This is a genomic window from Bacillus sp. FSL K6-1560 (assembly GCF_038592935.1).
Classification (GTDB): domain Bacteria; phylum Bacillota; class Bacilli; order Bacillales; family Bacillaceae; genus Bacillus; species Bacillus subtilis.
This window is the reverse complement of sequence record NZ_CP151946.1, coordinates 3717328-3832670: the sequence shown is the minus strand read 5'-3', so window position 1 is coordinate 3832670 and position 115343 is coordinate 3717328. Positions and strand designations below refer to the sequence as shown.

The 115343-nt window shown below is 46.5% G+C and carries 96 protein-coding genes and 6 pseudogenes (2 of these 102 only partly in view); 67 read left to right on the top strand and 35 right to left on the bottom strand.

Features of this window, described 5'->3' with window-relative positions:
• Positions 1-282, top strand: the 3' end of a protein-coding gene (gene zinU / locus NYE22_RS20335; protein ID WP_032724904.1) for a zinc metallochaperone ZinU. 912 nt of this gene lie to the left of the window's left edge; only the last 282 of its 1194 coding nucleotides appear in the window; the start codon falls outside the window, past its left edge; the stop codon is at positions 280-282.
• Between the two features lie 48 nt (positions 283-330).
• Here the strand turns inward: zinU and NYE22_RS20330 are convergent, their stop codons facing one another.
• Both NYE22_RS20330 and NYE22_RS20325 read right to left on the bottom strand, forming a co-directional pair.
• Positions 331-1011 carry an amino acid ABC transporter permease gene (locus NYE22_RS20330; RefSeq protein ID WP_003234624.1) on the bottom strand — a complete coding sequence of 227 codons (681 nt, stop codon included), beginning with the start codon at positions 1009-1011 and terminating at the stop codon, positions 331-333.
• Between the two features lie 9 nt (positions 1012-1020).
• Positions 1021-1884 carry a transporter substrate-binding domain-containing protein gene (locus NYE22_RS20325; protein WP_072173917.1) on the bottom strand — a complete coding sequence of 288 codons (864 nt, stop codon included), beginning with the start codon at positions 1882-1884 and terminating at the stop codon, positions 1021-1023.
• Positions 1885-2045: 161 nt separating this feature from the next.
• Here NYE22_RS20325 and NYE22_RS20320 point away from each other — a divergent pair.
• The 4 genes and pseudogenes from NYE22_RS20320 to bglC all read left to right on the top strand — a co-directional run bounded on the left by NYE22_RS20320 (position 2046) and on the right by bglC (position 4708).
• Positions 2046-2241: pseudogene (locus tag NYE22_RS20320) on the top strand (hypothetical protein).
• A 41-nt stretch (positions 2242-2282) separates the two neighbouring features.
• A pseudogene (locus tag NYE22_RS20315) lies at positions 2283-2708 on the top strand (RDD family protein).
• 80 nt (positions 2709-2788) lie between these two features.
• On the top strand, positions 2789-3121 hold the full coding sequence (locus NYE22_RS20310; RefSeq protein ID WP_032724908.1) for a YckD family protein: 333 nt from the start codon (positions 2789-2791) through the stop codon (positions 3119-3121).
• Between the two features lie 153 nt (positions 3122-3274).
• Positions 3275-4708 (top strand): 6-phospho-beta-glucosidase, encoded by a 1434-nt coding sequence (gene bglC, locus NYE22_RS20305; RefSeq protein WP_021481825.1) that lies wholly within the window; start codon positions 3275-3277, stop codon positions 4706-4708.
• Positions 4709-4744: 36 nt separating this feature from the next.
• Here bglC and nin read toward each other — a convergent pair whose 3' ends face one another.
• The 5 genes from nin to hxlA form a co-directional block, all read right to left on the bottom strand.
• Positions 4745-5143 carry a DNA-entry nuclease inhibitor gene (nin, locus tag NYE22_RS20300; RefSeq protein WP_021481824.1) on the bottom strand — a complete coding sequence of 133 codons (399 nt, stop codon included), beginning with the start codon at positions 5141-5143 and terminating at the stop codon, positions 4745-4747.
• Between the two features lie 26 nt (positions 5144-5169).
• Positions 5170-5619, bottom strand: coding sequence for a DNA-entry nuclease (gene nucA, locus NYE22_RS20295; RefSeq protein WP_014475770.1), 450 nt, complete (start codon positions 5617-5619; stop codon positions 5170-5172).
• Between the two features lie 167 nt (positions 5620-5786).
• Entirely contained in the window at positions 5787-7508 is a 1722-nt protein-coding gene (tlpC, locus tag NYE22_RS20290; RefSeq protein ID WP_021481821.1) for a methyl-accepting chemotaxis protein TlpC, read from the bottom strand.
• A gap of 104 nt (positions 7509-7612) precedes the next feature.
• Positions 7613-8170 carry a 6-phospho-3-hexuloisomerase gene (hxlB, locus tag NYE22_RS20285; protein ID WP_041850679.1) on the bottom strand — a complete coding sequence of 186 codons (558 nt, stop codon included), beginning with the start codon at positions 8168-8170 and terminating at the stop codon, positions 7613-7615.
• A gap of 5 nt (positions 8171-8175) precedes the next feature.
• Positions 8176-8808 (bottom strand): 3-hexulose-6-phosphate synthase, encoded by a 633-nt coding sequence (hxlA, locus tag NYE22_RS20280; protein WP_021481819.1) that lies wholly within the window; start codon positions 8806-8808, stop codon positions 8176-8178.
• Between the two features lie 231 nt (positions 8809-9039).
• On the opposite strand from hxlA, the gene hxlR reads away from it, so the two are divergent.
• The 9 genes and pseudogenes from hxlR (at position 9040) to NYE22_RS20235 (ending at position 37452) form a co-directional block, all read left to right on the top strand.
• Positions 9040-9402 carry a transcriptional activator HxlR gene (hxlR, locus tag NYE22_RS20275; protein WP_003246265.1) on the top strand — a complete coding sequence of 121 codons (363 nt, stop codon included), beginning with the start codon at positions 9040-9042 and terminating at the stop codon, positions 9400-9402.
• 573 nt (positions 9403-9975) lie between these two features.
• Complete coding sequence (gene srfAA / locus NYE22_RS20270) at positions 9976-20739, top strand: surfactin non-ribosomal peptide synthetase SrfAA (protein ID WP_342412092.1); 10764 nt, start codon at positions 9976-9978, stop codon at positions 20737-20739.
• A 12-nt stretch (positions 20740-20751) separates the two neighbouring features.
• Positions 20752-23844 (top strand): annotated as a pseudogene (gene srfAB, locus NYE22_RS20265) (surfactin non-ribosomal peptide synthetase SrfAB); the annotation flags it as partial.
• Positions 23845-23887: 43 nt separating this feature from the next.
• The gene (gene comS, locus NYE22_RS20260) at positions 23888-24028 is read left to right on the top strand and encodes a competence protein ComS (RefSeq protein WP_010886404.1); all 141 of its coding nucleotides are present in this window, start codon (positions 23888-23890) and stop codon (positions 24026-24028) included.
• Positions 23974-25146, top strand: a pseudogene (locus NYE22_RS20255) (condensation domain-containing protein); the annotation flags it as partial. The gene comS and the pseudogene NYE22_RS20255, both read left to right, overlap by 55 nt.
• A gap of 72 nt (positions 25147-25218) precedes the next feature.
• The gene (locus NYE22_RS20250) at positions 25219-31503 is read left to right on the top strand and encodes an amino acid adenylation domain-containing protein (protein ID WP_342412792.1); all 6285 of its coding nucleotides are present in this window, start codon (positions 25219-25221) and stop codon (positions 31501-31503) included.
• Between the two features lie 36 nt (positions 31504-31539).
• Entirely contained in the window at positions 31540-35367 is a 3828-nt protein-coding gene (gene srfAC / locus NYE22_RS20245) for a surfactin non-ribosomal peptide synthetase SrfAC (RefSeq protein ID WP_342412091.1), read from the top strand.
• 28 nt (positions 35368-35395) lie between these two features.
• Complete coding sequence (gene srfAD / locus NYE22_RS20240; protein ID WP_003234568.1) at positions 35396-36124, top strand: surfactin biosynthesis thioesterase SrfAD; 729 nt, start codon at positions 35396-35398, stop codon at positions 36122-36124.
• Positions 36125-36225: 101 nt separating this feature from the next.
• Positions 36226-37452 (top strand): MFS transporter, encoded by a 1227-nt coding sequence (locus NYE22_RS20235; RefSeq protein ID WP_021481772.1) that lies wholly within the window; start codon positions 36226-36228, stop codon positions 37450-37452.
• Between the two features lie 14 nt (positions 37453-37466).
• Here the strand turns inward: NYE22_RS20235 and NYE22_RS20230 are convergent, their stop codons facing one another.
• A complete protein-coding gene (locus tag NYE22_RS20230; protein ID WP_032726548.1) occupies positions 37467-38024 on the bottom strand; it encodes a YcxB family protein in 558 nt (185 codons plus the stop codon).
• A 53-nt stretch (positions 38025-38077) separates the two neighbouring features.
• Entirely contained in the window at positions 38078-39016 is a 939-nt protein-coding gene (locus NYE22_RS20225) for a DMT family transporter (protein ID WP_161986461.1), read from the bottom strand.
• A 123-nt stretch (positions 39017-39139) separates the two neighbouring features.
• Here NYE22_RS20225 and NYE22_RS20220 point away from each other — a divergent pair, with 123 nt between their 5' ends.
• Positions 39140-40474 carry a PLP-dependent aminotransferase family protein gene (locus NYE22_RS20220; protein WP_161986460.1) on the top strand — a complete coding sequence of 445 codons (1335 nt, stop codon included), beginning with the start codon at positions 39140-39142 and terminating at the stop codon, positions 40472-40474.
• Here the strand turns inward: NYE22_RS20220 and NYE22_RS20215 are convergent.
• From NYE22_RS20215 to bsdA, 6 genes are all read right to left on the bottom strand, one after another.
• Positions 40469-41143 carry a 4'-phosphopantetheinyl transferase gene (locus NYE22_RS20215; RefSeq protein WP_342412090.1) on the bottom strand — a complete coding sequence of 225 codons (675 nt, stop codon included), beginning with the start codon at positions 41141-41143 and terminating at the stop codon, positions 40469-40471. The two genes, NYE22_RS20220 and NYE22_RS20215, sit on opposite strands and share 6 nt — an antisense overlap.
• A gap of 104 nt (positions 41144-41247) precedes the next feature.
• Positions 41248-41895 (bottom strand): YitT family protein, encoded by a 648-nt coding sequence (locus NYE22_RS20210; protein ID WP_014475783.1) that lies wholly within the window; start codon positions 41893-41895, stop codon positions 41248-41250.
• A gap of 320 nt (positions 41896-42215) precedes the next feature.
• The gene (tcyC, locus tag NYE22_RS20205) at positions 42216-42959 is read right to left on the bottom strand and encodes a cystine ABC transporter ATP-binding protein TcyC (protein WP_070548544.1); all 744 of its coding nucleotides are present in this window, start codon (positions 42957-42959) and stop codon (positions 42216-42218) included.
• A gap of 13 nt (positions 42960-42972) precedes the next feature.
• Positions 42973-43677, bottom strand: a complete 705-nt coding sequence (gene tcyB / locus NYE22_RS20200; RefSeq protein WP_003234541.1) for a cystine ABC transporter permease TcyB — start codon at positions 43675-43677, stop codon at positions 42973-42975.
• A complete protein-coding gene (gene tcyA, locus NYE22_RS20195) occupies positions 43664-44470 on the bottom strand; it encodes a cystine ABC transporter substrate-binding lipoprotein TcyA (protein WP_032677511.1) in 807 nt (268 codons plus the stop codon). The genes tcyB and tcyA overlap by 14 nt, the downstream gene beginning before the upstream one ends.
• A 115-nt stretch (positions 44471-44585) precedes the next feature.
• Positions 44586-45458: a transcriptional regulator BsdA gene (gene bsdA / locus NYE22_RS20190; RefSeq protein ID WP_003234533.1), complete on the bottom strand. Its 873-nt coding sequence runs from the start codon at positions 45456-45458 to the stop codon at positions 44586-44588.
• Between the two features lie 89 nt (positions 45459-45547).
• On the opposite strand from bsdA, the gene NYE22_RS20185 reads away from it, so the two are divergent.
• The 5 genes from NYE22_RS20185 to NYE22_RS20165 all read left to right on the top strand — a co-directional run bounded on the left by NYE22_RS20185 (position 45548) and on the right by NYE22_RS20165 (position 49202).
• Positions 45548-46162: a non-oxidative hydroxyarylic acid decarboxylases subunit B gene (locus NYE22_RS20185; protein ID WP_014478815.1), complete on the top strand. Its 615-nt coding sequence runs from the start codon at positions 45548-45550 to the stop codon at positions 46160-46162.
• A gap of 2 nt (positions 46163-46164) precedes the next feature.
• Positions 46165-47586: a phenolic acid decarboxylase BsdC gene (gene bsdC, locus NYE22_RS20180; protein ID WP_003234529.1), complete on the top strand. Its 1422-nt coding sequence runs from the start codon at positions 46165-46167 to the stop codon at positions 47584-47586.
• Positions 47587-47602: 16 nt separating this feature from the next.
• Positions 47603-47830 (top strand): phenolic acid decarboxylase subunit BsdD, encoded by a 228-nt coding sequence (gene bsdD, locus NYE22_RS20175; protein ID WP_010886405.1) that lies wholly within the window; start codon positions 47603-47605, stop codon positions 47828-47830.
• A complete protein-coding gene (locus NYE22_RS20170; RefSeq protein ID WP_161986459.1) occupies positions 47827-48291 on the top strand; it encodes a pyridoxamine 5'-phosphate oxidase family protein in 465 nt (154 codons plus the stop codon). The genes bsdD and NYE22_RS20170 overlap by 4 nt, the downstream gene beginning before the upstream one ends.
• Before the next feature lie 65 nt (positions 48292-48356).
• A complete protein-coding gene (locus NYE22_RS20165) occupies positions 48357-49202 on the top strand; it encodes an alpha/beta hydrolase (RefSeq protein ID WP_161986458.1) in 846 nt (281 codons plus the stop codon).
• 40 nt (positions 49203-49242) lie between these two features.
• Here the strand turns inward: NYE22_RS20165 and NYE22_RS20160 are convergent, their stop codons facing one another.
• The gene (locus NYE22_RS20160) at positions 49243-50721 is read right to left on the bottom strand and encodes a peptide MFS transporter (RefSeq protein WP_151870440.1); all 1479 of its coding nucleotides are present in this window, start codon (positions 50719-50721) and stop codon (positions 49243-49245) included.
• Between the two features lie 279 nt (positions 50722-51000).
• Here NYE22_RS20160 and NYE22_RS20155 point away from each other — a divergent pair, with 279 nt between their 5' ends.
• Positions 51001-52755 carry a right-handed parallel beta-helix repeat-containing protein gene (locus tag NYE22_RS20155; protein ID WP_021481762.1) on the top strand — a complete coding sequence of 585 codons (1755 nt, stop codon included), beginning with the start codon at positions 51001-51003 and terminating at the stop codon, positions 52753-52755.
• A gap of 14 nt (positions 52756-52769) precedes the next feature.
• On the opposite strand, the gene NYE22_RS20150 is transcribed toward NYE22_RS20155, so the two are convergent.
• On the bottom strand, positions 52770-52991 hold the full coding sequence (locus NYE22_RS20150; protein WP_014475793.1) for a hypothetical protein: 222 nt from the start codon (positions 52989-52991) through the stop codon (positions 52770-52772).
• A 125-nt stretch (positions 52992-53116) separates the two neighbouring features.
• Here NYE22_RS20150 and gerKA point away from each other — a divergent pair, with 125 nt between their 5' ends.
• The 3 genes from gerKA to gerKB are packed head-to-tail and all read left to right on the top strand — an operon-like array spanning position 53117 to position 57110.
• Positions 53117-54751 (top strand): spore germination protein GerKA, encoded by a 1635-nt coding sequence (gerKA, locus tag NYE22_RS20145; protein ID WP_342412089.1) that lies wholly within the window; start codon positions 53117-53119, stop codon positions 54749-54751.
• A complete protein-coding gene (gene gerKC, locus NYE22_RS20140; RefSeq protein WP_101501865.1) occupies positions 54741-55964 on the top strand; it encodes a spore germination protein GerKC in 1224 nt (407 codons plus the stop codon). Before gerKA ends, gerKC begins: the two co-directional genes overlap by 11 nt.
• 24 nt (positions 55965-55988) lie before the next feature.
• A complete protein-coding gene (gerKB, locus tag NYE22_RS20135) occupies positions 55989-57110 on the top strand; it encodes a spore germination protein GerKB (protein ID WP_014475796.1) in 1122 nt (373 codons plus the stop codon).
• Positions 57111-57214: 104 nt separating this feature from the next.
• Here gerKB and NYE22_RS20130 read toward each other — a convergent pair whose 3' ends face one another.
• A complete protein-coding gene (locus tag NYE22_RS20130; RefSeq protein WP_128746918.1) occupies positions 57215-57895 on the bottom strand; it encodes an ABC transporter ATP-binding protein in 681 nt (226 codons plus the stop codon).
• Positions 57896-57910: 15 nt separating this feature from the next.
• On the bottom strand, positions 57911-59371 hold the full coding sequence (locus NYE22_RS20125; protein ID WP_342412088.1) for an ABC transporter permease: 1461 nt from the start codon (positions 59369-59371) through the stop codon (positions 57911-57913).
• A 212-nt stretch (positions 59372-59583) separates the two neighbouring features.
• Here NYE22_RS20125 and yclJ point away from each other — a divergent pair, with 212 nt between their 5' ends.
• The 4 genes from yclJ to phrC all read left to right on the top strand — a co-directional run bounded on the left by yclJ (position 59584) and on the right by phrC (position 63092).
• Complete coding sequence (gene yclJ / locus NYE22_RS20120) at positions 59584-60267, top strand: two-component system response regulator YclJ (RefSeq protein WP_015482792.1); 684 nt, start codon at positions 59584-59586, stop codon at positions 60265-60267.
• Complete coding sequence (gene yclK / locus NYE22_RS20115; protein ID WP_080121165.1) at positions 60254-61675, top strand: two-component system sensor histidine kinase YclK; 1422 nt, start codon at positions 60254-60256, stop codon at positions 61673-61675. The genes yclJ and yclK overlap by 14 nt, the downstream gene beginning before the upstream one ends.
• Before the next feature lie 162 nt (positions 61676-61837).
• On the top strand, positions 61838-62986 hold the full coding sequence (gene rapC / locus NYE22_RS20110; RefSeq protein WP_342412087.1) for a response regulator aspartate phosphatase RapC: 1149 nt from the start codon (positions 61838-61840) through the stop codon (positions 62984-62986).
• Positions 62970-63092, top strand: a complete 123-nt coding sequence (gene phrC / locus NYE22_RS20105; RefSeq protein WP_003224994.1) for a phosphatase RapC inhibitor PhrC — start codon at positions 62970-62972, stop codon at positions 63090-63092. Before rapC ends, phrC begins: the two co-directional genes overlap by 17 nt.
• Before the next feature lie 99 nt (positions 63093-63191).
• Here phrC and NYE22_RS20100 read toward each other — a convergent pair whose 3' ends face one another.
• The 3 genes from NYE22_RS20100 to NYE22_RS20090 all read right to left on the bottom strand — a co-directional run bounded on the left by NYE22_RS20100 (position 63192) and on the right by NYE22_RS20090 (position 64993).
• Positions 63192-63281, bottom strand: coding sequence for a YjcZ family sporulation protein (locus NYE22_RS20100; RefSeq protein ID WP_015482794.1), 90 nt, complete (start codon positions 63279-63281; stop codon positions 63192-63194).
• 81 nt (positions 63282-63362) lie between these two features.
• Positions 63363-63476 carry a YjcZ family sporulation protein gene (locus NYE22_RS20095; protein WP_014478831.1) on the bottom strand — a complete coding sequence of 38 codons (114 nt, stop codon included), beginning with the start codon at positions 63474-63476 and terminating at the stop codon, positions 63363-63365.
• Between the two features lie 152 nt (positions 63477-63628).
• On the bottom strand, positions 63629-64993 hold the full coding sequence (locus NYE22_RS20090; RefSeq protein WP_032726529.1) for an aspartate kinase: 1365 nt from the start codon (positions 64991-64993) through the stop codon (positions 63629-63631).
• Positions 64994-65377: 384 nt separating this feature from the next.
• On the opposite strand from NYE22_RS20090, the gene yclN reads away from it, so the two are divergent.
• Genes yclN through yclQ form a run of 4 tightly spaced genes read left to right on the top strand, consistent with a single transcriptional unit; the run spans position 65378 to position 68995 of the window.
• Positions 65378-66328, top strand: coding sequence for a petrobactin ABC transporter permease YclN (gene yclN / locus NYE22_RS20085; RefSeq protein WP_014475804.1), 951 nt, complete (start codon positions 65378-65380; stop codon positions 66326-66328).
• Complete coding sequence (gene yclO / locus NYE22_RS20080; protein ID WP_003246705.1) at positions 66321-67268, top strand: petrobactin ABC transporter permease YclO; 948 nt, start codon at positions 66321-66323, stop codon at positions 67266-67268. Before yclN ends, yclO begins: the two co-directional genes overlap by 8 nt.
• Entirely contained in the window at positions 67262-68020 is a 759-nt protein-coding gene (gene yclP, locus NYE22_RS20075; protein WP_014475806.1) for a petrobactin ABC transporter ATP-binding protein YclP, read from the top strand. Before yclO ends, yclP begins: the two co-directional genes overlap by 7 nt.
• 21 nt (positions 68021-68041) lie before the next feature.
• A complete protein-coding gene (yclQ, locus tag NYE22_RS20070; protein ID WP_046160056.1) occupies positions 68042-68995 on the top strand; it encodes a petrobactin ABC transporter substrate-binding protein YclQ in 954 nt (317 codons plus the stop codon).
• A gap of 46 nt (positions 68996-69041) precedes the next feature.
• On the opposite strand, the gene NYE22_RS20065 is transcribed toward yclQ, so the two are convergent.
• The 4 genes from NYE22_RS20065 to NYE22_RS20050 form a co-directional block, all read right to left on the bottom strand.
• A complete protein-coding gene (locus tag NYE22_RS20065) occupies positions 69042-70460 on the bottom strand; it encodes an MDR family MFS transporter (RefSeq protein ID WP_120027775.1) in 1419 nt (472 codons plus the stop codon).
• A gap of 19 nt (positions 70461-70479) precedes the next feature.
• Complete coding sequence (locus NYE22_RS20060; protein ID WP_026009826.1) at positions 70480-71358, bottom strand: TetR/AcrR family transcriptional regulator; 879 nt, start codon at positions 71356-71358, stop codon at positions 70480-70482.
• A gap of 163 nt (positions 71359-71521) precedes the next feature.
• Complete coding sequence (locus tag NYE22_RS20055; protein WP_342412086.1) at positions 71522-72271, bottom strand: NADPH-dependent oxidoreductase; 750 nt, start codon at positions 72269-72271, stop codon at positions 71522-71524.
• 16 nt (positions 72272-72287) lie between these two features.
• Positions 72288-72575: a putative quinol monooxygenase gene (locus tag NYE22_RS20050; RefSeq protein WP_003234477.1), complete on the bottom strand. Its 288-nt coding sequence runs from the start codon at positions 72573-72575 to the stop codon at positions 72288-72290.
• A gap of 139 nt (positions 72576-72714) precedes the next feature.
• Here NYE22_RS20050 and NYE22_RS20045 point away from each other — a divergent pair, with 139 nt between their 5' ends.
• Positions 72715-73029 (top strand): metalloregulator ArsR/SmtB family transcription factor, encoded by a 315-nt coding sequence (locus NYE22_RS20045; protein ID WP_003234476.1) that lies wholly within the window; start codon positions 72715-72717, stop codon positions 73027-73029.
• Between the two features lies 1 nt (position 73030).
• On the opposite strand, the gene gabR is transcribed toward NYE22_RS20045, so the two are convergent.
• Entirely contained in the window at positions 73031-74470 is a 1440-nt protein-coding gene (gene gabR / locus NYE22_RS20040) for a transcriptional regulator GabR (protein ID WP_041850698.1), read from the bottom strand.
• Between the two features lie 106 nt (positions 74471-74576).
• On the opposite strand from gabR, the gene gabT reads away from it, so the two are divergent.
• From gabT to gdh, 4 genes are all read left to right on the top strand, one after another.
• Positions 74577-75887 (top strand): 4-aminobutyrate--2-oxoglutarate transaminase, encoded by a 1311-nt coding sequence (gene gabT / locus NYE22_RS20035; RefSeq protein ID WP_342412085.1) that lies wholly within the window; start codon positions 74577-74579, stop codon positions 75885-75887.
• A 68-nt stretch (positions 75888-75955) separates the two neighbouring features.
• On the top strand, positions 75956-77344 hold the full coding sequence (gene gabD / locus NYE22_RS20030) for a succinate-semialdehyde dehydrogenase (protein WP_021481750.1): 1389 nt from the start codon (positions 75956-75958) through the stop codon (positions 77342-77344).
• A gap of 122 nt (positions 77345-77466) precedes the next feature.
• Entirely contained in the window at positions 77467-78330 is an 864-nt protein-coding gene (gene glcU / locus NYE22_RS20025; RefSeq protein WP_026009827.1) for a glucose uptake protein GlcU, read from the top strand.
• A 19-nt stretch (positions 78331-78349) separates the two neighbouring features.
• Positions 78350-79135 carry a glucose 1-dehydrogenase gene (gene gdh / locus NYE22_RS20020; RefSeq protein ID WP_003246720.1) on the top strand — a complete coding sequence of 262 codons (786 nt, stop codon included), beginning with the start codon at positions 78350-78352 and terminating at the stop codon, positions 79133-79135.
• Between the two features lie 43 nt (positions 79136-79178).
• On the opposite strand, the gene NYE22_RS20015 is transcribed toward gdh, so the two are convergent.
• Genes NYE22_RS20015 through ycnK form a run of 3 tightly spaced genes read right to left on the bottom strand, consistent with a single transcriptional unit; the run spans position 79179 to position 82038 of the window.
• Positions 79179-79793, bottom strand: a complete 615-nt coding sequence (locus NYE22_RS20015; protein ID WP_014475816.1) for a DUF1775 domain-containing protein — start codon at positions 79791-79793, stop codon at positions 79179-79181.
• A 12-nt stretch (positions 79794-79805) separates the two neighbouring features.
• Complete coding sequence (gene ycnJ, locus NYE22_RS20010) at positions 79806-81431, bottom strand: copper transporter YcnJ (RefSeq protein WP_041850700.1); 1626 nt, start codon at positions 81429-81431, stop codon at positions 79806-79808.
• Between the two features lie 34 nt (positions 81432-81465).
• Positions 81466-82038 (bottom strand): copper uptake transcriptional regulator YcnK, encoded by a 573-nt coding sequence (gene ycnK / locus NYE22_RS20005; protein WP_342412084.1) that lies wholly within the window; start codon positions 82036-82038, stop codon positions 81466-81468.
• Positions 82039-82202: 164 nt separating this feature from the next.
• Here ycnK and NYE22_RS20000 point away from each other — a divergent pair, with 164 nt between their 5' ends.
• The 6 genes from NYE22_RS20000 to lepB all read left to right on the top strand — a co-directional run bounded on the left by NYE22_RS20000 (position 82203) and on the right by lepB (position 87597).
• Positions 82203-82556, top strand: coding sequence for a hypothetical protein (locus tag NYE22_RS20000; RefSeq protein ID WP_003234445.1), 354 nt, complete (start codon positions 82203-82205; stop codon positions 82554-82556).
• A gap of 172 nt (positions 82557-82728) precedes the next feature.
• Positions 82729-84165 carry a PTS mannitol transporter subunit IICB gene (locus tag NYE22_RS19995; RefSeq protein ID WP_125121452.1) on the top strand — a complete coding sequence of 479 codons (1437 nt, stop codon included), beginning with the start codon at positions 82729-82731 and terminating at the stop codon, positions 84163-84165.
• A gap of 24 nt (positions 84166-84189) precedes the next feature.
• On the top strand, positions 84190-84621 hold the full coding sequence (locus NYE22_RS19990) for a PTS sugar transporter subunit IIA (protein WP_003246714.1): 432 nt from the start codon (positions 84190-84192) through the stop codon (positions 84619-84621).
• A 1-nt stretch (position 84622) separates the two neighbouring features.
• Positions 84623-85744 (top strand): mannitol-1-phosphate 5-dehydrogenase, encoded by a 1122-nt coding sequence (locus NYE22_RS19985; protein ID WP_038829066.1) that lies wholly within the window; start codon positions 84623-84625, stop codon positions 85742-85744.
• Between the two features lie 90 nt (positions 85745-85834).
• Positions 85835-86899 (top strand): tartrate dehydrogenase, encoded by a 1065-nt coding sequence (locus NYE22_RS19980; RefSeq protein WP_003234436.1) that lies wholly within the window; start codon positions 85835-85837, stop codon positions 86897-86899.
• Positions 86900-87033: 134 nt separating this feature from the next.
• Positions 87034-87597 (top strand): signal peptidase I, encoded by a 564-nt coding sequence (gene lepB, locus NYE22_RS19975; RefSeq protein ID WP_342412083.1) that lies wholly within the window; start codon positions 87034-87036, stop codon positions 87595-87597.
• Positions 87598-87665: 68 nt separating this feature from the next.
• Here lepB and NYE22_RS19970 read toward each other — a convergent pair.
• A pseudogene (locus NYE22_RS19970) lies at positions 87666-88273 on the bottom strand (dienelactone hydrolase family protein).
• 85 nt (positions 88274-88358) lie between these two features.
• Here NYE22_RS19970 and NYE22_RS19965 point away from each other — a divergent pair.
• The gene (locus tag NYE22_RS19965) at positions 88359-88751 is read left to right on the top strand and encodes a 3-hydroxyacyl-ACP dehydratase FabZ family protein (RefSeq protein ID WP_095252668.1); all 393 of its coding nucleotides are present in this window, start codon (positions 88359-88361) and stop codon (positions 88749-88751) included.
• 32 nt (positions 88752-88783) lie between these two features.
• On the opposite strand, the gene NYE22_RS19960 is transcribed toward NYE22_RS19965, so the two are convergent.
• Complete coding sequence (locus tag NYE22_RS19960; protein WP_003234425.1) at positions 88784-88948, bottom strand: hypothetical protein; 165 nt, start codon at positions 88946-88948, stop codon at positions 88784-88786.
• 132 nt (positions 88949-89080) lie between these two features.
• Between NYE22_RS19960 and NYE22_RS19955 the strand changes: the two genes are divergently transcribed.
• The 9 genes from NYE22_RS19955 to NYE22_RS19915 all read left to right on the top strand — a co-directional run bounded on the left by NYE22_RS19955 (position 89081) and on the right by NYE22_RS19915 (position 96503).
• Positions 89081-89830: a phosphoglycolate phosphatase gene (locus NYE22_RS19955; protein ID WP_015715253.1), complete on the top strand. Its 750-nt coding sequence runs from the start codon at positions 89081-89083 to the stop codon at positions 89828-89830.
• Positions 89831-90035: 205 nt separating this feature from the next.
• Positions 90036-90809 (top strand): 5-oxoprolinase subunit PpxA, encoded by a 774-nt coding sequence (gene pxpA, locus NYE22_RS19950; protein WP_038829070.1) that lies wholly within the window; start codon positions 90036-90038, stop codon positions 90807-90809.
• 14 nt (positions 90810-90823) lie between these two features.
• Entirely contained in the window at positions 90824-92038 is a 1215-nt protein-coding gene (locus NYE22_RS19945) for an NRAMP family divalent metal transporter (protein ID WP_003234422.1), read from the top strand.
• A 23-nt stretch (positions 92039-92061) separates the two neighbouring features.
• Complete coding sequence (locus NYE22_RS19940; protein ID WP_187002281.1) at positions 92062-92835, top strand: putative hydro-lyase; 774 nt, start codon at positions 92062-92064, stop codon at positions 92833-92835.
• A gap of 44 nt (positions 92836-92879) precedes the next feature.
• Complete coding sequence (pxpB, locus tag NYE22_RS19935) at positions 92880-93602, top strand: 5-oxoprolinase subunit B (protein ID WP_014475832.1); 723 nt, start codon at positions 92880-92882, stop codon at positions 93600-93602.
• A 2-nt stretch (positions 93603-93604) separates the two neighbouring features.
• Positions 93605-94612, top strand: a complete 1008-nt coding sequence (gene pxpC / locus NYE22_RS19930) for a 5-oxoprolinase subunit PxpC (RefSeq protein WP_077671305.1) — start codon at positions 93605-93607, stop codon at positions 94610-94612.
• 15 nt (positions 94613-94627) lie between these two features.
• Positions 94628-95380 carry an IclR family transcriptional regulator gene (locus NYE22_RS19925; RefSeq protein WP_003246517.1) on the top strand — a complete coding sequence of 251 codons (753 nt, stop codon included), beginning with the start codon at positions 94628-94630 and terminating at the stop codon, positions 95378-95380.
• 63 nt (positions 95381-95443) lie between these two features.
• On the top strand, positions 95444-96085 hold the full coding sequence (gene lipC, locus NYE22_RS19920; RefSeq protein WP_187002066.1) for a spore germination lipase LipC: 642 nt from the start codon (positions 95444-95446) through the stop codon (positions 96083-96085).
• Positions 96086-96257: 172 nt separating this feature from the next.
• Positions 96258-96503, top strand: a complete 246-nt coding sequence (locus tag NYE22_RS19915; RefSeq protein WP_003240256.1) for a YczI family protein — start codon at positions 96258-96260, stop codon at positions 96501-96503.
• Positions 96504-96508: 5 nt separating this feature from the next.
• Here the strand turns inward: NYE22_RS19915 and NYE22_RS19910 are convergent, their stop codons facing one another.
• Positions 96509-96796 (bottom strand): antibiotic biosynthesis monooxygenase, encoded by a 288-nt coding sequence (locus tag NYE22_RS19910; protein WP_014478859.1) that lies wholly within the window; start codon positions 96794-96796, stop codon positions 96509-96511.
• 150 nt (positions 96797-96946) lie between these two features.
• Between NYE22_RS19910 and pbpC the strand changes: the two genes are divergently transcribed.
• From pbpC to NYE22_RS19890, 4 genes are all read left to right on the top strand, one after another.
• On the top strand, positions 96947-98953 hold the full coding sequence (gene pbpC / locus NYE22_RS19905) for a penicillin-binding protein 3 (RefSeq protein WP_014478860.1): 2007 nt from the start codon (positions 96947-96949) through the stop codon (positions 98951-98953).
• A 100-nt stretch (positions 98954-99053) separates the two neighbouring features.
• Positions 99054-99956, top strand: coding sequence for an aldo/keto reductase family oxidoreductase (locus tag NYE22_RS19900; RefSeq protein ID WP_187002067.1), 903 nt, complete (start codon positions 99054-99056; stop codon positions 99954-99956).
• Positions 99957-100141: 185 nt separating this feature from the next.
• Positions 100142-102226: a mannitol operon transcriptional activator MtlR gene (mtlR, locus tag NYE22_RS19895; protein WP_187002068.1), complete on the top strand. Its 2085-nt coding sequence runs from the start codon at positions 100142-100144 to the stop codon at positions 102224-102226.
• A 211-nt stretch (positions 102227-102437) separates the two neighbouring features.
• Positions 102438-103949, top strand: a complete 1512-nt coding sequence (locus NYE22_RS19890) for a class I adenylate-forming enzyme family protein (RefSeq protein ID WP_032726504.1) — start codon at positions 102438-102440, stop codon at positions 103947-103949.
• Between the two features lie 19 nt (positions 103950-103968).
• On the opposite strand, the gene NYE22_RS19885 is transcribed toward NYE22_RS19890, so the two are convergent.
• Positions 103969-104565 carry a class I SAM-dependent methyltransferase gene (locus tag NYE22_RS19885; protein WP_187002069.1) on the bottom strand — a complete coding sequence of 199 codons (597 nt, stop codon included), beginning with the start codon at positions 104563-104565 and terminating at the stop codon, positions 103969-103971.
• 154 nt (positions 104566-104719) lie between these two features.
• Between NYE22_RS19885 and NYE22_RS19880 the strand changes: the two genes are divergently transcribed.
• The 5 genes from NYE22_RS19880 to amj all read left to right on the top strand — a co-directional run bounded on the left by NYE22_RS19880 (position 104720) and on the right by amj (position 108551).
• Complete coding sequence (locus tag NYE22_RS19880; protein ID WP_187002070.1) at positions 104720-105580, top strand: SDR family oxidoreductase; 861 nt, start codon at positions 104720-104722, stop codon at positions 105578-105580.
• 15 nt (positions 105581-105595) lie between these two features.
• The gene (gene lyxE, locus NYE22_RS19875; RefSeq protein WP_003234400.1) at positions 105596-106099 is read left to right on the top strand and encodes a D-lyxose ketol-isomerase; all 504 of its coding nucleotides are present in this window, start codon (positions 105596-105598) and stop codon (positions 106097-106099) included.
• An 85-nt stretch (positions 106100-106184) separates the two neighbouring features.
• The gene (locus NYE22_RS19870) at positions 106185-106736 is read left to right on the top strand and encodes a GNAT family protein (protein ID WP_187002071.1); all 552 of its coding nucleotides are present in this window, start codon (positions 106185-106187) and stop codon (positions 106734-106736) included.
• 77 nt (positions 106737-106813) lie between these two features.
• On the top strand, positions 106814-107236 hold the full coding sequence (locus NYE22_RS19865; RefSeq protein WP_003234396.1) for a pyridoxamine 5'-phosphate oxidase family protein: 423 nt from the start codon (positions 106814-106816) through the stop codon (positions 107234-107236).
• 505 nt (positions 107237-107741) lie between these two features.
• Positions 107742-108551: a lipid II flippase Amj gene (gene amj / locus NYE22_RS19860; RefSeq protein WP_015715258.1), complete on the top strand. Its 810-nt coding sequence runs from the start codon at positions 107742-107744 to the stop codon at positions 108549-108551.
• 46 nt (positions 108552-108597) lie between these two features.
• Here amj and NYE22_RS19855 read toward each other — a convergent pair whose 3' ends face one another.
• On the bottom strand, positions 108598-108888 hold the full coding sequence (locus tag NYE22_RS19855) for a DUF3817 domain-containing protein (RefSeq protein ID WP_014475846.1): 291 nt from the start codon (positions 108886-108888) through the stop codon (positions 108598-108600).
• A 184-nt stretch (positions 108889-109072) separates the two neighbouring features.
• Between NYE22_RS19855 and lrpC the strand changes: the two genes are divergently transcribed.
• The 5 genes and pseudogenes from lrpC to NYE22_RS19830 all read left to right on the top strand — a co-directional run.
• Positions 109073-109507 (top strand): transcriptional regulator LrpC, encoded by a 435-nt coding sequence (lrpC, locus tag NYE22_RS19850; protein WP_003246585.1) that lies wholly within the window; start codon positions 109073-109075, stop codon positions 109505-109507.
• A 64-nt stretch (positions 109508-109571) separates the two neighbouring features.
• On the top strand, positions 109572-111755 hold the full coding sequence (locus NYE22_RS19845) for a DNA topoisomerase III (RefSeq protein ID WP_342412082.1): 2184 nt from the start codon (positions 109572-109574) through the stop codon (positions 111753-111755).
• A 202-nt stretch (positions 111756-111957) separates the two neighbouring features.
• On the top strand, positions 111958-113046 hold the full coding sequence (locus NYE22_RS19840) for a hypothetical protein (protein ID WP_064671960.1): 1089 nt from the start codon (positions 111958-111960) through the stop codon (positions 113044-113046).
• Positions 113027-113878: a cyclic-di-GMP receptor EpsK gene (epsK, locus tag NYE22_RS19835; RefSeq protein ID WP_249852517.1), complete on the top strand. Its 852-nt coding sequence runs from the start codon at positions 113027-113029 to the stop codon at positions 113876-113878. The genes NYE22_RS19840 and epsK overlap by 20 nt, the downstream gene beginning before the upstream one ends.
• A 10-nt stretch (positions 113879-113888) precedes the next feature.
• Positions 113889-115343, top strand: a pseudogene (locus NYE22_RS19830) (DUF2334 domain-containing protein) (it continues 255 nt past the right edge of the window).

The window sequence follows — 115343 nt, the reverse complement described above, 5'->3', positions numbered from 1 at the left end:
ATGTCGCAAGCAGGTCCGTCGGTTACGATTGAGCCTGTATCTTATTGGGTGGCGGCGCTGCCGAAGCTTGAGCAGGAGCAAGTCAAACAGCAGGAGCCGGAAATCCTGGAGGAGTGGGACCCGGAGTTCGGTGACCGCCTAACGCAGCTAGTTTTTATCGGAACTGACCTGGATGAAGAAGCGATTACGAAAGAGCTTGATCAATGCCTGCTGACTGAATATGAATTTGATTCCGACTGGTCGCTGTTTGAGGACCCGTTTAAATGGAAGCTGAATCAATAGAAAAAAAGCCGTCCCATGGGGAACGGCTTTTTTTAATGAAACGTTTGTTTAAACATAATGAGCATATTTTTTCTCAAGGATATTCTGAAAGACCGCGGCAATGGAGCAGATGGCCCAATAAATGAGAGCGGTCAGAATATACATGGTCATATAATCAAACTCTCTGCCCCCGATGATTTTCGCATGCTGGAGCAATTCCGGCACTGTAATCATCGCAGCGAGAGAGGACGCCTTGATTAAGTCGAGCAATACATTGGCAAGCGGAGGCAGCGCAATACGTATCGATTGCGGCAAAATGATGCCCCTCATCGTCTGCCAATAGGAAAGACCCAGCGAGGATGCGGCTTCCCACTGTCCTTTTTCGACGGATGAAATGGCTGAACGGTTAATTTCCGCAATGTAGGCGGCGCTGTTTAGGCTAAAGCCGATTAAAGCAGCCGTGACAGCGGAAAATTCAATGCCGATATAAGGAAACCCGAAATAAAGGATAAACAAAATCACCAAAATCGGAACGCCCCGCATAAATGAGATATAGAGCTTCGCCGGCCATCTTAACAAAGCAAGCTTTGACATTCTGGCGAGTGATATGAACAGGCCGATCACAGTTCCCGCAAACATGCTTACAAAAGAGATGAGCAGTGTATACCCAATGCCTTTTATGACATAAGGGAACGATTCAATAGCCAGCTTCGTGTTGAAAATATATTCCCATTGAATGCTATTGATCATGGCGTCCGATTACAAATCAACGTCCTGAACGTCGGCATCAATTTTTTTTGATACATCTGCTTTATTGAAGAATTGTTTCGACAGTTTAGTCAAAGAGCCATCCTTGCTCATCTCTTTCAATGTTTCGTTCATCTTTTTCTGAAGTGCCGCATTGCTTTTTTTCATGACAAGGGCCTGTTTGTTCGGCATGTACTTGATGTCAGGATGAATTGTAATGTTGAGATCCGGGAATGCCGCGAGCGCAAGTGTCTGCAGGTAATAGTCGTTTAAAATGACGTCAGTGCGTCCGTTGGCAACATCTTTTAAATATTGCTCATTCGTCGCATTATCATAAATCACTTCTTTGGCGCCGTATTTTCTCGCGACCTCCATGTAGACGGTTGTAGCCGCGCCAGCCGCTTTCTTCCCTTTTAAATCCTTAAGCGTTTTAATCCCTGATAAATCGTCTTTTCGGACAATTGCCGTACCGTATGAATATTTATATGGAGTAGAAAATGCGAACTTCTTCTCGCGGTCCTTCGTCACATCGATGTCATTCGCGGCTGCGTCAACCTGTCCGCTGTTCACCGCTGTCAGCATCCCGTCAATGCCCATCTCCTTGAACTCAACCTTCAGTCCCAGGCGTTTTGCCGCTTCACGAACGACTTCAACCTCGTAGCCCGTCAGCTTATCGGAGCCAGAGTCGGTATCATGATAAGAAGTGGGATAAAGCGTACCTGATGTAGCGACTACGATTTTCCCTTTGTCCTTGATTTGCTCCCAGCCTGTATCCTTGGAATCGGCTTCATTTTTGCCGGAACAGGCTGCCAATATAAGAAAGAAAGCCATTGTGAAACTGAATATAACGGCTTTGGAATGCATGAATGATTTCACCTATAGTTCCCCCAATCTGTTAATCAACTAAAAAGATAGCATTGAACATAAGGGGTTGCAATATGTTGATGACGTTTTCAAAAAGTTCGAATTGTGTATACAAAAAGCATAGGTGGGTGTTTAAAAGCGTCTATGAAGGGAAGAGGTGATGAAAAAAGGAGTTGTCCAAGGATGAATGCCAGACGTACCAAGGAAACACATGTGGACGTGATGGATGCAGAAGATCAGTTATTCCTCTATGCCAATACCGTAAGAAATGGTCAAGAAGCATGAAACCGATTAAATTTAAGTCTTGCTGATGCCCCTAAGGCATATGATATATTCGATGAGAAAAAAATGGAAACATTTAAACCATAATGGGGAGTCAAATGAATATTTACAAACCAGCCTGATTTTGGATCAGACTTGGAGCTGCATTGTTAGACTACATTATAGTCTCCGTGCCGCTTTTGCTGATCTATTGGCTGATTACAGGAAAAGACCCAAACGACAGCATGTTCATAAGTTTAGTTGTTCTGCTGTACTCTATTTTGCTGCCGGTGTTTTGGCGCGGCTACCTTATCGGAAAAAGAATCTGCGGAATCTGAATCGTAAAAAAAGACGGATCACAAGTCAGCTTGTTAACAATGTTTTTACGGGTTATTGTAGCCGGCCTGGTTTACGTTATAACCTTCGGACTCGGCTTGATCGCCAGCCTGATTCTGATTGCCGTACGAGAAGACAAACGGACCCTGCATGATTTAATCGCGGGAACGTATGTCACTTATGCGACGCCAGGTGAAGAAGAACTTAATGCTGACGAAGAGATTAGAAAGAGCGAATAATGGTTCGCTCTTTTTATTTTTATGCATAAAAAATACAAGGCAGCAAAACATATGAAAAATAGATTGGAGGAATAAACTGGATGAAACGAATAACCATCAACATCATCACAATGTTCATTGCAGCGGCTGTCATTTCTCTGACCGGTACAGCTGAGGCCGTTGAAAAACAGCAGCAGCCTCCCGCAAATGTTACACTGACAGATCAGCAAAAGAAAGAGATTGAACAACTGGAAGCAGAGATTCTTAAAAAGCGCAAAGACGTGATCTCAAAGTATGTACAATATGGTGTCCTGCCTAAAGAAAGAGGAGAACACATCAAAAATCACTTGGACAAACACTTTGAAATGATGAAACAAAACGGCTTTGTTCCAAAGCACCATCCTCATCCGCATAAATTTGAAAAAAGACATTAAGATTTTAAGCATCCAATGGGAATTGGGTGCTTTTGCGTTATTTACAGGTAGGCAATATTAGTTGAGCTGTTCCGCGACTAACATCGAGTTGATCTGAAACGCGTTTCATAGCCTATGATAGGTTTATCAAATAATTCAGGAGTGATAAACACTATGATCCACCAGCATCCAGAATCTTTTCCGAAACATTTTTTGTGGGGCTCTGCTTCTGCAGCGTACCAGATTGAAGGCGCTTGGAATGAAGATGGCAAAGGCCCTTCTGTTTGGGATGTGTTTACGAAAATACCGGGCAAAACGTTTAAAGGAACCAATGGCGACATTGCGGTTGACCATTATCACCGATTTAAAGAAGATGTCGCTCTGATGGCTGAGATGGGGTTAAAAGCGTATCGATTTTCCGTCAGCTGGCCACGGGTTTTTCCAAAAGGAAAAGGAGAGATCAATGAAGCAGGTCTAGCGTTTTACGATAGACTGATTGATGAATTGCTTTCTCATCACATCGAGCCGGTTCTGACTTTATATCACTGGGATTTGCCTCAAGCGCTTATGGACGAATACGGCGGGTTTGAATCCAGAAACATCATAGAGGATTTTAATCACTACTGTATTACTCTTTATAAACGTTTTGGAGACAGGGTGAAATATTGGGTTACGTTAAACGAACAGAACTACAATTTTAATCACGGATTTATTACAGCCATGCATCCGCCTGGAGTGAAAGACAGAAAACGATTTTACGAAGCAAACCATATTGCGTTTCTGGCTAATGCAAAAGCCATCGAATCATTTAGAGAATATGTGCCTGAAGGCAAAATAGGTCCTAGCTTTGCTTATTCTCCGGCTTACCCTTTATCAAGCCATCCAGAGGATATACTGGCATTTGAAAACGCCGAAGAATTTACGAACAATTGGTGGCTTGACATGTATTGCTGGGGAACCTACCCGCAAATTCCATTCCGCTACTTGGAAAAACAGGGATGGGCGCCGACAATTGAAGCAGAGGATATGGACCTGCTCGCCAAAGGGAAGCCTGATTTTGTAGGTGTCAATTATTATCAGACGATCACCTATGAACGAAATCCGCTTGATGGTGTGTCAGAAGGGAAAATGAATACGACAGGCCAAAAGGGAACCAATCAGGAGACGGGGATACCCGGAGTGTTCAAAACGAAAAAAAATCCGCATCTGACAACGAGCAACTGGGATTGGACAATTGACCCAATTGGGCTGCGTATCGGTCTTCGCCGAATTACAAGCCGCTATCAGCTTCCAGTGTTTATAACAGAGAACGGTTTGGGTGAATTTGATAAAGTTGAGGACGGCACTGTACAGGATGATTATCGAATTGATTATTTGCGTTCGCATCTTGAGCAATGCAGACAAGCCATCAGTGACGGTGTCGATTTAATCGGCTATTGCAGCTGGTCGTTTACTGATCTGTTAAGCTGGCTGAACGGCTACCAAAAAAGATACGGATTTGTATATGTCAATCGTGATGAAGAAAGCACATCCGATTTAAAACGCTTGAAGAAAAAAAGCTTTTATTGGTATCAAGATGTCATCAAGACAAACGGAGAAAGTTTATAAAGAGTCCCTGAGAGTTATTCTCTCAGGGGTTTTTCATTACACAGAAACAGCATCAATAATATAAGTGTCGGCGTGCAAATCTGACATTTCAGCCGGCACAGTCCAGCATGTCAATTGATAGTCTCCTTTAGGCAGATCAAAGGACAGTCTTTTAGACATGATGCTTTCAATATGAATTCCGTTTTCTGTGACATGAAAAGGAACAGTCACTTTTTTTTCGTAGGAGTTTACTGTTTCTGAACTGTTCAGGCGCAAAAGAATAAAGGCCTTTGTATTTCGCTGTGCCTCAAAGGAAATGGCTCCGTCTGCCGCAGCATATCCTTTTTCAATCGCTTCGTCAGTCCAATCCATTACAGGAGGTGTAGAATCCTTTTGAAATACAGTAAATTGATGATATGAAATCGAAAGTTCTTGCGGCTTCCATGATTTGATCAATGTGCTGTTCCTCCTCTATGTACTGTTTACTGAATTGTGAATAAAACCTTTGTGCCATCTGGGTAATCGGTAAGCTGATGCCCGACCCAAGAGCCTGCTCCGCGGTTGTCAGCGGGAGAAATGTATTCTACAGAAGCTCCCTCACCGCCTTCTTTGCACATGGCCATTGGCCATTCATCTCTGTCATACCCCTTTTTGGAAGGTACGTCCTTTAATGATTGCTCGCGGCGTTCCTCAGCTCCGTCTCTGTCGATAGTGCACACCTCTGAGTGCCCCTCATTTATCGCATCCTTAATATGCTTGGCCGTTTCGGGATAACGGTCAGAAGGGAAGGCGATTGTTTCATCATATTCTTTCGTTTGAGACGTTTTTTGATCAGCTGAGAAAAAGTCTCCTTTTATCAGGCCGACAGCTGCAGCTGCTATGATGACGATGACGAGAAGTATTGTTTTTATGATGTCCGTCGTGATGTTCACCTCCCGCTTTTAAAACTGACACAAGAGTAATCCAGAAAGCATTTGGTGTAAAGGTTTAAATTTTATGTTTTACGCTCAGTTTATTGCAGAAATCGTAATTTTAGCAGATCGAAATATTTGTTTTCAGCAAAATACGATTGCCAATTTACAATAATGATAGTAAGTCATCAGCCGTTTTCGGCTTGATTAATCATTTTAAATTGGCTTATGATACCGGTAAGTTCCTCAGCTAATTGAGAAAGTGTTTCAGAAGCTGCGGTAATCTCCTCCATTGCAGCAAATTGCTCCTCTGTTAATGCAGCCGCTTGCCGGGTATTTTTAGTAGATTCTTTAATGTCGGCCGTATTGGCTGCAAAGGAATCATTTATTTGATGTGCACTGGCTGAAATGTTTGTTACAGATGCTGATAAATCACTAATCTCGGCGCTGATTTCACCTGTTGCAGCTGCAATTTCCTTAAATGCATCTCTGGTGCGCTGGATCATGGTGACTCCTTCTGCAGCTTCTGTTTTCACATGCTCAACAGATCTTGCAGACCGGTTCATATCCTTTTGTATTTCTATGATCAGTTTTGAAATCTGCCCTGCAGATTGTTGAGACTCTTCTGCTAATTTCCGTACTTCATCAGCAACAACAGCAAAGCCTTTTCCTTGTTCACCGGCTCTGGCAGCTTCAATCGCTGCATTCAGCGCAAGCAGGTTTGTCTGATCGGCAATTTGGGTGATGACCGATAAAATTTGCTCAATTTGTTTAGAGCGGCCGTCTAACTGGTGTATGATTTCTCCGCTTTTCTGAATTGACTGGTGAATCGCATCCATTTGCGCCTGTACATTTGCAATTTCCTTTTGTCCAATGTCTGCTTTTGATTGCGCGAGCTGCCCTTTGTCAGCGATAGCGGCAGTATTTGCAGAAATATCCCGGATGTCTGCTGAAGCTTGTTTTAATGAGCTTTCACTGTTTTCAATTCGGGTGATCTGATCTTGGGCTCCATTTGCAATCTGCTGTACAGCTTCTGTGATTTTTTCTGAAGCTTGATTTGTTTCCTCTGCTCCGGCTGAGAGCTGCTGAGAGGCTGACGCAAGCTGAAGGGCTGATTGTTGTACGGTTTGTATGGTATCGTTCAGCTTCATTCTCATCTTATTATAATAGACGCTTAGTTCTGAAAGCTCGTCACCGGTTTTGTCTGACACCTCTATTGTCATATCTCCGTTTCCGGCACTTTCAAAGGCGCTTTTTAAAGCGTTCAGCCGCTTGTTGATTTTTCTGGTGAAAACCAAAACAAGGATGACTGATACTATAATGACGATAACAAGAACGATAGCGAATTGAGTGAAAAGTGATTGTGTAAGTGATGCTAAAATACTTTGATTAGCTCCGGTATACAGCATGCCGATGATGTTCCCATTTTGATCTTTTAACGGCATGTATGCAGTCTGATAAGAAGAACCTGCTACATCTGCTTGTCCGTAAAAACGCTTTCCTTTCTTTAAAACAGCGGCGATAACTTCAGAAGAAGCCTGGGTGCCGACAGCTCTTTCGCCATTCTTCATGACATTGGTTGCAACACGAGTATCGCCTTGGAAAATGGTAATGGTATCACCTGTTTTTTCACCAAGCAGATCAACAATATCTTCATTTCCATTGATTTGTGTTTGCCCTTTATAGAGCTTATTGTTTTTCACCTGCCAGTCGCCTGACATGACATCATCAATATAAGTGCTGCTTAAAGCGAGATCACCTTTCGCTTTTTCAGTTGCCATTTGTTTCATGCTTTCTGTAATTTCTTTAAGCATCACAGTGCCAACTGACGCCGAAAACAAAAGAATCACCACGAAAACGAGGCAAAGAATTTTAGTTCCTAGCTTCATCTTAAATCGTTTTATCAACATAATTCCTCCCTTTATATAGGTCATATTACTTATCGGGTTTTTGGGTTTAAAGTTTTATTTTTAAAAAATAAAACCGGCCTGATTTTCAGGCCGGTTGTGTGATGCTATTCAAGGTTTGCGTGGTGAGTGAACATAGTTTCAGAATCGAGTGCTTTTTTCTCCATGAGTTTTAAAATCACTGCATCATAGAAGAGCAGCAAAGTTTGTTCAAATAATGTTCCCATTGGCTGAATGGTTTTATAGCTTCCGTTTGACTGGTCTTTAGGAGAACCAGGCATTCTGATGATGAGGTCCGCTTGTTTTCCGATGCTTGATTCCGGATTGATGGTTAAAGCGGCAACAATTCCGTGTAAGCTTTTTGCTTTTGCTGCGGTATGAATCAAGCTCTTTGTCTCGCCTGATCCTGAGCCGATAATAACTAGATCTCCTTCGGCGAGCGGCGGAGTGAGAATCTCACCTACTATATGGGCGTTGAAGCCCATGTGCATCAATCTCATCGCGAAGGATTTTGCCATCAGGCCAGACCGCCCCGCACCCGCAGTGAAAATTTGGTGGGATGAAAGAATGTGATCGGCAAGCTGGTCAGCCTCTTCATTAGAAATATAAGCTGCTGAACGGTGTAACTCATTGAGAATTTCCGCTACGTATTCAGTCGTTTTCATCGGAGTTATCCTTGGGCAATCAGCTGCTTCATTTTTGAAGCTGTTTCCGCCTTATCAGCTGCGCTTGTAATTCCGCCCCCGACAATGACAAGGTCAGGCTTTTGCTGGATCACTTCTGGCAGTGTATCAAGTTTGATGCCGCCCGCGATTGCGGTTTTTGCGTTTTTTACGGTGTTTTTGATTGTCGTTAATTCTTCGAAAGAGTTCTTGCCCTCTGCTTGAAGATCATAGCCAGTGTGGACGCAGATGTAGTCAACACCTAGTGCGTCAATTTCTTGCGCACGGGACTCGATATCTTTCACGTTAATCATGTCCACTAAGATTTTCTTCTTTTGTTTTTTGGCTTCTTCTACTGCGCCTTTAATCGTTGCATCGTCTGTAGCCCCTAAAACGGTGATGATGTCAGCGCCTGCTTCCGACGCTTTCATAATTTCGTAGCCTCCGGCATCCATGATTTTCAGGTCTGCAAGAACCTTCAATTGAGGAAATGCTTCTTTTATTTCTTTAACGGCTCTTAGGCCTTCATTAATGACGACCGGTGTTCCGATTTCAACTACGTCGATGTATTGTTCTACCTCTTTGACAAGCTCAATGGCTTCTGGAATGTTGACGAGGTCTAATGCAAGCTGTAATTCCATTGTTGATCCACTCCCTTTTTCGAATTATTGTTCATTCTATAGGTTCCCTCTTTTGTTGAGAAGTAGGCACTTTGAAGTCAACAAGTTACTTGGAGGATACTGTGAGGAGAGGCAATCAGATTTCTTTCGCTTGATTTTATGAGTGAGTATAATGAAAAAAGAGTCTGCAAAAAAGTAAGTAAGTGATGATACGTATCTAACATACAAAAAGGTTACTAAGGGGGGATTCTATTGAGCCGGATGGACGACAAAAGGTTTAATTGTGAGAAGGAATTAACGCTTGCAGTGATTGGCGGTAAATGGAAAATGCTCATTTTGTGGCATTTAGGAAAAGAAGGCACAAAACGGTTCAATGAATTAAAAACATTGATTCCTGATATTACGCAGAAGATCCTCGTGAATCAGCTGAGAGAGCTTGAGCAGGATATGATTGTTCACAGGGAAGTGTATCCGGTTGTCCCGCCGAAGGTTGAATATTCTCTGACCCCGCACGGAGAAAGCCTCATGCCTATTCTTGAAGCCATGTATGAGTGGGGTAAAGGCTATATGGAATTGATTGATATCGACAAAAATGTCATGAAAGAATCGTTGTAAGACGCTCTTCGCAAGGGTGTCTTTTTTTTGCCTTTTTTCGGTTTTTGCGCGGTACACATAGTCATGTAAAGATTGTAAATTGCAGTCAGCAATAAAAAAAGATTGAACGCAACAGTTCGGTTTAAAAATTTTTATTTTTCTGTAAATAATGTTTAGTGGAAATGATTGCGGCATCCCGCAAAAATATCCCTGTAAATAAACTGGAATCTTTCGGCATCCCGCATGAAACTTTTCACCCATTTTTCGGTGATAAAAACATTTTTTTCATTTAAAGTGAACGGTAGTAAGATAAAAAATATTGAAAACAATGAATAAATAGCCAAAATTGTTTCCTATTAGGATAGGGGATCTTGCGGTCTTTATCCGCTTATGTTAAACGCCGCAATGCTGACTGACGGCTGCCCGTTTTTATAGCGGCAATCTGTTTTTTGTTTGGAAGCTCTGCTTTTTAAGTGTAGTACTTTGGGCTATTTCGGCTGTTAGTTCATAAGAATTAAAAGCTGATATGGATAAGAAAGAGAAAATGCGTTGCACATGTTCACTGCTTATAAAGATTAGGGGAGGTATGACAATATGGAAATAACTTTTTACCCTTTAACGGATGCACAAAAACGAATTTGGTACACAGAAAAATTTTATCCTCACACGAGCATTTCAAATCTTGCGGGGATTGGTAAGCTGGTTTCAGCTGATGCGATTGATTATGTGCTTGTTGAGCAGGCAATTCAAGAGTTTATTCGCAGAAATGACGCCATGCGCCTTCGGTTGCGGCTAGATGAAAACGGGGAGCCTGTTCAATATATTAGCGAGTATCGGCCTGTTGATATAAAACATACTGACACTACTGAAGATCCGAATGCGATAGAGTTTATTTCACAATGGAGCCGGGAGGAAACGAAGAAACCTTTGCCGCTATACGATTGTGATTTGTTCCGTTTTTCCTTGTTCACCATAAAGGAAAATGAAGTGTGGTTTTACGCAAATGTTCATCACGTGATTTCTGATGGTATCTCCATGAATATTCTCGGGAATGCGATCATGCACACTTATTTAGAATTAGCCAGCGGCTCAGAGACAAAAGAAGGAATCTCGCATTCATTTATCGATCATGTTTTATCTGAACAGGAATATGCTCAATCGAAGCGGTTTGAAAAGGACAAGGCGTTTTGGAACAAGCAATTTGAATCGGTGCCTGAACTTGTTTCCCTGAAACGGAATGCATCCGCAGGGGGAAGTTTAGATGCTGAGAGGTTCTCTAAAGATGTGCCTGAAGCGCTTCATCAGCAGATTCTGTCGTTTTGTGAGGCGAATAAAGTCAGTGTTCTTTCGGTATTTCAATCGCTGCTCGCCGCCTATTTGTACAGGGTCAGCGGCCAGAATGATGTTGTGACGGGAACCTTTATGGGCAATCGGACAAATGCGAAAGAGAAGCAGATGCTTGGCATGTTTGTTTCTACGGTTCCGCTTCGGACAAACATTGACGGCGGGCAGGCGTTTTCAGAATTTGTCAAAGACCGGATGAAGGATCTCATGAAGACACTCCGCCACCAAAAGTACCCGTATAATCTTCTGATCAACGATTTGCGTGAAACAAAGAGCTCTCTGACCAAGCTGTTTACTGTTTCTCTTGAATATCAGGTGATGCAGTGGCAAAAAGAAGAGGACCTTGCCTTTTTGACTGAGCCGATTTTCAGCGGCAGCGGATTAAATGATGTCTCGATCCATGTGAAGGATCGATGGGATACTGGGAAACTCACCATCGATTTTGATTACCGCACTGATTTATTTTCACGTGAAGAAATCAACATGATTTGTGAGCGCATGATTACGATGCTGGAGAACGCGTTAACGCATCCAGAACATACAATTGATGAATTAACGATGATTTCTGATGCGGAGAAAGAGAAGCTGCTTGCGAGGGCCGGCGGTGAATCTGTGAGCTACCGTAAGGACATGACGATCCCGGAACTGTTCCATGAAAAGGCTGAGCAGCTTTCAGATCATCCAGCGGTTGTATTTGAAGGTCGTACATTGTCCTATCGAACGTTACATGAACAATCCGCACGCATCGCCAATGTGCTGAAACAAAAAGGGGTTGGCCCGGACAGTCCTGTCGCGGTTTTGATTGAACGTTCTGAACGGATGATTACAGCTATCATGGGGATTTTAAAAGCCGGCGGAGCCTATGTGCCGATTGATCCGGGTTTTCCTGCTGAGCGCATTCAATATATTTTGGAGGATTGCGGGGCGGACTTCATCCTGACTGAATCGAAGGTTGCGGCGCCTGAAGCCGATGCTGAGCTGATTGACTTAGATCAGGCGATTGCGGAAGGTGCAGAAGAAAGCCTGAATGCAGATGTGAACGCACGGAACCTTGCCTACATTATTTACACATCGGGGACAACCGGACGCCCGAAAGGCGTTATGATCGAGCATCGCCAGGTTCATCATTTGGTTGAATCTCTGCAGCAGACGATTTATCAAAGCGGCAGCCAAACCCTGCGGATGGCATTGCTTGCGCCGTTCCACTTTGATGCGTCAGTGAAGCAGATCTTCGCGTCGCTTCTTTTGGGACAAACCCTTTATATCGTACCGAAGAAAACAGTGACGAACGGGGCCGCCCTTACTGCATATTATCGGAGAAACAGCATTGAGGCGACGGATGGAACACCTGCTCATTTGCAAATGCTGGCAGCAGCAGGCGATTTTGAAGGCCTAAAACTGAAGCACATGCTGATCGGAGGAGAAGGCCTGTCATCTGTTGTTGCGGACAAGCTGCTGAAGCTGTTTAAAGAAGCAGGCACAGCGCCGCGTTTGACCAATGTATACGGGCCGACTGAAACGTGCGTTGACGCGTCTGTTCATCCGGTTATCCCTGAGAGTGCAGTTCAATCAGCGTATGTGCCGATCGGGAAAGCGCTGGGGAACAATCGCTTATATATTTTGGATCAAAAAGGCCGGCTACAGCCTGAAGGCGTGGCGGGCGAGCTTTATATCGCGGGAGACGGTGTGGGCCGAGGCTATTTGCATTTGCCTGAATTAACGGAAGAAAAGTTTTTACAAGATCCATTCGTGCCGGGCGATCGCATGTACCGGACCGGGGATGTGGTGCGCTGGCTTCCAGATGGAACAATCGAATATTTAGGCAGAGAGGACGACCAGGTCAAAGTCCGCGGATACCGGATTGAGCTTGGGGAAATTGAAGCCGTGATTCAGCAGGCGCCAGACGTTGCAAAAGCCGTTGTTTTGGCACGCCCTGACGAACAGGGAAATCTTGAGGTTTGCGCATATGTTGTGCAGAAGCCTGGAAGCGAATTTGCGCCAGCCGGTTTGAGGGAGCATGCGGCCAGACAGCTTCCTGACTATATGGTGCCGGCTTACTTTACAGAAGTGACAGAAATTCCGCTTACGCCAAGCGGCAAAGTCGACCGCCGCAAGCTGTTTGCACTAGAGGTGAAGGCTGTCAGCGGCACTGCCTATACAGCGCCGCGAAATGAGACTGAAAAAGCAATCGCAGCCATTTGGCAGGACGTGCTGAACGTTGAGAAGGCGGGGATTTTTGACAATTTCTTTGAAACGGGCGGGCATTCATTGAAGGCCATGACCCTTTTAACAAAGATTCATAAGGAAACAGGCATCGAGATTCCGCTTCAATTTTTGTTTGAGCATCCGACGATTGCGGCTCTTGCAGAGGAAGCTGATCACAGAGAAAGCCGGGCATTTTCGGTGATTGAACCTGCTGAAAAACAGGAGCATTACCCGCTTTCATTGGCACAGCAGCGAACATATATCGTCAGCCAATTCGAGGATGCAGGAGTCGGCTACAACATGCCTGCGGCAGCAATTCTGGAAGGGCCTTTAGATATTCAAAAGCTGGAGCGCGCATTTCAGGGGTTAATCCGACGCCACGAGTCTTTGAGAACGTCATTTGTTCTTGAAAACAGCACGCCGAGACAGAACATTCACGATAGCGTTGATTTCAACATCGAAATGATTGAAAGAGGCGGCCGCTCAGATGAGGCAATTATGACTTCATTCGTTCGGACATTTGATTTGGCGAAAGCTCCGCTGTTCAGAATCGGTTTGCTGGGGCTTGAAGAGAACCGTCATATGCTGCTGTTTGACATGCACCACTTGATTTCTGACGGTGTATCGATTGGCATTATGCTGGAGGAGTTAGCACGCATTTATAAAGGCGAACAGCTTCCTGAGCTTCGTCTCCAGTATAAGGACTACGCTGTATGGCAAAGCAGACAGGCTGCTGAAGGGTACAAGAAGGACCAGGCTTATTGGAAGGAAGTCTTTGCAGGCGAGCTCCCGGTGCTTCAGCTTCTGTCCGATTACCCAAGACCGCCTGTTCAAAGCTTTGAAGGGGATCGGGTGTCAATCAAGCTGGATGCGGGGGTAAAGGATCGCCTCAATCGTTTGGCTGAACAAAACGGCGCCACTTTATATATGGTGATGCTGTCCGCTTACTATACGCTTTTGTCAAAGTATACGGGACAGGATGACATCATTGTCGGGACACCGTCAGCGGGCAGAAATCACTCCGATACAGAGGGCATTATCGGGATGTTCGTCAATACGCTTGCGATTCGCAGTGAGGTGAAGCAGGACGAGACGTTTACCCAATTGATCTCGCGTGTCCGCAAACGGGTGCTGAATGCCTTTTCTCATCAGGACTATCCGTTTGAGTGGCTTGTTGAAGATTTGAACATCCCGCGTGATGTTAGCAGGCATCCGCTGTTTGACACGATGTTCAGCCTTCAAAACGCGACAGAGGGCATTCCGGCTGTCGGCGATCTGTCCTTGTCTGTTCATGAGACCAATTTCAAGATTGCCAAATTTGATTTGACGGTGCAGGCGAGAGAAATCGATGAAGGCATTGAGCTTGATTTGGATTACAGCACAAAGCTGTTTAAACAAAGCACGGCAAACAGGCTGCTTACGCATTTTACGCGTTTGCTTGAAGATGCTGCGGCTGATCCAGAGAAGCCGATTTCTGAGTATAAGCTTCTTTCTGAAGAGGAGGCCGCTTCGCAAATTCAGCAGTTTAACCCGGGCAGAACACCTTATCCTAAAGATAAAACAATTGTTCAGCTGTTCGAGGAGCAAGCGGCGAATACGCCAGACCACACTGCGCTTCAATATGAAGGCGAATCACTCACTTATCGTGAACTGAATGAACGGGCCAATCGTTTAGCCCGCGGCATTCTTTCTCTTGGAGCTGGCGAAGGCAGAACTGCGGCTGTCTTATGCGAGCGGTCAATGGATATGATTGTGTCGATCTTGGCAGTATTAAAATCAGGTTCGGCTTATGTTCCGATCGATCCGGAACATCCGATTCAGCGGATGCAGCATTTCTTCCGTGACAGCGGAGCAAAGGTGCTTCTCACTCAGAGGAAATTAAAGGCTTTGGCGGAAGAAGCGGAATTTAAGGGCGTTATCGTGCTAGTCGATGAGGAAGAAAGCTATCATGCCGATGCGCGAAATCTCGCACTGCCTCTTGATTCTGCAGCAATGGCCAACCTGACGTATACTTCCGGAACGACTGGAACACCTAAGGGGAATATCGTGACACATGCCAATATCCTCCGCACGGTGAAGGAAACGAATTATCTCAGCATTACAGAACAGGATACGATTCTCGGTCTTTCCAATTACGTGTTTGACGCGTTTATGTTCGATATGTTCGGCTCTTTGTTAAACGGAGCCAAGCTGGTGCTGATACCGAAGGAAACCGTTTTGGACATGGCTCGCCTGTCCCGCGTCATTGAACGGGAGAACATCAGCATTCTCATGATTACAACCGCTTTGTTCCACTTGCTTGTGGACTTGAATCCGGCATGCTTGTCAACGCTTCGCAAGATTATGTTTGGCGGGGAACGGGCCTCGGTTGAGCATGTCAGAAAAGCTTTGCAAACGGTTGGAAAGGGCAAGCTCCTTCACATGTATGGACCGTCTGAAAGCACGGTTTTCGCGACGTATCATCCGGTTGATGAATTGGAGGAGCACACGCTGTCTGTTCCGATTGGAAAACCGGTCAGCAATACGGAAGTATACATTCTTGACCGTACGGGACACGTGCAGCCTGCCGGGATTGCCGGAGAGCTTTGCGTCAGCGGCGAAGGACTCGTGAAAGGCTATTACAACCGTCCAGAACTGACTGAGGAGAAATTTGTTCCCCATCCGTTTACATCCGGCGAACGCATGTATAAAACGGGAGACCTTGCGAGATGGCTGCCGAATGGCGACATCGAATTTATCGGGCGAATCGACCATCAGGTGAAGATTCGCGGACAGCGCATCGAGCTTGGAGAAATCGAACATCAGCTGCAAACCCATGATCGTGTTCAGGAGAGTGTTGTGCTTGCCGTTGATCAAGGAGCGGGAGATAAACTGTTGTGTGCTTACTATGTCGGAGAGGGAGACATCTCATCACAAGAGATGAGAGAGCATGCTGCGAAGGACTTGCCGGCATATATGGTTCCTGCGGTATTTATCCAAATGGACGAGCTGCCGCTGACAGGGAACGGAAAAATTGACCGGAGAGCGCTGCCGATTCCTGATGCCAACGTTTCAAGAGGTGTTTCATATGTTGCGCCACGCAATGGAACGGAACAAAAAGTCGCAGACATTTGGGCACAGGTACTTCAGGCAGAACAAGTCGGCGTTTATGACCACTTCTTTGACATTGGCGGACATTCATTAGCAGGCATGAAGATGCTTGCCTTGGTTCATCAGGAACTGGGCGTTGAGCTGTCACTCAAGGATCTCTTCCAATCACCGACGGTTGAGGGCTTGGCACAGGTGATTGCCTCTGCTGAAAAAGGGACAGCCGCAAGTATCAGCCCGGCAGAGAAACAAGATACGTATCCTGTTTCTTCACCGCAAAAACGGATGTACGTGCTTCAGCAGCTTGAGGATGCGCAAACGAGCTATAACATGCCGGCGGTTCTGCGCCTGACAGGTGAGCTTGATGTTGAAAGGCTTAACAGCGTCATGCAGCAGTTAATGCAGCGTCATGAAGCCTTGAGAACCACGTTTGAAATAAAAGATGGAGAAACGGTGCAGCGGATCTGGGAAGAGGCTGAGTGCGAGATAGCCTATTTCGAAGCCCCGGAAGAAGAGACAGAGCGGATCGTTTCTGAGTTTATTAAGCCTTTCAAAATCGACCAACTTCCACTGTTCAGAATAGGGCTTATCAAGCATTCAGACACTGAGCATGTGCTGCTGTTCGATATGCATCATATTATTTCTGATGGTGCATCTGTCGGTGTGCTGATTGAGGAGCTTTCAAAGCTGTACGACGGAGAAACCCTTGAGCCGCTCCGTATTCAATATAAGGATTATGCCGTGTGGCAGCAGCAGTTCATTCAGTCTGAGCTTTACAAGAAGCAAGAAGAGCATTGGCTGAAGGAGCTGGACGGAGAGCTGCCGGTGCTGACGCTTCCGACTGATTACAGTCGGCCTGCCGTTCAAACATTTGAGGGAGACCGCATTGCATTTTCATTAGAAGCAGGCAAAGCTGATGCTCTGCGCAGGCTTGCAAAAGAAACGGATTCCACGCTTTACATGGTGCTTCTGGCTTCATACAGTGCATTTTTATCAAAACTTAGCGGGCAAGACGATATCATCGTCGGTTCACCTGTGGCCGGACGATCTCAAGCGGACGTCAGCCGCGTCATCGGAATGTTCGTCAATACATTGGCGCTTCGCACGTATCCGAAGGGTGAAAAGACCTTTGCTGACTATCTTAACGAAGTGAAAGAAACGGCACTCAGCGCATTTGATGCGCAGGATTACCCGCTTGAGGATTTGATCGGAAATGTTCAAGTTCAGCGTGACACAAGCAGAAACCCGTTATTCGATGCAGTTTTTTCAATGCAAAATGCGAATATAAAGGATTTAACAATGAAAGGGATTCAGCTTGAGCCGCATCCGTTTGAACGGAAAACAGCCAAGTTTGACCTCACGCTGACGGTTGACGAAACCGACGGAGGGCTTACATTCGTACTCGAATACAATACAGCTCTGTTTAAGCAGGAAACGATTGAACGATGGAAGCAATATTGGATGGAGCTTTTAGATGCAGTTACTGGGAACCCGAACCAGCCGCTTTCCAGCCTGTCACTGGTCACAGAGACAGAAAAGCAAGCGCTTCTTGAGGCATGGAAGGGCAAGGCGCTGCCTGTGCCGACAGACAAAACAGTTCATCAGCTATTCGAAGAGACTGTCCAGCGCCACAAAGACTGTCCGGCTGTCACATACAACGGCCAGTCTTGGACGTACGGCGAGCTGAATGCGAAGGCAAACCGTCTCGCGCGGATTCTGATGGACTGCGGCATCAGCCCGGATGACCGCGTCGGCGTTCTCACGAAGCCGTCGCTTGAAATGTCCGCCGCGGTGCTCGGCGTCTTGAAAGCCGGAGCGGCGTTTGTGCCGATTGATCCTGACTACCCGGATCAGCGGATTGAGTATATTTTACAGGACAGCGGCGCGAAGCTCCTCTTGAAACAGGAAGGCATTTCAGTGCCGGACAGCTATACGGGAGATGTCATTCTTCTCGACGGAAGCCGCACGATTCTAAGCCTGCCGCTTGATGAAAACGACGAGGGAAATCCAGAGACGGCTGTAACCGTGGAGAACTTGGCGTACATGATTTACACGTCTGGAACGACCGGACAGCCGAAGGGTGTCATGGTCGAGCACCATGCGCTTGTGAACCTGTGCTTCTGGCACCACGACGCGTTCAGCATGACAGCGGAGGACCGCAGTGCGAAGTACGCGGGCTTTGGATTCGACGCTTCCATTTGGGAGATGTTCCCGACTTGGACGATCGGCGCTGAGCTTCACGTCATTGATGAAGCGATCCGCCTCGATATCGTCCGCCTGAACAATTACTTCGAAACGAACGGCGTAACGATCACGTTCCTGCCGACACAGCTTGCGGAACAGTTCATGGAGCTTGAGAACACATCACTTCGCCTATTGCTCACTGGAGGAGACAAGCTGAAGCGCGCAGTGAAAAAGCCGTACACACTCGTCAATAACTACGGGCCGACAGAAAATACGGTCGTTGCCACGAGTACAGAAATCCATCCGGAGGAAGGCTCGCTTTCCATCGGACGGGCCATTGCCAATACGAGAGTATACATTCTCGGCGAGGGCAATCAGGTGCAGCCGGAAGGCGTAGCCGGAGAGCTTTGCGTGGCGGGGCGCGGACTGGCGCGAGGCTATCTGAATCGGGAAGACGAAACCGCGAAGCGGTTTGTCGCTGATCCGTTTGTGCCGGGTGCGCGCATGTACCGCACCGGCGATTTGGTGAAATGGACGGGCGGCGGCATCGAATACATCGGCCGGATCGACCAGCAGGTCAAGGTCCGCGGCTACCGGATCGAGCTTTCAGAAATTGAAGTCCAGCTCGCCCAGCTTTCTGCGGTGCAGGATGCGGCGGTGACAGCTGTCAAAGATAAAGGCGGCAACACAGCGATCGCGGCGTATGTCACCCCGGAATCAGCTGACATAGAAGCACTGAAATCAGCACTGAAGGAAACCCTGCCGGATTACATGATCCCGGCGTTCTGGGTGACGCTGGACGAGCTTCCGGTTACGGCAAACGGCAAAGTGGACCGCAAAGCCTTGCCTGAGCCGGACATCGAAGCGGGAAGCGGAGAATACAAAGCGCCGACGACCGACATGGAAGAACTGCTTGCCGGCATCTGGCAGGACGTGCTTGGAATGTCTGAAGTCGGTGTCACCGACAATTTCTTCTCGCTTGGCGGAGATTCCATCAAAGGAATTCAAATGGCGAGCCGCTTGAACCAGCACGGCTGGAAGCTGGAAATGAAAGATCTCTTCCAGCACCCGACGATCGAGGCGCTTACCCAATATGTAGAGCGTGCCGAAGGCAAACAGGCAGACCAAGGCCCGGTGGAGGGCGAAGTCATCCTGACGCCGATCCAGCGCTGGTTCTTTGAAAAGAACTTCACGAACAAGCACCACTGGAACCAATCGGTGATGCTTTACGCCAAAAAGGGCTTTGATCCTGAACGGGTGGAGAAAACATTGCAGGCGCTGATCGAGCATCATGACGCGCTCCGTATGGTCTACCGTGAGGGACAGGAAGACGTCATTCAATACAACAGAGGTCTTGAAGCTGCTTCAGCTCAATTGGAGATCATCCAGATTGAGGGCCAAGCTGCAGATTACGAAGACCGTATAGAGAGAGAAGCGGAGCGTTTGCAAAGCAGCATCGACTTGCAGGAAGGCGGCTTGTTAAAAGCAGGCTTGTTCCAAGCGGAAGACGGAGACCACTTGCTTCTTGCCATTCACCACTTAGTGGTTGACGGCGTGTCGTGGCGGATTTTACTGGAGGATTTCGCCGCAGTATATACACAGCTTGAGCAAGGCAATGAACCGGTTCTCCCGCAGAAAACACATTCATTTGCAGAGTATGCAGAGAGATTGCAAGACTTCGCGAACTCCAAAGCCTTTTTGAAAGAAAAAGAGTATTGGAGACAGCTTGAAGAACAAGCAGTCGCGGCAAAGCTTCCGAAAGACCGCGAATCTGGTGATCAGCGAATGAAACATACAAAGACAATTGAATTCTCGCTGACTGCTGAAGAGACAGAACAGCTCACCACAAAGGTGCATGAGGCATATCACACAGAAATGAATGATATTTTGCTGACGGCATTCGGATTGGCAATGAAGGAGTGGACGGGTCAGGATCGAGTAAATGTTCATTTAGAGGGGCACGGACGTGAAGAAATCATAGAAGACCTGACCATTTCCCGCACAGTCGGCTGGTTTACAAGTATGTACCCAATGGTGCTCGATATGAAGCATGCGGATGATCTGGGCTACCAGCTGAAGCAAATGAAAGAAGATATTAGACATGTGCCGAATAAGGGAGTCGGATACGGCATTCTGCGCTATTTGACAGCGCCCGAACATAAAGAAGATGTGGCGTTCTCGATTCAGCCGGATGTCAGCTTCAACTATTTAGGTCAGTTTGACGAAATGTCGGATGCAGGTTTGTTTACGAGATCAGAGCTGCCGTCAGGACAGTCATTAAGCCCTGAAACAGAAAAACCGAATGCGCTGGATGTTGTCGGATATATCGAAAACGGAAAACTGACGATGTCACTGGCCTATCATTCTCTTGAATTTCATGAAAAAACAGTACAAACATTCAGTGACAGCTTTAAAGCGCATCTTCTCAGAATCATTGAACATTGCCTATCTCAAGATGGAACGGAACTGACCCCGAGTGATCTTGGTGACGACGATTTGACGCTGGATGAGCTGGATAAATTAATGGAAATTTTCTAATAGAGGTGGCATATGAGCAAAAAATCGATTCAAAAGGTGTACGCACTGACACCAATGCAGGAGGGAATGCTGTATCATGCGATGCTTGATCCGCATTCTTCCTCGTACTTCACACAATTAGAGCTTGGGATTCACGGCGCTTTTGATCTTGAAATCTTTGAGAAAAGCGTCAATGAACTGATTCGGTCATACGATATTCTCCGTACGGTATTTGTGCATCAGCAGCTGCAAAAACCGCGTCAGGTCGTGTTAGCGGAACGCAAAACAAAGGTGCATTATGAGGATATCAGTCATGCAGACGAGAACCGCCAGAAAGAGCACATTGAGCGTTACAAACAAGACGTTCAGCGCCAAGGCTTTAACCTGGCAAAAGACATATTGTTCAAGGTAGCGGTTTTCCGCCTTGATGCAGATCAGCTGTATCTTGTCTGGAGCAATCATCATATTATGATGGACGGCTGGAGCATGGGCGTCCTCATGAAAAGCCTGTTCCAAAACTATGAAGCGCTCAGAGCAGGCAGGACACCGGCAAACGGTCAGGGCAAGCCTTATTCCGATTACATCAAGTGGCTTGGAAAACAGGACAATGAAGAAGCGGAGAGCTACTGGAGCGAGCGCTTGGCGGGTTTTGAACAGCCAAGCGTGCTCCCGGGCCGCCTGCCTGTAAAAAAAGACGAATACGTCAATAAAGAATATTCCTTTACATGGGACGAAACATTGGTTGCCCGTATTCAGCAAACCGCAAATCTCCATCAAGTGACAGGGCCTAACCTATTTCAGGCCGTATGGGGCATTGTTCTCAGCAAATACAACTTTACGGATGATGTTGTCTTCGGAACGGTCGTCTCAGGAAGGCCGTCTGAAATCAACGGAATTGAAACGATGGCGGGGCTGTTTATCAACACCATTCCAGTGCGGGTGAAAGTTGAACGAGATGCTGCATTCGCTGATATTTTCACAGCTGTTCAGCAGCATGCAGTAGAGGCAGAGCGTTACGATTACGTGCCGCTCTATGAGATTCAAAAACGCTCAGCTCTTGATGGCAATCTCTTAAACCATCTGGTCGCGTTTGAAAATTATCCGCTTGATCAAGAGCTTGAAAACGGCAGCATGGAAGACCGCCTCGGGTTTTCGATTAAGGTAGAAAGCGCATTTGAACAAACGAGCTTCGATTTCAACCTGATTGTGTATCCAGGCAAAACATGGACCGTCAAAATTAAATATAACGGAGCCGCCTTTGATTCCGCTTTTATCGAACGGACAGCGGAGCACCTTACCCGCATGATGGAAGCAGCTGTCGATCAGCCGGCCGCTTTTGTGCGTGAGTACGGGCTTGTGGGAGACGAAGAGCAGCGGCAAATTGTCGAGGTGTTTAACAGCACGAAAGCCGAACTCCCTGAAGGAATGGCTATTCATCAGGTGTTTGAAGAGCAAGCAAAACGGACGCCGGCGAGCACTGCCGTCGTATATGAAGGAGTCGAGCTGACGTACCGCGAGCTGAATGCAGCGGCCAACCGTCTGGCGAGAAAGCTTGTCGAACAAGGGCTTCAAAAAGGGGAAACAGCAGCGATTATGAACGACCGCTCAGTAGAAACCGTTGTCGGCATGCTGGCTGTTTTAAAAGCAGGTGCCGTATATGTGCCACTTGATCCAGCGCTTCCTGGGGATCGTCTTCGTTTCATGGCAGAGGACAGCTCCGTTCGAATGGTTTTGACCGGAAATTCTTATACAGGGCAGGCGCATCAGCTGCAAGTGCCGATTCTTACACTGGACATAGGTTTTGAAGAGCGTGAAGCGGCTGACAATCTCAACCTGCCATCCGCCCCGTCTGATTTGGCGTACATCATGTACACATCCGGTTCAACGGGCAAACCGAAAGGCGTCATGATCGAACATAAAAGCATTCTGCGCCTCGTCAAAAATGCAGGGTACGTTCCTGTTACTGAAGAGGACCGCATGGCGCAAACGGGAGCTGTCAGCTTTGATGCCGGAACGTTTGAGGTATTCGGCGCACTGCTGAATGGCGCAGCGCTTTATCCGGTCAAAAAAGAGACGCTGCTTGATGCGAAACAATTTGCTGCATTTCTGCGTGAGCAAAGAATCTCGACGATGTGGCTGACATCACCTTTATTCAACCAGCTTGCTGCAAAGGATGCGGGTATGTTCGGCACACTGCGCCATTTAATCATCGGCGGAGATGCCCTTGTCCCGCATATTGTCAGCAAAGTAAAACAGGCATCGCCGTCGCTTTCATTGTGGAACGGATACGGCCCGACAGAAAACACGACATTTTCAACCAGTTTTCTGATCGACCGCGAGTATGGCGGCTCTATCCCAATCGGGAAGCCGATCGGAAATTCCACTGCTTACATCCTGGATGAGCAGCAATGCCTGCAGCCAATTGGCGCGCCTGGTGAGCTTTGCGTAGGCGGAATCGGTGTAGCGCGTGGGTATGTCAATCTCCCTGAGCTGACAGAGAAGCAATTTCTCGAAGATCCGTTCAGACCGGGTGAGAGAATTTATCGCACTGGTGACTTGGCAAGATGGCTGCCGGACGGCAATATCGAATTTTTAGGCAGAATCGACAACCAAGTGAAGGTGCGCGGCTTCCGAATTGAGCTTGGCGAAATTGAAACAAAACTGAACATGGCTGAGCATGTGACAGAGGCTGCGGTGATCATCCGCAAGAACAAAGCGGATGAAAATGAAATTTGCGCGTACTTTACGGCGGACCGTGAAGTGGCTGTGAGCGAGCTGAGAAAAACACTGTCTCAGTCTTTGCCTGACTATATGGTCCCTGCCCACCTGATTCAAATGGACAGTCTGCCGCTCACGCCAAACGGGAAAATCAACAAAAAAGAACTGCCTGCACCGCAATCAGAAGCCGTGCAGCCGGAATACGCAGCACCAGAAACAGAGAGTGAAAAGAAATTAGCGGAGATCTGGGAAGGAATACTCGGCGTCAGAGCAGGCGTTACCGATAACTTCTTTATGATCGGCGGCCATTCTTTGAAAGCGATGATGATGACGGCGAAAATTCAAGAGCATTTTCATAAGGAAGTTCCGATAAAAGTGCTTTTTGAAAAGCCGACTATTCAAGAACTGGCACTGTATTTGGAAGAGAACGAAAGCAAGGAGGAGCAGACGTTTGAACCGATCAGGCAAGCATCTTATCAGCAGCATTATCCTGTATCCCCGGCCCAGCGGAGAATGTATATCCTCAATCAGCTTGGACAAGCAAACACAAGCTACAACGTCCCCGCTGTACTTCTGCTGGAGGGAGAAGTAGATAAAGACCGGCTTGAAAACGCGATTCAGCAATTAATCAACCGGCACGAAATCCTCCGTACATCGTTTGACATGATCGACGGAGAGGTTGTGCAAACCGTTCATAAAAACATATCGTTCCAGCTGGCGGCTGCCAAGGGACGGGAAGAAGACGCGGAAGAGATAATCAAAGCATTTGTTCAGCCGTTTGAATTAAACCGCGCGCCGCTCGTCCGTTCGAAGCTTGTCCAGCTGGAAGAAAAACGCCACCTGCTGCTCATTGATATGCATCATATTATTACTGACGGAAGTTCAACAGGCATTCTAATCGGTGATCTTGCCAAAATATATCAAGGCGCAGATCTGGAACTGCCACAAATTCACTATAAAGATTACGCAGTTTGGCACAAAGAACAAACTAATTATCAAAAAGATGAGGAATACTGGCTCGATGTCTTTAAAGGCGAACTGCCAATACTGGATCTTCCCGCGGATTTCGAGCGGCCAGCTGAACGGAGCTTTGCGGGAGAGCGCGTGATGTTTGGGCTTGATAAGCAAATCACGGCTCAAATCAAATCGCTCATGGCAGAAACAGATACGACAATGTACATGTTTTTGCTGGCGGCGTTCAATGTACTCCTTTCCAAGTACGCGTCACAGGATGATATCATTGTTGGCTCGCCGACAGCTGGCAGAACACATCCTGATCTGCAAGGTGTGCCGGGTATGTTTGTCAACACGGTGGCACTCAGAACGGCACCAGCGGGAGATAAAACCTTCGCGCAATTTCTTGAAGAGGTCAAAACAGCCAGCCTTCAAGCATTCGAGCACCAGAGCTATCCGCTTGAGGAGTTGATTGAAAAGCTTCCGCTTACAAGGGATACAAGCAGAAGTCCGCTGTTCAGCGTGATGTTCAACATGCAGAATATGGAGATTCCTTCATTAAGATTAGGAGATTTGAAGATTTCCTCGTATTCCATGCTTCATCATGTTGCGAAATTTGATCTTTCCTTGGAGGCGGTCGAGCGTGAAGAGGATATCGGCCTAAGCTTTGACTATGCGACTGCCTTGTTTAAGGACGAGACGATCCGCCGCTGGAGCCGCCACTTTGTCAATATCATCAAAGCGGCCGCGGCTAATCCGAACGTTCGGCTGTCTGATGTAGATCTGCTTTCATCTGCAGAAACGGCTGCTTTGCTAGAAGAAAGACATATGACTCAAATTACCGAAGCAACCTTTGCCGCTCTTTTTGAAAAACAGGCCCAGCAAACACCTGACCATCCTGCGGTGAAGGCTGGCGGAAATCTGCTGACCTATCGCGAGCTTGATGAACAGGCGAACCAGCTGGCGCATCATCTTCGTGCCCAAGGGGCCGGAAATGAAGACATTGTCGCGATTGTTATGGACCGGTCAGCTGAAGTCATGGTATCCATTCTCGGTGTCATGAAGGCGGGGGCAGCTTTCCTTCCGATTGATCCTGATACACCTGAAGAACGAATCCGTTATTCATTAGAGGACAGCGGAGCAAAAATTGCGGTCGTGAATGAAAGAAACATGACGGCTATTGGGCAATATGAAGGGACAATCGTCAGCCTTGATGACGGTAAATGGAGAAATGAAAGCAAGGAGCGCCCATCATCCATTTCCGGGTCTCGCAATCTTGCATACGTCATTTATACGTCCGGTACGACCGGAAAGCCAAAGGGCGTGCAGATTGAGCATCGTAATCTGACAAACTATGTCTCTTGGTTTAGTGAAGAGGCGAGCCTGACGGAAAATGATAAGACTGTATTGCTTTCATCTTACGCATTTGACCTTGGCTATACGAGCATGTTCCCTGTACTTCTGGGCGGGGGCGAGCTCCATATCGTCCAGAAGGAAACCTATACGGCGCCGGATGAAATAGCGCACTATATCAAGGAGCATGGGATCACATATATCAAGCTGACACCGTCTCTGTTCCATACAATAGTGAACACCGCCAGTTTTGCAAAAGATGCGAACTTTGAATCCTTGCGCTTGATCGTCTTGGGAGGAGAAAAAATCATCCCGACTGATGTTCTCGCCTTCCGTAAGATGTATGGACATACCGAATTTATCAATCACTACGGCCCGACAGAAGCAACGATCGGCGCCATTGCCGGGCGGGTTGATCTGTCTGAGCCGGATGCATTTGCGAAACGCCCGACAATCGGACGCCCGATTGCGAATGCCGGCGTGCTTGTCTTAAATGAAGCATTGAAGCTTGTGCCGCCGGGAGCGAGCGGACAGCTCTATATCACGGGACAGGGGCTTGCGAGAGGGTATCTCAACAGGCCTCAGCTGACAGCCGAGAGATTTGTAGAAAATCCATATTCGCCGGGAAGCCTCATGTACAAAACCGGAGATGTCGTACGAAGACTTTCTGACGGTACGCTTGCATTTATCGGCCGGGCTGATGATCAGGTGAAAATCCGAGGCTACCGCATTGAGCCGAAAGAAATTGAAACGGTCATGCTCAGCCTCAGCGGAATTCAAGAAGCGGTTGTACTAGCGGTTTCCGAGGGCGGTCTTCAAGAGCTTTGCGCGTATTATACGTCGGATCAAGATATTGAAAAAGCAGAGCTCCGGTACCAGCTTTCCCTAACACTGCCGTCTCATATGATTCCTGCTTTCTTTGTGCAGGTTGACGCGATTCCGCTGACGGCAAACGGAAAAACCGACAGAAACGCTCTGCCGAAGCCTAACGCGGCACAATCCGGAGGCAAGGCCTTGGCCGCACCGGAGACAGCGCTTGAAGAAAGTTTATGCCGCATTTGGCAGAAAACGCTTGGCATAGAAGCCATCGGCATTGACGACAATTTTTTCGATTTAGGCGGCCATTCATTAAAAGGGATGATGCTGATTGCCAACATTCAGGCGGAATTGGAGAAAAGCGTACCGCTTAAAGCACTGTTCGAGCAGCCGACTGTTCGCCAGCTGGCGGCTTATATGGAGGCGTCTGCCGTTTCAGGCGGCCATCAAGTCCTCAAACCGGCTGACAAGCAGGATATGTATCCATTGTCATCCGCACAGAAACGGATGTACGTGCTCAATCAGCTTGACCGCCAGACGATAAGCTACAACATGCCATCTGTTCTTCTAATGGAAGGAGAGCTTGATATTTCGTGCCTGCGCGATTCACTCAATCAGCTTGTGAACCGTCACGAATCATTGCGGACGTCATTTATGGAAGCTAATGGTGAGCCTGTTCAGCGCATCATTGAGAAGGCGGAGGTTGATCTTCATGTGTTTGAAGCCAAAGAAGACGAAGCGGACCAAAAGATTAAGGAATTTATCCGGCCATTCGACTTAAACGACGCACCGCTCATTCGCGCAGCTTTGCTTCGAATAGAAGCGAAAAAACATTTGCTGCTTTTAGATATGCATCATATCATCGCAGACGGCGTCTCAAGAGGCATTTTTGTAAAAGAATTGGCGCTGCTTTACAAAGGAGAGCAGCTTCCGGAGCCGGCGCTTCATTATAAAGATTTCGCCGTTTGGCAACATGAAGCTGAGCAAAAAGAACGGATGAAGGAGCATGAGGCGTACTGGATGTCAGTTCTTTCAGGCGAGCTGCCAGAGCTTGATCTCCCGCTCGATTACGCCCGTCCGCCTGTGCAAAGCTTTAAAGGAGATACGATCCGTTTCCGTACGGGAAGTGAGACGGCAAAGGCGGTAGAAAAACTGCTTGCGGAAACCGGAACGACCTTGCACATGGTGCTCCATGCTGTTTTCCACGTCTTTTTAAGCAAAATTTCCGGACAGCGGGATATCGTCATCGGCTCTGTTACTGCCGGCCGGACGAATGCTGATGTTCAGGACATGCCGGGAATGTTCGTCAATACACTTGCCCTGAGAATGGAAGCGAAAGAACAGCAAACATTTGCGGAGCTTTTGGAGCAAGCAAAGCAGACGAACCTGTCAGCGCTTGAGCATCAGGAGTATCCGTTTGAAGATCTGGTTAATCAGCTTGATCTCCCTCGGGATATGAGCCGAAACCCATTGTTTAATGTGATGGTGACGACAGAAAACCCTGATAAAGAACAGCTTACATTGCAAAATCTGAGCATTTCACCTTATGAGGCTCATCAGGGAACTTCTAAGTTTGATCTGACACTGGGCGGATTTACTGATGAAAATGGCATTGGCTTGCAGCTCGAATATGCGACAGATCTGTTCGCGAAAGAAACAGTTGAAAAATGGAGCGAATACGTTCTGCGGCTACTAAAGGCTGTTGCGGATAACCCGAACCAGCCGCTTTCCAGCCTGTCACTGGTCACCGAGACAGAAAAGCAAGCGCTTCTTGAGGCATGGAAGGGTAAAGCGCTGCCTGTGCCGACAGACAAAACGGTTCATCAGCTATTCGAAGAGACTGTCCAGCGCCACAAAGACCGCCCGGCTGTCACATACAACGGCCAGTCTTGGACGTACGGCGAGCTGAATGCGAAGGCAAACCGTCTTGCACGGATTTTGATGGACTGCGGCATCAGCCCGGATGACCGCGTCGGCGTTCTCACGAAGCCGTCGCTTGAAATGTCCGCCGCGGTGCTCGGCGTCTTGAAAGCCGGAGCGGCGTTTGTGCCGATTGATCCTGACTACCCGGATCAGCGGATTGAGTATATTTTACAGGACAGCGGCGCGAAGCTCCTCTTGAAACAGGAAGGCATTTCAGTGCCGGACAGCTATACGGGAGATGTCATTCTTCTCGACGGAAGCCGCACGATTCTAAGCCTGCCGCTTGATGAAAACGACGAGGGAAATCCAGAGACGGCTGTAACCGTGGAGAACTTGGCGTACATGATTTACACGTCTGGAACGACCGGACAGCCGAAGGGTGTCATGGTCGAGCACCATGCGCTTGTGAACCTGTGCTTCTGGCACCACGACGCGTTCAGCATGACAGCGGAGGACCGCAGTGCGAAGTACGCGGGCTTCGGGTTCGACGCTTCCATTTGGGAGATGTTCCCGACCTGGACGATCGGTGCTGAACTTCACGTCATTGATGAAGCGATCCGCCTCGACATCGTCCGCCTGAACGATTACTTCGAAACGAACGGCGTAACGATCACGTTCCTGCCGACACAGCTTGCGGAACAGTTCATGGAGCTTGAGAACACATCACTTCGCGTATTGCTCACTGGAGGAGACAAGCTGAAGCGGGCAGTGAAAAAGCCGTACACACTCGTCAATAACTACGGGCCGACAGAGAATACGGTCGTTGCCACGAGTACAGAAATCCATCCGGAGGAAGGCTCGCTTTCCATCGGACGGGCTATTGCCAATACGAGAGTATACATCCTCGGCGAGGGCAATCAGGTGCAGCCGGAAGGCGTAGCCGGAGAGCTTTGCGTGGCGGGGCGCGGACTGGCACGCGGCTATCTGAATCGAGAAGACGAAACCGCGAAGCGGTTTGTCGCTGATCCGTTTGTGCCGGGTGAGCGCATGTACCGCACCGGCGATTTGGTGAAATGGACGGGCGGCGGCATCGAATACATCGGCCGGATCGACCAGCAGGTCAAGGTTCGCGGCTACCGGATCGAGCTCTCAGAAATTGAAGTCCAGCTCGCCCAGCTTTCTGAGGTGCAGGATGCGGCGGTGACGGCTGTCAAAGATAAAGGCGGCAACACAGCGATCGCGGCGTATGTCACACCGGAAACAGCTGACATAGAAGCACTGAAATCAGCACTGAAGGAAACCCTGCCAGATTACATGATCCCGGCGTTCTGGGTGACGCTGAACGAGCTTCCGGTTACGGCAAACGGCAAAGTGGACCGCAAAGCCTTGCCTGAGCCGGACATCGAAGCGGGAAGCGGAGAATACAAAGCGCCGACGACCGACATGGAAGAGCTGCTTGCCGGCATCTGGCAGGACGTGCTTGGAATGTCTGAAGTCGGTGTCACCGACAATTTCTTCTCGCTTGGCGGAGATTCCATCAAAGGAATTCAAATGGCGAGCCGCTTGAACCAGCACGGCTGGAAGCTGGAAATGAAAGATCTCTTCCAGCACCCGACGATCGAAGAGCTCACCCAGTACGTAGAGCGTGCCGAAGGCAAACAGGCAGACCAAGGCCCGGTGGAGGGCGAAGTCATCCTGACGCCGATCCAGCGCTGGTTCTTTGAAAAGAACTTCACGAACAAGCACCACTGGAACCAATCGGTGATGCTTCACGCCGCGAAGGGCTTTGATCCTGAACGAGTGGAGAAAACATTGCAGGCGCTGATCGAGCATCATGACGCGCTTCGTATGGTTTACCGTGAGGAGAACGGAGAGATCCTGCAAGCATATAAACCAATCAGCGAAAGCAAAGTCAGCTTTGAAATCGTGGATCTGTACGGCTCCGATGAAGAGATGCTGAGAAGCCAGATTAAAATTCTCGCGAACAAGCTGCAGAGCAGTCTCGATCTGCAAAACGGGCCGCTTCTAAAGGCGGAGCAATATCGCACAGAAGCTGGGGATCACCTGCTCATTGCTGTACACCATCTCGTGGTCGACGGTGTGTCATGGCGGATTTTGCTTGAAGATTTTGCTTCAGGCTACATGCAGGCTGAGAAAGAAGAGAGCCTTGTCTTCCCGCAAAAAACAAACTCCTTCAAGGACTGGGCGGAAGAACTGGCGGCATTCAGCCAATCAGCGCATCTTTTACAGCAGGCTGAATACTGGTCGCAAATTGCCGCTGAACAGGTTTCTCCTTTACCGAAGGATTGTAAAACAGAGCAGCGGATCGTCAAGGATACATCATCTGTCCTATGTGAATTAACGGAAGAAGACACTAAGCATCTTTTAACAGATGTTCATCAGCCATATGGAACTGAAATCAACGATATTCTTCTCAGCGCGCTCGGTTTGACAATGAAAGAATGGACAAAGGGTGCCAAAATCGGCATTAACCTTGAGGGACACGGCCGGGAGGACATCATCCCGAATGTGAATATCTCCAGAACGGTCGGCTGGTTTACGGCACAATACCCTGTTGTGCTCGACATATCTGACGCAGATGCCTCGGCTGTGATCAAAACAGTCAAAGAAAACCTGCGCCGCATTCCGGACAAAGGTGTTGGCTACGGCATTCTTCGTTATTTCACAGAAACAGCGGAAATAAAGGGCTTCACACCGGAGATCAGCTTCAACTATTTGGGCCAATTCGACAGCGAAGTCAAAACCGATTTCTTTGAACCGTCCGCTTTCGATATGGGACGCCAAGTAAGCGGAGAATCAGAGGCGCTGTACGCTTTAAGCTTCAGCGGCATGATCAGAAACGGCCGGTTTGTGCTTTCCTGCTCCTACAATGAAAAGGAGTTTGAAAGAGCCACGATTGAAGAGCGAATGGAACGGTTTAAAGAAAACCTCCTGATGTTAATCCGCCATTGCACGGAAAAAGAAGACAAGGAATTCACACCAAGCGACTTTAGCGCCGACGACCTTGAAATGGACGAGATGGGAGATATCTTTGACATGCTTGAGGAGAATTTAAAATAAAACGCAAGGGAATTACAGAAGGCGGGAGCGAAACATATGAGTCAATTTAGCAAGGATCAGGTTCAAGATATGTATTACCTATCGCCGATGCAGGAAGGGATGCTTTTTCATGCCATCCTGAATCCCGGCCAAAGCTTTTACCTTGAACAAATCACGATGAAAGTAAAAGGCAGCTTGAATATCAAATGTCTTGAAGAAAGCATGAATGTGATCATGGACCGGTACGATGTATTTCGTACCGTGTTCATTCACGAAAAAGTAAAAAGACCTGTCCAAGTCGTATTGAAAAAACGGCAGTTCCATATAGAAGAAATCGATCTGACACACTTAACGGGCAGCGAGCAAACAGCCAAAATCAATGAGTACAAAGAACAGGATAAGATCAGGGGTTTTGATTTGACGCGGGATATTCCGATGCGGGCAGCCATTTTCAAGAAAGCTGAAGAAAGCTTTGAATGGGTGTGGAGCTACCACCACATTATTTTGGACGGATGGTGCTTCGGCATCGTCGTACAGGATCTATTTAAGGTATACAATGCTCTGCGCGAACAAAAGCCGTACAGCCTGCCGCCCGTCAAACCGTATAAAGACTACATCAAGTGGCTTGAAAAGCAGGATAAACAAGCATCACTGCGTTACTGGCGCGAGTATTTAGAGGACTTTGAAGGACAAACGACGTTTGCGGAGCAAAGAAAGAAACAAAAGGACGGCTATGAGCCGAAAGAGCTGCTCTTTTCACTGCCGGAGGCGGAAACAAAGGCTTTTACCGAGCTTGCAAAATCGCAGCATACCACTTTGAGTACGGCGCTGCAGGCAGTCTGGAGCGTATTGATCAGCCGCTATCAGCAGTCTGGCGATTTGGCCTTCGGTACAGTTGTTTCAGGGCGTCCCGCGGAAATCAAAGGCGTTGAACATATGGTCGGGCTGTTTATCAACGTTGTCCCGAGACGTGTGAAGCTGTCTGAGGGTATCACATTTAACGGCTTGCTCAAGCAGCTGCAGGAGCAATCGCTGCAGTCTGAGCCGCATCAATATGTGCCGCTTTATGACATCCAAAGCCAGGCCGATCAGCCGAAACTGATTGACCACATCATTGTTTTTGAGAACTATCCGCTTCAGGATGCGAAAAATGAAGAAAGCAGTGAAAACGGCTTTGATATGGTGGATGTTCATGTTTTTGAGAAGTCGAATTATGATCTTAACCTGATGGCTTCCCCGGGAGATGAGATGCTGATTAAGCTTGCTTATAACGAGAATGTGTTTGATGAGGCGTTTATCTTGCGCTTGAAATCTCAGCTTCTCACAGCAATTCAGCAGCTCATCCAGAATCCGGATCAGCCTGTCAGCACGATCAACCTCGTTGACGACAGGGAGAGAGAATTTTTGCTAACCGGCTTAAACCCGCCGGCTCAAGCTCATGAAACAAAGCCTCTGACGGATTGGTTCAAGGAAGCAGTGAACGTCAATCCGGATGCACCTGCGCTTACGTATTCCGGCCAGACCCTGTCTTATCGCGAATTAGATGAGGAAGCGAACCGCCTTGCACGCCGGCTGCAAAAACACGGTGCGGGCAAAGGCTCTGTTGTAGCGCTGTACACGAAGCGCTCACTTGAACTGGTGATCGGCATTCTCGGTGTATTAAAGGCGGGAGCAGCCTATCTGCCGGTTGATCCGAAGCTGCCAGAGGACCGAATCTCGTATATGCTGGCTGACAGTGCGGCAGCCTGTCTTCTGACGCATCAGGAGATGAAAGAACAAGCGGCTGAGCTGCCGTATACAGGCACAACGCTCTTCATTGATGATCAAACACGGTTTGAAGAACAGGCAAGCGATCCTGCAACCGCGATTGATCCTAATGATCCGGCATATATCATGTACACGTCCGGCACAACCGGAAAGCCAAAGGGCAATATCACCACTCATGCCAATATTCAAGGATTGGTCAAGCATGTAGACTACATGGCATTCTCTGAGAAAGATACATTCTTGTCTGTTTCGAATTACGCCTTTGACGCATTTACTTTTGATTTCTATGCTTCTATGCTGAATGCGGCACGGCTCATTATCGCAGATGAACATACGCTGCTTGATACAGAACGGCTCACAGATCTGATCCTGCAAGAGAATGTCAATGTCATGTTTGCGACAACCGCACTATTTAATCTTCTCACAGATGCGGGAGAGGATTGGATGAAGGGACTACGCTGTATATTATTCGGCGGAGAGCGCGCCTCAGTGCCTCATGTCAGAAAAGCGCTGCGGGTCATGGGGCCGGGCAAGCTGATTAACTGCTACGGGCCGACTGAGGGAACAGTGTTTGCGACAGCTCACGTCGTGCATGATCTGCCGGATTCCATCTCCTCATTGCCGATTGGAAAGCCGATCAGCAATGCCAGTGTTTATATTCTGAACGAGCAAAGCCAGCTCCAGCCATTCGGGGCGATCGGTGAACTGTGCATCAGCGGAATGGGCGTGTCAAAAGGATATGTAAATCGTGCTGACCTCACGAAGGAAAAGTTTATCAAGAACCCGTTCAAGCCGGGAGAAACGCTTTACCGCACAGGGGATTTAGCGCGCTGGCTGCCGGATGGAACGATTGAATACGCCGGCCGTATTGACGACCAGGTCAAAATACGCGGACACCGGATTGAGCTTGAAGAAATCGAAAAGCAGCTGCAGGAATACCCAGGTGTGAAAGATGCGGTCGTTGTGGCGGACCGCCATGAGTCTGGCGATGCATCAATCAATGCCTACCTTGTGAACCGAACGCAGCTTTCAGCTGAAGACGTGAAGGCGCACCTGAAAAAACAGCTTCCTGCTTACATGGTGCCGCAAACCTTTACCTTCTTGGATGAGCTTCCTTTAACGACGAACGGGAAAGTCAATAAACGGCTGCTCCCAAAACCTGATCAGGATCAGCTGGCGGAAGAATGGATTGGACCGCGGAACGAGATGGAAGAAACAATCGCACAAATATGGTCTGAGGTTCTCGGCAGAAAGCAAATTGGCATTCATGACGATTTCTTTGCGCTCGGAGGGCATTCCTTGAAGGCAATGACCGCCGCTTCCCGCATCAAGAAAGAGTTCGGGATTGATCTTCCAGTAAAGCTTTTGTTTGAAGCGCCGACGATCGCCGGCATTTCAGCGTATGTAAAGAACGGGGGCCCTGATGGCTTGCAGGATGTAACGATAATGAATCAGGATCAGGAGCAGATCATTTTCGCATTCCCGCCGGTCTTGGGATATGGCCTTATGTACCAAAATCTGTCCAGCCGCTTGCCGTCATACAAGCTATGCGCCTTTGATTTTATTGAGGAGGAAGACCGGCTTGACCGCTATGCGGATTTGATCCAGAAGCTGCAGCCGGAAGGGCCTTTAACATTGTTTGGATATTCAGCGGGATGCAGCCTGGCGTTTGAAGCTGCGAAAAAGCTTGAGGAACAAGGCCGTATTGTTCAGCGGATCATCATGGTCGATTCCTATAAAAAACAAGGTGTCAGTGATCTGGACGGACGCACGGTTGAAAGTGATGTCGAAGCGTTGATGAATGTCAATCGGGACAATGAAGCGCTCAACAGCGAAGCCGTCAAACAAGGCCTCAAGCAAAAAACACATGCCTTTTACTCATACTACGTCAATCTGATCAGCACAGGCCAGGTGAAAGCAGATATTGATCTGTTGACTTCCGGCGCTGATTTTGACATGCCGGAATGGCTTGCATCATGGGAAGAAGCTACAACAGGTGCTTACCGTATGAAAAGAGGCTTCGGAACACACGCAGAAATGCTGCAGGGCGAAACGCTAGATAGGAATGCGGAGATTTTGCTCGAATTTCTTAATACACAAACCGTAACGGTTTCATAAAAGAAGTGATGAAAGGAGGAGACAGCCAATGAGCCAACTCTTCAAATCATTTGATGCGTCGGAAAAAACGCAGCTCATCTGTTTTCCGTTTGCCGGCGGCTACTCGGCGTCGTTTCGCCCTCTCCATGCTTTTTTGCAGGGGGAGTGCGAGATGCTCGCTGCCGAGCCGCCGGGACACGGCACGAATCAAACGTCAGCTATTGAGGATCTTGAAGAGCTGACGGATTTGTACAAGCAAGAACTGAACCTTCGCCCTGATCGGCCGTTTGTGCTGTTCGGACACAGTATGGGCGGAATGATCACCTTCAGGCTGGCGCAAAAGCTTGAGCGTGAAGGCATCTTTCCGCAGGCGGTTATCATTTCTGCAATCCAGCCGCCTCATATTCAGCGGAAGAAAGTGTCCCACCTGCCTGATGATCAGTTTCTCGATCATATTATCCAATTAGGCGGAATGCCCGCAGAGCTTGTTGAAAATAAGGAGGTCATGTCCTTTTTCCTGCCTTCTTTCCGATCAGATTACCGGGCTCTTGAACAATTTGAGCTTTACGATCTGGCCCAGATCCAGTCGCCTGTTCATGTCTTTAACGGGCTTGATGATAAAAAGTGCATACGAGATGCGGAAGGGTGGAAGAAGTGGGCAAAAGACATCACATTCCATCAATTTGACGGCGGGCACATGTTCCTGCTGTCACAAACGGAAGAAGTCGCAGAACGGATTTTTGCGATCTTGAATCAGCATCCGATCATTCAACCGTGATCAAAAGCGGACAGCTTCGGCTGTTCCGCTTTTTTTTGTGTTGAATGCCAATTTTTGCATGGTATAATAGTCGAAATACTCAAACAAAGGCAGGTCGAAACATGCGCACGTCTCCCAGGATGAAATGGTTTGTATTGCTGTTTACGTTTGTTTTCGCCATCGGAATGAACTCATTCAGAAATTCCTTTCAATTTTTTATGCTGCCAATGGCAGATGCCTTCCATGCCGACAGGTCGCTGATTTCGGTTTCTGTCAGCATTTTTATGATCACAACCGGCATCGTACAGTTTTTTGTCGGTTTTTTTATCGACCGTTTCAGTGTCAGAAAAATTATGGCGCTTGGAGCTGTCTGCATCAGCGCAAGCTTTTTGGTGCTTCCTTATTCACCGAATGTTCATGTGTTTTCCGCCATTTACGGTGTGCTTGGCGGAATCGGCTATTCCTGCGCGGTCGGCGTGACGACCCAGTATTTCATCAGTCGTTGGTTTGACACACACAAAGGTCTGGCGCTTGCTATTTTGACCAATGCCAACTCTGCGGGCCTGCTGCTTCTCTCACCCATTTGGGCTGCGGCTCCGTATCATGCCGGCTGGCAGAGCACCTATACCATTTTGGGAATCGTCATGGCGGCTGTTCTGCTGCCGCTCCTCGTCTTTGGGATGAAGCACCCGCCGCATGCGCAAGCGGAGTCTGTGAAAAAATCTTATGATTGGCGGGGGTTTTGGAACGTGATGAAGCAATCCCGCCTCATTCATATCCTGTACTTCGGCGTGTTTACTTGCGGATTTACAATGGGAATTATTGATGCTCACCTCGTCCCGATACTGAAGGATGCGCATGTCTCTCATGTCAACGGAATGATGGCCGCGTTCGGGGCATTTATCATCATTGGCGGATTATTGGCGGGCTGGCTGTCAGATCTCCTCGGCAGCAGAAGCGTCATGCTATCCATCTTATTTTTCATTCGGCTGCTCAGCCTCATTTGCCTGCTCATTCCCATTCTCGGAATTCATCACAGCGACCTTTGGTACTTCGGGTTTATCCTGTTATTCGGGCTCAGTTACACAGGCGTGATCCCGCTGACCGCGGCGTCAATTTCGGAAAGCTATCAAACAGGATTGATCGGATCGCTGTTAGGCATCAATTTCTTTATCCATCAGGTTGCCGGAGCTCTCAGCGTGTATGCGGGCGGTTTGTTTTTTGACATGACTCATGGTTATTTGCTGATTGTCGCTGTGTGCATCGTGTTTGTGGGTTTATCGGCTGTAATAGAACTGGTGCCGTTTTTAGATAAACAGAAGGCAAAAGAAACCCACCATTCAATATAAAAGGATCAGCACTGTCAATGCTGATCCTTTTTAAATTTGAGTTTTTTTGTTCCGGTATTTTTAAGGATAATCTCCTTGAATCTGTTCATTTCCTCTTTGGAATGAAAAAAACGTTTTGGGATCGCAATATATTGGCCACTTGATGTATTGACCCTGAAGATATTTTTATATTCGAAAACAGCTGTGATTTCATCCCAATTGAAAATGAGGTCATATTTTTTAGAACATATACGAATTCCTTCTTGGTTCAGAGTATATGTTCTTTTAGATTTCATCCGTTCGTTTTTCTTGTATGCTCTGGAAAACTTCACATATAGAAGAAGGAGGAGCAGCAGTGTAAACAGAACTGACATCACGATAATCAACATACTGTTCATAAACAAGTTAAGCGCGTCACTGCCATAAACGATACGGGGCCATCCATTAATGAAGTTAACTGCAGCAAATATGGCGCAAAACAACAGAAAGTAAAAGCATGATATTTTTGCGATTTGATAAAAAAAGATTTCTCTTACATCCTTAAAAGCGATTTCTCCTGGAAGATTGATACTTTCACTAGCATATTGAATCATACAGTAAATCTACACCCCTAACCATGTTTTTCCTTTCAGTCTAGCATAATTTCTCATTTTTTTGCAGGCATACCAGGGCGCTTTGTTTTTTTCTCCAGATTGATATTGCTCCCCACCACGCCAATCATAATACAAACAGCCCCGGCAAGATGATACCAGGCCAGGCTTTCTTTGAGAATTACAACTCCTGCAATCATCGTCACAATGGTAGATACATGATTAAAAGCGCTCATTTTAAACGCCTCAATTCGCGACAGCGTATAGTTAGACAGAAACGAAGTGACAAGTGAAGACAGCACGCCCAAATACACAATGGCGAGAACGAAGCCGGGCTCCCGGAACGGCAGAAAATAAGTGCCGACTGTTCCCGCCGCTCCGTGACGCACAAGGGCGATGGCGTTGAAGACGACAAAGCCGATGGCTGACATGATGTAGGTGAGCTCTGTCAGCTTGAACCGCTGCGTCATTTTTCTGGCAGCAGTATTGTACATCGCTGAAGACAAAGCGGACAATAGGATCAGCAAAGACCCTTTTAAGCTGGCTGATTCCACGTCAACGCCTTTCATCACAAAAATAAACATGACGCCGGCAACGGATAAAACCGTGAACCCCTTTTGCGTCCACGTTGGGCGTTCCTTTAAAACATAAGCGGCAAAGACCATCGTGAAAATCGGAATGGCTGCCTGAATAATTCCCGCTTCAGAGGAGGACGAGTACACAAGGCCGAATGCCTGAAAGCTGAAAAATAACGCGGGATACAGCAGGGCGAGCGGCAAAATGGCAATGACGTCCTTTACGCGGATTGATAGCTTTACCCAGCCGAATAAGATCGGTACAGTGGCCGCAGCAAACGCAATGGTGAACCGATGCGCCAAAATATCAAACGGCTCTGCTGTTTGCAGTGCGATTTTTACGAATAGAAAGGATAAACCGATAATGAACGAATATAAAGTAGCCGCTATATAAGCGGGGGCTTGCTGATGTTTAACCATAATGGGAAGGGCTCCTTTACCTGAATTGCAGCGCCGGTCGCTCCCTTTATTGTATGGCCGCGGTCAGAACGGTACAATGAGAAAAACAATGAACTGTACCGGTACAAAACAGGGGGAGAAGGCATGGAGAAATATATGAGTCTAGTAACGAGGATAGAGGAGATGATGCAAAGCACCGCCTATCAAGAAGGAGACAGGCTTCCATCTATCCGTCAGCTGTCCGCCCGCTACCAAGTCAGCAAAAGCACAGTGATCCGCGCGCTGCAGGAGCTGGAAAAACGCCACCTTATCTATTCCGTTCCGAAAAGCGGCTATTATATTGTGAAAAAGACGGGAAAAGCCAAAAGCGGGCAGCAGGGTCCCATTGACTTTGCCACATCTGCGCCGGATCCCGATGTGTTTCCGTATCTTGATTTTCAGCACTGCATCAACAAAGCGATTGATACATACAAAAACGATTTGTTTATTTATGGGACGCCAAAGGGGCTTCCCTCACTCATCCGCGTACTCCGAAAGCTCTTGGCCAATCAACAGGTATTTGCGGATGAAAGGCATATTTTCATTACATCAGGTGTCCAGCAGGCGTTATCCTTGCTTTGTGCCATGCCGTTCCCAAATGGGAAAGAGAAGATCGCCATTGAACAGCCGGGCTACCATTTGATGGTCGAACAGCTTGAGACGCTTGGGATTTCCGCCATCGGGGTGAAACGAACGGAAGAAGGGCTTGATATAGCCGAGGTTGAGCGGTTATTTCAAACAGAATCGATTAAATTTTTTTATACGATGCCCCGCTTCCATAACCCGCTTGGCTGCTCTTTGTCAGAGCGTGATAAACAGGAGCTTGTGAGACTGGCAGAAGCGTATGATGTCTACCTCGTTGAGGATGATTACCTCGGTGATCTGGAGGAAAATAAAAAGGCAGATCCGCTGTACGCATATGATCTGTCCTCACATGTCATCTATTTGAAAAGCTTCTCGAAAATGATGTTCCCCGGCCTTCGCGTGGGGGCGGCTGTTTTGCCCGAAGCGCTGACTGACACGTTCTATGCGTACAAAAAGCTGAACGACATCGACTGTTCGATGATTTCTCAAGCGGCATTGGAGATTTACCTGAAAAGCGGTATGTACGGCAGGCATAAGGAGAAAATCAGAGATTCTTATAAAGAGCGGTCGCTGAGGCTACATCAAGCCATTCGAACTCACAGGCAGCTGGGAAGCGGACGCTTTACGTTCTCCAGCGGGCAGGCACCCTGTATGCACACCCATCTGGTGCTTCCTCAGGATCTGCCCGCCTCAAGAGTGATTCATAGACTGAAAAAACAAGGGGTTCTCCTTGAGGCGATAGACCGTCATTATTTATCAGATTATCCGAAAGAAAATCTATTAAAAATCAATATTTCCAATGTGAAAACGGAAGATATTGAGCGCGGTGTCAAGCTGTTGATGAGCCATTTATAAAAGCTCTTCGTACGAGACCATTGTGATATCCTCAGGGAAATCAGGGTGTGCGGCGCATACAGCCATTTTGTAGCCGGGATCGACCTCATACGTTTTGATATAGCATGGGGAATGGCTGTCCGGAAGCTCAATGGATACTTGTCCGTCCTGGTGCAGGCGCACTGAAAAGGAATCAAGCGGAAGCGATAAGCCTTTGCCTTCCTGTTTGATAAAGCTTTCTTTCATTGACCATAGATGATAAAAATAGTCTGTCTGCTCTTCCTTGTCTTTTGCTAAAAGGTCGCTGTACTCTGTTTTTGAAAAGAAGCGCTTGGCGATCTCAAGGCTGATCGGTTTCGTTTTTTCGATATCTATGCCGATCGGCTGTGAATCAAACGCACCAATGACCCAGCGGCCGGAGTGAGAAATGTTGAAATGAGCGTCGGGAAGATCAGGGATGCACGGCTTCCCGTATTCCTGTGTGCTAAAGCGGATATCGGATTTGTCCAACTGATACTGCCTGCTTATGACTGAGCGAACGAGCACATCTCCCAGCAGGGTGCGGTGAGCATCTTCTTTATGATAAAATCTCCGACATTTCTCCCGTTTTTCAGGTGATATGAAAGACATGAACCGTTCATTTTCTTCCTGTGAAAGCGGGCGGTCCATATAAATTCCGTAAATCTTCATTCTAGATCCTCCGTCTGCAAAAGATTGTCAAAACCATCCTATCATACTTCCACAAGACTCATATAGAGGAGAAAATAAAAAAACAAAGCCAAGGCGGCTTTGTTTTAGTGTACAGGCGGAGATGCTTTCACAGCGGCTGTCCGCCTTGCCACAGCATAATTCAGCAACTGGATTGACTGGGGCAATGAAAAGCGCAAAATAAGTCCGGTGAGGATGGCGGTCAAAATGGTGCCAAAACCGATCGGCCCGCCCATGCCCCATGCCGCAAACAAAATGGTTATTTCCATGCCGTTCCGCACCCATTGCACATTCCAGCCGGTTTTTTCTGTAATCAGCATCATCAGTGAATCACGCGGCCCCGCGCCAAGGCCTGCTGATACATAAACACCGACGCCGTAACCGATCAGCACCACGCCTAGAGAGAAGACGATGATCGAGCCTGTGTAGGTCGAGGGGGCAGGCAGAATGAAATTGAAAAAATCTATAAATACACCAATGAGCACCATATTCAGGAGGGCACCAATTTTCGGCCAAGCTCTCGTAAACAATGACGTGAATCCGACGATGAGCGCTCCAATAATGATGGACCACTGGCCGACGGTAAGCCCGAAGTGCTGAAACAGGCTGTAATGAAATGCATCCCACGGACTAATGCCGAGTGCTTTTCCTTCTATCGTCAGGGATACACCAAAAGCCAAAATGATCAAACCGGCAAAATAAAATGTCCAGCGCAGAACAAGTTCTTGCTTCACGTGAGGTCCCTTCTTTCGTAAAAATCAGTCGATTGTCATTGTAGCACATCTGACAGAAGGGCGGAATAGGCGAAAGGGGCTCAACAAAAAAACAGGGCCGCCGCAGGCGCCCTGTTTCAGCGTGTTGGCAAACCCTTGCATTCGTTGTCAGGCCTGTGCTTCGGTGCTCACGAATTTAACATTCGCTGTGCTCCAATGCTCGCCCTTCCTAGACTTCAAAGGTTTTCAATCACGCTGAAAATCACAAAATCCTAAAACGAAAATCGTTTTAGGATTTTGTCAATAATCTGAAACAGGGCGCTGACGCCCTGTTTTTCTTATTACAGCGGGTTCAAAATCCGGTTCAAGAACCGCTGTGTCCGTTCTTCTTTTGGTGCGGAGAAAATTTGCTCCGGCGGTCCCTGCTCCACGATAACGCCGCCGTCGATGAAGATGACTTCATCCGCAACTTCCTGCGCGAACTTGATTTCGTGGGTCACGACGACCATGGTCCAGCCTTCATTGGCCAAGTCCTTGATAACCTTCAGTACCTCTCCGACAAGCTCGGGATCAAGCGCTGAGGTCGGTTCGTCAAACAGCATGAGCTCAGGCTGAATCGCCAGTGCGCGGGCGATGCCGACGCGCTGCTGCTGTCCGCCGGAAAGCTGGAACGGATATAAATCCATTTTGTCCTTCAATCCGACTTTATCAAGAAGCTGAATCGCTTCTTTTCTGACTTCCTCTTTGTTCCGTTTTTGCACCTGAACAGGGCCCTCCATCACGTTTTCGAGGGCTGTGCGGTGCGGGAACAGGTGATACGCCTGAAACACCATTCCGGATTTTCGGCGAAGCTTTAGGATATCCGCCTGTTTCACCTTTTTGGAGAAATCGATGGAGAAATCATCAAATACAAGCTCTCCGCGATTCGGGATCTCCAGAGCGTTCAGGCAGCGGAGCAGCGTCGTTTTCCCTGAACCTGAAGGCCCAAGTATGGCGATGACTTTTCCTTTTTCAATCTTCATATCTATCTTTTTTAAAATTTCATTTTCACCGAATGATTTGTTTAATCCTTTAACGGTAAGCATACTCGGAACCTCCTTATTTGGCCACGTAGCGGTCAAGACGCCGTTCGATGACATGCTGGACGAGTGAGAGCAGGAAGCAGATAATCCAATAAATAAAGGCTGCTTCAATATAGATCACTAAAATTTGATCAAGATTCCGCGCGCCGATTTCCTGGGCTTTTCTGAACAGCTCAGCGACCAGAATTTGAGAGGCGAGGGATGTATCTTTAATCAGGCTGATAAAGGTATTGGATAATGGCGGGATCGACACACGAAACGCCTGCGGCAAAATGACGCGGAACAGCGTTTTTTGATGTGTCATGCCAATTGTGTAGCCGGCTTCCCATTGCCCTTTCGGCACGGATAAAATAGATGCCCGAATGATTTCAGATGCATAGGCGCCGACGTTTAAAGAAAAGGCGATAACTGCGCTTGGAAATGGATCTAATGTGACGTTAAAGGCCGGGAACAGATAGAAAATGATGAACAATTGAACGAGAAGAGGAGTGCCGCGTATTGCGGATACGTATACGCTGAACACCCATCTCAAAGGTCTCACTTTCGACATTCTGGCAAGCGCCGTAATCAGCGCCAGGATCATTCCAAATATAAAGGAAAGAATCGTAAGGGGAATCGTATAGTAGATTCCCCCTGAAAGTATCGGCCAGAATGACTGCTGCACCAGATCCCACGGGATCGCCGTGCCAAGCGTCAATGCCGGCAGATTATTTAGAAACATCTTCGCCGAACCATTTTTTAGAAATTTTAGAAAGAGTCCCGTCCTCTTTCATTTCTTTTAATGCTTTGTTGACTTGATCAACAACCTCGCCGCTTCCTTTGCGGAAAGTGAAATATGTTGACTGAGGCTCACCTGTTTCAAACGCGATTTTCACGTTTTTATTGCCAGATGTTTTTAAGTAGTTCAATACGGCAAGCTTATCGTTGTATGTCATATCGACGCGGCCTTGCTGGATCATTTGAAGGGCCTGCGCCATGCCTTCAACGCCTTCTACTTTAGCGCCGGCATTTGTAGCTAATTTGTTGTAGTTGCTTGTCAGTGATTGAGCTGACGTTTTTCCTTTTACGTCTTTTTCAGACTTAATATCGTTGTTGTCTTTTTTCGTTACGACAACAGCTCTTGATGTTGTGTATTTATCTGAGAAATCATATTTGTCTTCACGATCTGTTTTTCCGACTTGGTTGGCAACAACGTCAAACCGTTTGGAATTCAGGCCGGCAAACATACTGTCCCACTGTGTTTCCTTAAAGTCGACTTTAAGCCCGAGGCGTTTTGCGACTTCTGTGATAACTTCGACATCATAGCCAGTCAGTTTATCAGTGTCTTTGTCGTGGTAAGTGAACGGCTCATATGTTCCTTCCGTTCCGACTGTGAGCACACCTTTTTTCTTAATTGAAGCCCAAAGATCGCCATCTTTGGCATTATCTTTTGACTGATTGTCATTTCCTGCTCCGCAAGCTGCAAGAGCTGCAATACTTACGACCATGAATAAAGCCAATAATGCTTTTTTCATCTTATTCCCCACTTTTCTGGTTGATTTTATTGAAATAAAAAAATAGCTTACAAATCTAAAGGATAACTTTTTTTTAGTATGAGTCAAGTAATTGGTTTTCATAAGGCAAAATCTTTTAAAATAAATCCAAAAATTGCTGTGCCGGTTTAGGCAAATAACTGTCCGTTCTCCACATGACAGCCGGTGTCATAATGAAGGGATTATTTTCGATATGAACGGTGTGAACGTGATTTCTCATATGAACGGGAATCATTGTGACGGGCAAAATAGACGCGCCGAATCCGGATGACACGAGGCTGAGCAAAGTTGCAGAGTCGTGGCATTCACAAACAATGCGCGGCTCCAGGTTCAAACGATGAAATTCATTCATGACCTGATTATAGACGCCTTTTCCGTTGACAGGCCGCAGCAGGATCAGCGGAAATGAAGGAATGTCCTCCATCTTAATGGTGTCTCCGCACGGATATCCGGCTTCATCTGAAAGCACGAGCACACATGGAATGTCATCAAGCTGTTTGAATTGTACTGTGTCACTTTTGATCAGTGTTGTCGTGACCGCCGCATCGATTTGCCGGCTTTCCAGCAGTTCCAACAGTGTCGCGGGTTCATTTTCCCAAATATTAAAGGTGAGATGGGGGTATCTCTCTTTGATCTGTGTTACTTTTTCAAGCATCAGAGCCGCGCAATAAATCGTTGATCCCACGGCAAGTGTGCCGGCTACTTCCTCCTTCAGCTCCTGTACCTCAATGACTGCATCTTCAAACCTATGCAGAATCTCTTTTGCTCTTTTTAGAAAAACAGCTCCTTCATATGTAAGAGTCATTTGTTTTTTCTTGTTCCGGTCAAACAGGACAACACCAAGTTCGTCCTCCAGCTGTTTGAGCTGCCTGCTTAAAGGCGGCTGCGCCATGTGAAGCTTTTTGGCTGCGGACGTGATTTTCTGTTCTTGGGCAATGGTAATGAAGTATCGAAGCTGGCGAATATCCAAAAGAAAGCGCCTCCTTATCATACCTTTTAGGTATTAAATATAGATTTAATAGATATTTTTCATATGGATATATCAGGAGTATGATTGAAATGAAAGCAGAATTCAAGCGTAAAGGAGGGGGCAAAGTGAAACTCGTTGTCGGAATGACAGGGGCAACAGGGGCCATTTTCGGGGTCAGGCTGCTGCAGTGGCTGAAGGCCGCCGGAGTGGAAACCCATCTCGTTGTGTCTCCTTGGGCAAACGTCACGATCAAACACGAAACAGGCTATACCTTACAAGAAGTAGAACAACTGGCCACATACACTTACTCACATAAGGATCAGGCGGCAGCCATTTCAAGCGGGTCGTTTGATACCGATGGAATGATCGTTGCGCCGTGCAGCATGAAATCTCTCGCAAGCATTCGCACCGGAATGGCGGATAATCTGCTGACACGTGCGGCGGATGTCATGCTCAAGGAGAGAAAAAAACTCGTCCTCTTAACGAGAGAGACGCCTTTGAACCAAATACATCTCGAAAATATGCTAGCGCTTACGAAAATGGGCACCATCATTCTTCCTCCGATGCCGGCATTTTATAATCAGCCGAGCAGCTTAGAGGAAATGGTTGACCATATTGTATTCAGAACGTTGGACCAATTCGGCATTCGGCTTCCTGAAGCGAAGCGCTGGAATGGGATTGAAAAACAAAAAGGAGGAGCTTGATCATGGCTTATCAAGATTTCAGAGAATTTCTCGCTGCCCTTGAAAAAGAAGGACAGCTGCTTACAGTGAATGAAGAGGTAAAGCCGGAACCGGATTTAGGGGCCGCCGCACGGGCAGCCAGCAATCTTGGCGATAAAAGCCCCGCGCTCTTATTTAACAACATTTACGGCTATCATAACGCACGAATTGCGATGAATGTCATCGGCTCTTGGCCAAACCATGCAATGATGCTGGGCATGCCGAAAGACACACCGGTAAAAGAACAGTTTTTTGAATTCGCAAAGCGTTATGACCAATTTCCGATGCCTGTCAAACGTGAGGAAACAGCGCCATTTCATGAAAATGAAATCACAGAAGATATCAATTTGTTCGATATACTGCCTCTTTTCAGAATAAACCAAGGAGACGGAGGCTACTATCTAGACAAAGCGTGTGTTATTTCCCGTGATCTAGAGGACCCTGACAACTTCGGCAAACAAAATGTCGGCATTTACAGAATGCAGGTCAAAGGAAAAGACCGCCTTGGCATTCAGCCTGTCCCGCAGCACGATATTGCAATCCATCTGCGCCAAGCTGAAGAACGCGGCATCAATCTTCCGGTCACTATTGCGCTCGGCTGTGAGCCGGTCATTACAACGGCGGCATCGACTCCGCTTCTCTATGATCAATCAGAATACGAAATGGCAGGCGCTATTCAAGGCGAACCATATCGCATCGTCAAATCAAAGCTGTCTGATCTTGATGTTCCGTGGGGTGCTGAAGTGGTGCTTGAAGGTGAGATTATTGCCGGAGAGCGCGAATATGAAGGGCCGTTTGGTGAATTCACAGGCCATTATTCCGGCGGACGCAGCATGCCGATTATCAAAATTAAACGCGTCTATCACAGAAACAATCCGATCTTTGAACATTTATACTTAGGCATGCCTTGGACAGAATGCGATTACATGATCGGCATTAACACATGCGTGCCGCTTTATCAGCAGTTAAAAGAAGCGTATCCGAACGAAATTGTGGCAGTGAACGCCATGTACACACACGGTTTAATCGCGATTGTTTCCACAAAAACCCGCTATGGCGGATTTGCGAAAGCGGTCGGCATGCGCGCACTCACAACGCCGCACGGACTCGGCTACTGCAAAATGGTCATTGTCGTTGATGAGGATGTCGATCCATTCAACCTTCCGCAGGTCATGTGGGCGCTTTCGACCAAAATGCATCCGAAACACGATGCGGTCATCATTCCGGACTTATCTGTCCTGCCGCTTGATCCGGGATCCAATCCATCAGGAATCACTCACAAAATGATTCTCGACGCCACTACACCGGTTGCGCCGGAAACAAGAGGCCATTATTCACAGCCGCTTGATTCTCCGCTAACAACGAAAGAATGGGAACAAAAACTAATGGACTTAATGAATAAATAAGGAAAGGATGTTCGAAATGCATACATGTCCTCGATGCGACTCAAAAAAGGGAGAAGTCATGAGCAAATCGCCTGTAGAAGGCGCATGGGAAGTTTATCAGTGCCAAACATGCTTTTTTACATGGAGATCCTGTGAACCGGAAAGCATTACAAATCCCGAAAAATACAATCCAGCGTTTAAAATTGATCCAAAGGAAACAGAAACAGCAATTGAAGTTCCGGCGGTGCCGGAACGAAAGGCTTGATCCGCGTGAACTGTATGTCAGACCGTCTCTTTGAGCTGCTTGACGGGAGCTGCCTGAATGAGAAGCAGCATGAGGCCTTCGTTCTGCAAACAGTATCAGAGGATGGCTGGCCGCATGCCGCTATGATCAGTGCAGGTGAAATCATCGCGCTGAGCCGAACTGATATCCGAATCGCTCTGTGGAAAAACACAATGACTTCGGCCAACATCCTTCGCACAGGAAAAGCACAGTTCACGGCGTGGTGGAAGGGAGCGGCCTATTATGTAAAGCTTGAATGCGCGCCTTTACCGCCTTTGAAAGATGCCGAATATGAAAGAGACCGTTTTTCCTGCCGCATCGTTTCAGTGAAGGAGGACGTTGCGAAATACGCTGATTTGACTTCAGGTGTCCGTATACAGCTTCACAGCGCTGAAGAGGTGCTGAGAAGATGGGAAAAGACCCTGGAAGATTTAAAGCGGTAATATCGATAGCCTAACGCCATGCGTCAGGCTTTTTTTATATAATGAAAACAAAGGGGGCGTGAGAAATGGAACGTGCGGGGATCTGTCACTCGGACGGCTTTGATTTAGCTTATCGAATTGAGGGCGAGGGCGCACCCATCCTTGTGATCGGGAGTGCGGTTTACTATCCGCGCCTTTTTTCCTCAGATATCAAACAGAAATATCAATGGGTCTTTGTCGACCATAGGGGATTTGCTAAGCCTAAGCGGGAGCTTCGTGCGGAGGATTCGGGGCTTGATGCCGTCTTGGCTGATATCGAAAGGATGAGAGCATTTCTTCAGCTTGAGGATGTTACTATCCTGGGACATTCCGGGCACGCTTTTATGGCTTTAGAGTATGCCAGGACATATTCCAAACAAGTTCGGAAGGTGGCGCTCTTCAATACTGCGCCTGATAACAGTGAAGAAAGACAGCGAAAAAGCGAATCATTCTTCATGGAAACAGCCAGTCTTGAGAGAAAGAAACGCTTTGAAAAAGACATCGTGAATTTGCCGCAGGACATCGACAAAGATCCTGAAAGGCGCTTCGTGCACATGTGTATTCGCGCTGAAGCGAAAAGCTTTTATCAAGAGCGGCCGCATGCAGCTGCCTTATGGGATGGCGTATTCACGAATATGCCGATCATTGATGAATTATGGGGCAATACATTTGCCCAGATTGATCTTATTCAGCGGTTAGCTGATGTTCGTATGCCGGTGTATATCGGATTAGGGAGATATGATTATATGGTTGCGCCTGTTGCGCTATGGGATGCTGTTGACGGTTTATATCCCCATGTGGATAAGGTTATTTTTGAAAGGAGCGGCCATCAGCCGATGCTGGAAGAACCGGAAGCCTTTGATCAAAGCTTCAGCAAATGGCTGGATCAATAAAAAAACAGCCCGCAGATTAAAATCCGCGGGCTGTTTCTGATTATAAGACCCCTTTCATCGCGCGTTTGATCATCGGCGAGAGCAGCAGGAGAATGCCGCCAAGAACGATAGAAATCAAACCGATGGTGCCGAAGTACATTGTTTCAGGAATTTTATCAAACAATCCGGCTACTTGGGCATTGATCGCTTGGGCTGCTGCGTTCGTCAGAAACCACATACTCATTGTCTGTGCAGAGAAGGCAGCTGGTGCCAGTTTCGTTGTCACGGATAAACCGACTGGAGACAGGCACAGTTCTCCAAGCACGACAAGCAGGAAGCTGAGAACGAGCCAAAGCGGGCTTACGAGTGCTTCTTTTCCTTGCATAGCAGGGAATACCATAATGATAAATGACAATCCGGCTAAAATAATTCCGATTGAGAATTTAACTGGTGTAGACGGCTGGCGTTTGCCAAGCTTCATCCAGAGCCATGCGAATATTGGCGCAAAAATGACGACAAACAATGGATTTAATGATTGGAACCAAGATGACTGAAGTTCGAATCCGCCCAATGAAAGTTTTATGCGTTCATCAGCGTATACCGCAAGAATGGTCGCTCCCTGTTCCTGAATGGCCCAGAACATGACAGCACCGATAAACAAAGGAACGTAAGCGGCAAGACGGGATTTTTCTGTTTTGTCCGCTTTTTTGCTTGTAAACATGATGATGAAATAAATGACAGGAATCAAAATACCGAGAATACTTACAAGGTCGATAAAACGCTTGATCGTCAGCACGCCTGTTTGTACAGAGATCATCACTGCGATCGCCACGATGATAACACCGATTCCGGTGCCAATCGCAGATTTTTTAGACAGCGGATTCGGCACATTGGAACCTGCAAGCCCGAGGTTTTTCTTTCTTGTCAAAGCAAAAACGATAAGTCCGAGAAGCATTCCGACCGCGGCAGCTCCGAAGCCGAGATGATAGTTGTACTTCTGTCCGAGTGTTCCGACAATTAACGGAGCAAGTAAACCACCGAGGTTAATCCCCATGTAGAAAATACTGAAACCTGAGTCGCGGCGCGGGTCTTCTTTCGTGTAAAGATCCCCAACCACGCTTGAAACGTTTGGTTTTAATAAGCCTGTTCCGACAATAATAAGCACCATGCTGATATAGAATGCGATCGCGCTGCCCGGATAGGCGAGTGCAATGTGGCCGAACATAATGAATATGCCGCCGTAAAACACGGTGTTTGCGGTACCGAATACCCGGTCAGCGAGCCATCCGCCAATAATGGTGGACATGTATACGAGTGATCCGTAAATCGACATAATGGCAACCGCAGTGCCCTTGTCAAAGCCGAGCCCTCCGTTTACCGTCTCTGTATACAAATAGTAAAGTAAGATTGCTCTCATTCCATAGTAAGAGAAACGCTCCCAAAATTCGGTGAAAAATAGTGTAAATAGTCCTCGCGGGTGACCAAAGAACCCTTTTTGCGGGACGCTTTTAATGATACTTTCGTTATCAATCGAAGCCATGTCAGCCAAACCCTTTCTAAAAAAAGTGTATTATAAAAATCATATTCTTATATAATACTTGTGTCAATATAATTTATACTCATTTCAAATAGTTCCATATTGGAAAAATTATAAATACCTAAAAATAGTGATTTTCTCCTAATTTTTATACTCTTTATCGTGAGATTTTCTTACACAACTATTCCTTTATATTTTTTTAATAAAATTTTAGAGAAATGTACAAGCAGATCGGGCCTTTGTGAGTAACATGATAGTAATCATAGAGAAGGAGGCTCGCAATTGGCTGAATTCATATTAAATGCAGCGGATTTCGGTGTTCCTGGAGATGGTAAAACGGATTCGACAGAACGGATTAATCAGTGCCTTAGTACAGCTGTTTCGAAAGGCTATCATACTGTCTGGTTTCCAAAGGGAACATATTTAATAGACGCAACGCTTGGCGGAGATCTTAATCAGAGGTTTCGAAACGCGGGGATCATTGTTCCCGGCAACCTTGAGATTATGATGGACCCCGAATGTATCATGAAAGTGATACCAAATAGTTCGTGGGGTTATTCCGCATTTTATGTAGGCAAGCAAGAGAATATAACCATTTCCGGGGGACAAATTATCGGCGAACGGGATGAGCATACGTATGCCTCGGCAGGGATAAGGTCAACCCATGAATGGGGCTTTGGCATATGTATTGAAGGATGCTCGAATGTTGTCATTGATGATGTGAAAATTTCCGATTTTACCGGCGATGGGATCATAGTCAGCCCAAGGGGATTAAAGACCAATCAAGATTATCGAACGTCAGAGCAAATTATCATCCGCCGCTGTGAGGTTCGGCGGTCGAGGAGAAATAACATTTCCATTACCGGATGTGACATGGTCACGGTGGAGGAATGCTTGATTGAAGATGCCGGAACGGGGAATGGAACAGCGCCGAAATTCGGAATTGACATTGAAGGATATGGCGAAGGTGATGTTGATTATGAGGAACCGATTAATGTATCAATTCGCAATAACCACTTTGTTGGAAACGTTTCAAGTTCTGTGACCAATTTTAACGGGTATGGCATTTTAATAGAAGGAAATCACTCAGACAATACAATCAGCTACGGATATGGGACGCAAACAGTGATCAAGGGAAATATACTGAGGCGCCCTGAAGACGCGGCGGCTGCGCCAAGAGTCGGGATAACCGGACTCGGTGTATCACAAGGAAAAGAGACCAGTGATGCAGTGATCGCTGGCAACCTCATTACCGGATTTTCAACAGGAATTGATGTCAGGGGAAAGAGCGTTCTTGTGACGAACAACAAAATCAGCAACTTTGAAAACACAGGGATATTGGTTTATCAGTCCTCCGACGTAAAGGTAGACGGAAACCAAATTCAAAACGGACTGTCTGAAACAAGGCGCAGCATCGGTCTTCGTGCAGTGCTTTCAGATGACACCGCTTTTCTGAATAACTGTCTCATTCAAGTCGTTGACGGTGTGAGCGTTTCGGGCGGAAACATGATCATTAAAGATAATCTCCTGAGAAAATTCAGCCGAGGCATTTGGATTGCTCAAGGGAACGCGGTGATTGAAGGGAATACACTGAATCCTGGCGCGTTTGAAGCAGTGCCGGAATCATATTCTGTTTCCGTTACAAACAATGCCGGCGCTATCATCAAAAACAATACATTTAAAGAGTTTAAAAATTACCCCATTTACTGCTCCACAAGTGCAAAAACCTCAATTATCGGCAACCACTTAGAGAGATCTCCGCTTTTGGTCACCATCTATATCAGCGCCGGTGTGCATGAGATTTTTGATAATACCATTTCAGTCAACAGAACAGCCGGGAATCCGATTGTGATTTATCTCAATGGCTCTGCAGGCTCTATCATCTCAGGAAACACCATCAATAACCTCTCCGCGGGCACTGCGACAGCTATTCAAACAAACACGTCAACCAATTCCAAAATCATCGGCAACCGCATTTTTAAAGGGACTATCAACAAACACAGCAGTGATGCAATAGACGGCAATATTATCGTCTGAAAAAAGCGCCCCCTCTAGGGGTTCTTTTTTTTCGATTTATAGATCACGTACATTTCTCTCACAAGTACTAACACAAAAAATAAAAGCACGACCCATTCCGCAAATGTTGTCATCTTAAAGCTGGACATATTGTTATAAATGGCTTTTGTTAAACTGAACCCTTGAAGCATGTCCATCAATACAGAAATAGCTAATAAACAAATTAATATGACTCCTGTCACGCCCAATATCTTCATGCTTCATCATCCTCCGCTTTTAGTGTCTATCGTTGGCGGAGAAGTTATACCGCATCTAAACCTAATGCATAATCTCAATTTTAAAAGGAAGAATATGAGAAAACGACAAGGAAAGGTATTTGTGTATGCCTTTATTTTCTAAGCGAAAGAACAATACAAGTTCGAAAGACAAGCGCAATACAGAAGAAAAGAATCAGGAACAGAAGCAAGAAAAAGAAAGGCCGGTTCTCATTTCTCCAAGTTTGGCAAAGAATATAGCGGAAACGAAAAAGGAAGTCGGAAGCAGCTCTGACGTCATCATTCGCGAGATTAAAATCGGGGAGCAGGATCATGTCCACCTAGCTGTTATCTATATTGCTGGGCTGGTCGATAATAACACGATCCATGAGTCGTTAATTGACCCATTGGTACAGGATGAGTCTATCCAGAATACTCATGCGATCCAGCAAATTCTTGAAAAAACGCTCCCGCTCGGCGGGGTGAAAGCGGAAAAGAGCTGGGACAAGCTTTTTTCCGAGTTAATGCTTGGCAATGCGCTCATTTTTGCTGATGGCTATGATGAAGCTTTGATTTGCAGCACTCAAGGGGGAGAGCAGCGCTCCATCCAAGAGCCGAGCACCCAGGTGTCATTCCGCGGCCCGCGCCAAGGGTTTACAGAGTCTCTGCAAACCAATATTTCCATGATCCGGCGATACATTAAAAATCCGAATTTATGGGTTGAAAAAATGAAAAAAGGTTCTGTTACGAATACGGATATCGCTCTCATGTACATTCAAGGAATATGTGATGAAAAGGTGCTGAAGGAAGTGAAGCAGCGCCTGGAAAAAATAGATATTGACAGTATTTTGGAATCTGGATATATTGAGCAGCTGATTGAAGATGAAACCTTTACGACGTTTCCGACTATGTATCATACAGAACGCCCTGATGTTGTAGCGGGTAATCTGTTAGAAGGAAGATTCGCGATTATTGTGGACGGAACACCGTTTGTGCTTATTGCCCCGGCCTTATTTGTCCAGTTTTTTCAGTCTGTTGAGGATTATTATTCGCGTTTTGACATTGCGACAAGCATAAGAATTCTTCGTGTTTTAGTCTTTTTCATTTCGCTTGTGGCTCCGGCTGTATACGTGGCAGCCACGACGTTTCATCAAGAAATGATACCGACTCAGCTGTTAGTGGTCATTGCAGCCCAGCGGGAAATTGTCCCGTTTCCGGCTGTTGTGGAGGCGCTGACGATGGAGGTTGCTTTTGAAATTCTGAGGGAAGCGGGAGTCAGGCTGCCCCGGGTTGTCGGCTCGGCAGTGTCAATCGTAGGCGCGCTCGTAATCGGCCAGGCTGCCGTACAGGCTGGTATCGTCTCTCCGGCAATGGTGATTATCGTGGCACTCACCGCGATTGCAAGCTTCGCAACACCGGCGTTTGCAATGGCGATTTCAGCCCGGCTTATTCGGTTTATTTTTATTATTGCCTCAGCTGTTATGGGTTTTTACGGGCTGATTTTAGGGATCATTATGATGTTTGTCCACTTATGCAGTCTTCGTTCATTCGGCGTTCCATATATGTCGCCGCTTGCACCCTTTTCTTCACAAGGTGTAAAGGACGCGCTTTTCCGGATTCCGTGGTGGGCTGATGAAAAAAGGCCGGAATCGATCAGTAAGGAAGATAAGGTGCGGCAGGGGAAGGATCAACGCCCAGAGCCGGCCGCTTCACGAGGAATGGTGAACAAAGACTTGGAAGAAGGGGATCAGGATGGTACGTAAATGTCTATTAGCCGTTCTCATGCTTTTGAGCGTCATTGTGCTGCCCGGCTGCTGGGATAAGCGTGAACTGACAGATCTTGCGATTATCTCGGCGATTGGCATCGATCGGACAAACGAAGGCAACTACGTGCTGCATCTTCAAATTATCAATCCCGGAAATGTCGCCGGCGGGCTTCAGGGAGGCGGTGCTGGGGACAGGCCGCCTGTATCTGTCTATTCAATTGAAGGCGACAATTTGACGGAAGCACTCAGAAAAGCCTCCATGAAGGTATCGCGACGGCTTTATTTTGCCCATACCAACCTAGTCGTAATCAGCGAAAAGCTGGCGAAAGAGGAAGGGCTGGATTTTGTATTAGACAATCTTGACCGGGACACGGAATTCAGGACAACGGCGACCTTCGTCGTTGCCCATAAAACAAAAGCAGAAAACATCGTGAAAATCCTGACGCCTATTGATAAAATTCCGTCAAACAAAGTCAATAAAACCCTCGATTTCACGGAAGCGCAATACGGTCGGGTGGTCAAAACCAATATTCAGGACGTTTTGAAAACACTTGCCAGCGACACAAGGGCACCGATTATTCCGGGTTATTTGATGATTGGCGATGATAAAAAAGGAGTCAGCATGGAAAACACGCAGGCAACTGACCCGAAAGCCATTCTTCAGGCAGACGGCTTGGCGGTTTTTGATAAGGCCGGGTATTTAAAGTATTGGATTGAAGATGATGAAAGCGTGGGGGCAGTCTGGCTTATGAATAAGGTCCAGCATACGTTTATTAATGCTGATTGGGGCAAGACGAAAGATGCGGTCAGCTTGCAGGTTACCCATCAAGATACAAAGCTGGTACCTGATATGCGGAACGGACGTCCGCACATCCATGTGAAAGTGACGGTTGAAGGAATTATAGATGCTGTCAAATACCCTTTCCAATTGTCTAATCCGAAGGTGCTGGCCGCTATTGAAAAATCGCTCAACAAAGAGCTTGAAAAGGAAATCAGCCATACTGTGAAAATGATCAAGAAGAATAAGATAGATTTTGTCGGTTTTGGTGACACGATATATAGAAAGTATCCGGAGCAGTGGGAGAAAATGAAGGACACATGGGACAAAGAATATTTGCCCGAACTGCCCATCGATGTGAAGGCCGAGACGTATATCAGAAGGACGGGATTGCGGAACAATCCGATCAAACACCAGTTTAAAGATGATTAGGTCTGAAGAAAGGAGAAGTGACAGATGGAAAAAGCCAGAATAAGCATAAGGCAGCTGTTTGTCATGATTATCATTTTTGAGCTGGGCAGCTCCTTATTGATTACACCCGGATCAATGGCGGGCAGGGATGCTTGGATCGCAGTTCTGTTGGGGTGTGCGGCCGGTTTGTTTCTTTTCTATTTGTATCAAGGAATTTATCAATGTTACCCCAATTCTTCTCCGAAAGAATATATGGATGATATGCTGGGAACCAAGCTGAGCTGGCTGTTTTCATTTCTCTATATTTTGTACTTTGCCTATATTGCCGCAAGGGTCCTGCGTGACTTTGGAGAAATGCTGCTGACATTTGCTTATCATGATACACCTATCATTATTGTAAATGGTTTATTAGTGATAGTTAGCATATACGCTGTAAGAAAAGGAATCGAAGTGCTCGCCCGCGCGGCTGAGCTACTTTTCGGAGCCATGTATTTACTGGGCGCGATCGGCCTCGTGCTGATTGTTGTCTCAGGTTCTATAGACCCGCATAACTTAAAACCGGTTTTGGCAGACGGCTTTTCTCCTGTCCTTTACTCAGTTTTCACTCAGACCATGTACGTTCCGTTTGGCGAAGTCGTTTTATTTGTGATGATTTTCCCTAACCTGAATGACAGAAAAGATGTGAAAAAAATGGGGATGATTGCCATAGCTATTAGCGGATTGGTTGTGGCGCTCACCGTGGCGATTAATATCAGCGTGCTTGATGTTGATCTTACACTCAGATCCCAGTTCCCGCTTTTAAGCACGATCCAGACAATCAAGGTCGAAGAATTTTTAGACCGGCTCGATGTCTTTTTTATGCTGGCGCTGATCATCGGCGGCTTCTTTAAGGTTAGCCTCTACTTATATGCCACTGTGGTTGGGACATCTACGCTCTTTAAGGAAAAGAACCCCTCTCAATTGGCTTATCCGATGGGATTGGGCATCTTAATCCTTTCTATAACGATCGCGACTAACTTTTCAGAGCACTTGAACGAAGGCTTGAAAGTGGTGCCGCTGTATATTCATTTGCCTTTTCAATTATTGTTTCCGCTCTTTCTGTTTATTGTGGCTGTTTGGAAAAAGAAACGAAGAGAGAAGTCAAAAGGGACAGGAGCAAAAAAATGATAAAAAGAGCGGGGGGATGCAGCCGCCGCTCTTTTTATGTTCACTTCTATATAAAAGGGGGATATAGGGTGCGCCCCTGTCTGCACTGGCAGAGGCGCGTTTTGTTATACGACTGCGATGTTTTCCTTCACAGTAAAGCTTCCTCTTGAAAGTCTGATATTGATGTCTGACACTTTTGCAATTTGTTCATCGTGCGTCACCATGATGACACATTTATTTTCCTTGTGTGCCAGATCTTGAAAGAGCCGTACGATCTCTTTTGATGTGTCCTCATCAAGGTTTCCGGTCGGTTCATCGGCTACGATAAGATTCGTGTCACAGCAGAAAGCCCTTGTAATTGATACCCGCTGCTGCTGTCCGCCGCTCAGTGTGAGCACTTTTTGCCGGGCTTGTTTTTCGTTGATGCCAACCTTCTGCAGCATGTCAAGCGCATATGATTCTTTGTTCTTTTCTTTAGAACCTGTGATTTCCATAGCGGTTGTGACGTTCTGCAAAGCCGTCATATACGGGAGCAGGTTGTACGCCTGAAAGACGATTGATACATATTGATTTCTGAAATTGGTTAAGCCGATTTTAGAAACCGCTTTTCCGTCGCAAAGGATGTTTCCTTCTTTTGGTGCGTCAAGTCCGCCTGCCAGAGACAGGAAAGTGGTTTTCCCCGTCCCTGATGTGCCGACGATTGTGTAGAATTTTCCTTTTTGAAAGCTGATGTTAATATCCTGAAACAATGGCTGGCTTTTGTCTTTATACCAGTAGCCGACTTGTTGAAATTGTAATAAGCTCATAGGTTCCGCCTCTTTCTATTCCTGTTTTGTCAATATCGTTTTCGGATGAAGCCGCAGTACTGAAATTGACGGCAGCAATGTTGCAATGATTGCGATTAGGATGCCGATCCCGCCCAGAATAAGCATGTCGTTCATAGAAACCGCGACGTTCAGTGAATCGATAACGTCTACGTTTGATGAACTGTGGCCGAACATTTTGCCGCCCATGCCGCCACCGCCGCCGGGCATTTGTCCGCTTGCGGTTTGCGTTGAATCGGTTGATGAACTGATTTGCTGGGATAAAAGCTGATTTCCAAGCTGATTCGCGACGAGATTTCCCGTCACAGATGCAAGGCCGATAGCGATAACGGCCACAATCAGAATCTCAGTCAAGAACTGTCCAATCAATTTCCATCGTTTTTCACCGATGGCCATTAACACGCCTATTTCGTATTTGCGCTCCCTGATTGACATCATGACAATCAGGCCAAGAATGACGGCGCCTGCCACTGATACAAGATACACCACGTTTTTAGAGAAAGAAGCCACATTTTCAATCGGTCCGACCATTTGCTGGTAAAGCTGATCGTTTGTATTCAGTGTGTACGTATCAAAGTCAATTGATGTTTTCTTCGCTGCTTTTACGAAAGCATCCATATTTTTCGCGTCGTCCATATAGTAAACAGCTGAGTCAACCGTATTTTTATAGTCGTCGCCTTTCAGCGCCGCTGTTGCTGTGTAAGGCGTATAAAGCTTGTTATAAGGATTTAAGAAAGAGAAATTTTGGGCTTGGTCATCACCTGAAGATGTTGTTTTATAAATACCGACGATCTTCAGCTTTACTGTTGTATCCTCATCCGTTGCTGATTCAATTGTGATCGAATCGCCAACGCTTAAATCATTTTCTTCCGCTAATGTTTCATTGATGACTGTTACTTTTTTGCCGACATCTGATTTTGTAATCGCGCGTCCGTCTGTGATTTTTGAATCCCCGTCAGAGAAATCATCAACTAATGCTGTGCTGATGACACCTTCAATAGAAAGATCGGCTTGAACCATTTGCGGTCCGCCTTGTCCGCCACCTTGGCTGTTTTTAGCGTTTGAGCTTGAACTGCTGGAGCTGGAATCACTTGAACTAGAGCTTTCAATCGCATCAAAGTTTCCCGCGTTGGCTGAAGCTGATGTGGTGTAATTGTAGCTCTTCACATGATCAAGCGCTGCAAGCTTATTCGCATCAGACACTTTGATCGGTGTGGATTCGAAGCTGCGTTTTTCACCGCTGTCCTGCTGTTTTTCCATTTGTTTTTGGCGGTCAACCTGAAGTGTCACGCTTCCGCCGAGTTCCTGTCTGGCCAGTTCGCTTGACTTTTGTGCTGCCGACTGGATGGTGAGGCCTGATAGAACAAAGACACATATGACTGTAAACACAAATAATTGCAATAACGTTTTTCCCTTTTTAGCCTTCATATTCCAAAAGGCCCGTTTGATAAAGTTCATTTATGTTCCTCCGCATTGGTATTTTTATTGATAAGACCGCCTCTGGGGCGCGTCCCCTTGCTGATAAATTAATAGTAGTCCAAAGGTATGAAAAAAATATGAACAATCTATTTCTAGTTGATGAAATAAAAACTAACAATTGTGAAACGCAAAACCTTCTGTTTAAAATGGTGCTATTATATAAAAAAGCATCAAAACAACCGGAGGATATAATGAAAATATTAATGATAGAAGATAATGTTAGTGTATGTACGATGACGGAGATGTTCTTTTTTAAAGAAGGTTTTGAAGCGGAATTCGTTCATGACGGGTTAGAAGGGTACCAGCGTTTTACGGAAGAAAATTGGGATCTGATCATTTTGGATATCATGCTTCCATCTATGGACGGCGTGACCATCTGCAGAAAAATAAGAGAGACAAGCACGGTGCCGATTATCATGCTGACTGCCAAAGACACTGAATCAGATCAGGTCATCGGGTTTGAGATGGGGGCGGACGATTATGTCACAAAGCCGTTCAGCCCGCTGACATTGGTTGCCCGCATCAAAGCCGTCATCAGAAGATACAAGGCGACAGGCAAAGCTGTTATTGATGAAGATATGATCGAATCAGAATGCTTTACCATTAATAAGAAGACGAGAGAAGTATTATTAAACGGAGAGCCTGTAGAAAATCTCACGCCGAAGGAATTCGATCTGCTTTATTACCTTGTCCAAAATCCGCGGCAGGTGTTCTCCAGAGAACAGCTGCTCGAGCAGGTATGGGGCTATCAGTTTTATGGAGATGAACGAACGGTTGACGTTCATATCAAACGGCTGCGTAAAAAGCTTGCCAGCGAGGACAAGCCTTTCCTGTATACTGTGTGGGGAGTAGGGTATAAATTTGATGAAGATTAAATATTTATATCAGCTGCTGCTAAGCCATATCAGCATTTTGATTTTAGCGTTTGTCATTATCATTTCTCTGTTTTCCCACTTTGTGAAGGAATTTGCCTATCAGAACAAAGTAGAGGAATTGACGTCATATGCGGTGCAGATTGCAAATGAATTCCAAGCCGGCCAGGTGGACATGCGCAGGCTCTATCCTTATCAGGACATGTTAAGCACAAGAAAGACGCAGTTTATCATCTTTAATGAAGAGCAGCAGCCCTATTTTCTTCCTGAAGGCTTTCATCACCCACCAAGGGAACAGCTGAAGAAATCAGAATGGAATAAACTAAAAAAAGGGCAGACTGTCATGATCAGGGCAGATGGCCGTTTTGATGATGAAGTGTCACTTGTGGCGCAGCCTATATTTGTTCAGAACGAATTTAAAGGCGCCGTTCTGCTGATTTCTCCGATTAGCGGTGTTGAACAGATGGTCAATCAGGTCAACCTCTATATGTTTTACGCTGTGATCAGCACGCTTGTGATTACGATTCTCGTGAGTTGGCTTCTGTCCAAATTCCATGTCAAGCGGATTCAAAAGCTGAGAGAAGCGACAGATAAAGTGGCTTCCGGCGATTATGACATCCATTTGGAAAACAGCTACGGGGACGAAATCGGCGTACTGGCGTCTGACTTTAATATCATGGCGAAAAAACTAAAGCAGTCAAGGGATGAAATCGAGCGCCTTGAGAAGCGGAGAAGGCAGTTTATCGCTGACGTGTCACATGAATTAAAAACACCGCTGACGACGATCAACGGTTTGGTTGAAGGGCTGAACAGCCATACGATTCCTGAGGATAAGAAGGATAAATGCTTCTCGCTGATCAGTGAGGAAACGAAGCGCATGCTGCGGCTCGTAAAAGAAAATCTGGATTATGAAAAAATCAGATCCCAGCAAATTACCTTGAACAAGCTAAACGTTCCTCTGATCGAGGTGTTTGAAATCGTGAAAGAGCACTTGCAGCAGCAGGCGGAAGAAAAACAAAACAAGCTGATGATCCAGGTAGAGGATCACGTCATCGTACATGCCGATTATGACCGGTTCATTCAAATTCTCGTCAACATTACGAAAAACAGCATCCAATTTACGCAAAACGGTGACATTTGGCTGCGCGGAATGGAAGGTTATAAAGAGACGATTATTGAAATTGAAGACACGGGTATCGGCATTCCAAAAGAGGATATTGAGCATATTTGGGAGCGATTCTATAAAGCAGATATTTCAAGAACGAACACAGCATACGGTGAATACGGACTCGGTCTCTCGATCGTCAGGCAGCTCGTTGAAATGCACCAGGGCACAGTAGAAATCAAGAGTGAAGAAGGGAAAGGCACAAAGTTCATCATCCGCCTTCCTTTAACGGCAAAACAGCAATAGCATACAGGGCGGCGCATCAACTGATGCATCCGCCTTTTTTGCACACCGCTTCGGTTTATTGCGTGCTCCCGAAAACAAAGATTGCGTGTTTTTCGGGTTGGGACGGTCTATAAACATGATAAAATATGACATAAACAGTTTTTGATGGGAGAGGGTGAAGGAATGAAGAGCGGGGTAATTCCTTCTTCAGCGGTCGGTCAAAAAATTAACGAGTGGTACAGATATATCCGGACATTCAGCGTGCCGGATGCCGAAGTGTTAAAAGCTGAAATCCAGCATGAACTGAAACACATGCAGCATGATTCCAACTTGCTGCTTTATTATTCACTAATGGAATTCCGGCACCAGCTTATGCTGGATTATCTTGAGCCGTTAGAGAAATTAAATATCGAAGACCAGCCAAGCCTGTCTGAATTATCAAGAAACATTGACAGCAACCAGGCAGATCTCAAAGGGCTGCTCGACTATTACGTGAATTTTTTTCGCGGGATGTATGAATTTGATAAGCGGGAATTTATTTCTGCCATTACATACTATAAACAGGCGGAGAAAAAGCTCTCCTTTGTCGCAGACCATATTGAACGGGCTGAATTTTATTTTAAAATCGCGGAAGCTTATTATTATATGAAGCAAACGTATTTTTCATTGATTAATATAAAAAACGCCTATGAAATTTACGTGGAGCAGGAAACCTATAATGTGAGAATCATTCAGTGCCATTTCGTGTTCGGGGTCAACCTGATGGATGAAAGAAATTTCGAACAAGCCGCACGCCATTTCAAATTGGCGCTCAACATGGCCCAAGCGGAACAAAAAGCCCAGCTGGTTGGAAGAGCATACTACAATCTCGGGTTATGCTATTACAATCAAGACCTTCTAGACCCTGCCATTGATTACTTTGAAAAAGCGGTCTCCACATTTGAAAGCAGCAGGATCGTCAATTCTCTCCCGCAAGCCTATTTTTTAATCACCCTGATTTATTATAAACAGGGAAAACATGATAAAGCTTCGGAATATCACAAGCGGGGCTATGAATATGCTAAAGAAACAGACGATGCAGACTATGCCGTAAAATTCGAGTTTTTACAATCCCTATATCAGGATCAGCCCAATGAAGAAGGAATCGAACGATGTTTCCAGTACTTAAAAAATAAAAATATGTACGCTGATATAGAGGATTTAGCCCTAGAAGTAGCAAAATATTACTATGAACAGAAATGGTTTAAACTGTCTGCTTCCTACTTTCTACAAGTTGAAGAGGCAAGAAAACAAATACAAAGGAGTGAAGGTTTGTATGAAATTGAAATCTAAGTTGTTTGTTATTTGTTTGGCCGCAGCCGCGATTTTTACAGCGGCTGGCGTTTCTGCTAATGCGGAAGCACTCGACTTTCATGTGACAGAAAGAGGAATGACGTAAGAACAAGCCCCTTCTCATTAGCGAGAAGGGGTTTTTCTTTTCAAAAAAACACCGCAGGACATAGTCTTGCGGTGCCGCCTTCATGGAGATTACGTTTATTTAGTAGCCTCCTACAAATGCAGTTCCCACAATGATCAAGAGGATAAATAACACAACAATCAAAGCGAAAGAAGTTCCGTAACCTGACATTTTGTGTACCTCCTTGCGAGATTGCTTCAGCATATACTGCAAAACTGTGGCAGACAGGGTTCCGCAGAGACGGTCAGCAGCTTAGTAGCCGCCAACAAACGCAGTCCCTACGATAATTAAAAGAATAAACAATACAACGATTAAAGCGAAAGAACTGATGCCGCCGTAACCGCCGCCGTTAGAGTATCCTGACATAAGGTTTCACCTCCCTATGAAGGATACTATAAGATATGCTGAACCGATCCATTTGGCAGGGATAATAGTGGACAAGAGAAAAAATGAAGAATTCGGCTATATGAAGGTGATATAAAAAATAGCGGGCGCTGCCGCCCGCTATTTATGTACGATTAAGAGATCAGCACGCCCGCGAAAAATTCCTGGTATAACGCTTGGACGGCTTTTCTTTCTTCGGCTTCTTTTACGCCAAACATCATGCTCACTTCAGAAGATCCCTGATTGATCATTTCGATATTCACCTGTGCCTCTGATAATGCTTTGGCGGCTCTTGCCGTTGTACCGACATTGTGGCGCATCGCTTCCCCTACAACCATAATCAGGGCGAGATGATGCTCGACGATGACTTCATCGGCATGCAAATCCTCTTCGATCCGTTTGATGACGCTGCGTTCAGTGGCGGCATCCATTTGCCCCTGCCGTAAAATGATTGTCATGTCATCGATTCCCGATGGAACATGCTCATACGTCAAACCATGCTCCTCCAGGATGTGAAGGGCTCTGCGGCCAAAACCGATTTCTCTGTTCATGAGATACTTGCTGATATAAATGCTGCAAAAACCGGTGTCGCTGGCAATGCCGACGACAGGCCCGTTTGTGTTATCCCGCTTGCTGACGACGCGGGTGCCTTCGGCTGAGGGGTTGTTCGTATTTTTGATCTGAACAGGAATCCCCGCTCTGAATGCCGGAATGAGCGCTTCATCATGAAACACTGAAAAACCCGCGTAGGACAGCTCCCGCATCTCTCTATATGTCAGCTCGCTGATTTCCTTTGGATTCTCAACGAAGGACGGATTGACAGAATACACAGCGTCTACGTCTGTAAAGTTTTCGTACAAATCGGCTTGTAGTCCGTTGGCAAGAATCGAACCGGTAATATCAGAACCGCTCCGTGAGAATGTGATCACATCGCCATCCTTGCTGAATCCGAAAAAACCGGGAAAAATGATGAGTCCGTCACGTTCCCGAAGACGATAGAGGTTTTGATAGGATTCAGGAAGAACTTGCGCGTTGCCGGGTTCATTTGTCACAAAGAGGCCAGCATCCTTCGGGTTTACATATTCCGCTTTGACGCCTTTATAACGGAAGTAAGCGGCGATCAGCTTGGCATTGTTATCCTCTCCGCTGGCCTTGACTGCGTCAAGGTATTGCTCGGGATTGCTTTTATCTCCTTCTAAAAGCGTAAACAGATCATTTCTGATTTTTTCGATAATGCTTTGCCCCAGCTGAAGCTCATTGGCGATGAGAGCGTACCGTTCCACAACTGCTTCCGCCAGTTCAGGTGCGCTGCCTGTTGCCAAATATTGTTCTGCACATGCGATTAAGAGATCAGTCACTTTCGTATCCTCGGCATAGCGTTTTCCCGGAGCTGAAACGACTACAGCTTTCCGTGCCGGGTCTGAGGTAACGATGTGAAACACCTTGTCAAGCTGGGCGCCTGAAGCAAGTGAGCTGCCTCCGAATTTAACGACCTTCATGTTTACATCTCCTAATGTTTAAAATTTTCACACAAATTTAGTATTTATTATCTCTCTTTCAGTACTGTAAATCAAGGGGGAATTTCTATCCAGGGAGAACATTTGTATTTTCCACAAGGAATAATGTTAGGTTTGCTGACCGTATACCTGCGTTATAAAGATAAATATGGTAAACAGCCTAACGTTTTGGGATGGAAAATGGTTAGAATGATTAGTAAAATGGATAAATGACTAGGTTAATATTTTTAAAGAATATTGACTAACCCTAGAAAAATGGTAATATGTAAATGATAATGATAATCAATTACTATATGGCCATATTGTTTTGAGTCCTTGCGGAGTAGGAGATACGTTCTTTTTGCTGTAAGGATGTAAGGAGGCAGCATGAAGCTACGTTACTTATTTATTCTACTTATCATATTAGCAGTCACATCTGTATTTATCGGTGTAGAAGATCTGTCGCCGCTTGATCTCTTCGATTTAAGCAAACAAGAGGCGTCAACGCTGTTTGCAAGCCGTTTGCCGCGATTGATCAGCATTGTCATCGCGGGATTAAGCATGAGCATCTGCGGTTTGATTATGCAGCAGATCAGCAGAAATAAATTCGTGTCACCGACGACGGCGGGCACGATGGATTGGGCTCGGCTCGGCATTTTAATTTCCTTGCTGCTGTTTACATCGGCCAGTCCTTTAATCAAAATGCTGGTCGCGTTTGTCTTTGCCCTTGCAGGAAATTTTCTGTTTATGAAAATCCTTGAAAGAATCAAGTTTAACGACACCATCTTTATTCCGCTTGTCGGTTTAATGCTCGGGAATATCGTCAGTTCAATCGCGACATTTATCGCATATAAATATGACTTGATCCAGAATGTGTCATCATGGCTGCAGGGAGACTTCTCTTTAGTCGTGAAAGGAAGATACGAGCTTCTTTATCTGAGTATTCCGCTCGTCATCATTGCCTATGTGTATGCGGATAAATTCACATTGGCCGGTATGGGTGAAAGCTTTTCTGTCAACCTCGGCCTGAAGTACAAACGGGTTGTGAACATCGGGCTCATTATCGTGTCCCTGATCACGTCCCTTGTCATTTTGACTGTCGGTATGCTGCCGTTTCTCGGTTTAATCATCCCGAATATTGTATCGATTTACAGAGGAGACAATCTGAAGAGCAGCCTGCCGCATACTGCGCTGTTGGGAGCGGTGTTTGTGCTGTTTTGCGATATACTGGGCAGAATCATTATCTTCCCTTATGAAATCTCGATTGGCCTGATGGTCGGAATCATCGGCAGCGGCATTTTCCTGTTTATGCTGTTAAGGAGAAAAGCCTATGCGTAACCAGATGAAAATAGCTTTGCTCGTTGGTTTAGCCATTGTATGTATTGGCTTGTTTTTGTTTTATGACTTAGGCAATTGGGATTACACCCTGCCGAGACGAATCAAAAAAGTCGCTGCCATTGTGCTGACTGGGGGAGCGATTGCGTTTTCGACCATGATCTTTCAAACGATTACGAACAACCGCATCCTGACGCCGAGCATTTTGGGCCTTGATTCTCTCTACATGCTGATTCAGACTGGCATTATCTTTTTGTTCGGTTCTGCGAATATGGTCATCATGAATAAAAACATCAACTTTATCATCTCTGTTCTGCTGATGATACTGTTTTCTCTTGTTTTGTATCAGATCATGTTCAAGGGTGAGGGGAGAAATATCTTTTTCCTTCTGCTTATCGGAATCGTGTTTGGCACGCTATTCAGCAGCCTGTCTTCCTTTATGCAGATGCTGATTGATCCGAATGAGTTCCAAGTTGTGCAGGACAAGATGTTTGCCAGCTTTAACAATATCAATACGGATTTGTTATGGCTTGCGTTCATCATCTTCCTGCTGACAGGCGTTTATGTCTGGCGTTTTACAAAATTTTTCGATGTGCTGTCGCTCGGACGCGAGCACGCCGTGAATTTGGGTATTGACTACGACAAAGTGGTGAAGCAGATGCTGATCGTGGTTGCGATTTTGGTTTCTGTTTCAACAGCGCTAGTCGGGCCGATTATGTTTTTAGGCCTTCTGGTTGTCAACCTGGCGAGAGAATTCCTGAAAACATATAAGCATTCATACTTAATCGCAGGCTCCGTTTTCATCAGCATCATTGCGCTGGTCGGAGGGCAGTTTGTGGTTGAGAAAGTGTTTACCTTCTCAACGACGCTGAGTGTCATTATTAATTTTGCCGGCGGGATTTATTTTATCTACTTGCTGTTAAAGGAGAATAAATCATGGTAGAGGTCAGAAATGTAAGCAAACAATATGGCGGGAAAGTTGTTCTTGAAGAGACGTCAGTCACGATTCAAAAGGGCAAAATCACCTCGTTTATCGGTCCTAACGGCGCCGGCAAAAGTACGCTGCTGTCTATCATGAGCCGCCTGATCAAAAAGGATTCCGGCGAGATTTACATAGACGGACAAGAGATTGGAGCATGTGACAGCAAAGAGCTTGCCAAGAAAATGAGCATTTTGAAGCAGGCGAACCAAATCAATATCAGGCTCACGATCAAAGACCTCGTTAGTTTTGGCAGGTTTCCGTACTCACAGGGCCGGCTGACAGAGGAAGACTGGGTTCATATCAACCAGGCGCTCAGCTATATGAAGCTGGAAGACATTCAGGACAAATACCTCGACCAGCTAAGCGGCGGACAATGCCAACGGGCATTTATCGCCATGGTCATTGCCCAGGACACCGATTATATCTTTCTGGATGAGCCGCTGAACAATCTGGATATGAAACATTCAGTTGAAATTATGAAACTGCTGAAACGGCTGGTAGAGGAGCTTGGAAAAACGATCGTCATCGTTATTCACGATATCAATTTTGCTTCAGTCTATTCTGACCATATCGTCGCTTTGAAAAACGGCCGAATCGTAAAAGAAGGACCACCTGAAGAAATGATAGAAACATCAGTACTTGAGGAAATCTACGATATGACCATCCCGATTCAGACGATTGATAATCAAAGAATAGGTGTCTATTTTTCTTAATATATAGAAGAGGTGAAGAGCATGAAAAAGTTCGCATTACTATTCATCGCTTTGGTGACAGCAGTTGTGATTTCTGCATGCGGAAACCAAAGTACAAGCAGCAAAGGTTCTGATTCTAAGGAAGAACAAATCACGGTGAAACACCAGCTGGACAAAAACGGAACAAAAGTACCGAAGAGCCCTAAAAAAGTTGTCGTATTTGACTTTGGAAGCTTAGATACACTAGATAAACTTGGACTTGATGATAAAGTAGCGGGACTGCCGAAACAAGCCCTTCCTAAATATCTGTCCAAATTCAAGGATGACAAATATGCTGACGTCGGAAGCTTAAAAGAGCCAGACTTCGAGAAAGTGGCAGATTTAGACCCTGACTTGATCATTATCTCAGGAAGACAATCTGAGTCTTACAAAGAATTCTCTAAAATTGCGCCGACAATTTATCTTGGCGTAGACACAGCGAAGTATATGGAATCATTTAAGTCTGACGCAGAAACAATCGGTAAGATCTTCGATAAAGAAGATGAAGTGAAGGATGAACTCGCAAAAATCGATCATTCAATCGCAGATGTAAAGAAAACGGCTGAAAAGCTTAACAAAAACGGTCTCGTCATCATGGCGAACGACGGGAAGATCAGCGCATTCGGTCCTAAATCAAGATACGGCCTGATCCATGACGTGTTCGGCGTGACACCGGCTGATAAAAACATCAAAGCGTCTACTCACGGACAAAGCGTTTCTTACGAGTACATTTCAAAAACAAACCCGGATTACCTGTTTGTCATTGACCGCGGTACAGCGATCGGTGAAACATCATCTACTAAACAAGTCGTTGAAAATGATTATGTGAAAAATGTAAACGCAGTGAAAAATGATCATGTCGTCTACCTTGATTCTGCTACTTGGTACTTATCAGGAGGCGGTCTTGAGTCTATGGCACAAATGATCAAAGAAGTGAAAGACGGTTTAGAAAAGTAAAACCAAAAAGAGCCTCCGCTAAGTAGCGGGGCTCTTTTTTTGTTAATCAGCGTGCCGGCTGCCGTTCGGCAGGGCGCTGAGGTTTCTTTAATGTGAATGAGAGAAGGAAGCCGACAAGTGCAATGACGGCAGCCACAATAAAAGCGGCATTCATGCCGTGCAGGGCGGCGTGCTTTACATTTGTCGTGCCTGCATGTGCCGCCTGGTTGCTCATCACGGAAACCAATAGTGCGGTTCCGATCGAGCCGCCGACTTGGCGAATCGTGTTGTTCATCGCAGTTCCGTGCGGAATCAAGTGGCGCGGCAGCGCGTTGATTCCGGCTGTTGTCACCGGCATCATGATCATGGCGGTGCCTAAGAGACGAACGGTGTATAAAACGACAATCCAAGCGAGTGACGTATGGTCAGTCAGCTGCATAAACGGCAGAGATGTCAGGAAGATGATGCAGAAACCGGCAATCGCCAGCCCTCTTCCGCCGACACGGTCAAAAATTCTGCCGATAATCGGCGACATAAAGCCCATCACAACGGCTCCCGGAAGGAGCATAAGCCCTGTATCAAAAGCTGTGACGTCTCTGACATTTTGTGTATAAAGCGGCAGGATGGTTTCTGTACCGATCAATAATGCAAAGACGAGGGTTCCCAGCAGTGTTGTTAAGCTGAAAACGCCAAACGTGAAGACGCGGAATTCCAGCATCGGTTTTTCAAGCTTCATTTGTCTTGTGATAAACAAGAGCAGCGCGATGACACCCACCAGCAGTGAAATCAAGACGGTTGAACTGGACCAGCCATAAGAGCCGACGCTTGAGAAGCCGTACAGAAGGCCGCCGAACCCAAATGTTGAAAGGATGACTGATAAAATATCAATCTGTGTTTTTCTTAAAGTCGTCACGTTTTTCATCAGGATGCTGGCAAGAATCAAATCAATCACAGCAAACGGAAGAATAATATAAAACAATGATCTCCAAGAGAAAGCTTCGACAGCCCATCCGGAAAGAGTCGGTCCGATCGCAGGCGCGAATGAGATGACCAATCCGACCATACCCATAGCCTGGCCGCGCTTTTCAATCGGAAAGATTGTCAGGAATACAGTCTGCATGAGCGGCATCATAATGCCGGCTCCAGCCGCTTGAATGATACGCGCTGTCAGCAGAACCGGGAAGTTCGGCGCGAACGCTCCGACGACTGTTCCGGCAGTGAAAATGCTCATTGCTGTGATGAGCAGCGCCCGGCTTGTGAATTTCTCAATTAAAAACGCGGTAATCGGAATTAAAATCCCGTTGGTTAACATAAATGATGTGGTCAGCCATTGTGCTTGGTTGGCATCGACATTGAAATCCCTCATGATATGGGGAAGTGCGGTAATCAACAATGTCTGGTTCAAAATCGCCACAAACGCTCCGGCTAACAAAATGCCGACAATGACAGAACGGTTAAAAGGTTTTTGTTCAATACTTGTGTTCAATACATATCCCTTCTTTTCTCTAAGTAATTAACAGTGTTTTTAACATGGAAACGGGCTGTGTTAAAACACCGGTTTGTTCCAGATAGCCAATCAGTGATTTGAGTAAAAAAGCGCGGGGTTCTTCCTTCTTCGCTTCTTCCTCCAGCATAGCGGCTGCGGATGTCAGTTCATCTACGTCATAGTCCGCGGCGGACAGGGAAGAGATGCCTTTATGTAATTCCTTCAGGCTTTCCGATAATAGGACTGATTTATCCTTTGGCTTGTAGGAGGATGCTGATTGAATATAAAGCTCGATGGCTTCGGGCGGAAGAAGAGACTGGCGGGTTTCCCTGTTTTTGATAATCTGATTGAGGGTGCTGATGATAAACTCTGCGATCGGGTCAAGCTCAAGCGGTTTTTCCTCGATTTTGATCAGCATTAAAAACTCACGCATCATGCCGTGAAGAATGATAACCAAATCCCACACAAACGGGAGAATGGTTTCTCCATACGCCTGGATCAGCGAATCGCGGTGCCAGCAGATAATCGTCGATCTGGTCTGATGGATATGCTGTTTGACCCGGTCATTGTGCAGCTTGGGGTTTCCGTAGGTCAGCATATTGAAAAACTGCTGATTCCGCCTGAAGCCCTCCAGTTCCATTTTGACCTTTTGCGTCAAACGCTCCTCCGGTGTAAGTGCGGTATTTTCCTGAAGTCTTGAGGCCGCGGCCACCATTTGCTTCTGGTTAAATGACAGCAGCTCCAAAAGCAGATCTTCTTTAGATTGAAACAGCTTATATATCGAAGCTTTTGACATCTTACATTCTTCTGCGATCGCCTGCATGGAAACCGACGTAAAATCCTTTTCCGAAAAAAGCTTTCGCGCGGCTAACAAGATATCTGTTTTTTTATCAAGCATCTCATGGCTTCCTTCTTTCTTGAACATTAGAAAACCCATTGGTTCACAGAAAACCAATGAGTAACAATGAAAAAATTTTACCAGATAAACAAAATAGAAGTCAATGGATTTTAACCGGGTAAATGAAAGGCCTGCCGGAAAATCCGACAGGCCGAATAAGAGCTTATTTTTCAACTTTAAATCCTTGTTTTTCAAGCATTTCACGGATGTGCGGATAGTACAGGCGCTCATAGTAGGAAGCGATGCTCTGTGACCAGTTTCTTGTTTCTTTTCCGTTTGTCCGTTTATTCATGTATTCAGACATCTGTTTGTCGTATGCCTGAATGTGAGACGTCAGCTCATCCTGATTCAAATAAGTTTCCTGATGATTGACAGCTTCCTGCGGCAAGCGCGGTTTTTTCGCTGAACGGTCGGCAGGATGCCCAATGACAAGGCCGGATAAAGGGAACACGTATTTTGGAAGCTCAAGCAGTTCGATCAGCTCTTGAGGGTTTCCACGAACTGCACCGATCGGAACTGTGCCAAGTCCGAGTGACTCGGCCGCTGCTGTTGCTGTGCCGAGGGCAATACCAGCGTCTACTGCGCTGACAAGAACAGATTCCAATCCATTTGTGATTTCCATTTTGAAATCATGCAGATCTTCAAGCGCAATTTTGGCCCGGTTGAAATCTGCGCAGAACAGCAGGAAAACAGGAGCTTGATCAATCCATGGCTGGCCGCCTGCCAGCTCGGAGATTTTCTTTTTGCGCTCTTTATCCTGGACTGTGATCACAGTCACTTGCTGTCCGTTGATAGAAGAAGGGGCTGATTGCACCGCTTCAATGATTTGGTCCAATTGCTCCTGAGCTACAGGCTCATCTGTGTAGCTGCGAATCGAGCGGTGGTCTGTTAAAGATTTAATCACTTCATTCATATGAGACACCCTTCCTTTACTCGCTAAGCTCTGTGCGGACAACATCAAGAGGAGCGCTCAGCAGTTCTTTTCCTTTTGCGACAAACCCTTGGAAATGCGCAGTTTCGTTATGGAATTTCATTGCCGCTTCATCTTTCCATTTTTCAAGCATGACAAATGTATTTTCTTCGCCTACTTTTTCAAATAGGTCGTATTGCGCGTTGCCTTCCTCAGCTCTTGAATGCTGAACAAGTGATTGAGCCTCGCTCAAAAATTCCTCGCGTTTTTCTGGTTTTACTTTGATGTAAGCTTGTAATACGATCATTTAAATCTCCTCCGTTGTTATGCGAATTTATTGTTCGAATTTCATCGAACTAAATGTAACATGTATTCTAAATGAGGTAAAGGAAAAACCCTTATATAGTAAAATTGTCATTCTAATTGTTGTATGATACATTTGTGTCATGAACATTCCAAACCATCCAGAAACAGAAACATTGCAGCTGACAAAGGTTCTTCATGCACTTAGTGATCCGCTTCGTTTAGAGCTCGTCAAGCAATTAGCTGAAGCAAAAGAAAAAACGTGCAGCACCTGTGCAGATGTGCAGGTTGCCAAATCGACTTTGTCGCATCATTTTAAAGTTTTGAGAGAATCAGGCATCGCTCAAGTTCGGATAGAAGGAAAGCGCCGGTATTATTCGCTTCGCGCTGAAGACCTTGAAAAGGCATTTCCGGGACTGCTTGAAGCCGTGCTGAATGTAGACCAGGACCGCTGGTGAATCAATCCCCTGTAACGGGGATTTTTTTATGTCCGTAAACCGCTTTGAAAAGCCGCTGCACACCCTCCTGAATATCTTCTTCCTTCAGCCGTGCAAAGCCGATAATGAGAGCGGGCCTGCCCGTTTGCCGCTTGTTTTCCTTCAAGTTAAATCGGCTCATTCCGAATATTTCAAGCTGCAGCCCGGCAGCATGTGACAGGATGTCTTGTTCGGTGCGCCTGGTATCAAATTCGGTAACAAAATGCAGCCCCGCATTTGCTCCTTTTACGGTAACTTCTCCGCTGAACTCTGCTTCTAAAGCGGTGATCAGGCGTTCTCTCTTTTCTTTATAATGCTGCTTCATTTTTTTTATATGCTTCTGATATTCACCAGACTCAATAAATTCCTGCAGGGTGAGCTGTGTAAGTGATGAGCAAGTCTGCAGATCATAGCCCCGCTGTTTGTATGTCCTCAACAGCTCAGGCGGCAACACCATATAGCTGATCCGCAAGCCGGGGAGAAGGGACTTTGAAAAGGTTCCCATATAGATGACATTTTGAAAACGGTCGAGGCTTTGCAACGCCGGAATACTGTCTACATCATATGTGAATTCACTATCATAATCGTCCTCAATGATATATCGGCGCGGCTCCTCGGCTGCCCAGTTCAGCAGCTGAATTCTTCTGGATACAGGCATAATCGTTCCGGACGGAAACTGATGCGACGGGGTGGTCACCAGCACATCTGGCTGCTGTCTGGTGATTTCAGCAATCGACATGCCCTTTTCATCCAGCATGATCGTCTTGACTTGTTTTCCGGCATTCTTCAAAAGCTGATACATGCGCCTGTAGCCAGGCTCCTCCATCGCATACACGGCTTCCTTGGGTAAAAGCTCAGTCAACAGCTGCATGAGCACCTGTGTGCCTGCCCCTATGATCATTTGTTCGGGCCTGCATTTTACACCCCTCGTCAGGGAAATGAGCCTGGTAATGGCCGCTCTCACTTCATATATCCCTTGCGGATGTGACATATCGCCGAGCGTGCGGTATGAGCGGGAGGCCGCTTTTTGCTCGCAGCGGAACCAGCTTTTGATCGGAAAATGGTCTGTATCGGAACTCATGTGTGAAAACGATATCCAATCGCTCTGGTCGATGTGAATCTCTTTTAGATCATCCGGCAGTGCAAATGGAGGGTGTTCCTCGGCGGAAAACATGTCTAGTTCCTCCACGAAGAAACCCTTTCGTTCAATGGCGTACAAATACCCTTCAGCCAGCAGCTGCTGATAGGCTGAATTCACTGAATTTACGCTGACCTTGAGATTTTCAGCCAGCTCCCGCTTGGAGGGAACCTTCGAGTGAGGCAGCAGATTGCGGCTGAGGATTTCTTTTTTCAGCTTTTGATAAATTTGCTGATAGATATAATCGGCTTGCTCTGAACGATCGAGTGTAATTGTGATATCCATTTTGTAGTTTCTCCTTCTGATACCATCAAAAAGTTATAATTGGTACTTTTCATCATACCAAAGAGAAGTCAGAATGATAAGAAAATACCGACAGGGGGATATTCACATGAGTCAAACAACAGCAAGCATCACAACTGCACAATGGCAGCAAAAACGGGATCAATTTGTGTCAAAAGGTGTGAGCAACGGCAACCGCAGTCTCGCGGTCAAAGGAGAAGGGGCCGAGCTGTACGATCTGGATGGCCGGAGATTTATTGATTTTGCAGGCGCCATCGGCACGTTAAATGTCGGACACTCGCATCCGAAGGTGGTTGAGGCTGTGAAGCGGCAGGCGGAGGAGCTGATTCATCCTGGTTTTAATGTCATGATGTATCCGTCTTATATCGAATTAGCAGAAAAACTGTGCGGCATCGCGCCGGGCAGCCATGAGAAAAAAGCGATTTTTCTTAACTCAGGGGCGGAAGCAGTCGAAAACGCTGTGAAAATCGCCAGAAAGTATACAAAGCGTCAAGGCGTTGTCTCATTTACGCGCGGGTTTCATGGACGCACGAATATGACGATGAGCATGACAAGCAAGGTAAAACCTTATAAATTCGGTTTCGGGCCTTTTGCGCCAGAGGTTTATCAAGCGCCGTTCCCTTATTATTATCAGAAACCGGCCGGCATGAGTGATGAAAGCTATGACGATATGGTCATTCAAGCATTCAATGATTTCTTTATCGCTTCAGTGGCGCCTGAAACGGTGGCGTGTGTCGTGATGGAGCCAGTGCAGGGAGAAGGCGGATTTATTATTCCTTCGAAACGGTTCGTACAGCACGTCGCTTCATTCTGCAAAGAACACGGCATTGTTTTTGTTGCTGATGAAATCCAAACCGGCTTTGCCAGAACTGGCACTTATTTCGCAATTGAGCACTTTGATGTAGTGCCCGATCTGATCACGGTTTCTAAATCGCTTGCGGCAGGCCTGCCATTAAGCGGTGTGATCGGGCGTGCGGAAATGCTTGATGCGGCAATGCCTGGGGAGCTGGGCGGCACGTATGCCGGCAGCCCGCTCGGCTGCGCGGCGGCTTTGGCAGTCTTGGATATTATCGAAGAAGAAGGACTGAATGAGCGATCTGAAGAAATTGGCAAAATCATTGAAGACAAGGCGTATGAGTGGAAACAAGAATTCCCGTTCATCGGTGACATCCGCAGGCTCGGGGCGATGGCCGCAATCGAAATCGTCAAGGATCCAGACACGCGTGAGCCTGATAAAGCAAAAGCAGCAGCGATCGCGGCCTATGCGAATCAAAACGGATTACTTTTGCTGACAGCGGGAATTAACGGTAATATCATCCGCTTTTTGACACCGCTCGTCATCTCAGACAGCCTTTTAAATGAAGGGCTCAGCATCCTGGAGGCGGGCCTGCGAGCTTAATCATTGGAAAGAAAACGGCTGGGTCTGCTATCATTTTAAGTAATCATGAAAAGAAAGGAATGTTCAATATGCCAGATCAATTAACGGTCTACAACCCGGCTACGGGCGAGGAGATCAAAACGATTCCTCAGCAATCAGCCAAAGAAGTAGAAGAAGCCATTGAACGTTCACATCAAGCGTTTAAAACGTGGTCTAAAACATCAGCGAACGAAAGAGCGTCTCTTTTGAAAAAGTGGTATGAGCTGATTGTTGAACATAAAGAAGAGCTTGCAGATTTAATTACAAAGGAAAACGGAAAACCATACCAGGAAGCAGTCGGCGAGGTACTTTACGGCGCAGGCTATATCGAATGGTTCGCAGAGGAAGCGAAGCGTGTGTACGGAAGAACGGTCCCGGCCCCGACAACGGGTAAACGAATTGTTGTCACACGCCAGCCGGTCGGCCCCGTTGCTGCTATCACCCCCTGGAATTTCCCGAATGCGATGATTACACGCAAAGCGGCGCCTGCTCTTGCCGCTGGGTGTACATTTATCATCAAGCCGGCGCCGGACACACCGCTGTCTGCTTATGAACTAGCGCGCCTCGCATATGAAGCGGGCATTCCGAAGGATGTTCTTCAGGTTGTAATCGGCGATGGAGAAGAAATCGGAAATGTGTTCACAAGCAGTCCGAAAATCCGCAAAATCACGTTCACAGGCTCAACACCTGTGGGGAAAATCCTTATGAAAAACAGCGCGGACACCGTGAAGCACGTCTCAATGGAGCTCGGCGGACACGCCCCGCTGATCGTAGATGAAGATGCAGACATTGACCTTGCCGTTGAACAGGCGATGGCGTCCAAATACCGAAACGCCGGCCAAACCTGCGTATGCGCCAACCGCCTGATCGTTCATGAATCCATTAAAGATGAATTTGCTGCGAAACTGAGCGAGCAAGTGTCTAAGCTGAAAGTCGGAAATGGACTTGAGGAAGGCGTCAATGTCGGACCAATCATCAACAAACGAGGCTTCGAAAAAATCGTCAGCCAAATTGATGATGCGGTTGAAAAAGGCGCAAAAGTGATTGCTGGGGGCACATATGACCGAAACGATGACAAAGGGTGCTACTTTGTGAATCCGACAGTGCTCACCGATGTCGATACGTCCATGAACATCATGCATGAGGAAACATTCGGACCGGTCGCCCCGATCGTCACGTTTTCTGATATTGATGAAGCGATTCAGCTTGCCAACGATACACCGTATGGCTTGGCTGCTTACTTCTTCACAGAAAACTACCGCCGCGGCATCTATATTTCCGAGAATCTAGAGTATGGCATTATCGGCTGGAATGACGGCGGACCGTCAGCGGTTCAAGCGCCATTCGGCGGAATGAAAGAAAGCGGCATCGGCCGTGAAGGCGGTTCAGAAGGTATCGAGCCGTACCTTGAAACAAAATATTTGTCCATCGGTTTATAAAAGAATGCACGCTCCTGAGAGCTGCTGGATTTTCCGGCAGCTCTTTTTGTGTTCCGGCGAATAATCACAACAATTCCAGCCAAAATAACAGCAAATACATTTTGAAAGAAGGTTCCCCAACAATGGATTTATTATTGGCTCTTCTCCCGGCTTTGTTTTGGGGGAGCATTGTTCTCTTCAATGTGAAATTAGGCGGCGGGCCGTACAGCCAGACACTGGGAACGACGATCGGGGCACTTATTGTTTCTATCGTTATTTACTTTTTTGTTCAGCCCGTTCTGTCGCTTCGCATTTTTATTGTTGGAATCGTATCCGGCTTATTTTGGTCACTTGGACAGGCCAACCAGCTGAAAAGCATTCAATTGATGGGCGTGTCGAAAACAATGCCGATTTCCACAGGAATGCAGCTCGTTTCCACCTCGCTGTTCGGTGTGATCGTGTTCCGCGAATGGTCAACACCGATTGCGATTACGCTTGGCGTTCTCGCTTTGATCTTTATCATTGTGGGAATCATTCTCACGTCCTTGGAAGATAAGAATGATAAAAAAGAGGGCGAGCCAAGCAATTTGAAAAAGGGCATTTTGATTCTCCTTGTTTCGACTCTTGGTTATTTGGTTTATGTAGTCGTGGCTAGATTATTCAATGTGTCCGGCTGGTCCGCGCTGCTGCCACAGGCAATTGGCATGGTGGTCGGGGGGGTAGTTTTAACCTATAGACACAAACCCTTTAACAAGTATGCGATTAGAAATATTCTCCCAGGGTTAATCTGGGCAGGCGGAAATATGTTTTTGTTTATTTCTCAGCCGCGAGTCGGCGTTGCAACGAGCTTTTCCCTTTCACAAATGGGAATTGTCATTTCTACGCTCGGCGGTATTTTCATCCTGCGTGAAAAGAAAACGAAACGCCAGCTTATAGCAATTGCAATCGGAATTATCCTGATTATTGCCGCCGCCGTATTCTTGGGAATCGCCAAAACAAATTCATAACAAATGGAGGAGGATCTATATGTATCCGGATTTAAAAGGAAAAGTCGTCGCTATTACAGGAGCTGCTTCGGGGCTTGGAAAGGCAATGGCCATTCGCTTCGGCAAGGAGCAGGCAAAAGTGGTTATCAACTATTATAGTAATAAACAAGATCCAAACGAGGTAAAAGAAGAGGTCATCAAGGCGGGCGGTGAAGCTGTTGTCGTCCAAGGAGATGTCACGAAAGAGGAAGATGTAAAAAATATCGTGCAAACGGCAATTAAAGAGTTCGGCACACTCGATATTATGATTAATAATGCCGGTCTTGAAAATCCTGTGCCGTCTCACGAAATGCCGCTCAAGGATTGGGATAAAGTCATCGGCACGAACTTAACGGGTGCCTTTTTAGGAAGCCGTGAAGCGATTAAATATTTCGTAGAAAACGATATCAAGGGAAATGTCATTAACATGTCCAGTGTGCACGAAGTGATTCCTTGGCCGTTATTTGTCCACTATGCAGCAAGTAAAGGCGGGATAAAGCTGATGACAGAAACATTAGCGTTGGAATACGCGCCGAAGGGCATTCGCGTCAATAATATTGGGCCAGGCGCGATCAACACGCCAATCAATGCTGAAAAATTCGCTGACCCTAAACAGAAAGCTGATGTAGAAAGCATGATTCCAATGGGATATATCGGCGAACCGGAGGAGATCGCCGCAGTAGCAGCCTGGCTTGCTTCGAAGGAAGCCAGCTACGTCACAGGCATCACGTTATTCGCGGACGGCGGTATGACACAATATCCTTCATTCCAGGCAGGACGCGGTTAAACAAAAAAAGCGACCCAGACATGACATCTGGATCGCTTTTTTATTAGGCGCGCTTTTTCTTTACAAGTGCTGCTACAGATAAAATAATGGCAGCCGCAGACAGCACAATCGCTGTAATGTCTAGAGCTGAAGAACCTGAGTTTTCGGAATCGTCTTCTGTTTTCGTGGCGCCGTGCTCATCTGTCACTTGTTTTGCAGACGTGATGTTTGTAATGGAATGAGGTGTATCGGCATCCTCGTCACCTGTCCACTCAACAATGCTGCCGTCTTTGTAATATTGGTATGCGTCCCAAGCAGCTTCCTCCGCTTTGTCAGGGTTTTTGGCAACAAAGGTAAACTGCTGGAACTGTCCTTCCTGAATGCCTCCGTCAGTCGCCTCCCATGTCACGGACACTGATTTGTCATCATGTTTTTGAGTGGAAACCTTCCAGCCCGGAATTGGCTCATATTGCTGGAATTCAACATCCTTCGGCATTTTGAGGACAACCTTCGTTGTCGGCAGATTCTTCTCAGAAGGAACCTTCATTGTATACGTTTCCCAAGAGCCTGCAGCAGACTCAGCCGGTTTTACAGAAACATGCGCGCTGGCAGGGGCCGTAAAGAATAAGAGGGAGCCGACAATAGCCGGACATAGTGTCAATGCGATTTTTTTCAACAACGTAAACACTCCTTAATTGGTCTTTGTAAACATGATATTGATTTCGTTAAAGTCGCCGGTCAGGCCGTGGACTTTGATCTTCCAGTTTCCTTTTTCATTAATCGACAGGTTTTGATCTTGGAAGACGCCTTTTGTTTTTTCTTCTAATGTAAAGGTGCTTTTGTTTTCGCTGCCTGACAGGCCTGTTTTATAAACGGTTAACGTCATTTGCTGGATGTTTTTCACGGGATCTCCGTTATGGTCGGTGACACGCAGCTCAAAAACATTTTTTCCGGGCTGGTTTGGGCTGATGCTGAGAGAAACGCTTTGTCCGTTCTCAATCGCTTTGGTTTGGTAGAACGGTTCCGGCGCTGGCTCAGGCGGGCTTGGCAGGCTTGTAAACACGGCCGCTGTGATCAATACAGCGATGCCGATTGCCCACTCCGCTTTCAACGTTCGGCTGATTCCTGTGCGGCGCTGCTTTCTGGTAAGCAGAAAATGAATCGCACCTAAGACCAGCATGAAAACAAACAGCCCGCTTTTCACTAAAAGAGCTTGGCCGTACGCTGTATGGAACAGTGAATCCATTGAACGAATGATGAAAAATCCATTGAGCAAGCCTGAAAACAAAATGACGCCGACTGCAGTGAGCGCCCATGGAGAGAACCGTCTGACCGTCTCCCACGCGAGCGTTTTGTCAGGCTGCCTCCATTCTTTTGAGAGCAGCAAAACGAGTGCCGCTATTCCGCCGACCCAGATGGAAGCGGAAGTTAAATGAAGGAAATCCATCAAAATGCCGACCGTTTTTTCTTCAACGACAGCAGCATGCCCGGTAAACGCCTTGGCAAGCAGGAGACCGAAAAAGAAAATGAGCGGCGCTGTCCAATAGCCAAAGGATGAAAAGCGGTTTTTCCGTATCGCAGGGATGACAGACAGTGCGAGCAGCACGAACAGCGCGGCCTGTATGATCCAAATGGAGCCGCCTGCTGTCTCAAACAGTGTTTCTCTGATGTAGCCCGGCTGGAATGCGCTGCCCCAGCCGCCGCCTGCGTTCGCTTTTGTCTGAATCGGAAGCTGAAGCAAAAGCGCCAGCCCCAGTGCTGCGATCGAGCCGGTCAGGATACGTCTCGTCCGTTTGACGAGCTGTTCTGATTTCCCTTTATACCAGAAAAGATGGAAGAAAACCGTTCCGCTAAACAGAGATAGGGCTGTATACAGAATCGCGCGATCTGCTGCTGTTCCCGGATTCAGCGCTGAATCGGCTGCTTTTTGGCTGCTGAATCCGCCATCCGCTTTCCCGATACTGAACGGGATGACGCCGGAAACCGGATGCCCGTCCGCGGATACGGCATTCCATTCCGCTCTGTACACATCATGAGGCAGATTCTTTTTCAGCTTCACTGTCATGATGTGATGATTATCTTTTTTGATTTCAGTCTTGTCCGTATCCACACGGTCGCCGTTTGAATTATAGACTTTAATGTAATGAAACCCTTCTTCAACCGGTTCATTAAATTCGATTTCCACCTGTGCAGGGGCGTTTTTTAATTCGCTGTTTTCCCCAGGTGAAGATTTGACAATATAGGCGTGAGCAAAGCTTGTTTTCGGCAGGAAAACAAGAAAAAGCAGAAGGATGATCCACCATCTGTTTCGCTTCATCACTCAGACACCACCTTCCGCTGTATGTGTTGTGTTATTTCTTGGTGCAGGTGCAGCGTTTCTTTCGGTCTTGAAGCATGTCTTCCAGTGCTTGGTCGAAAGTGCAGACGGCTCCGCCGAATCCTTTTTGAAATCGTTCGGCATGGTCAAGTGTCGCAAACGGAATGGCCTGCGGCTGGCAGCAGCGCAGGTTTAATTCAGCATTTACGACGAAATAAGCCGAACCGGCACTGACGGTTGTCTGTAACAGAAAATCTCTGCAAATCAAGTGTGAAACCTCTTCCGTTTTATCCGCGTAACGCAAAAACGCGCAATGTGCGCAGCATAGCTGTTCAATGTCTTGGTTTACCGTAATCAGCTGAACCGAATGAGCTTGATTGACGGGCTTCAAGCAATAGCTGCACATATGATCTGTTTGAGGTGTTCGGACGGGGAGCGTGATACCGCCGGCGGTTTTTATGACCTGATTTGACTGAACCAGCTGATTGACATCTCTATATGCCGTCATTTCCGAAACGCCGAACCTTGCGCTGATGTCAGAAATTCTAAGCGAGCCTTCTTCTTTCAGCCACTTCAGTATGTGTTGCTGTCTATTAATCGGAAGCATTCATACACCCTCTTCATTAAGATCTATTTAAGCGTAGAGGATTTTAGAGACGGAGACAAGTAAGTGGATGATAAAAAATGTGAAAATGTGTTGAACAGCAACAAAACGAAACAGAAGGGACTCTGGTATAATAGACAGATGGAATAGAAAGTGAGGAATACCCTATGAAAGAAACACCATGCCCGAACTGCGGCAAACCTTTGACAGGCGATATGGTCAGATCATCAAATGTGCCTTGTCAATTTCGCTGCGGCCACTGCCGGGAACGGCTTTATGAATATAAAGTTTCAGCTCCGATTATGCTGGTATCATTAGCGGCCATCGTGCTGCTCATTTATCTTTTGCTGCTCCTCCGCAATGCGGCAGGTTCAATGCTGCCGGCTGTACAGCACGTGCCAATGGCTGTTTTTGCGCTTGTGTGCGCCTATCCCGTTTTTATTGTGAGTGAGCGAATGATCGCAAAGTACGTGATTCAAAACGGCAACATTATTTATAGAGGAAAGAGAAAAGGCTCCTGAAATCAGGAGCCTTTTTATTTTTAAAAAATTGTCACAGTCATGTGCCAAAGTCCTCTTTACTTTCAATTGTATAGGGACTGTAAGCGTTTTAACATAGAGTCAAAGGGAAGCATCATTCTCTGAACATATTTTTTTATCTTACAGCGACAAACAAAACAGGGAGGGTTTATATATGCAGCAGCAAGAACAGCAGCAAGGCGGCATGAAAGTGAAAGTGCAACGCTTTGGGAGTTATTTGAGCGGAATGATCATGCCGAATATCGGCGCGTTTATCGCGTGGGGTATCATTACCGCGCTGTTTATTCCGGCAGGATGGTTTCCGAATGAACAGCTGAACACGCTGGTCAGCCCGATGATTACGTATTTATTGCCGCTTTTGATAGCGTATACAGGCGGAAAAATGATCTACGACCACCGCGGCGGAGTTGTTGGAGCGACAGCGGCAATTGGGGTGATTGTCGGATCGGATATTCCAATGTTTTTAGGCGCAATGATTATGGGTCCGCTTGGCGGATACCTCATTAAACAGACTGATAAATTATTCAAGGATAAAGTCAAGCAAGGCTTTGAAATGCTGATCAACAACTTTACGGCAGGGATTGTTGGCGCGGCTTTAACGATTCTCGCGTTTTACGCCATCGGCCCGGTTGTCCTGACGCTAAATAAATTGCTGGCGGCTGGTGTGGAAGTCATTGTACACGCTAATTTACTGCCCGTAGCCAGTGTTTTTGTAGAACCGGCGAAAGTGTTGTTCCTCAACAACGCCATCAACCATGGAATCTTAAGCCCGATCGGAATCGAGCAAGCATCTCAAACAGGAAAATCAATTCTGTTTTTAGTAGAAGCAAACCCTGGACCGGGGCTCGGCATTTTGCTGGCGTACATGTTCTTTGGCAAAGGATCTTCAAAATCAACGGCTCCCGGTGCGGCGATCATCCATTTCTTCGGAGGGATTCACGAGATTTACTTCCCGTACATTTTGATGAAACCGGCCCTGATTCTTGCAGCCATTGCCGGCGGAGCAAGCGGACTCTTAACGTTTACGATCTTTAATGCCGGACTTGTCGCGGCAGCGTCACCGGGAAGCATTATCGCATTGATGGCAATGACGCCAAGAGGAGGCTATTTCGGCGTATTGGCGGGTGTATTGGTCGCTGCAGCTGTATCGTTCATCGTTTCAGCAGTGATCCTGAAATCCTCAAAAGCTAGTGAAGAAGACCTGGCTGCCGCAACTGAAAAAATGCAGTCCATGAAGGGGAAGAAAAGCCAAGCAGCAGCTGCTTTAGAGGCGGAACAAGCCAAAGCAGAAGAAGCGTCTGAGCTGTCTCCTGAAAGCGTGAACAAAATTATCTTTGCGTGTGATGCGGGAATGGGATCTAGTGCCATGGGGGCATCCATCTTAAGAAACAAAGTGAAAAAAGCGGAGCTTGACATCAGTGTGACCAACACGGCCATTAACAATCTGCCAAGCGATGCGGGTGTTGTCATCACCCACAAAGATTTAACAGACCGCGCGAAAGCAAAGCTGCCGAACGCGACGCACATATCAGTGGATAACTTCTTAAACAGCCCGAAATACGATGAGCTGATTGAAAAGCTGAAAAAGTAATCTTATAGAAAGAGAGTGATACTCATGCAAGTACTCGCAAAGGAAAATATTAAACTCAATCAAACGGTATCATCAAAAGAAGAGGCCATCAAATTGGCAGGCCAGACACTGATTGACAACGGCTACGTGACAGAGGATTACATTAGCAAAATGTTTGAACGTGAAGAAACGTCTTCTACGTTTATGGGGAATTTCATTGCCATTCCACACGGCACAGAAGAAGCGAAAAGCGAGGTGCTTCACTCTGGAATTTCAATCATACAAATTCCAGAGGGCGTTGAGTACGGAGAAGGCAACACGGCAAAAGTGGTATTCGGCATTGCGGGTAAAAATAATGAGCATTTAGACATTTTGTCTAATATCGCCATTATCTGCTCAGAAGAAGAAAACATTGAACGCCTGATCTCCGCTAAAAGCGAAGAAGATTTGATCGCCATTTTCAACGAGGTGAACTGACATGATCGCCTTACATTTCGGTGCGGGGAATATTGGGAGAGGGTTTATCGGCGCGCTGCTTCACCACTCAGGCTATGATGTGGTGTTTGCGGATGTAAACGACACGATGGTCAGCCTCCTCAACGAAAAAAAAGAATACACAGTAGAACTGGCAGAAGAGGGACGTTCATCAGAGGTCATTGGCCCGGTCAGCGCGATTAACAGCGGCAGTCAGCCCGAAGAGCTGTACCGGCTGATGAATGAGGCGGCGCTCATCACAACAGCTGTCGGCCCGAATGTGCTGAAGCTGATTGCTCCATCTATCGCAGAAGGTTTAAGACGGAGAAACACTGCAAACACACTGAATATCATTGCCTGCGAAAATATGATTGGCGGCAGCAGCTTCTTAAAGAAAGAGATATACAGCCATTTAACGGAAGCAGAGCAGAAATCCGTCAGTGAAACGGTAGGTTTTCCGAATTCTGCCGTTGACCGGATCGTCCCGATTCAGCATCATGAAGACCCACTGAAAGTATCGGTTGAACCATTTTTCGAATGGGTCATTGATGAATCAGGCTTTAAAGGGAAAACACCAGTCATAAACGGCGCACTGTTTGTTGATGATTTAACGCCGTACATCGAACGGAAGCTGTTTACGGTCAATACCGGACACGCGGTGACAGCGTATGTCGGCTATCAGCGCGGACTCAAGACGGTCAAAGAAGCAATCGATCATCCGGAAATCCGCCGTGTCGTTCATTCGGCGCTGCTTGAAACTGGTGACTATCTCGTCAAATCGTATGGCTTTAAGCAAACTGAACACGAACAATATATCAAAAAAATCATCGGTCGCTTTGAAAATCCTTTCATTTCGGACGATGTGACCCGCGTAGCGAGGTCACCTCTCAGAAAACTGGGAGAAAATGATAGACTTGTAGGCCCAGCAAAGAAAATAAAAGAACCGAATGCACTGGCTGAAGGAATTGCCGCAGCACTGCGCTTCGATTTCACCGGTGACCCTGAAGCGGTTGAACTGCAAGCGCTGATCGAAGAAAAAGGATACAGCGGCGTACTTCAAGAGGTGTGCGGCATTCAGTCCCATGAACCGTTGCACGCCATCATTTTAAAGAAACTTAATCAATAACCGATCACCCGTGACACAATGTCACGGGCTTTTTTTACTATCTCGCAATCTAGTATAATAGAAAGCGCTTACGAAAACAGGGGAAGGAGAATGACAATGAAACAATTCGAGATTGCGGCAATACCGGGAGACGGAGTAGGAAAAGAGGTTGTAGCGGCTGCTGAGAAAGTGCTTCATACAGCCGCTGAGGTACACGGAGGTTTGTCATTCTCATTCACGGCTTTTCCATGGAGCTGTGATTATTACTTGGAGCACGGCAAAATGATGCCCGAAGATGGAATACATACGCTTACTCAATTTGAAGCGGTTTTTTTGGGAGCCGTCGGAAATCCGAAGCTGGTTCCCGATCATATATCGTTATGGGGACTGCTGCTGAAAATCCGGAGGGAGCTTGAGCTTTCCATTAATATGAGACCCGCCAAACAAATGGCAGGCATTACGTCGCCGCTTCTGCATCCAAATGATTTTGACTTCGTGGTGATTCGCGAGAACAGTGAAGGTGAATACAGTGAAGTCGGCGGGCGCATTCACAGAGGCGATGATGAAATCGCCATCCAGAATGCCGTGTTTACGAGAAAAGCGACAGAACGTGTCATGCGCTTTGCCTTCGAATTGGCGAAAAAACGGCGCAGCCATGTGACAAGCGCCACAAAGTCTAACGGAATTTATCACGCGATGCCGTTTTGGGATGAAGTCTTTCAGCAGACAGCCGCTGATTATAGCGGAATCGAAACATCATCTCAGCATATTGATGCGCTGGCCGCTTTTTTTGTGACGCGTCCGGAAACGTTTGATGTCATTGTGGCGAGCAACTTGTTCGGTGATATTTTAACCGACATCAGCTCAAGCCTGATGGGAAGCATCGGCATTGCGCCTTCTGCGAACATCAATCCATCCGGCAAATATCCGTCCATGTTTGAACCGGTTCACGGCTCAGCTCCTGACATTGCCGGACAGGGCCTTGCCAATCCGATCGGCCAGATTTGGACAGCGAAGCTGATGCTCGACCACTTCGGAGAGGAAGAGCTGGGGGCAAAAATTCTGGATGTAATGGAGCAAGTGACTGCCGACGGCATCAAAACACGCGACATTGGGGGACAAAGCACAACGGCTGAGGTCACTGATGAAATCTGTTCGCGCTTAAGAAAGCTCTGATGAATCAGGCCGGTGGCAGATGGCTGCCCCGGCCTGTCCATTTCCTTACGAAAATTTCCACGAAAGTCTAACCAAGCAGATCCAAATGCTGTATAATAATTTGGAATTCTTAGGAAAGCATCGGGTGAAGGAAGTTGAATGCAAAAACAATCACGTTAAAGAAAAAAAGAAAAATCAAAACGATCGTTGTACTCAGTATCATTATGATCGCAGCTCTCATTTTTACGATCAGATTGGTGTTTTACAAGCCTTTTCTTATTGAAGGATCATCAATGGCCCCAACGCTTAAAGACTCAGAAAGAATTCTGGTTGATAAAGCAGTCAAATGGACTGGCGGGTTTCACAGAGGCGACATCATAGTCATTCATGACAAAAAGAGCGGCCGCTCATTTGTCAAACGTTTAATCGGTTTGCCTGGTGACAGCATTAAAATGAAAAATGATCAGCTATACATAAATGATAAAAAGGTGGAAGAACCATACTTAAAGGTACAACAACAAGAGGTCAAAGAATCGGGTGTAACCTTAACGGGTGACTTCGAGGTTAAGGTTCCTACCGGTAAATATTTTGTAATGGGAGATAACCGTCTCAATTCACTGGATAGCAGAAACGGAATGGGCATGCCTTCTGAGGACGATATCATCGGTACTGAATCTCTCGTCTTTTATCCATTCGGTGAGATGAGACAGGCAAAATAAAACTCATTGCAACAAAGAACATGGAACGTACGGAACCAAAACACGTGATAATAAAGCACTGTAAGCGATTAAAAAATTTCTGATGAAACAGGGCGGAGCCGTTTTTCCGCCCGTTTTTTATGATAGAGAGCGTTTTGAAGAAAAGGGCCCTGTTGAAATAAACAGAATCAGGATTGGCGAAGCCGTGAAGCGCATCGAATTGATAAATCTCAAGATGGGTATGCTGTTTTTCCCGCAGTTTTTTGATAAGAAGCGCTACGTCAAACGACGGCTCATAATTAGGGAAAAACAATAGGACCGGGCAGGCTGGCACGTGATGAAGAGAGTCGCGTATCCGGGAACCGTAATAACAAACCGATCCGCTCATCTCAGGCATACTGCTGCATTTCCATGCGATAGTAGCCCCCACGCTGAATCCAATCACAAAGATGTGCCGTCCGGCGTTTTGTCTGATCACATTCTGGATGATGGTTTCTCCCGTTTTCAGCCGTTCGTGTTTTGTAAATTGTTCGTATGTCGTTTTTTCTTCTTGCAGTGTGTAGACTTCATCCTCGCCGAGCAGGTTGGGCGTCAACACATCATATCCAGCCATTTTGATCAGCCGGCCCATCTTTTTCATATGGCTGTTTACACCGTATATTTCGTGTACGAGAATGACAAGCGGTTTTGGGGACATAACGGCCTCCTTTTGTGTTTTTTCCATTATATCCTATCGTTTCACTTTAGGCTGAGATATAATGGTCAAAAAAAGGAGATATAAAATGAACTCATTATCTTTGCCTCACCGCTATCCATTTATGTTTATTGATGGCGTGACGGATAGCGAGCCCGGCAAACATGCGGCAGCTTATAAGCTGATTAGTGTGAACGACTGGTTTATCACTGATACGCAAACAGAAATGCCGTTTTCACTTGTAATTGAAGCGCTTGCGCAAACCGCGGCTTTTACAGGAATTACAGATGAGAACAGCTTGGGATTATTGTCTTCGGTGAAGAAAGCGGAAAAGCTGGGAGAAGCTGTGCCTGGTGACCGGCTTGATCTTACGTTTGAAGTCACGCGCAATCGGCGCGGGTTTGTGTTCGGACATGCCAAGGCATCAGTTGGAGAGCAGCCTGTTGCTGAAGCTGAAATCGGCATCTATATTGAAAAATGAAAAAAACCCTTCACAACATTTTGTGAGGGGTTCTATTTTGTGTCGTAATCCCGTTCGCTTTGAGAGTTATCTCTTTGCTGGCGTTTGTGTTTTTCATCATTCATATTTTCCTTCAGCTCTTCATTAGGAATCGGATCGGTTAAGTCATTGTGCTCGGGGTTTTCATTTGGTTTGTTTTGCTGTTTTTTTTCTGTCATGTTTGATCACCTCACCGTTTGTTTTCCTCTTATCCATTCTCCTCAAACATAGGAAATCGCTTTTTTGTCCCGCTGGGTATAATGTATTAGAATAGAGAGAAGCACAACAAAAAGATAAAGAGAGGTACATATATGTCTGTTCAAAGAGAAGATGTAGATATCAAGCTGATCGCAATTGATATGGATGGTACACTGCTGAACGACGAGCAGCTGATCTCGGATGAAAACCGCAAAGCCATTCGTGAAGCGGAGGATAAAGGTGTGTATGTGGTGATCAGCACGGGCCGGACGCTGATGACGTGCAGGGAGCTGGCGGAATCGCTAAAGCTGTCATCCTTTCTAATCACGGCAAACGGCAGTGAAATTTGGGATTCGAATTTTAATTTGGTGGAACGGAAGCTGCTTCATACGGACCATATTCAAATGATGTGGGATTTGCGGAATAAGCACAACACTAATTTCTGGGCTTCTACGGTGAATAAAGTATGGAGAGGCGAGTTTCCGGAAAACATTACGGATCATGAATGGCTCAAATTCGGCTTTGACATTGAGGATGACGATATCCGAAACGAAGTGCTTGAGGAGCTGAGAAAAAACAAAGAGCTCGAAATCACAAATTCAAGTCCGACAAACATTGAAGTCAACGCGCTTGGCATCAACAAAGCTGCAGCCCTTGCCAAGGTTACGGAAAAACTCGGCTTTACAATGGAGAATGTGATGGCGATGGGCGACAGCCTTAATGACATTGCGATGATCAAAGAAGCGGGTCTTGGCGTCGCAATGGGCAATGCGCAAGACATCGTAAAAGAAACGGCTGATTATATCACGGATACAAATATTGAGAATGGTGTCGCTAAAGCGATTCGCCATTGGGTACTATAAAAAAAGAGAGTCCTAAGATGGACTCTTTTTTTTAGTTTGGCAGGTTTTCTTCTGGGACCATGGTAGGTTTTCTGACAAAAGTATTTCACAAACTGATATGATTCACTTATAATGAAATAAAGTTCAAAAATTCGGAATAGTCATTCCGAATTTCGGGACAATAAATGACATAAAGCATATCGTTTGCTTTGGCAGGAGGGATTCTGTGTTTCAGATTGATTTAAACTGTGATTTAGGAGAAAGCTTCGGATCCTACAAGATAGGTCTTGACCAAGATATTTTAGAGTATGTGACATCAGCGAATATCGCATGCGGATTTCATGCAGGAGATCCTAGTGTTATGCGAAAAACCGTCGCGCTTGCAGCGGAAAAAGGCGTAAAAATCGGTGCGCATCCGGGCTTGCCGGATTTACTCGGTTTTGGGCGCCGCAATATGGCGATTTCTCCTGAGGAAGCGTATGATCTTGTCGTTTATCAAATTGGCGCGCTCTCTGGCTTTCTAAAAGCAGAGGGACTTCACATGCAGCACGTCAAGCCGCATGGCGCTTTATACAATATGGCGGCAGTCGATCAAAAACTGTCGGATGCTATCGCGAAAGCTGTCTATAAGATTGATCCAGGCCTGATTCTTTTCGGTCTTGCTGAGAGTGAGCTTGTAAAAGCGGGAGAACGGATCGGACTTCAGACCGCAAATGAAGTGTTCGCCGACAGAACATACCAATCGGACGGCACGCTGACACCGCGCTCCCAGCCGGACGCACTCATTGAAAGTGATGATGCCGCCGTCACCCAGGTCATCAAAATGGTGAAAGAAGGGGCGGTCAAATCTCAGCAAGGACATGATGTGTCATTAAAAGCAGATACAGTCTGCATTCATGGAGATGGAGCCCATGCGCTGACATTTGCGCAAAAAATCAGAAAACAGCTCAAAGCGGCTGAAATTGAAGTGACAGCTATTTCAGAACAGAAGTCAACATAAAGGAGGAACAATAGATGGAGCAGCAGAAAAAGACAGCAGGAAAAAAAGCGGGAAGCTGGTCATTGCTGATGGGCGCCGCCTTTTTAATGGCGACATCAGCAATCGGACCGGGTTTCCTCACCCAAACCGCAACATTCACAAACACACTTGCAGCAAGCTTCGGTTTTGTCATCTTAATCTCTATTATTTTAGATATTTTCGCCCAAACCAATGTGTGGCGCATCATCGCAGTTTCTGGAAAACGAGGTCAGGAAATTGCGAATATGGTGCTTCCCGGACTGGGATATTTCATCGCCATTCTCGTCGTGCTTGGCGGACTAGCTTTTAATATTGGGAATATCGGAGGGGCCGGGCTGGGACTTCAGGTGCTGTTCGGCATTACACCTGAAACAGGCGCTTTAATCAGTGCCGTTATCGCCATTTTGATTTTTGTCATCAAGGAAGCAGGAAAAGCGATGGACCGTTTTACGCAAATCGCGGGGTTCGTGATGATTATTTTAACGGTCTACGTTGCGGCGACGACAGCTCCTCCGGTCGGACAGGCAGTCGCAAATACATTCGTCCCGGAACACATCAGCATATTTGCCATTGTCACCCTAGTGGGCGGAACCGTCGGCGGTTATATCACATTTGCCGGAGGACACCGTTTGCTTGATGCCGGAATTAAAGGGAAGGAATCCATTCCGCAGGTGACAAAGAGCTCGGTTGTCGGCATTTTAATTACATCTGTCATGCGTATCGCTCTTTTTCTTGCGGTTCTAGGCGTTGTATCGAAAGGCCTGCACATCGATGAAAGCAACCCGGCGGCTTCTGTCTTCAAGCTGGCTGCTGGAAATGTCGGTTATAAAATTTTCGGATTGATCATGTGGTCTGCGGCGATTACGTCTGTTATTGGAGCAGCCTATACATCTGTTTCATTTTTTAAAACCTTTTCTCCAAAAATTGAAAAGAATTCACGCGGTATTATTATCGGATTTATTGTGGTTTCTACGTTAGCTTTTGTCACAATCGGCCAGCCTGCGAAGATCCTCGTCCTTGTCGGTTCACTGAACGGCTTAATTCTGCCGATTGCGCTCGGAACGCTGCTTGTTGCCGCCTACAAGAAAAACATTGTCGGTGATTATAAGCATCCGCTTTGGCTGACAAGCACAGGCGCGCTTGTAGTGATTGTAATGGCAGTTATGGGAATCTACACGTTATGTACACAACTTCCTCAATTGTGGAGCTGATATAAGTGGAGCAATTAAACAAAATGGCGCCAAAGGATGTACGCGCCCTGATACGAGAGGGGACAATAATCGGGCCGACCGCAGGCATGTCCGGTGGCTACGCCCAAGCGAATCTTGTGGTTTTGAAAAAGGACCTTGCTTTTGATTTTCTGCTGTTTTGCCAGCGAAATCAAAAGCCCTGCCCCGTGCTGGATGTGACTGAAGCAGGTTGGCCTGTGCCGTCTCTGGCTGCGCCGGATGCTGATATCAGAACGGACTTTCCGAAATACCGTATTTACAGGCACGGTATCTTAACGGAAGAAGTATCTGATATTACGCCATACTGGGAGGACGATTTTGTCGGCTTTCTGATCGGATGCAGTTTCTCCTTTGAACAGGCACTGATCAATAATGGGATAGCTGTCCGGCATATTGATGAGGGGACAAACGTCTCGATGTATAAAACGAATATCGATTGTGTTCCGGCGGGGGCGTTTCATGGACAGATGGTTGTCAGCATGAGGCCGGTTCCTGAACGGCTGGCTGTACGTGCCGCACAAGTGACCTCGCGTTTTCCGGCTGTGCACGGAGGGCCGATCCATATCGGTAATCCGGGAGCAATCGGGATTCGAGATCTCAGGAAACCGGATTTCGGAGATGCCGTTTCCATTCGTGACGGCGAGGTTCCTGTTTTTTGGGCATGCGGGGTGACCCCGCAAGCCGTGGCTATGAATGTAAAGCCTGAAATGGTCATCACACATGCGCCGGGGCATATGCTCATCACAGATATTCGAGACGAGTCGCTTGCGGTGCTGTAACCTCTCGTCATCCTGATGAACGAGAAATAAAAGAGGTGAGAAAGATGACTGTACGATATCAAATCGAACAGCTCGGTGATTCTGCAATGATGATCCGATTCGGAGAAGAAATCAATGAACAGGTCAATGGCATTGTCCATGCCGCGGCCGCTTATATAGAAGAACAGCCATTTCCGGGATTCATTGAATGTATCCCGGCTTTTACAAGTCTAACCGTATTTTATGATATGTATGAAGTGTACAAGCATTTGCCTCAAGGCATAAGCTCACCTTTTGAGAAGGTCAAGCGCGATGTCGAAGAGCGCCTGGCAGAAATAGCCGAAGACTATGAGGTCAACCGCCGTATTGTAGAAATTCCTGTCTGCTATGGCGGTGAATTCGGTCCGGATTTAGAAGAGGTGGCGAAGATCAATCAACTGTCACCGGAGGAAGTAATCGACATTCATACAAACGGTGAATATGTGGTGTATATGCTTGGCTTCGCGCCCGGTTTTCCTTTTCTAGGCGGGATGTCAAAACGCATTGCAGCTCCGAGAAAATCATCACCAAGACCGTCGATTCCCGCAGGTTCGGTCGGTATTGCGGGATTGCAGACAGGCGTTTATCCGATTTCAACGCCGGGCGGCTGGCAGCTGATCGGCAAAACGCCGCTGGCTCTTTTCCGGCCGCAGGAAAACCCGCCGACATTGCTGCGGGCGGGAGATACTGTGAAATTCGTTCGCATCTCAGAAAAAGACTATCACGCCTATAAGGAGGAGTCCAATTGAGCATGAAAGTATTAAAGCCCGGACTGCTCACAACGGTTCAGGATATAGGCAGAACGGGTTACCAAAAATACGGCGTTCTGGCCAGCGGCGCTATGGACACGGTTTCACTGCGCATTGCCAATCTGTTGATAGGAAACGGCGAAAATGAAGCAGGTCTCGAAATAACGATGATGGGGCCCGGTCCGTCGTTTCATTTTTCAAAACAGACACTGATTGCTGTGACAGGGGCGGACTTCACGCTGCGTATTAATGACGAGGAAGCGCCTTTATGGAAGCCTGTGCTCATCAAGGAAAACAGCACGGTCAGCTTCGGCCCCTGCAAACTCGGCAGCCGTGCTTATTTGGCGGCAGCCGGCGGCATCGAGGTGCCTGCCGTCATGGAAAGTAAAAGCACATACGTCAGAGCAGGCATCGGCGGACTTCATGGCAGAGCGCTTCAAAAAGAAGATGAACTGAACATTGGAGAGATGTCAGCTCTTTCGCAAACCATCCTTTCCCGCTTAAGTTCGCAGCTTGGAAAGCAGGGATTTGCAGCACCGAAGTGGTCAGTCAGCCGCGGCAGATTTCTGCCATTGAAGAAGAATCCCGTCATTCGGGTGCTGGAAGGAAAGCAATTTGCCTTTTTCACAGAAGAATCAAAAACGCGTTTTTATGAAGAAGCATTTCGTGTCACACCGCAGTCCGACCGTATGGGCTACAGGCTCAAAGGAGAACCGCTCGAACTGAAGGCCCCGCTTGAGATGGTGTCGGAAGCGGTTTCATTCGGAACAGTTCAGGTGCCGCCTGACGGCAACCCGATTATCCTGCTTGCAGACCGGCAGACGACTGGCGGCTATCCGAGGATCGCGCACATCATATCCGCTGATCTTCCGATTGTTTCCCAAATCATGCCGGGCGAGCACGTTCAGTTTGAGCCTGTGTCCCTCCAGGAGGCAGAAGCGCTTGCGGTAGAACGGGAACAGCATATAAAAGAACTGAAAACGAGAATGAAGATGGAATGGCTGACATAGCAAAGGGGATGAATGATGCAGAATAAAAATAAAACCGTAGTCAAATCTATGGCGCTGCTTAATTTGTTTTTGCATAAACCAAGCCTAACCTTAAGTGAACTGGTGTCGCTGACGGGAATGCCGAAGACCTCTGTTCACCGGATGGTCAGCTCCTTGGAGGAAATGGGGTTCCTCAGTCGGGATGCGTCCGGCGCTTATTCGCTGGGATTGGTGTTTTTGGAATTCGGACAGCTTGTCGCTGACAGGCTGGATATCAGAAAAATAGCGAAACCGGTGATGGAAGAGCTGTGCCGGGAAGTGGATGAGGCCGTGCAGTTGATCATGAGGGACGGCAATGAAGCGATATACGTTGAGAAAATAGAAGGGACACAGACTGTGCGGCTGTATACGGCGATCGGCAGGCGTTCCCCCCTATACGCGGGAGCGTGCGCCAGAAGCATTCTGTCTTTTCTTCCCCGTGAAGAAATCGAAGCATACATCAAACAAACCGAGCTCATTTCGATTGGCTCCGGAACGATTACCGATCCCGAAAAACTGCTTCAGGAGATTGATGCCTCTGTGCAAAATGGCTATACTGTCAGCTATTCAGAGCTCGAAAACTATACGGCGGCGATCGGCGCCCCGATCTTTAACCATGAGCGCCAGGTGGCAGCCGGCATTAGCATTGCAGGCTTTGAAGCGAGATTTACAGAAGACAGGCTGCCCTATTTAACAGAAAAGGTGAAGGACGCCGCTTTACAGATTTCAAGAAAAATAGGATATACATAAGTAGCCAATCTTTTCTCTGCTGCGTACATTAACGTATCGACGTTCAAGAGTGGAGGAAAGAACATGGTGCTTCGATATACAGCTCTGGGCGATTCCTTGACGACAGGGAGAGGCTCTGGGCTGTTTTCACCCGGCTTCGTCCAGCGTTTTGGGGACATGATGGAAGCTGACTTCAAAACAAGAACGGCAATAAACATATTTGCCAGATCAGGCCTGAATACAGAAGAGATTTTGGGACTCCTGTCATATCCCTATGTGCAAAAATGCATTCGAGATGCTGATATGATAACGATCACAGGGTGCGGAAACGATCTCATCGATTCGGTCTTAGCCTACCAAACCTCTAAGGATGAAACGATTTTCAGCCGTGTATCCGCCCATTGCCATGAGAATTTTGAAAAGATGATTGCCAAAATCGCCGAGATTAAAGGAGAAAAACCTTCCCCGTACGCCATCCGAGTGTTCAACTTATACAATCCGTTTCCCGGCATTGAAATCGCCGGCAAATGGATCACATCCTTTAATTCACATTTAGAAACACTTGCATCAGCACCCCATGTCAAAATCGCAGATGCCTATAGCATCTTCAAAGAGAAGGAGCGGGAATATCTGTCCTTTGACGGTGTCCATCCGAACTGCAAAGGCTATCAAGCGATGGCTGAAGCCGTTCACAAGCTAGGCTATAAAGAACTATCAGTTTCATAGAAAACGCGCCTCATGACAGGCGCGTTTTTTATGTGTGATCGAAATATTAAAAGAAACTTAAAATTCTCTGTCTTCTGTTCTACAGACAAACAAAGTGCGCTAGAATAATGGAGGACGTAGGCAAATATAGCCATAACGTTCAATATTTCGTATATAAGGAAGGATGGTCCTTTTGTTTCGGATTTTTAAAATGTCTTTTGCGGTTATCATTATTATACTGGCGCTTATTGCTTTTAACTATACGGAACACACCTCTGTTATCCAATCGGTCATGCTCGTCTTTCTTGGCGCGGTCATGTTTATGCAGGGGCTTGAAGAGCGCAAAAAAGAAAATGACGGCTCAGGCGCTTTTAATATTTATACCGCCGTTTTTGTATGGTCTGTCTCCCTTATCGGTTTTACACTTCATATTATATAAATCTATTACACATCCTGAAAATGCTCGACCGTCGGGAACGGGGTATAGAATCGATGAAGCAAGGCTTTCCACTCTTGATACTCTGAAGAACCGCGAAAGCCTTCCGTATGGTTCTCAAGTGTTTCCCACTCCACAAGAAGCAGATATTTATGCGTTTCCTCCATGCATTTTGATAACGAGTGAGTGATATAGCCCTTCATGCCGGAAATAATCGGCGCCGCTTGCCGGAATGCATCCTCAAACTCTTGTTCAAGGCCTTCTTTAATGTGAAGCATTGCTGCCTCTCTGACCATGCTATCCCTTCTTTCTGTCTTTTCAAATAGTCTACAGCAAACGATAGGAGATTTCTGCAAAATCGGTGAACTTTTCCTTCATTTTCAAAAAAATCTTGCACGCACCAATTCAATTAAGAGAAAATAACAAGTGGAAGGCAGGGGAAAGTCATGTTAAAAAAGTGTATTCTACTAGTATTTCTATGCGTCGGATTGATTGGGTTAATCGGATGCTCCAAAACAGATTCACCAGAGGATCGCATGGAAGCATTCGTGAAACAGTGGAACGATCAGCAATTCGATGACATGTATCAAAGCCTGACTAAAGATGTCAAAAAAGAAATCTCCAAAAAAGATTTCGTCAACAGGTATAAAGCCATCTATGAGCAGGCCGGCGTAAAAAATTTGAAAGTCACTGCGGGAGAAGTAGATAAGGACGATCAAGACAACAAGACAATGAAACATATCCCGTATAAAGTCAGCATGAACACAAATGCCGGCAAAGTCAGCTTCAAGAATACTGCTGTGCTGAAATTAGAAAAAACAGATGACGAGGAGTCATGGAATATAGATTGGGACCCATCGTTTATTTTCAAGCAGCTGGCTGACGACAAAACCGTGCAAATTATGAGCATTGAACCGAAACGAGGCCAAATTTACGATAAAAATGGAAAAGGTTTAGCTGTCAATACAGATGTTCCGGAAATTGGAATTGTTCCCGGAGAGCTTGGCGATAAAAAAGAGAAAGTTATAAAAGAACTCGCCAAAAAACTTGATTTGACTGAAGACGACATCAAGAAAAAGCTGGATCAAGGCTGGGTAAAAGACGATTCGTTTGTGCCGCTCAAAAAGGTCAAGCCAGACCAGGAGAAATTAGTTTCTGAAGCGACGTCATTACAAGGCGTAACAAGAACGAATGTCAGCTCCCGCTACTATCCGTATGGCGAAAAGACAGCCCATTTGACAGGCTATGTCCGCGCCATTACAGCGGAAGAACTGAAGAAAAAGAAAGAAGGAACGTACAGCGATACGTCTAACATCGGTATCGCCGGACTTGAAAATGTGTATGAAGACAAGCTAAGAGGCACAACTGGCTGGAAAATCTACGTGCCGCAAACCGGGGAAGTCATCGCTGAAAAGAAAGCAAAGGACGGCGAGGATCTTCACCTCACAATTGATATCAAAACGCAAACGAAGCTGTATGATGAACTGAAGGATGACAGCGGGGCGGCAGTCGCGCTGCAGCCGAAGACAGGCGAAACACTCGCCCTTGTCAGCGCGCCTTCCTACGATCCAAACGGATTTATTTTCGGCTGGAGCGATAAGGAATGGAAAAAGCTAAACAAAGATAAAAACAATCCGTTTTCAGCGAAATTCAATAAGACATACGCGCCAGGTTCTACCATTAAACCGATTGCGGCTGCTATTGGAATCAAAAACGGCACCCTTAAAGCCGATGAGAAGAAAACAATCAAAGGCAAGGAGTGGCAAAAAGATTCGAGCTGGGGCGGCTATTCAGTGACACGTGTGTCTGAGAGACTTCAACAAGTCGATTTGGAAAACGCCCTTATTACGTCAGACAATATTTATTTTGCCCAGAATGCGCTTGATATGGGAGCGGACACCTTCACAAAAGGCTTGAAGACATTCGGTTTTTCAGAGGACGTTCCGTACGAATTCCCGATCCAGAAATCGTCTATTGCAAATGACAAGCTTGATTCAGACATTTTGCTTGCGGATACAGGCTACGGACAAGGGCAAATGCAAATGTCTCCGCTTCACTTGGCAACTGCTTACACGCCATTTGTTGACAATGGAGACCTTGTCAAACCGACGCTGATCAAAAAAGATTCACAAACAGCTGATGTTTGGCACAAGCAAGTGGTCACCAAGGAAGGAGCGGCAGACATTACAAAAGGTCTGAAAGGCGTTGTGGAAGATGAGCGCGGATCAGCGTATCAGCCTGTCGTGAAAGGAATCACAGTGGCCGGGAAAACAGGAACAGCCGAGCTGAAAACATCAAAAGATGATAAAGACGGCACGGAAAATGGCTGGTTTGTCGGCTACGATTACAAAAACAAAGACCTGCTTGTCGCCATGATGATCCAAAATGTGCAGGACCGCGGCGGCAGCCACTATGTCGTTGAGAAAGCGAAAAAGCAATTTCAATCGAATTAAAATGTCTTTTTAAAAGGAGCGAAAGGAAAAAGGGGATCTGAGGCCGAATGAACTAGTAAGGGGCAAAACCCGGTTTATACAAAGAAAAGAGGGATTTTGCATGCAGCGTATTCAATTGGCGGAGGATCTTCAATTTTCAAGAGTCATACACGGGCTTTGGCGGCTGAATGAATGGAACTATTCAGATGCTGAACTTCTGAGCCTCATTGAATGGTGTATCGATCACGGCATCACGACCTTTGATCATGCGGATATTTATGGAGGCTATACGTGCGAAAAGCTGTTTGGAAACGCCCTTGCCCTTTCGCCTGGATTAAGAGAAAACATAGAGCTGGTCACAAAATGCGGTATCGTTCTTGAATCGCCTGAACGGCCCGCTCACAGATCGCATCATTATAACACAAGCAAATCGCATATTTTGGCATCCGTTGAGCAATCGCTTATGAACCTTAGGACGGATTATATCGATGTGCTGTTGATTCACAGACCGGACCCGCTCATGGATCCGGAGGGGGTAGCAGAGGCGTTTCAGGCCTTGAAATGCTCTGGCAAGGTCAGGTACTTTGGCGTTTCAAATTTTAAAGATCACCAGTATCGGATGCTGGAATCGTATTTGCCCGAGAAGCTTGTGACCAACCAGATTGAGCTTTCCGCTTATGAATTAGAAAATGTGCTCGACGGCACTTTGAACCTGTGCCAGGAAAAACGGATTCCGCCGATGGCTTGGTCGCCTCTGGCAGGCGGCAAAGTATTCACTGAAAACACGGATAAAGACCGACGTGTCCGCACGGCGCTTGAATCCGTCCAAGGGGAAATCGGCGCTGCTTCATTGGACGAGGTCATGTACGCATGGCTGTTCACGCATCCGGCCGGCATCATGCCGATTGTCGGAAGCGGAAAGCGTGAGCGGATTTCCGCCGCGATAAATGCGTTGTCATACAAGCTTGACCAGGATCAATGGTTCCGCATTTTTACAGCCGTACAGGGTTACGATATTCCATAAAAAGCATCAGCTTACCAGCTGATGCTTTTTCAATATTGTCACACCGCATAGTGCCAAATTACCATTTATAAGTGATTGATTCTTTCTTGAAAGCGTTTTATATTAAAGGGAAACCTCTCTATATCCTCTACTGCATCTCCTTGCGACTTCATCCGCACATCAAGATAGTCTAGGAGGTCTTTTTTATGTATATGACTGCCAGAGAACAAAAGCTGTTAAAGCACTTATTATTACAAAACAGATATATAACCGTAACTGAGCTTGCTGAGCTGATGCAAGTCAGCACGAGAACCATTCACAGGGAACTCAAATCAATTAAACCGCTGATGGAAACCGTGGGGCTTACGTTAGATAAACAGCCCGGTAAAGGGTTGAAAGCAGTGGGAAGTCCCGAAGATAAACAAAAGCTGCTTACTGATTTATCATATGAACAGCATGAATACAGCGCCGACGAACGGAAACTGCTCATTCTTTGTTCGTTATTAGAGTCTCAGGAGCCCGTCAAACTGTACACGCTTGCTCATGATCTCCAGGTGACGAATGCCACGGTCAGCTATGACTTAGATGAGCTCGAGAAGTGGATTTCTCCCTTCGGACTGACACTGATCCGCAAAAGAGGTTTTGGCATCCAGCTCATAGGACCGGAGAATGCGAAACGGAAAATTGTCGGCAACTTGATTGTGAACCGTCTCGACATCCAAATGTTTTTGGAAGCGGTTGAATTAAACATCAAAGGAAAAACCGATTCTTCAGAGAAAATGTTCGGGGTTGTCAGCAAAGGTGAGCTGTTAAAAATGGAGCGCATCTTATTTCAGCTCAAAGAAAAAATCGCTTTTTCATTGTCCGACAGCTCCTATATAGCGCTCGTCGTCCATCTGACGTATGCGATCGAACGAATTAAGCTTGGGGAAACTATCACCATGGAGCAAAATGAGCTTGAGGAACTGAAGAATGCGAAGGAATACAGCTCCGCTCTTGAAATCGCGGGCGAGATTGAACGTGCCTTCGGCGTGACGATTCCAGAGGCGGAGGTCGGCTATATTACAATCCATCTTCGAAGCGCCAATCGAAAATACAAAACAGAATACAAAGCGCAGGAAATTGAGCTGGAAACAGCCCTGCAAACAAAGCGGCTCATTGCTTTTATTTCAGACAAAATCAGAATGGATCTGACGAAAAACTACTCTTTATATGAAGGCTTGATTGCCCATTTGGAGCCGGCCGTCAGCCGCATAAAAGAAAATATTGAGATATACAATCCGATGAAGGAACAGATCAAGCGCGATTATTTTCTGCTTTATATGGCGATCGAAGAAGGCGTCGAAAAGTATTTTCCGGGCATGTCCTTTTCTGATGATGAAATCGCTTTTATCGTTCTTCACTTTGGCTCGGCTCTTGAAATCAAAAAAGAAGAAGCAAAAGTGAAAGCGCTTGTCGTCTGCTCAAGCGGGATCGGCTCCTCGAAAATGCTTGCCTCCAGACTGAAAAAAGAGCTGCCGGAAATTGAATCGTTTGATATGTCATCCCTGATCGAGCTAAAGGGGAAGGATGTTCAAGCCTATGATATGATTGTGTCCACTGTACCGATTCCTTATGAAAACATTGATTACATCATGGTCAGCCCACTATTAAATGAGGAAGACGCAAACCAGGTCAAGCAGTATATCAAGCGGAAGATTCCCCTTATTCTTAACAAAAAAAGAAGCCCGAAGGAAGAGGCGCAGCAAGCTGATGTACCTGACATGCTAGAGGCGGCGGAAAGCATAGGGCGGTATATGGAAGTTATCCAAGATGTTCTGCGCCATTTTACGCTAGCTCCACTCAAAACAAACCCGGACCATAGCATGCTTTTGCTAGAGCTTTTTCAACAGCTGAAGAAGGATGGCCTGATCCGTAATCCGGAAAAAGCCGCGGTTTGCCTGGCTGAGCGGGAGAAACAAGGGGGATTGGGAATCCCCGGAACAAACATGGCGCTTTATCATCTCAAAAATGATGAAATCGTCCTGCCTTTTTTCAAAATGTTTGATCTCAGCACCTCCTATGAAGTGGATGGCATGGACGGAAATACCCTCAGGATGACACGCATCCTCGTCATGATGGCGCCTAACTCATTATCTGCTGAAGGCTCGGAGATTTTAAGCGCGATCAGCTCGGCAATTATCGAGAGCGGAGAAAGCATGGCGGGGTTTCAGGAAGAAGGAGAACAAGAATTGTATCAGCGGTTAAACCGCATATTTTTCACATGGATGAAAGAAAAAAACATACTGTAATCCTGCATGGCACACGTCAAAAATTTGGCGTGTGTTTTTCTTTGGACGGGGAACAAAATAAGAAAATGTGGGACTATTTTATCATTCAGTATTGGAATAATTCCAAAATGAAATAGTTTTACAAGTTATCTTTTTTGGGTTAAAATGGGTGAGGTAAGGAAGAAAATCTAACAAATTATTGAAGATTCAAGAGAATATAGGAGATGACGATATGGAAACATTACAGCATCTGATTCTGCATGACATGCCGAATAGCGAAGATATAGAGGCTGTAAAAAGCGGAGACCATACACTGACATATAAAGGTTACCGTAAACGGATTAATCAGCTGGCGAATGCCATGCTTCAAAAAGGAATTCAAAAGGGCGACCGTGTTGCATTGCTTTGCAAAAACGGCCATCCCGCCTCAACTGTTATGTTCGCCGCACTTGAAATAGGTGCTGTTGTCGTACCTGTCAGCTGGCAGCTGAAACCATATGAAATGACAGGCATTTTAAAAGCAAGTGAACCGAAAGCAATGTTTTACGGAGCGGAGTTTAAAGAGACACTGGATGAAGTTCTTCCTGAATTGTCCTCACTGTGTGTAACAATGGAAACTGGAACAGCTTACGAAACATCTGCTGAATTTGAAGCGCTGTTTGCAGGTCCTGATCATTTGCCAGAGACGGAAATGGTTTCCCCTGATGATACAGCACTTCTGATGTTTACATCTGGAACAACGGGTAACCCGAAAAGATGCATGATTACACATGGCGGCATATACAGATACGTTAAAAAATCCAACAGCTCAATAGCACGCATGAAGGGCCTTCGTTTTCTCGCGTGCCATCCGATTTATCATACGAGTGCGCTCATTTGCATCATGCTTGGAACGTTTGCAGAAACAACCTTTGTGTTTACAAAGGATCAAGATCCTGTTCACATGCTGAAGGTCATTGAAGAAGAGAAAATTCAGACCGTGATGGCTCTTCCTGTGTTCTACACGTATTTGCTTGAGGCATGGGAAACGCACCAAACTGACTTATCTTCGCTTGTTATTTTAATGACAGGCGGAACAAAAGTGCCGAGCAGCCTAATCCGCCGCTATCTTGATATTGGCATTCCGCTTGCGCATGGCTATGGAAGTACTGAGGCTTGGGGCATCAGCACATGGACGCCTGATATGGGAATGGATAAAGCGGCATCTGCAGGAAAACCTGTGGCAGGTGTTAAAGTCAAAGTGGAAGATCCTCTGACCGGAGAAGAACTTCCTCAAGGAGAAATCGGCGAAATCGTTGTTCATACTCCATTCTTATTTAAAGGCTATGAAGACAATCCTGAAGCAACAGCGAAAGTGCTGCAAAATGGATGGTTTAGAACCGGAGATTCAGGATATGTAGATGAAGATGGCTTTATTTTCATCACGGGACGCTACAAGGATGTCATTATTTACGGAGGCGATAACGTCTATCCTGATCAGGTTGAAGAAGTTATCCAGCAGATCCCGGGAATCCTTGAAACGGCTGTGGTCGGTATTCCAGACCCGCTTTACGGTGAAAAACCGAAAGCTTTTATCGTGAAAAATGGCGGCCAGCGCATCACAGAAGAGGATGTCATCGCATTTTGTAAAGAACGCCTGTCCGCTTACAAAATACCTGAAGTTGAATTTGTTAACGAACTGCCGAAAAACAACCTTGGCAAGGTGAAAAAAGACGTCCTGCGCAATCAGGCTGTACATTCATAAAAGAAGAAGCCCGTCCACTTTATGTGGCGGGCTTCTTTGCACTTGCACAGACGGAAAGCTGAGGCTTAATGTTCTTAAATTGTATATCAATGTCTTCGAAGCCGGCTGCTTTAAAGTCAGCAATCATCTGTCTTCCAAATGATTTGGTTTTTTCAGGACTGGCATCCGCTTCCCGCGGCTGCATCGTAATGGCTGCTTTGCCGCCTGGCTTTAATGTCCGATAAATCTGTTTCATGCCTTTTGTTTGGTCATTCCAAATGGTGTAGTTGTTAACGGAAATCACTTTATCATAAAACGAGGCGGGGAGAGGAAATGTCTCGATGCTTCCTTGTATCAGGCGCACACCCTTGGATTTCACTCTGCGGGCGGCCATCTTCAGCATGGCCTCTGACACATCAATCCCATGAAGCTGAACATCCTTCTCGCGTTTCAGCACCTGCTCTATGCAGTATCCCGGACCAAACCCGACTTCTAAAATGCTGTCCCCGCGCGTGATACCCAGCTGATTGATTGTCCACTGATTCAGTGTTTGATTTTCAGCAGCCATGATGTACCCGGCAATCATGCCGATGACGCCCTTTGGCCTGCTGAATCTTCTAGAAAGCATGTTAATCATTCAGCAACCAACCCCCTTTTTGAGTTATTTCCTCCAAGCGTTCCATGTGAAACATTTTTCTGATAAAGCAATGCGAAGGTGCCAAGCCATGTTTATCCAAAGAGTGTGTGAGGTACACAACAAATAGACATGAAAACAAAGGAGGAGAATCATCATGGCAAATTATCCAAAAGAACTGCCGGCACAAACTCAAAGTCGCCAGCCGGGAATTGAAAGCGAAATGAATCCAAGTCCGGTGTATGAGTACGAGGATTATAAAGGAGCAGACAAATTAAAAGGAAAAGTAGCTCTTATTACAGGCGGCGACAGCGGGATCGGACGCGCGGTTTCCGTCGCTTACGCAAAGGAAGGCGCTGACATCGCCATTGTGTATAAGGATGAGCATGAAGACGCTGAGAAGACGAAGAAACGTGTTGAACAAGAAGGCGTAAAATGCCTGCTGATTGCTGGTGATGTAGGTGAAGAGGAATTCTGCAATGAAGCGGTTGAAAAAACGGTCAAGGAACTAGGCGGCCTTGACATCCTTGTCAACAATGCAGGTGAACAGCATCCGAAGGAAAGCATCAAAGATATTACGAGCGAACAGCTTCACCGCACATTCAAAACAAACTTTTATTCTCAATTTTATTTGACTAAAAAAGCAATTGATTACCTGAAACCGGGCAGCGCCATCATCAATACGACATCCATCAACCCGTACGTAGGGAACCCGACACTGATTGATTATACAGCGACAAAAGGGGCGATCAACGCCTTTACAAGAACAATGGCGCAGGCGCTTGTTAAAGATGGCGTCCGTGTAAATGCAGTCGCGCCGGGTCCAATCTGGACGCCACTAATCCCAGCTACGTTCCCTGAAGAAACAGTTGCTCAATTTGGGCAAGATACGCCGATGGGCCGTCCTGGACAGCCTGTTGAGCACGTCGGCTGTTATGTGCTCCTGGCATCAGATGAGTCCTCTTACATGACAGGACAGACCCTGCATGTCAACGGCGGAAACTTTGTGACGACATAAGAGGGAGTGAGACATATGGGCATCACGAAAGAAGAAGTGAACAGCTACTATCAAAAAGCAGGGATTGTATTAACGGACGAGGAAGTAGACCAAATTCAGCTGATGGATTACGGCTTAGGAAAAGAAAGAAAAGTCGGGCTCCAGCTCTTCGTCTACGTCAATACAGACCGTTATTGTTCAAAGGAATTGGTGCTGTTTCCGGGACAGACTTGCCCGGAACACCGCCATCCGCCGGTCGACGGCCAGGAAGGCAAGCAGGAGACCTTCCGCTGCCGCTACGGAAAAGTGTATCTTTACGTAGAAGGAGAAAAAACGCCGCTTCCAAAAGTTCTCCCTCCTCAGGAAGACAGAGAACACTATACGGTCTGGCACGAAATTGAGCTAGAACCGGGCGGGCAATACACGATTCCACCAAACACAAAGCATTGGTTCCAGGCCGGGGAAGAAGGTGCCGTCGTGACGGAAATGTCATCGACGAGTACGGATAAACATGATATCTTTACCGATCCAAGAATATAAGGATGGGCTTAACAGCCCATCCTTTTTGTATTGAAAAAAACAGAATCATCGCTATAATGGGTAAAAAAGGAAAGAGGGCGAGGCAATGTTCACTTGCAAGGTAAATGAGCACATCACCATCCGATTATTGGAGCCGAAGGATGCGGAGCGGCTGGCCGAACTCATTATCCAAAATCAGCAGCGGCTTGGCGAGTGGCTGTTTTTTGCGGAAAATCCAAGCAGCGCTGAAACGTACCGAGAAACCATCATTCCAGATTGGCGGCGCCAGTATGCCGACCTGAACGGAATTGAGGCGGGGCTCCTTTATGACGGCAGCCTATGCGGCATGATCAGCCTGCATAACCTTGATCAAGTGAATCGTAAGGCGGAAATCGGATATTGGATTGCCAAAGAATTTGAAGGGAAAGGCATTATTACAGCTGCCTGCCGAAAACTCATTACGTATGCTTTTGAAGAGCTTGAGCTGAATCGTGTGGCGATCTGTGCGGCTATCGGAAACGAAAAAAGCAGAGCGGTTCCGGAGCGGCTCGGGTTTCTAGAGGAAGGCAGGGCACGGGACGGCTTATACGTAAACGGCATGCTTCACGACCTCGTCTACTACAGTCTGTTAAAGCGTGAATGGGAAGGCGAAAAATAAAGAGCACACTTTCTTGTTTAAATCTTCCCCGGATGTGGAAAAGTAACAGCGGAGACGTTAAAAAGGAGTGATTCGAGATGAATCAGCAAGACATTAAACAAAAAGTACTTGATGTTCTAGATCACCATAAAGTAGGTTCGCTCGCAACAGTTCAAAAGGGCAAACCGCATTCCCGCTACATGACTTTTTTCCATGACGGGCTGACGATTTACACACCGACAAGCAAGGAAACTCATAAAGCGGAAGAAATTGAGAACAACCCCAATGTCCACATTTTATTAGGCTATGATTGTGAAGGCTTTGGCGACGCATATGTCGAAGTTGCCGGAAAAGCCAAAATCAACAATTCGGCAGAACTCAAGGACAAAATATGGAGTTCCAAATTAGAGCGCTGGTTTGACGGCAAGGATGATCCGAATCTGGTGATTCTTGAAATTGAACCGGAGGATATCAGATTAATGAATGCCGGGGAGAAAACACCGGTCTCACTCGAACTATAAAAAATTTGTGTTTTCAGGGGCGATATGTTATTATGAATAGCTAGTAAGAAAAATAAGCAAATAAAAAAGAAAGTAAACTTCTTTTTTCTGTTTTGAGAGAGAAGCTTACCGCTTCCCAAGCAGCATAACCAGCTGCCCTTATTCTTTTCCTTCATAACAAATCGCCCCTAACGATGAGATGGAAAAAAGACTTTTTTGTTTTACAATTCACACCGGCGCGGCTTCGGAGCCGCAGTGACGATTGAGAGGTAGGGCTTTCGTTGTCTTGTGTTCAAGAAATTTCCATGATGTTTACTTTCCAGAATGATTCTTCGGAACAATGCTTTATGAATCTAACCCGCCTGACTTGGCGGATGATATAATCTTTATTTGCGTATAGAAAAGAATAAGACAAACCGCCCGGCGTACGCCGGACGGTTTTTTTATTGCAAAAAACACATCGTACTGAAACCTCCTTGTCTTCTTTCCAGTCTTATCTCTAGGATGAAATTGGAGGAAGAATAACGTGCATGTCATTACAACACAAGTACTTTTTATTTTTTGTTTTTTATTGCTGATTCACTCGATAGAAACCTTAGCCTATGCTACAAGGCTTTCCGGGGCCCGCGTTGGATTTATTGCGTCCGCGCTTTCCCTGTTTAATGTCATGGTCATCGTGTCCAGAATGTCGAACATGGTGCAGCAGCCCTTTACCGGGCATTTAATTGATGATGCTGGAAAAAACGCACTGGCGATTGTAGGGGAGCAGTTCCGCTTTTTAATTTTCGGATCGACAGTCGGCACCATTTTGGGCATTATCCTGCTCCCGTCTTTTGTTGCTCTTTTTTCACGGGCGATTATTCACTTGGCGGGCGGCGGCGGCTCCGTTTTTCAAGTTTTCCGAAAGGGATTCTCGAAACAAGGATTCAAAAATGCCCTTTCCTATTTGCGTCTGCCGTCTATTTCATATGTAAAAGGATTTCATATGCGCTTGATTCCGAAGCGTTTGTTTGTCATCAACATGCTGATTACATCGATTTATACGATTGGCGTGCTTTCGGCTTTATACGCAGGCCTTCTGGCGCCGGAGCGCAGTACGACAGCCGTCATGGCTTCGGGTTTGATCAACGGAATTGCGACGATGCTGCTGGCCATTTTTGTTGATCCTAAAGTATCCGTTCTTGCTGATGATGTGGCAAAAGGAAAACGAAGCTATCTCTATTTAAAATGGACCTCTGTCACAATGGTCACATCAAGGGTGGCGGGCACACTCCTCGCCCAGCTCATGTTTATTCCGGGGGCCTACTATATCGCGTGGCTGACAAAGTGGTTTTAATAAAAAAGGCTGGATCATAAAAATCCAGCCTTTTTTTTGCGTTCCCTTATTTATATTTCCTTAATCCGCGGTCGTACAAAAAATTTCCGAATGGGACGAAAGCGGCGATGAAGCCGGCAGCTGACCATTTCAGCGGCCATTTGACAGAGAAGGTTGCATAAGCCAAGACAAGCAAATACAAAATGAACAACCCGCCGTGAACCGAACCGACAATTGTCACCGCAAGCGGAAGGCCTGCCCAATATTTAAGCGGCATAGCGATGAACAACAGGATTAAGAGTGACATTCCTTCAATAAAACCCATCGTGCGAAGTCTTCCAATCGGCGTGTGCAGCATAAATCGCCCTCCTTGTGGACACGTTTTCATTTTATACTATAAACAATCCGGAGGGGCATATGACAGCTTTCAAAAAATGTTCGGAAAACATTCATTTTTACATGCCTTTTCTAGGGAACTGTACTTGTCATTTACAAAAATACCCGAGATAATGTGTACAAAATCAAAAAAGAAGGATGTTGAAATGAAACTTGACCAGATTGATCTGAATATCATTGAGGAGCTGAAGAAGGACAGCCGTTTGTCGATGAGGGAATTAGGCAGAAAAATTAAGCTGTCGCCTCCATCTGTGACAGAACGGGTAAGACAGCTTGAATCGTTTGGCATCATTAAGCAATACACGCTGGAGGTCGACCAGAAAAAACTGGGGCTTCCCGTTTCCTGCATTGTGGAAGCAACCGTTAAAAACGCGGATTACGAGCGGTTCAAAAGCTATATTCAAACATTGCCGAATATTGAATTTTGCTACCGGATTGCGGGTGCAGCCTGCTATATGCTGAAAATCAATGCCGAAAGCCTCGAAGCGGTAGAAGATTTCATTAACAAAACATCGCCCTACGCGCAAACCGTCACTCACGTCATTTTCTCAGAAATTGACACGAAAAACGGGCGCGGTTAGAGAGTGCCGCGTGAAGTCTGTTATAATAACAGGATGAGCGCGAAAGAAAGAGAAGTGATCAAGCATGTCAAAAACAGTTGTATTAGCTGAAAAACCTTCAGTCGGCCGGGATTTAGCCCGGGTGCTGAAGTGCCATAAAAAAGGAAACGGTTATCTCGAAGGCGATCAATATATTGTGACCTGGGCTTTAGGCCATTTGGTGACGCTTGCTGATCCAGAAGGCTACGGAAAAGAATTTCAATCATGGCGCCTAGAGGATCTGCCGATTATCCCAGAACCCTTAAAGCTTGTGGTAATAAAAAAAACCGGAAAGCAGTTCAATACAGTCAAATCCCAGCTTACCCGTAAAGACGTCAATCAGATTGTCATCGCGACTGACGCAGGCCGGGAAGGTGAGCTTGTTGCGCGCTGGATCATTGAGAAAGCGAATGTCCGAAAACCAATCAAGCGGCTGTGGATTTCATCTGTGACGGATAAAGCGATCAAGGAAGGTTTTCAGAAGCTGCGCAGCGGCAAAGAATATGAAAACCTGTACCATTCTGCCGTCGCCAGAGCGGAAGCGGATTGGATTGTGGGGATCAACGCCACCCGTGCACTTACCACAAAATTCAATGCCCAGCTCTCATGCGGGCGTGTGCAGACTCCGACGCTTGCCATGATTGCAAAGCGTGAGGCAGACATTCAGGCGTTTACACCCGTTCCGTATTACGGCATACGTGCTGCAGTCGACGGCATGACGCTGACGTGGCAGGATAAGAAATCAAAGCAGACGAGAACGTTCAATCAAGATGTAACAAGCCGTTTGCTAAAAAACCTCGACGGAAAGCAAGCGGTCGTAGCTGAGCTGAAAAAAACAGCGAAAAAAAGCTTTGCGCCTGCGCTTTATGATTTAACGGAGCTCCAGCGTGACGCTCACAAGCGCTTCGGTTTTTCTGCCAAAGAAACGCTTTCTGTCCTGCAGAAGCTATATGAGCAGCATAAGCTCGTCACATATCCGCGGACGGACTCTAGATTTTTATCCAGTGACATCGTCCCGACGTTAAAAGACCGTCTGGAAGGCATGGAAGTAAAACCGTATGCCCAATATGTCAGCCAAATTAAAAAACGTGGCATTAAATCTCATAAAGGATATGTCAATGACGCGAAGGTGTCAGACCACCACGCGATTATCCCGACCGAAGAGCCGCTCGTTCTCAGCAGTCTGAGTGATAAAGAACGAAAGCTGTATGACCTGATTGCGAAACGTTTCCTGGCTGTATTAATGCCTGCATTCGAATATGAGGAAACAAAGGTCATCGCAGAAATCGGCGGAGAAACCTTTACGGCGAAAGGCAAAACCGTGCAGTCGCAAGGGTGGAAAGCCGTTTATGATATGGCGGATGAGGATGATGAGCAGGAGGATGACAGAGACCAGACACTTCCTGCGCTTCAAAAAGGCGACACACTTGCCGTCCGCACGTTAACGGAAACAAGCGGCCAAACGAAGCCGCCTGCCCGCTTTAACGAAGGGACCTTGCTGTCAGCGATGGAAAACCCAAGCGCATTTATGCAGGGAAAAGAAAAAGACCTCGTCAAAACGCTTGGAGAAACAGGCGGCCTCGGCACGGTGGCAACGCGTGCCGACATTATTGAAAAACTGTTCAACAGCTTTTTAATTGAGAAAAAAGGCCAAGATATTTTTATCACGTCTAAAGGAAAACAGCTCCTGCAGCTTGTTCCGGAGGATCTGAAATCACCGGCCTTAACAGCAGAATGGGAGCAAAAGCTGTCTGCGATCGCGGCCGGCAAATTGAAATCGGCTGTTTTTATTAAAGATATGAAGGCTTACGCTCACCAAACGGTAAAAGAAATCAAAAACAGCAGCCAAACCTTCCGACATGACAACATCACGGGAACGGCATGTCCGGAATGCGGCAAAATGATGCTGAAAGTAAACGGCAAACGCGGGACGATGCTCGTGTGCCAAGATCGTGAATGCGGAAGCAGAAAAACGATTGCCCGAAAAACAAACGCACGCTGCCCGAATTGCCATAAAAGAATGGAGCTTCGCGGCCAAGGCGAGGGCCAAACCTTTGCGTGTGTGTGCGGTCACCGTGAAAAGCTCTCTGTATTTGAAAAACGAAAAAACAAAGACAAAGCGCGTGCTACCAAACGGGACGTATCCTCTTATATGAAAAAACAAAATAAAGATGAGCCGATTAACAACGCGCTGGCAGAACAGCTGAAAAAACTCGGTTTGGATAAATAATAAAAAAACCTGTGCCTATTGCACAGGTTTTTTTATTGGACTTAGGTCCTGTTTTCTTAATGTTCAAAAAGGGGAAAAAAAGCTAGCAATCTGCATTTTTTTCTTTTATAGTAAATGTACTTTGTAACGTGGCAGTCATATTTTCGTCTATAACTATTTGTGAGCGTCTGATTTGCTTCAGGCGACAAAGGGGGATTTGCCTGTGAGGCATGTACTAATTGCTGTCATCTTATTCTTCTTATCTATCGGACTTTCCGCAGGGTGTGCTGAAGCTGGAAACAAGACCCAAAATCAGTCGGCGACAGAAGTGAAAGTCAGCCCGCTCCAGCCGGCGGAATATTTCATCTATCACAATTTAATGAATGACCAAGGGCTGATCAAAACCGATTTTTCAGACCAGCCTTCTTACTTGTCGGAATCTCTCGGCCTGTGGATGGAGTTTCTGCTCAGCAAAAATGACGCACCGCATTTCCAGGATCAATATCAGCATCTGACTGATTCATTTCTGATGAGCAATCACTTGGTGACGTGGAAGATTCAAAATGGCCAAGCGAGCGGGACGAATGCGCTGATAGATGATATGAGAATTATGCTGTCTCTTGACCAAGCCGCCGCAAAATGGGGCCGCAGCGACTACGCGCAAACGGCTAGGGATATCGGCACGTCTTTGAAGACATACAATATGAACAATGGGTTATTTACAGACTATTACGACTCACAGGCCGCTTCAAAGGATGTGACGCTTTCATACGTCATGCCTGACGCCTTAGCTGTCTTAAAGAAGAATGGAATCATAGACGAAGACACAGAACAGCGGAATGCCAATGTTCTCTATTCAGCTCCTTTAAAAAATGGCTTTCTGCCGAAAACATACAGCTCGGAGACGAAGGAATACACATACGACAGTGAAATCAACCTGATTGATCAGCTTTACACTGCTTGGCATTTGCCGGAAGGGGATGAAAAAGCATCTGTTTTAGCGGACTGGATCAAGCAGGAATTTCAGAAAAACGGAAAGCTGTACGGGCGGTATTCGGCAGATACGAAGGAGCCTGCCGTCCAATATGAGTCTCCATCCGTATATGCATTAGCCGTATTGTTTTTGACAAAACAGCATGAAAACAGTTCTGTCATCAAAGCCATATATGACAGAATGAATGACTTTGAAATTCATGATCCGGTGAAATCGTATTATGGAGGCTATATGAGCGGCACTCAGACGCATTCATTTGACAATCTGCTGCCGCTGTTAGCCGAAAGGAAGCTTTTTAATGAAAATATCATTCAGTGAATCACAAAAATTATTTGCTTATTTTTCAGGGCTCATCGCGGCCCTGTCTCTGTTTATTTATTATGTGTCAGCCCAGCAAGCGGAAGGTGCTCTGATCCTTTGCATCACATTTGTCGTCATCGCCGCAGGCATCTGGTTCGGCCCGATTTACGCGCTGGCAGTGACCTTAATCGTACTCTTTGTTCTCGGCACCTTAATGATGTTTTTCCAGACTGGACAGACATCGCTCTTTCCGGCTGAGGAAGGGCTGCGAATGCTTGTCGTGTGGGGAATCGCGCTTTTGCTGTTTTCTTTTATTTCTGGACGAATCCACGATATTACGGCAGAGCTTCGGCGCTCAATGACACGGCTTCAATCCGAAATCAAAAGCTTTGTTGCTGTTGACAGAGTTACCGGTTTTGATAACAAGCAAAGGATGAAGCTGGAACTTTCAGAAGAAATCAAGCGGGCGGAGCGCTATGGCAATTCTTTTGTGTTTTTGCTGCTCCATATGCATTATTTCAAAGAGTTTAAGTCTTTGTACGGTGAAAAAGAAACGGACCGCCTCTTCCAATATGTCGGTCAGCAAATCAGGACAAGCGTTCGGGAAACGGATAAGAAATTCCGTCCCTCTGACGAGCGTATCGGGATCGTGCTGACGCACACGCCTGCTGAACATATGCCGGCCGTTCTGACCAAGCTGAAGAAACAATTGGATACATATCAGCTGGAAAATGGAAAGTATGTGTCGCTTACGTTCCACGTTTGCTATTTGCCCTACCGCAACGATATCAAAACAGCTGATCAATTTTTAGAAGAACTGGAAAACGAGATGATGATGAATGAACTATAAAGGAATCACATTGCTATGCGTCATGATGCTTCTATTTTCAGCTATTGCGTCTTTTCCCGTTTCTGCGCAAGCGAAAGATCAGGATGCCGGCATTCTCATCATCTACTCAACCTTGGACGGCAAAGAGTCGTCACAAGTCAAAATGCTCGATTTGCTTGCGGGCCACTTGACATCCCATGTGACAGTCAAAAAAGATTCAGACGTTGAAGCGTCGGATTTCAAAGGGAAAGACCATGTGATTTATTACGGCCAAACGAAAAGAAAGCTCAGCAAAAAATTGCTGTCTCTTATCAGCGGCGTAAAAAAACCGGTTGTCGCCATTGGCTATAATGCAGGCCAAATCAGCCAATTTTCCGGGCTTTCATTAGCCCGCAAAGAAAATGTGTTTCAGGTTCACAGCAGGTCGGAAAAGGCCGATGTGTCTCTGGAAAGCGGGCTTAACGTGCTGAGTGTATCAGGCCTGAAAGGAACGGCGCTTTACACCTTCAAAGCTGATGACGGCACAACGCATTCTTTTATATGGAAAACAAAAAAAGGGAATGTGTACATTGGATTAACAAATTTGTTAAATGACAATTTGATCGTGGCGAAACAGCTCAGAGAAGCTTTCGGAGAGAAGGCGGGGACGACGTTATTATATTTGCGTCTCGAGGATATCAGCCCGATGTCTGATGAAAAACTGCTGCTTCAAGCCGGTACATACCTGCATAAGCGGCATATTCCTTTTATCCTGGCGGTCATTCCGGTTTACTTGAATCCGGAAACAGGCGACAAAGTGTATTTGTCTGATCAACCGAAGATGGTCAAGGTGCTGAAAAAGCTGCAAAGTATGGGCGGCAGTATCATAGTTCACGGCTATACTCACGCTTATCGCTACAGTGAAACAGGAGAGGGCTTTGAATTTTGGGATGCAAAGGCGGATCAGCCGATTACATCCGGAAATGCCGAAGACCCCCCGTCCATTTTGGAGAAAGAACAGGACTTCCCGAACGAACAAGACTATCACAGCTATCTTGAACCATTTCGGGAAAAGGAAGAAACGTATACAAAACAAAAACTGACGCGTGCCATTGAGGATTTGACATCATCGGGTCTTTACCCGCTGGCGTTTGAAGCGCCGCATTACACGATGTCCGAATATGGCTATCAAATCGCCTCGCAGTATTTTACAAGCATTTTCGGCCAGGTCCAGCTCAGCAGCACAACATGGAAAACATCCGGTGCACCTCCGTTTGTGACTGCTCCTTCGATGTTGCACGGAATGACGCTTTATCCGGAAACGATCGGCTTTGTCGACACATAAAAGCAAAACCCGCTCGGTGAGATGGAGGAGCGCATCTCCCAGATGATTGATTTTGAAGGCGGAGTAGCCGGAGGATTTTATCACCCGTACCTTGGGATGAAATATCTGCCTGAGCTGGTTGATCAGATGGAACGCATTCCAGACAGTGAATGGCTTGATTTA

Coding starts and splice junctions, on each gene's coding strand:
- NYE22_RS20185 (WP_014478815.1), top strand. CDS start 45,548: ATGAAAGCAGAATTCAAGCGTAAAGGAGGGGGCAAAGTGAAACTCGTT.
- ycnK (WP_342412084.1), bottom strand. CDS start 82,038: ATGCTTCCGATTAATAGACAGCAACACATACTGAAGTGGCTGAAAGAA.
- NYE22_RS19990 (WP_003246714.1), top strand. CDS start 84,190: ATGCAAGTACTCGCAAAGGAAAATATTAAACTCAATCAAACGGTATCA.
- bsdD (WP_010886405.1), top strand. CDS start 47,603: ATGCATACATGTCCTCGATGCGACTCAAAAAAGGGAGAAGTCATGAGC.
- pxpC (WP_077671305.1), top strand. CDS start 93,605: ATGAAAGTATTAAAGCCCGGACTGCTCACAACGGTTCAGGATATAGGC.
- yclJ (WP_015482792.1), top strand. CDS start 59,584: ATGAAAATATTAATGATAGAAGATAATGTTAGTGTATGTACGATGACG.
- NYE22_RS20230 (WP_032726548.1), bottom strand. CDS start 38,024: ATGATTCAATATGCTAGTGAAAGTATCAATCTTCCAGGAGAAATCGCT.
- hxlB (WP_041850679.1), bottom strand. CDS start 8,170: ATGAAAACGACTGAATACGTAGCGGAAATTCTCAATGAGTTACACCGT.
- srfAC (WP_342412091.1), top strand. CDS start 31,540: ATGAGTCAATTTAGCAAGGATCAGGTTCAAGATATGTATTACCTATCG.
- lyxE (WP_003234400.1), top strand. CDS start 105,596: ATGGGCATCACGAAAGAAGAAGTGAACAGCTACTATCAAAAAGCAGGG.
- mtlR (WP_187002068.1), top strand. CDS start 100,142: ATGTATATGACTGCCAGAGAACAAAAGCTGTTAAAGCACTTATTATTA.
- NYE22_RS20130 (WP_128746918.1), bottom strand. CDS start 57,895: ATGAGCTTATTACAATTTCAACAAGTCGGCTACTGGTATAAAGACAAA.
- NYE22_RS20250 (WP_342412792.1), top strand. CDS start 25,219: ATGACTCAAATTACCGAAGCAACCTTTGCCGCTCTTTTTGAAAAACAG.
- gerKB (WP_014475796.1), top strand. CDS start 55,989: ATGGAAAAAGCCAGAATAAGCATAAGGCAGCTGTTTGTCATGATTATC.
- NYE22_RS20310 (WP_032724908.1), top strand. CDS start 2,789: ATGAAACGAATAACCATCAACATCATCACAATGTTCATTGCAGCGGCT.
- NYE22_RS20050 (WP_003234477.1), bottom strand. CDS start 72,575: ATGATCGTATTACAAGCTTACATCAAAGTAAAACCAGAAAAACGCGAG.
- gabR (WP_041850698.1), bottom strand. CDS start 74,470: ATGGATATCACAATTACACTCGATCGTTCAGAGCAAGCCGATTATATC.
- NYE22_RS19885 (WP_187002069.1), bottom strand. CDS start 104,565: ATGATTAACATGCTTTCTAGAAGATTCAGCAGGCCAAAGGGCGTCATC.
- tlpC (WP_021481821.1), bottom strand. CDS start 7,508: ATGTTGATAAAACGATTTAAGATGAAGCTAGGAACTAAAATTCTTTGC.
- NYE22_RS20100 (WP_015482794.1), bottom strand. CDS start 63,281: ATGTCAGGTTACGGAACTTCTTTCGCTTTGATTGTTGTGTTATTTATC.
- NYE22_RS20150 (WP_014475793.1), bottom strand. CDS start 52,991: ATGAAGATATTGGGCGTGACAGGAGTCATATTAATTTGTTTATTAGCT.
- NYE22_RS19890 (WP_032726504.1), top strand. CDS start 102,438: ATGGAAACATTACAGCATCTGATTCTGCATGACATGCCGAATAGCGAA.
- NYE22_RS19845 (WP_342412082.1), top strand. CDS start 109,572: ATGTCAAAAACAGTTGTATTAGCTGAAAAACCTTCAGTCGGCCGGGAT.
- NYE22_RS20235 (WP_021481772.1), top strand. CDS start 36,226: ATGCGCACGTCTCCCAGGATGAAATGGTTTGTATTGCTGTTTACGTTT.
- pxpB (WP_014475832.1), top strand. CDS start 92,880: ATGACTGTACGATATCAAATCGAACAGCTCGGTGATTCTGCAATGATG.
- NYE22_RS19870 (WP_187002071.1), top strand. CDS start 106,185: ATGTTCACTTGCAAGGTAAATGAGCACATCACCATCCGATTATTGGAG.
- NYE22_RS19900 (WP_187002067.1), top strand. CDS start 99,054: ATGCAGCGTATTCAATTGGCGGAGGATCTTCAATTTTCAAGAGTCATA.
- ycnJ (WP_041850700.1), bottom strand. CDS start 81,431: ATGAAGCGAAACAGATGGTGGATCATCCTTCTGCTTTTTCTTGTTTTC.
- yclN (WP_014475804.1), top strand. CDS start 65,378: ATGAAGCTACGTTACTTATTTATTCTACTTATCATATTAGCAGTCACA.
- yclO (WP_003246705.1), top strand. CDS start 66,321: ATGCGTAACCAGATGAAAATAGCTTTGCTCGTTGGTTTAGCCATTGTA.
- tcyC (WP_070548544.1), bottom strand. CDS start 42,959: ATGCTTACCGTTAAAGGATTAAACAAATCATTCGGTGAAAATGAAATT.
- srfAD (WP_003234568.1), top strand. CDS start 35,396: ATGAGCCAACTCTTCAAATCATTTGATGCGTCGGAAAAAACGCAGCTC.
- srfAA (WP_342412092.1), top strand. CDS start 9,976: ATGGAAATAACTTTTTACCCTTTAACGGATGCACAAAAACGAATTTGG.
- rapC (WP_342412087.1), top strand. CDS start 61,838: ATGAAGAGCGGGGTAATTCCTTCTTCAGCGGTCGGTCAAAAAATTAAC.
- NYE22_RS20220 (WP_161986460.1), top strand. CDS start 39,140: ATGGAGAAATATATGAGTCTAGTAACGAGGATAGAGGAGATGATGCAA.
- NYE22_RS19855 (WP_014475846.1), bottom strand. CDS start 108,888: ATGCTGCACACGCCGATTGGAAGACTTCGCACGATGGGTTTTATTGAA.
- NYE22_RS20055 (WP_342412086.1), bottom strand. CDS start 72,271: ATGAATGAAGTGATTAAATCTTTAACAGACCACCGCTCGATTCGCAGC.
- NYE22_RS20125 (WP_342412088.1), bottom strand. CDS start 59,371: ATGAACTTTATCAAACGGGCCTTTTGGAATATGAAGGCTAAAAAGGGA.
- NYE22_RS20060 (WP_026009826.1), bottom strand. CDS start 71,358: ATGCTTGATAAAAAAACAGATATCTTGTTAGCCGCGCGAAAGCTTTTT.
- NYE22_RS20045 (WP_003234476.1), top strand. CDS start 72,715: ATGAACATTCCAAACCATCCAGAAACAGAAACATTGCAGCTGACAAAG.
- bglC (WP_021481825.1), top strand. CDS start 3,275: ATGATCCACCAGCATCCAGAATCTTTTCCGAAACATTTTTTGTGGGGC.
- bsdC (WP_003234529.1), top strand. CDS start 46,165: ATGGCTTATCAAGATTTCAGAGAATTTCTCGCTGCCCTTGAAAAAGAA.
- gabD (WP_021481750.1), top strand. CDS start 75,956: ATGCCAGATCAATTAACGGTCTACAACCCGGCTACGGGCGAGGAGATC.
- lrpC (WP_003246585.1), top strand. CDS start 109,073: ATGAAACTTGACCAGATTGATCTGAATATCATTGAGGAGCTGAAGAAG.
- NYE22_RS19980 (WP_003234436.1), top strand. CDS start 85,835: ATGACAATGAAACAATTCGAGATTGCGGCAATACCGGGAGACGGAGTA.
- NYE22_RS19880 (WP_187002070.1), top strand. CDS start 104,720: ATGGCAAATTATCCAAAAGAACTGCCGGCACAAACTCAAAGTCGCCAG.
- yclP (WP_014475806.1), top strand. CDS start 67,262: ATGGTAGAGGTCAGAAATGTAAGCAAACAATATGGCGGGAAAGTTGTT.
- NYE22_RS19965 (WP_095252668.1), top strand. CDS start 88,359: ATGAACTCATTATCTTTGCCTCACCGCTATCCATTTATGTTTATTGAT.
- NYE22_RS19945 (WP_003234422.1), top strand. CDS start 90,824: ATGGAGCAGCAGAAAAAGACAGCAGGAAAAAAAGCGGGAAGCTGGTCA.
- gdh (WP_003246720.1), top strand. CDS start 78,350: ATGTATCCGGATTTAAAAGGAAAAGTCGTCGCTATTACAGGAGCTGCT.
- pbpC (WP_014478860.1), top strand. CDS start 96,947: ATGTTAAAAAAGTGTATTCTACTAGTATTTCTATGCGTCGGATTGATT.
- glcU (WP_026009827.1), top strand. CDS start 77,467: ATGGATTTATTATTGGCTCTTCTCCCGGCTTTGTTTTGGGGGAGCATT.
- NYE22_RS19865 (WP_003234396.1), top strand. CDS start 106,814: ATGAATCAGCAAGACATTAAACAAAAAGTACTTGATGTTCTAGATCAC.
- gerKA (WP_342412089.1), top strand. CDS start 53,117: ATGCCTTTATTTTCTAAGCGAAAGAACAATACAAGTTCGAAAGACAAG.
- NYE22_RS20160 (WP_151870440.1), bottom strand. CDS start 50,721: ATGGCTTCGATTGATAACGAAAGTATCATTAAAAGCGTCCCGCAAAAA.
- hxlA (WP_021481819.1), bottom strand. CDS start 8,808: ATGGAATTACAGCTTGCATTAGACCTCGTCAACATTCCAGAAGCCATT.
- gerKC (WP_101501865.1), top strand. CDS start 54,741: ATGGTACGTAAATGTCTATTAGCCGTTCTCATGCTTTTGAGCGTCATT.
- yclQ (WP_046160056.1), top strand. CDS start 68,042: ATGAAAAAGTTCGCATTACTATTCATCGCTTTGGTGACAGCAGTTGTG.
- NYE22_RS20090 (WP_032726529.1), bottom strand. CDS start 64,993: ATGAAGGTCGTTAAATTCGGAGGCAGCTCACTTGCTTCAGGCGCCCAG.
- NYE22_RS20330 (WP_003234624.1), bottom strand. CDS start 1,011: ATGATCAATAGCATTCAATGGGAATATATTTTCAACACGAAGCTGGCT.
- tcyA (WP_032677511.1), bottom strand. CDS start 44,470: ATGAAAAAAGCATTATTGGCTTTATTCATGGTCGTAAGTATTGCAGCT.
- epsK (WP_249852517.1), top strand. CDS start 113,027: ATGAAAATATCATTCAGTGAATCACAAAAATTATTTGCTTATTTTTCA.
- gabT (WP_342412085.1), top strand. CDS start 74,577: ATGAGTCAAACAACAGCAAGCATCACAACTGCACAATGGCAGCAAAAA.
- phrC (WP_003224994.1), top strand. CDS start 62,970: ATGAAATTGAAATCTAAGTTGTTTGTTATTTGTTTGGCCGCAGCCGCG.
- NYE22_RS20000 (WP_003234445.1), top strand. CDS start 82,203: ATGAAAGAAACACCATGCCCGAACTGCGGCAAACCTTTGACAGGCGAT.
- NYE22_RS20215 (WP_342412090.1), bottom strand. CDS start 41,143: ATGAAGATTTACGGAATTTATATGGACCGCCCGCTTTCACAGGAAGAA.
- NYE22_RS20165 (WP_161986458.1), top strand. CDS start 48,357: ATGGAACGTGCGGGGATCTGTCACTCGGACGGCTTTGATTTAGCTTAT.
- tcyB (WP_003234541.1), bottom strand. CDS start 43,677: ATGTTTCTAAATAATCTGCCGGCATTGACGCTTGGCACGGCGATCCCG.
- NYE22_RS20095 (WP_014478831.1), bottom strand. CDS start 63,476: ATGTCAGGATACTCTAACGGCGGCGGTTACGGCGGCATCAGTTCTTTC.
- NYE22_RS19985 (WP_038829066.1), top strand. CDS start 84,623: ATGATCGCCTTACATTTCGGTGCGGGGAATATTGGGAGAGGGTTTATC.
- NYE22_RS19940 (WP_187002281.1), top strand. CDS start 92,062: ATGGCGCCAAAGGATGTACGCGCCCTGATACGAGAGGGGACAATAATC.
- NYE22_RS19995 (WP_125121452.1), top strand. CDS start 82,729: ATGCAGCAGCAAGAACAGCAGCAAGGCGGCATGAAAGTGAAAGTGCAA.
- lipC (WP_187002066.1), top strand. CDS start 95,444: ATGGTGCTTCGATATACAGCTCTGGGCGATTCCTTGACGACAGGGAGA.
- NYE22_RS19960 (WP_003234425.1), bottom strand. CDS start 88,948: ATGACAGAAAAAAAACAGCAAAACAAACCAAATGAAAACCCCGAGCAC.
- NYE22_RS19910 (WP_014478859.1), bottom strand. CDS start 96,796: ATGGTCAGAGAGGCAGCAATGCTTCACATTAAAGAAGGCCTTGAACAA.
- NYE22_RS19955 (WP_015715253.1), top strand. CDS start 89,081: ATGTCTGTTCAAAGAGAAGATGTAGATATCAAGCTGATCGCAATTGAT.
- NYE22_RS19925 (WP_003246517.1), top strand. CDS start 94,628: ATGCAGAATAAAAATAAAACCGTAGTCAAATCTATGGCGCTGCTTAAT.
- NYE22_RS20225 (WP_161986461.1), bottom strand. CDS start 39,016: ATGGTTAAACATCAGCAAGCCCCCGCTTATATAGCGGCTACTTTATAT.